The following is a 113,671-nucleotide window of genomic DNA, read 5'->3' on the forward strand; positions in this document are numbered from 1 at the left end:
CCACTTTCGGGACATCTGGTGTCCCGAAAGTGGCTTTCGCGACACGGCTGCGGAGGATGAGCGGGTGGGCGCGAGCGGCGTGCCGATGGGCCCGATCGCGTGTCCCCAATGCCACATTGGGGACATCTCACCCGAGCACCGCACTGGCCAGCTTTTGGCCCTGTCTAGAAAGCGTGATTTGGCTCTGTGGGTTGGACCAAAAAGCGGCCATCGTGAGGGCATGGACAACGAACGAAGAGGCGTGACGATCGGCGTACTGGGGGTGCTGATCGTCGGCGCGTCCGTGCCGGTGACGGGAATGCTCGACGCCTACCCGGTGATCACCGGGCAGGCGCTGCGGTACGCGCTGGCGGGCGTGCTCCTGCTGGCGTGGGCGCGGCTGAGCGGACGCCCGTTGCCGCTGCCGGGCGCGCGCGACATCCCGTCGCTGATCGCCCTCGCGGCGACCGGCATGATCGGGTTCCAGGCCTGTCTCCTGTTCGCTCAGCGCTACGCCGAACCTGGTCTGGTCGCCGCGTTCCTCGGCGGCACGCCGCTCGTGCTCGCGCTGGCGGGCCCGCTGGCCAAGAGGAAACGGCCTTCACTGGCACCGGTGACCGGGGCGGTGCTCGCCGGCCTCGGCATCGCCGTGTTGTCGGGCGGTGGTGCGGCGCGCTGGCAAGGTCTGGTGCTCGCGGCGCTGGCGATGGTGTGCGAAGCGCTCTTCACGCTGCTCGCCGTCGGCGTGCTCGAGAGGCTCGGGCCGTTGGCGACCGCGACCTGGGGGTGCTTCGCCGCGGGCGCGGGCGGCGCGATCGTCGGGACGATCGCCGACCCGTCCGGCGCCTGGGCGTGGCCGGACGGGCGTGAACTGATCGCGCTCGGCTACCTGACGGTCGTCGTCACCGCGATCGCTTTTCTTCTTTGGTACTCGGCGGTTTCGGCGCTGGGCGCGGATCGGGCCGGGGTGCTGGTCGGGCTGATGCCGGTCTCCGGCCTCGCCGTCTCTCTCCTGCTGGGCATGCAGGATTTCCGCTTCTCCCAAGTGATCGGAGTCGCGCTGGTGTCTTCAGGGGTCGCGATCGGCCTGCGCCGTCGCAAGCTCGGCGAGCCTGGCGCACTTGACGTCGAAGTGCTTGACGACGTCGCCGCCGATGATCGCGACCATGACCGAGCGCAGCGGCCCGCCCATGGTGACCTTCTGGACGAACTCCGTCCCGCCGTCGACCTCGGTCAGGGTCAGCACGAGATCCATGGCGCCCAAGGGAATCGGCTGGCGGAAGGCGATCTCGCGGTCCTCGATCAGGGACGTGATCGTGAACGGCTCGGCGACCCGTGAGTGCACGCGGCCGCGGAATCCGTTAGGTACGAGGAAACCGGTCGAGCCCGCCTCGGCGGGGCCGTGCAGTTCGACGCAGGCGAGGTCGGGATCCCAGTCGGGCCACCGGGTGAAGTCGGCCAGCGGCGCCCAGAGCGCGGACGGCGGGCAGGGGAGGATCTCGCGGGACGTTCTGGTCCAGGTCATACCCGGACGATATACGGAACTGACAGTCTCGTAAACTGGGGCATGGCGAGAGGCAGGCCGAGGGAAGAAGGAATCGACGACGCGGTCCGCGAGGCCGTGCGGGCGTTGCTGACCGAAACCGGTTACCAGCGCTGCACGATCGACGCGGTCGCGGCGCGGGCGGGGGTCGGCAAGGCCGCGGTGTACCGGCGGTGGCGGTCGAAGGCGGAGCTCGTGTTCGCCGCGGTGATCCATCCCGTCGAGCTCGAACCACCGTCGGACACCGGCTCGCTGCGGGGCGACGTGGCCGCGGTCCTCGCGGTGATCCAGTCCTCTTTGGACGGTGCAGAACTCCGGCAGGCGCTGCCCTCGCTGCTCGCCGACGTCCGGGCGGACCCGGCGCTGGAAGCCCGGTTCGGCGAGGTGTTCCTCGGCCGTGAACGCGGCTACCTGGTCCAGATGCTGGATCGGGCCGGCCCCCCCCCCCCCCCCCCCCCCCCCCCCCGATCCGGCTCTCGTGCACGCGCTTCTGCTCGGCCCGGTGCTGACGTGGCTGCACCTTTTCACCGAGACACCGCCTTCGGGTGGGCTGGCGGCTTCGCTCGCCTCACCGCTTCATGCGGCTGTGGTCGCGCTCGGCGCTTAGCGGCCTCCGCGTGCCATGCGGAGTACGTCGAGAGCCTCGTCCAGCTGGGCTTCGGTGAGCTTGCCGTTCGCGACGTGACCGCGTTCGATCACGACCTCGCGGATCGTCTTCAGCTCCTTGAGCGCCTGCTTCGCGATGGCGGCGGCCTCTTCGTAGCCGATGTACTTGTTGAGCGGCGTCACGATCGACGGCGACCCTTCGGCGTACTCGCGCGCGCGGTCGGCGTTCACCGTCACGCCCGCGAACACCTTGTCCGCCAGCAGCCGCGAGACGGCCGCGAGCAGCCGCGCCGATTCGAGCACGTTGCGCGCGATCACCGGCAGGTTCACGTTGAGCTGGAAGTTGCCCGCCGCGCCGGCGAAGGCCACCGCCGCGTCGTTGCCGATCACCTGGGCGACCACCTGCAGCGTCGCCTCCGGGATCACCGGGTTCACCTTGCCCGGCATGATCGACGAACCCGGCTGGAGATCCGGCAGCGCCAGCTCGGCGAGCCCGGTGCGCGGGCCGGAACCCAGCCAGCGCAGGTCGTTCGCGATCTTGTTCAGCGACACCGCGACCGTGCGCAGATGCCCGGACGTCTCGACGACGCTGTCCTGCGTCGCCTGCGCCTCGAAGTGGTCGCGCGCCTCGGTCAGCGGGAGACCGGTCACCGAAGCCAGTTCCTGCGAGACCGCCGCGCCGAAACCCTCGGGCGCGTTCAGCCCGGAACCGACCGCGGTCCCGCCGATCGGCAGTTCACCGAGCCGCGGCAGTCCCGACTTCAGCCGCTCGACCCCGAACCGGACCTGCGACGCCCACGCGCCCGCCTCCTGACCGAAGGTGATCGGCACGGCGTCCATGAGGTGCGTGCGGCCGGACTTCACGATGTCCGCCCATTCGCCCGCCCGCGTCTCGATCGCGGCGGCCAGGTACTCCAGCGCCGGGATCACGTCGGACAGGACGGCCTCCGTCGCGGCGACGTGGATCGTCGTCGGGAAGGTGTCGTTCGAGGACTGCGAGGCGTTGACGTGGTCGTTCGGGTGCACGTCGCGGCCCAGCGCCTTCGACGCGAGCGTGGCGATGACCTCGTTGGCGTTCATGTTCGACGACGTCCCGGAACCCGTCTGGAACACGTCGATCGGGAAATGCGCGTCGTGCAGGCCCTCGGCGACCTCGTCGGCGGCCTTCGCGATGGCCTCGGCGACCTCGGCGTCCAGCACGCCGAGCCGCGCGTTGACCCGCGCCGCGGCGGCCTTCAGCAGGCCGAGCGCGCGGATCTGGGCGCGCTCCAGGCCCCGGCCGGAGATCGGGAAGTTCTCGACGGCGCGCTGCGTCTGCGCGCGGTAGAGGGCGTCGACGGGGACGCGCACCTCGCCCATGGTGTCGTGTTCGATCCGGTATTCCTGTTCAGCCATACCCCAAGTCTCGCGCAGCGCCTCGCGGCGCGCTCCGTGTCTTTCGGCACGCGAGGGCTAGGATCGAATGTGTTCTCGATCACGCCGCCCACCACCGGCCGGGAGAGTGCCGAATGAGCGAGTCCGCTGGGGAAACGTCGTACGACCTCGTCATCATCGGGGCCGGTCCGACGGGCCTGTTCGCCGCCTACTACGCGGGATTCCGCGGCCTTTCGATGGCCGTCGTGGATTCACTGCCGGAAGCCGGCGGACAGGTCACCGCGATGTATCCCGAAAAGATGATCTACGACGTCGGCGGGTTCGCCGAGGTCCGTGGCCGCGATCTGGTGCGGGGCCTGCTCGATCAGGCCGCGCCGTTCGAACCGGCGTATCTGCTCGGGCGCAAGGCCGAGAAACTCGAAAGCGTCGAAGGCGGCATCACCGTCACCCTCGACGGCGGGCAGGTCCTGCGCGCCGGTGCGGTGCTGATCACCGCCGGGATCGGCGAATTCACCCCGCGGCCGCTGCCCGCCGGCGACGGCTGGCTCGGGCGTGGCATGGTCCATTTCGTGCCCTCGCTGAAGGCACACGAAGGGCAGCACGTGGTCGTCGTCGGCGGCGGGGACTCGGCGTTCGACTGGGTGCTCGCGCTGCACCCGGTCGCCGCGAGCGTCACCCTCGTGCACCGGCGCGCGAAGTTCCGCGCGGCCGAGTCGATCGTGCGGCAGGCGCGGGAGCTGGGCGTCCGGATCGTCACCGACGCCGAGGTCACCCGGTTCCTCGACCGCGACGGCACGCTGGCGGAGGTCGAGATCCAGGTCAAGGGCGCCGAACCCGAGGTGCTGCGCGCCGACACGGTCGTCGCCGCGCTCGGTTTCACCGCGGATCTCGGGCCGATCGAAAGCTGGGGACTCCAGATCGACCACCGCGCGATCGCCGTCGACTCGACCATGGCGACGCCGCGGGAGCGGGTCTACGCGGCGGGCGACGTCGCGGCGTATCCGGGGAAGGTGAAGCTGATCGCGACGGGATTCGGGGAAGCGGCGACGGCGGTGAACAACATCGCGGTCATGCTGGACCCGGACGCGCATCTGTTCCCGGGGCACTCGAGCAACGCCGAGTAGCGTCACGCGGCGGGCGGCGTGATCTTCTCCGCGATCCACTGCGCGTACGCCACCACCGAAGTCGCGATCGACGGCGAAGTCGCGCACACCGGGTCCGCGTTACCCGGACGGCTGATGGTGCCCAGCAGCACCCACTTCTCGTCCACCTTGGCGATCTCCGGCCCGCCGGAATCGCCGTAGCACGAACCCGTGTTCCCGCCGGGGTTGTCGGTGCACAACTCGACGGCACCGTCGAACTTCGCGGTGCACCGCGCGCCTTCGACGATCTTCGTGTCCAGCTGCCGCAGCTTCGCCGGACCCTTGCCACACCCCGAAGTCGGGCACGTCTGGCCCCAGCCGAGCAGCCGCGTCGGCGTCCCGGGCGCGACGACGGCCCCGATCGTGATCGGCGCCGCCTTCACCGGGGCGGCCAGCCGCACCAGGGCGAGATCACCGCCCGCGTGCTCGGGCTCGGGGTTGTAGGACGGGTTCACGATGATCTCGGCGAGCTTCGCGATCTCACCGCCCTGGGTGTTGTCGGTGCTGCCGATCCGCGCGCTCAGGTTCGCCGGGTTCTTGCCTTCGACGCAGTGCCCGGCCGTCACCAGCCAGTCCGCCGCGATCAGCGTCCCGGCGCAGAAAGCCTTGCCGGAGACCGAATGCAGGGACGCGATGAACGGATACGGCTCGTCGGCCTCTCTGCCGCCGACGAGGTCGCCCGCGCCCGTGGCCTGCCCGGCCGGCGTGAGGAGCATCGCCGCGAGCAGGACCACGAGCACGCGCTTGAGCACGGTTTCTCCTTAGGGGAGCGGGGGAACCACGTCGTCTTCCAGTGAGTCGTCGAGGTGACCGTCGAAGTTGACGGACGAGTACGAGCGGAGCTTGGTCAGCCGGTGGTAGCCGTCGATCATCCGGACGGTGCCGGACTTCGAGCGCATCACGATCGACTGGGTCGTCGCGCCGCCCGCGCGGTAGTGCACGCCGCGCAGCAGGTCGCCGTCGGTGACGCCGGTGGCGCAGAAGAACACGTTGTCACCGCGGACGAGGTCGTCGTTGCCGAGCACGCGGTCGAGGTCGTGGCCCGCGGCCAGCGCCTTCTCACGCTCCGCGTCGTCCTTCGGCCACAGACGGCCCTGCAGTTCGCCGCCGAGGCACTTCATCGCGCAGGCCGCGATGATGCCTTCGGGGGTGCCGCCGATGCCGAGCAGCATGTCGACGCCGGTGCTCGGCCGGGCCGCGGCGATCGCGCCCGCTACGTCGCCGTCGGAGATGAAGCGGATCCGGGCGCCCGCCTCGCGGACCTCCTTGATCAGCTTTTCGTGCCGCGGCCGGTCGAGGATGCACACGGTGACGTCGGAGACGCTGGAGTTCTTGGCCTTCGCGACCCGGCGGATGTTCTCCGCGATCGGGGCGGCCAGGTCGACCTTGCCCGCGGCGTCCGGTCCGACGGCGAGCTTCTCCATGTAGAACACCGCGGACGGGTCGAACATCGCGCCGCGTTCGGCGACCGCGAGCACGGCGAGCGCGTTCGGCATGCCCTTGGCCATCAGGGTCGTGCCGTCGACCGGGTCGACCGCGACGTCGCAGTCCGGACCGTCGCCGTTGCCGACCTCTTCCCCGTTGAACAGCATCGGGGCTTCGTCCTTCTCGCCCTCGCCGATGACGACGACACCGCGCATCGACACGGTCGAGACCAGCTGGCGCATCGCGTCCACCGCGGCACCGTCCCCGCCGATCTTGTCCCCGCGCCCGACCCAGCGTCCCGCGGCCATCGCGGCGGCTTCGGTCACGCGGACCAATTCCATCGCGAGGTTGCGGTCGGGGGCTTCGGGGCGTCGAGAAGAGCTGGCGGACGAGGTGGGGGTGGGCATGCGGCCTCCCGGGTCAGGAACTCGGCGGGGTCCCAGTCTCTCAGATACCCGCGGCGGTTCGGTGGCACAGGAGCATGGTGAACGTCACTGACCGTCGCCGGTCTCGTCCTCGACGGACGAAAGCGCCGCCTCGATCCGCTCGCGCGCGCCCTCCAGGTGGTGCTCGCAGACCTTCGCCAGCTGCTCGCCCTTCTCCCACAGGGCGAGCGACTGTTCCAGGGACAGCCCGCCCGCTTCGAGCTCGCGGACGACCTCGACGAGCCTGTCGCGGGCCTGTTCGTAGCCGAGTTCGGCGGTCTCGCTCACGCTGTGCTTCCTTCTACCGGACGTCGGTGCTTGCCGATACCCGCGCACACTACCGCGCCGGCCATGGCGTTGTCGTAACCCACGAAGGCGAGGGCGAACTCCTGGCCGTCACCCTCCGCGATCGCCGCGACCAGGTTCTCCTGGGCCCGCGCCACCCGTTTGCGCTGCACCGTGCCGTCCGCGAACCACCATCGGGTGCCGACGTGTTCGGCCGTCGCTTCGGAGAGCTTGCGCAGCTGGGCGTCGAGACCCCGCTTGGTGGCGAAGTCGCATCCGGCCAGCAGCACCGTCCAGCACTCCGCGGCCGCGCGGTCGGTCAGCAGCGCGTTGCGCAGCACCTCGGGCGCGCCGGCACGTCTCGCGGCGTCGATGGTCAAAGGCAGGAAACTCGCCGTCAACGCTCCTCCTCCGGCGTACCCGACACGACGGCGCCGAGCGCGCCGTCGACCACGCGGACGCGCAGTTTCGCGCCGTCCGCGACTTCGGAGACGGACCGGAGTACCTGGAGGTTGCCTTCCGCGTCGGTGTACTGCACCACGGCGTAGCCGCGTTCGAGGGTCGCCGCCGGGCCGAGCGCGGTCAGCCGCGCGCGGGCGCTGGCGATCTCGGCCTGGTCCTTCGCGAGCAGCGTGAGCATCGCACGCCGCCCGCGTTCGCGGTGGATCTCGACGTCGTCCGAGCGCCGCCGGATCGGGCCGAGCGGGTCGGCGAGCACGGGACGGCTGCGCATCTGGTTCAGCAGCCTGACCTGGGTGTCCACCCAGCCGTGCAGCGCCCGGCGGCCGCGATCGCGCATCTGGCGGACGCGCTGGGTCTCCTCGCGCACGTCGGGCACGATCCGCTTGCTGGCGTCGGTCGGCGTCGAGCAGCGGAGATCGGCGACGTGGTCGAGCAACGGGGTGTCGGGCTCGTGCCCGATGGCGCTGACCACCGGCGTCCCGGCCGCGGACACGGCGCGGCACAGCGCCTCGTCGGAGAACGGCAGCAGGTCTTCCACGCTGCCGCCGCCGCGCGCGATCACGATGACGTCGACGTCCGGATCACGGTCCAGTTTGGACAGTGCCTGAAGGATCTGCGGGACGGCGAGCGAACCCTGCACGGCGGTGTTGATCACCTTGAACGCGACATGCGGCCAGCGGGCCTGCGCGTTCACCAGCACGTCGCGTTCGGCGGCGGAGGCGCGGCCGGTGATCAACCCGATTCCCTTGGGCAGGAAAGGGATCTTGCGTTTGCGTTCCGGCGCGAACAGGCCCTCGGCGGCCAGCAGCCGCCGCAGCCGCTCGATCCGCGCCAGCAGCTCGCCGATGCCGACCGCGCGGATCTCGTTGGCGCGCAGGCTCAGCGAACCGCGGTTCATGAAGAACGTCGGCTTCGCGTGCACCACGACGCTCGCGCCCTCGCGCAGCGGCGGTTCGATCGTGCGCAGCAACCCCATCGGGCAGGTCACCGACATCGAGACGTCCGCGGACGGGTCACGCAGCGTCAGGAACGCGGTGTTGGTGCCTTGGCGGGCCGAGATCTGCGTGACCTGGCCTTCGACCCAGACCGCGCCGAGCCGGTTGATCCACTCGCCGACCTTGCGGGCGACCGTACGGACCGGCCACGGGTTCTCGGCGGTGGTGGACGGGCCCGCCGTCGCGGAGGTGGGTTCGGCGCTCACTGGCCTTCCGCGCTGTCGCCGTCGCCGTCGGCCTTCTTCACGTTGCCGATGCGCCGCGCGAGCATGCCGACGAACGAAGCCCTGTCGGCGTTCGCCTTTTCGTAGGTCAGCAGCTCTTCCAGCTGCGCGAGGTCGAACCGGCGCAGGCGGGCGCGCAGCTGCGGCAGGGTGAGCGTGTCGTAGTCGTCCAGCCCGGCGGGGCCGGAGGTGACGGGCGCGCTCCCACCGGCGACACTGTCGAACTCGCCGTCGGCGTGATCCTCGGCGAGCGCGCGCTCCTCTTCGGCCCACGGGTCTTCGGTGAGGGCTTCGAGGTCGTGCAGGCGCCCGTTCGTCTCCGCGCGCGGTTCGGGTACCTCAGGGTCTTCCCGGTCTTCCCGCAGCGGGATGACGCACGAGTCGCGCTCGTACCGGCGTTCGCCGAGGTCCGGCGGGAGATCTTCGTCGAAGGTGGCCCAGCTGGGCGTGTCCTCGACCGGGCGGAGGCCCGCCAGCACGTCGTCGCCCTTGATCGCGAGTTCGGTGACGTGCTGCTGGACGCGCATGGAGAACTGGAGCACCTGGCTGACCACCGTGACGGGGAGCCCGGTGAGCTGCTTGGGAAGTTCGCGAACCCGCTCGGCGGTGGTGACGGCGAGGCCCGCGGCGACCCGGAGGGGGAGCGGGAGAGGCTTCATGCGTCTAGCCTGCCGTATCCGGGCCATCCTGCCCAACCGAACGGGTGTGTCGGCTCACCGGACGTGACTCCACGCACATCCTTTGGAGGGGTTCCCTGGTCACCTGAACGTGAGTGCGAGGAGCCCCCGGGGCAGCCCGTACCCTGGGGGCATGAGTTCTGCGAGTCCCGGAATCACGCCCGCCGGCAGTCCGACGATCACCGAGTCCGGTGTGCCGGCAGGTGGCAAACGTGTCCTGCTCGCCAAGCCACGCGGCTACTGCGCCGGTGTCGACCGCGCGGTCATCGCCGTCGAGAAGGCACTCGAGCTCTACGGCGCACCGGTGTACGTGCGCAAGGAGATCGTGCACAACCGGCACGTCGTGGACACCCTGCGCGAACGTGGCGTGATCTTCGTCGACGAGACCTCCGAGGTGCCGGAAGGCGCGCTGGTGGTGTTCTCCGCGCACGGCGTCTCGCCCGCGGTGCACGCCGAGGCCGCCGAGCGCAACCTACGGACCATCGACGCGACCTGCCCGCTCGTGACGAAGGTGCACAAGGAAGTCAACCGGTTCGCGAAGGACGACTACGACATCCTGCTGATCGGTCACGAAGGCCACGAAGAGGTCGAAGGCACGGCCGGCGAGGCGCCCGACAAGGTGCAGCTCGTCGACACCGCCGAAGACGTCGACAAGGTCGAGGTCCGCGACCCGTCGAAGGTCATCTGGCTGTCGCAGACCACCCTTTCGGTCGACGAGACCATGGAACGCGTCGATCAGCTGCGGGACAAGTTCCCCGGCTTGGCCGACCCGCCCAGCGACGACATCTGCTACGCCACCACGAACCGCCAGGTCGCGGTCAAGGCCATGGCCGCCGAGTGCGACCTGGTGCTGGTGGTCGGTTCGCAGAACTCGTCCAACTCGAAGCGGCTGGTCGAGGTCGCGCTGAAGGCGGGGGCGCGCGCGTCGCACCTGGTCGACTTCGCGCACGAAGTCGACGAAGCGTGGCTCGAAGGTGTCGAGACCGTCGGTGTCACCAGCGGTGCTTCGGTGCCGGAGGTGCTGGTCATGGACCTGCTGGCGTGGCTGGCCGAGCGCGGCTGGGACAGCGTCGACGAGGTCACCACGGCCAACGAGAAGATCGCGTTCGCGCTGCCGCACGAGCTGCGCAAGGCCGCGAAGGCCTGACCTTCCTTACGAGAAAGGGCCGTCCGAGGACTTCCTCGGGCGGCCCCTTCTTTTGATCGGGCTCAAGCGCTGGTCAGCGGCTCACGTGGTAGCAAAGGTCCCTTGCTTCACCGCTCGTCGTCCCACGGCCGGCGGCGAGGCGGCTGCCCTCCGCGGCGCGGATCGTCCGCGCGCGGCGGACGACGGCGCGGGGCACCGGGGGCGCTTTCGCCGCGGGGGTCGCGACGGCGCGGTTCGCCGTCTTCCGGCGGACGCGGCCGCCGGGGCTGACGTCCCGGTGGCGGCGGCTTGCGGGCACCGGGCTCGGCGTCACGGCGGGGACGTCGCTCGTCGTCGACCGGTGGGCGGCGGCGGGGCGGCGCACCGTCACGCGGCGCGCTGTCTCGCGGAGCGCCGCGGCGGGACGGCGGGGGCGGGGTCTGGCCGGTGCGGGACGCGGGACGACCACGGCCCGGCGCGGCGGCCGCGGCGGGCCGGGCGGCGGGTTTGCCCTCGTCGCGACGTTCCGGTTTGGTACCCGGCTTCACCTTGACCGGAGCGTCGGGATCGCGCTCGCGGTAGATCCGGAAGACACCGATCGCCAAGGTGACGCCGGTGGTGATGGCCATCGTCGGGAAGCCGTTGATCAGCGGCGTGCCGACGTCGAAGGCTCTCGACAGCAGATCCGTGCCCTTGCTGCCGTCCGAGGTCAGGAGGATGACCCCCGGGACGGTCACGGCGAGGACCAGGGGCGGCTGCACCATCGGGCCGAACAGCCCGCGGCGCTGGACGGCCACCACGGCGGCCACCGCGCCGAGCGCGTAGCAGGCCTTGAACAGCAGGCCCAGGTCCTTCTGCATCATCATGTCGACGAAGGCGCCAAGGATGGCGAGCCCGAAACCCACCAGGACGGCCGCCCACCAGGGCAACCCGCGCCTGGCGCCGACGAGCGGACGCTCGTCCCAGGCAACGGGGACGTCGTCGGCATCAGGATCGCTCTGGCGATCGCGAATCGCGGTCACAGGTCCCACCGTATATCCAAGCTGCGGGCATACCGCCAACAGGCGGTGTGTCTATCGCCTGGTAGTGGTCATTCCGGACCACCCGGACGGACTGTCCGGATGCTTACCGGAAGTACTACGCGTGAGGGGCGGACAAGGTTGTCGGGCCCGGCGAAATGGAGCCTCCGATTCCGGAAGTCGCAGGTGGAGAGGTGCGGTTCGCATCCGAGGCCGGGCTGCTGCGGGACCGCGCGTTTGCCCGGGCCGGCTACAGGAAGTGCTTGGTGGGTGCTCGAGTGTTACGGCGAATGAGGGGTGTGTGGAAAGAGGGGCGTTCAACGTCCCTATTTCCACACACCCCTCTCAGACCACTCGCGGCGGACTGTGTGGATTTCTGGTCGTCCAACGCCCCAAAATCCACACAGTGGGGCGTCGCATGGCGGCTGACCTGCCCTGGCGGCTCCCCGCGATGGTGTCGCGAAGCCACTTTCGGGACACCAGACGTCGCGAAAGTGGCTTTCGCGACACGTCAGTTACCCCTCAAGCCACTCACGAGGCCGGGAGTTCGTCCGCCTTCCTGATCAGCGGGACCGGCGCCGGGCTGCCCGCGGCGTCGGTCAGCGGCGAGACCGTGCTCCGGAAGCTTTCGAGCGCCTCCAGCTCCCGTCGCCGGGCCGAGATGAAGCGCTGCAGGTGGGTGCTCGACAGGTTCAGCGCGTCGACCGCGTTGCCCGCGGCCCGGTGCGCGGCCGCGGCGCCCGCCCGGACCTGCTCGACGTCCTCGACCAGCGCCCGTTCGGTCGCGGCGAACAGCGCGGCCGACGCCAGCACGGCGAACCCGGTCGGCCCGCAGAGGAAGACCCGCCGGTCCAGCATCCAGCGCAGCAGTTCCGGGTCGGTGTCCAGCGCGGCCACCACGGCCGCGTCGGACGGGACGAACATGATCGTCCCGTAGATCGCGTCGGCCCAGCGCTGGTAGCCCTTGCCCGCCAGCTCGGCCGCCCGCGACCGGAGCTGCCGGACGTGGACCCGCAGCGCGTCCAGCCGTTCTTCGGGGTCGTCGGTCTCGACGGCCTCGGCCCAGCAGGCCATGCTCGCCTTCGCGTCCACCGGCACGGTCCGGCCGCCGCCGACCCGCAGCACCATGTCCGGTTTCGCGGCGCCGCCGCCCGCCAGATCCGTTTGCAGCGTGAAGTGCAGCTCCTCGCGGAGCCCGAGCGCGCGTGCGGTCTCCAGGAGCACCTGCTCGCCCAGCTCGCCCCGGCCGCTGATCGAGGCGAACGCGACCTCGTACCGGCGCAACGCGAGCTGCTGCTGATCGGCCTTCGCCCGCTCGGCCGCGACCTGTTTCGCCGCCGCGTCCGCCCGCCGCATGCCGTCGTTGTACAGCCGCCACAACAGCGCGACGGCCACGAGCAGCAGCAACGCGAGCACGACGGCCGCGGTGGTGATCACCGTCGCCACCGCTACCTCCCCTCCGGATCCGAGTCGGGGACATCATGGCGGAACCCACCGACAAAAACGGGACGGCGTGGTCGCGCTCCGTATCTGACCTGCGCCGTCCCCGGCGTGTCGGAAAGCGCAGTGCCGTCAAGGGCGCGCCTCCCCTCTCCGGCCGGTGCTCGGCCCTACCTTGGGCTGCGTGAAGCTCCTGCACACGTCCGACTGGCATATCGGCCGTACCTTCCACGGCGCCGATCTGCTCGCCGAGCAGGAAACCGTGCTCGGCCATCTCGCCGACCTCGTGGCCGCCGAGTCGGTCGACGTCGTGCTCGTGTCCGGGGACATCTACGACCGCGCGGTGCCCTCGGCGGAGGCCGTCCGCGTGGCCACGACCGCGCTGGGCCGGATCCGCCGGGCCGGGGCGGAACTGGTGATGACACCGGGCAACCACGACTCCGCGCCGCGGCTGGGCGCGTTCGCCGAGTTCGCCGCGGCGGGCGGGCTGCACCTGCGCGCCACGATCGACGGGCTCGCCGAGCCGGTGCTGCTGTCCGACGAGCACGGCGAGGTCGCCCTCTACGGGATCCCGTACCTCGAACCGGAGCCCGCGCGGCACGCCCTCGGCGTGCCCGAGTCCCGCGGTCACACCGGCGTGCTCACCGAAGCGATGCGGCGGATCCGTGAAGATCTCGCCGGGCGGCCCTCCGGAACGCGGTCGGTGGTGCTCGCGCACGCCTTCGTCACCGGCGGCGAGCCGACCGAATCCGAGCGGACCATCGCGGTCGGCGGCGTCGAGCAGGTGCCGGGTTCGGTGTTCGACGGTGTCGACTACGTCGCGCTCGGCCACCTGCACGGCCCGCAGACCCTCGCCGAGCACCTGCGCTATTCCGGGAGCCCGCTGGCGTACTCGTTTTCCGAGACGCGCCAACGGAAATCGGTCTGGCTCGTGGAACTCGGCGCCGACGGGCTCGCCGAGGTCCGGCGGCACGAACTGCCGGTGCCACGCCACCTCGCGATGTTGCGGGGCGAGCTGGCGGAGCTCCTTTCGGATCCGGAGCACGACGACCTCACCGAACACTTCCTTTCCTTCACGGTCACCGACCGGGTCCGCCCGATCGACGCCATGCGCAAACTGCGTGAACGGTTTCCGTACGCGGTGCACATGGACTGGCAGCCGGAAGGCGGGCACGACGGTGCCGCGCTGAAGTACGCCGAAGCCGTCCGCGGGCGATCCGACGTCGAGATCACCCGGAGTTTCCTGCAGGACTGCCGCGGGTCCGCGCCGTCGGAAAGCGAGGAGCGGCTGGTGCTGGCGGCGCTGGGCGCGGCGGGCAGGGAGCGCGAAGTATGAGGCTGCACCGGTTGGAGGTCGCCGCCTTCGGTCCGTACGCGGGCCGCGAGGTGGTGGACTTCGACGTGCTCGGCGCCGACGGGCTTTTCCTGCTGCACGGTGACACCGGCGCGGGGAAGACGACCCTGCTCGACGCGATCGCGTTCGCGTTGTTCGGCACCGTCCCGGGCGCGCGCGGCGAGGTCAAACGGCTGCGCTGCGACCTCGCCGAGCCCGACCAGGTCACCGAGGTCGTCCTCGAACTGACCGTGCAGGGCCAGCGGATGCGGATCGCGCGCAACCCCGAGTACCAGCGGCCGAAGCGCCGTGGCGAGGGGATGACCCTCCAGCAGGCGAAGGCGGTGCTGAGCTGGGTCGGCACGGTCCCCGCCGGGCACGTGGCCGAGGGCATCACGCGGATCGACGAGGTCGCGCGCACGGTCGAGCGGCTCATCGGCATGACGCACGAGCAGTTCTTCCAGGTGGTCCTGCTGCCGCAGGGCGAATTCGCGCGGTTCCTGCGCGCGAGCACGGCCGAACGCGAGGAATTGCTGGAGCGGCTGTTCGGCACCGAGCGCTTCTCCGACGTCGAGAACTGGTTCGCGAATCTGCGTGCCGAGCGTGGCCGCGAGTTGCACGCGCGGCAGCAGACTTTGCGGGAGTGGGTCGCCCGGTTCGCGCAGGTCGCGAGGCAGGAACCGCCCGAGGAAGGGCAGGCGGAGTGGGCCGGAGAGGTGCTCGCCGAGTCGGCACGGCGCGTCGCCGAAGCACAGGAGCGCGACACGAAGGCACGTACGGCGGCCAAGAAGGCCGAAGCGGTCTGGCAGGAGAACCGGTCCATCGCCGAACGGATCCGCCGGGTGCGCACCGCCTACACGCGGCTGTCGGTGATCGCCGAGCAGGCGGGCCAGCGTGCGGAGTGGGCGGAGGAGGTCGAGGCGGCGCATCGCGCGGCGGGTGTCGTCGCGGAGGCGGACCTCCTTGAACGCAGGCTCGATCAGCTCGCGGAAGCCGAAGCCGTTGAGGCGCTCCGGGCTCAGGAAGTACCGGACGCGGCGGAGAGTCCGGCCGCCGAGCTTCGCGCTCGCGCCGGCGGGTTGCGGGAAGAAGCGGGCGCGCTCGCCGAACTGGTGGCGGAAAGCGAGCAGCAGCAACAGGACCTGATCCGCCGCGAGCAGCTGAACGCCATCGCCGAGAAGGCGAAGAAGCAGGCCGAGGACTTCGCCGCCGAGCTGGGCGCGGCGCCCGAGCAGGTCGCGGCTTTGCGGGCCGAAACGGCCGCTGCCGCCGAAGCCGAAGCGAAGCTCGACGGTGCCCGCGCGCGCGTCGACGAGCTGACCGCGCTGGCTCGCGACGCCGAAGAGGTGCCCAAGACACGTCAGGCCGTCGAGCGGGCACGTGCGGCCGTCAGCGAGGCCGTGGACAGCCATCAGCAGGCCCGTCAGCACCGCCTGGACCTGCGGGAACGGCGACTCGAAGGAATGGCGGCCGAACTCGCCGCCGGTCTTCACGCCGGCGAGGACTGCCCGGTCTGCGGGTCGGCGGAGCATCCGTCCCCGGCGACGCACACCGGCGGTCTGGTCGATCCCGCGGACGAACGCCGCGCCGAAGCCGCGGAACAGCAGGCGCACGCGCGGCGCGAGAAGACGAAAGCCGCGTTGCAGGAGGCCGAAAACCGCCTGGCCGTTTTGATCGAGCGGTTGGGCGAGCACACCGCCGAGACACTGCGGTCCGGGCTCGCCGAAGCGCGTGACCTGGTCGCCACGCTGTCTGAAACGGCTCGTCGAAAGCCCGCTCTCGAGACGCGGCTCCTCGAACTGGAACGGAAGATCGAGCAGCTGACCGAACGGCGCGGGGCGGCCGAACGCCGCGCGGTCGAGGTCGCGACCGAGGTGCGCGGGCTGACCGAGCGGCTGGCCGAGCGCGAGCGCCGGTTGGAGGCCGCCCGTGGTGAATTCGCCGACGTCGCCGCACGACGACGTCATCTGCTCGGCTTCGCGGCCCGCCTCGACGCCCTCGCCGAAGCGCGGCTGGCTGTCGCGGGTGCCCGCGAGCGGCGTGACGAGCAAGCGAAACTGGTCAAGGAAGCGTTGCGGGCCAAGGGTTTCGCGGATCTCGACGAGATGCGCGCCGCGGCGCGGCCGGACGAGCAGATCACGAAGCTGGAAGCCAGTCTCGCCGACGCCAAGGTGATGGAGCGGGCCGCCAAAGAGGAACTCGCGCAGCCCGAGTTGTTCGGCATCTCGCCGGAGGACGAGATCGACGTCGGTGCTTCGGCGGACGCGGCGCAGGAGACACGGGCCGAGGCCGAGCAGGCTTTCGCGGCGCTGCGGACGGCGAAGACGCGGCACACGGACCTGACCGCGCTGGCCGAGCGGATGACGTCCTTGATGACGGAGCTGGCGCCGGTCGAGGAGGGCTATCTCGAACTGAAGGCGCTGGCCGAGGTGGTCAACGGACGCGGGCAGAACGCGCGCAAGATGTCGCTGCGCTCCTACGTCCTCGCCGCGCGGCTCGAAGAGGTCGCGGTCGCGGCGACGGCTCGCCTGCGGACGATGAGCCAGGGCCGCTACTCCTTCGTGCATTCCGACGCGGCCGGGGCGCGGGGCACCCGTGGCGGGCTCGGCCTCGACGTGCTCGACGACTACTCGGGCACCATCCGGCCCGCGAAGACGCTTTCGGGCGGCGAATCCTTCCTCGCGTCACTCTCGCTGGCCCTGGGGCTTGCGGACGTCGTCGCCGCCGAAACCGGCGGAGCGCTGCTGGACACGCTGTTCATCGACGAGGGCTTCGGCACGCTGGACGCCGAAACGCTCGACATCGTCATGAACATCCTCGACGAGCTTCGCGCCGGCGGCCGCGTGGTCGGACTGGTGTCGCACGTGGAAGAGCTGCGGCAGCGGATCCCGACGCGGCTGCGGATCCGGAAGTCGCGTACGGGGTCTTCGGTGGAGATCCACGCCGCCTGACCGGTTCCCTCGTGAGTGGTAAGGACGGTTCTAACCGTCCTTACCACTCACGAGGCTGTTCAGGCGGCTTCGTGCGTCAGCAGCCACTGCTTCGCCGGGATACCCCACCGGAAGTTCCCCACGCCGCCGCCCGTCCGCACCACCCGGTGGCACGGCACGAACAACGCCGCCGCGTTCTTCGCGCACGCCGACGCGGCCGCCCGCACCGCCGCCGGATTCCCCGCCAGCGCCGCGTACTCCGCGTAGCTCACCGGCTCGCCCGCCGGCACCTTCCGCAGGATTTCCCAAGCGTGCTCCCGGAAAGCGCCGGACCGCTGCCGCACCTCGACGTCGGCGACCGCGCCCAGGTCGCCGTCGTGGTAGCGGCGGATCGCGGTGCTCACGGGGCCGAGGTCCCGTCGCTGCTTCACTTCGCCAGGAGCCAGCGACGGCGAGATCAGCGGCGTCAGCTCGCCGACGTCGCCGGTCCAGCCCGAGGCGAGCACGGCACCGTCACCCGCCACGACGGCGGTGAACGGCCCGATCCTGGTGTCCATTGTGGACCAATACGCGATGCTCATCATTCTCCCTTTTCGGCACGCCACAGGTACATGCCGGCGTACGAGGACCAGGGCTGCCAGGCCCGTCCGCGTTCGGCCAGCGTCGTTTCGTCGTCCGCGATGCCCAGCGCGGCCGCTCCCCGGCGCAGCGCCGGATCACCGGTCAGCAGGATGTCCGGCGCGCCCAGCACGCGCATCAGGACGTAGTCCGCGGTTCCCGGCCCGATTCCCGGGAGGTCCAGCAGCTCCGCCCGCAGCTCCAAGGGATCGCGGCCCACGTGGACCGCCACCCCGTCCGCCAGCGCGCGGGCCACCGCGGCCACCCGTTCCGGGCCGTGTTCGGCGACCTGGGCCGCCGTCGGGAACAGCGTGGTCAGCCCGTCGAGCGCCTCGTCGCAGCTGGGCAGGCGTTCGCCGAGGCTCTCGGCGAGCTCGGCCGCCTCGGCGGGGGAGAGCATCGCGCGCAGCACGAGCTCGTCGCCGTCGACAGTGCCGGGCACCCGGATCCCGGGCATCGTCTCGACCAGCGGCGCGAGGGCGGGGTCGGCCCCGAGGACCCGCGCGACCGCTTCCGGGTCGGCGTCGAGGTCGAGCAGCCGCCGCACCCTGGCCACCGCGCTGCTCAGGTCGCGCAGGTCGGCGAGCCGCAGGTCGCAGCGGACGTGGTCGTCCTTCGCGGTCAGCCACACGACGCCGGTGCCGTGCGCGAGCCGCAGCGTGCGCCCGTATCCGGTCACTCCGGAATCGTCGCGCGTCACGTGCTCGACGCCGGGGACGGCCTGCTCGGCCAGGAAGTCCAGCACGCCGGCCGCGTCGAACGGCTTGCGGAACGGCAGCCGCAGGCTCAACCGGGTCCCGGTCGGCAACTCCTCGGCCTTGCGACGGCGCAGGCTCGCGGCGCGAAGCTGCGAAGGCGTCGTCGCGAAGACCTCCCGGATCGTCTCGTTGAACTGGCGGACGCTGGAGAAACCCGCGGCGAACGCGACGTCGGTCAGCGGGAGCCCGGACATCTCGATCAGCAGCCGCGCCGAGTGCGCCCGATGGGCCCTGGCCAGAGCCAGTGGTCCGGCGCCGAGTTCTGCGGTGAGGACGCGGCCGAGCTGCCGTTCGGAATAGCCGAGCCGCCGCGCGAGCCCCGGGACGCCGTCGCGTTCGACGGTCCCGTCCGAGATGAGCCGCATCGCCCGCGCGGCGAGGTCGGCCCGGATATCCCAATCGGGTGAGCCGGGGACGGCGTCGGGCAGGCAGCGGCGGCAGGCGCGGAAGCCGTTGGCCTGCGCGGCCGCCGACGTCGGGTAGAAGCGGACGTTCTGCTGCTTCGGCGTCGACGCGGGGCAGGACGGACGGCAGTAGATCCCGGTGGTGGAGACGGCCATGATGAACTGGCCGTCGAACCGGGAATCACGGGCGGCGACGGCGCGGTAACACCGTTCGGTGTCGCGCCACACCGCCCGTTCGGCCAAGGTCTGCTCGGTCATGACATCGATCGTGCCACCAGGTCGGGGGCGCGGCTGGCGGAAATCCGACACGGCGATCAAGGCCTCGGCGGATGGGGCGGCGGGCGGCACGTAGACTTCTGGCCCGTGAGTCTCACCCTCGGCATCGTCGGCCTGCCCAACGTCGGCAAGTCCACCCTGTTCAACGCGCTGACCCGCAACGACGTGCTCGCGGCGAACTACCCGTTCGCGACGATCGAGCCCAACGTCGGTGTCGTCCCGCTGCCGGATCCGCGGCTGGACAAGCTCGCCGGGATCTTCGGCTCCGAGCGGATCGTGCCCGCCGTCGTGTCCTTTGTGGACATCGCGGGCATCGTGAAGGGTGCCTCGGAGGGGGCGGGCCTCGGCAACAAGTTCCTCGCGAACATCCGCGAGGCCAACGCGATCTGCCAGGTCATCCGCGTGTTCGACGACCCGGACGTGATCCACGTCGACGGCCGGATCGACCCGGGCAGCGACATCGAGACGATCAACACCGAGCTGATCCTCGCCGACCTGCAGACCCTGGAGAAGGCGCTGCCGCGGCTGGAGAAGGAAGCGCGGACGAAGAAGGAGAACAAGCCCGCGCTCGACAACGCGGTCAAGGCCAAGGAGATCCTCGACGCCGGCCGGACGCTGTTCCAGGCGCAGAAGGAGGTCGACTTCGAGGCGCTGCGCGAGCTGAGCCTGCTCACCACGAAGCCGTTCCTCTACGTCTTCAACGCCGACGAAGGCATCCTCACCGACGAGTCGCGCCGCGAGGAGCTGGCCAAGCTGGTCGCCCCGGCCGACGCGGTGTTCCTCGACGCCAAGGTCGAAGCGGAACTGCTCGAACTGGACGACGAGGAGTCCGTGCGCGAGCTGCTGGAGTCCGTCGGCCAGCACGAGCCCGGCCTGTACTCGCTGGCGCGCGCCGGTTTCCACACCCTCGGCCTCCAGACGTACCTGACCGCGGGCCCCAAGGAGTCGCGCGCCTGGACGATCCCGCAGGGCGCGACCGCCCCGCAGGCCGCGGGCGTCATCCACACCGACTTCGAACGCGGCTTCATCAAGGCCGAGGTCGTCTCGTTCGACGACCTGGTCGAGAACGGCTCCATGGCCGCCGCCCGGTCCGCGGGCAAGGTGCGCATGGAGGGCAAGGACTACGTCATGGCCGATGGCGACGTGGTGGAGTTCCGCTTCAACGTCTGACGACGAATCGGACCGGTTGTCACAACAATACCGTTTTCGGTAGAGTTGTGACATGGCTGCCGAGGTCAGGTACCGGGACGTCGTTCGCGAGATAGCGTTCGACAACTACGGGTATGTGACTACGAAAGCCGCAGTCGAGGCAGGTGTTCCCGCCGTCGAGCTCCCGAAGCTGGCCGCTCGGGGTGGCTTGGAGAACGTCGCGTACGGGCTGTATCGAGTGCCGGACGTTCCTCCCACGAGATACGACCAATTCGCCGAGGCGCTCCTCCGTGTCGGCGAGGGCGCGTACCTCCATGGCGAGTCGGTATTGGCCCTGTTCGGGCTCGCCGATGTGAACCCCCGTCGGATCAAGGTGGCCGTTCGTCGGCGCGCGCGTCCGAAACTGCCCGCCTTTGTCGAGCTGACCCAGGTGCGAGGCGATGTGCGGACGACGTACTACGAGGGGCTCGAGTCCCAAACCGTCGCCGATGCCCTACTCGAGTGCCGTGGACGTATCGAGGCCGGGCGTCTTCTGGCCGCCGCCGAGCAAGCGCGAGCGGACGGCTTGCTGACGACCGCCGAGTGGCGCGGGCTGAGAAAGGAAATCCGGTCATGAGGTATTCCGGCGTGCCGACGAGTGTGCGCTCCCTGGAGCAGCGCATCCGCAACCTCGAAGGTGAAGACGGATTGGCCCGGCGCGCCGGATCAGCATGGCGCTGGTCGTCGTCGGCCAGTTGCTGCCCGAGGGAGCGGTCAAAGGCGGTAGCGCGATGGCGTTGCGCTACGGGCGCGAGACGAGGTTCACCCAGGATCTCGACGCCGCGCGAGTCCAGCCGCTCGGCCGGTTTCGCGGCGACTTCGAGGAATCCCTGGTGGGAGGGTGGGCCGGCTTCACCGGCAGATTGATCGAGAAGGCCGCGCCCCGTCCTCCGGCCGTTCCGACGGCGTACGTCATGCAGCCCTTCGAGGTGAAGCTCGACTATCGAGGCAAGGCGTGGTGCACGGTGAAGTTCGAGCTCGGTCACAACGAGATCGGCGACGCCGACGAGCCGGAGTTCCACCTCGCCGAGGACTTGGCCGACCTCTTCACCGAAGTCGGCCTGGAAACTCCTAAACCGGTGCCCGTGATGCGCGCAGACCACCAGATAGCCCAGAAGCTGCACGCTGTTTCCAGCGAGGGCAACGAGCGTGCGCGCGATCTCGCCGACCTCCAGCTTCTCGAACGGCGCGAGAGTCTCGACCTCGGCCAGATCGCCGAGACGTGCGTACGGCTCTTCGACTACCGGCGCCAGCAGACATGGCCGCCCTCCATCGTCGCGGGTGAACGGTGGGACACGCTCTACGCCGAGGCGGCGGAAGGTCTGGATGTGCTGCCGTCGGTCGAAGAGGCCGTCGTCTGGGTCAACGACTTCGTACGGCGCATCGCCGCCGTCTGATCACACACCGTAGCGTTCCTGGAACATCGTCGCGGGCGCCTCCCCGTGCCGCGCCCTGTAGGCCGCCACGATCTCGTCCGCCACGTCCTCCCCGGCCTGGAGACGGACGAGGTACGGAACCGCCCAGTGCAGCTCGGCGGCGTCGAAATCCTTCTCCCAGAGCGGATCGAGCCCGGTCCGGGACTCGTCGAGCACCGCGGAGAGCGCGACCTGCCCACCCGCGTTCACCGGATGCGGACCCACCGAGATCGAGACGCGGGAAGCGGCGCCGGCCGGATGCACGGCCACCTCCATGGGGTGTGGGTGACGCCCGGGTGCCGTGCGGGCGATCACGAGGAACCGCAGTGGCCCGCGTTTCGTCTTCTTCATGCGGCCATTCGAGCACGCCGCCACGGACCGAGGATGAACCGCATGACGAGCCCCGCCCTCTCACCGCTCGCCCGTGTCCTGGCGCGCACGGACTTCGCGGAGGACTGGTACCGCTGGTGCGACGCCGAGCGAGACTGGGCGGCGACGGGTACCTACGAGGAAGACTCCCTGCTCACCGCGAGCGGTGGGTTCGCCGCGCTCCCCGCGAGCGAGTTCATGCGGGCGTATCGCGCGGCCGGGGCCGAGGTTTCGCCGGGATCGACGTTCCCCGGCCCGCGCCACCGGTCGTTCACCGTGGAAGTCACCGAGGGGCCGACAGTGTGCAGCATGGCGGTGCGGCTCGGGCGGGGAATCAACTCCCAGGAGTGCCGCCTGGCGGTGCTCGCGGACGGCGAGCGGCAGGGTGAGCCCGAGATGCTGCACTCAGTGGCGCTGGCCATCCGCCGTTCCCAGGGCGAGCCTGATCCGGATCCGCCGTACCCCAGGCCGATCATCGGCAGCCGCGGCCAGCTGGAGGCCGTGTCCCGCGGCATCGTCGACGTCCTTGGCCAGGTCGCCCGCGGCTGGGCGTCATGAGCGAGGTCCTCTTCAGCCGCGAGAACCCCTGGATGCCGCGAGTGATCCGCGCGGACGGCGGGCTCAGGATCGAACTCGGCGCCGGAGCCGACGCCAACCACGACCCTCGCACGTTCGGCTTCCCCGTCTCGGAGGCCCACCTGGTGGTGATCCGCGACGACCTGACCCGGCATCTGCTGCTGTGGAGCGCGATCCTGCCGCTGTGCGAGGCGGCCGGGATCCGGGGTCCGCTCGAAGAGCGTGCGGCGGTCGCGTTGCTGGACCCGATCCTTCTCGGCGCGCCGGACGACGTCGAGTCGTTGTTCCGGGACATCCGCTGGGACAAACGACGGCTCGTCGCTCAAGGCGCGGACGTCGGGCCGCTCGAACGTGGGCAGCTCTTCGACGCGTTGCGCTCCGTGAGCGTGCTGTCCGATTGGTCGCTCGTCCGCGAGTACGACGCGAACCGCCTTCGCCCCCGGTTGGCCCCGCTCGACAAGGCACTCCTCGAGTACGCGAGCGGGAAGGTCCGGGACCCGGGCGCCGTCGACCCCGTTCTGCTGCCCGAGGTTCAGCGGGTGATCGCCACCGCGGAGGAGGCGAGCGCCGGGATGCGGATCGCCCGCGACCGGCGACGAGGTGAGCACGCCGTGAAGCACCGTGACTGGCGGCGAATGGAGGAGAAGGTCCAGCGTGCGGTTCGCCGCGCCTTCCCGGACCTCGCCGGCGACGCGGTGCGCACGGTGAGCTTCTTGATCTGCTCCGAAGCCGCCGACAAGGCCAGAAAGCAAGGATGACGATGAGACCACTGACCTTCAGCGACGACAAGGACAACGAGGAGAAGTGGGCGCCGGGCGATCCGCGATCCGCGCCCGACGCGTTCCGGGAGTTCGTCGGCCGTCACCGCGCCGAAGACAACGCGACGTTCTGCATCGAGGACGAGCAGAACGAAGAAGCGCTGCTGCTCATGTTCGACGCCGCCACCATCTGCCGGGTCAAGGGAGCGGAGAACTCGCGGGTCGAGTACCGCCTCGTCACCAACGGCGGCGATTACCGGAGCCAGGTGGCCAACTTCGTCCGGGGCGGTTCGGCCGCGCTCGACCGCAGCGGGCCGTGGTGGCCGGACGTCGCCGCCCTCGACCGGGCACGGCTCCGCGCCGTGTTCGACGAGTCGCTGCTCCGGCGGACCCACCCCCGCGAGCTGCGCCGTCGGCTGGAGGTCCTGACCCGCATCGACGGGCGCGAGCCGGCGACGGCCGACGGGGTCACGCACTTCGGTTTCGGCAACGGCGGGGGCGACACCGTCAACGCCTGGTTCACCGCCGACGGCCGCGGTCTCGTGGTGACGTTCGACCACACCAGCCCGCTGAACTTCTACGAGGATCCGCAGACGCAGGCAGCGCTCTACGACGGCGTGCCGGCAGACCTTCTCGCGCTGGTGACCGAAGCGGACACGACGCTCGAAGTCTCGCGTCCCGGCGACGGTACCCTCGTGGCCGCGACAGGCGTCTTCACCTTCTCCGGGCCTTGCGCCATGGCGGACGGGCTGGTGTCGCATTTGCAGGAGACGCGGCTGGGCATCGAGGACACCGGAGCGGGCTGGCTTCTGGCTGGCTTCCTCGCGCCGGAGGCGTTCACCCCGGCCGCGGTCGCCGAAGCCGTCGCGTGGTGGAGCGCCGAGGAAATCGCGAGAGGTTTCGCCGCCGCGGGGGAACAGGAGCAGGCCGCGCCGTTCGACCAGGAGACGGTGGATCGCTTCTGCAAGATCTGGGCCGACTCCGGGTACAACGATCGCTGGGACGTGCACTACGTCCTGTTCGACAGCTACTCCGTCGAGGACGCGGGCGAGGACCGGGACCAGCTTCTGAGCTTGGTCCGGACGCTCGGGCTCGAGCGCGTGGACGCCCCGCCGGGAGCCGCCGACGGTGAGGTGTGGGTCCGCACGGATCCGCGTATCGACGCCGAACTCGGGCGCTGGTCATGACCGCCGAGCTCGTCACGTCGCTGGTCGACGCCACGGGGCCGGTGGACGGCTGGGAATCGCTGGCGATGATCCTGGAGTTCGGCGAAGGGTTTCGCAGTGCGCACGGGTACGCGTACTCGCCCGAAGGTGTCACGCCCGTGGCCTGCAAGTGGTCGAGCATCGAAGCCGCGGTGGACGCCTACCTGGGCGGCCACTACCGGCCCGGTGAGAGGTTGCCGGTGAAGATCCTCGTGCAGTTCGACCGGACGGCCGGGAAGTACGAGGTGACCTTCGAGGACACCGACGAGGAACGCTGGGCCGTGAAGCCGAAGAACTTCCGGCAGATGCGCGAACAGCTGCGCCCGAAGTTCGACTGAGGAGAGCACGATGGCACGGAAGCGGAAGACCCTTCCCAAGGACTTCGAGGAGATGTTGACCTCGGCCTCGATGGAGGAACTCAAGGCCGTCTTCGGCAAATGCGAGATCGACGCGCGCGGCGGCTATTCCAAGGGCACCGCCATCGGCTTCCCGGCGTGCCCGGACGAGCTCATCGTCTGGCTGGCCGGGCAGGGGCTCGCCGTCGACACCCCGGACAGCTACGGCAGGACACCGCTTCACGCGCGGGCTTCCCGCGGTGCTCCGAAGCAGATTCCCTTACTGCTCTCGCTCGGCGCGGACGTCGATGCGGCCGACACCTACGGGCAAACACCGCTTGGGGCCGCCGTGGGCAGGCTGAGGGTCGGGGCGGCGCGAGTCCTGATCGAGCACGGGGCCTCGACCGAGGTGCTCGACAGGCGCGGCAACACCTTGCTGATGTGCTGCCTGATCAGTACGGAGAACGCCTATCTCCGGGAGTCCGCCGAGATCGCGAAGCTGCTGCTCGAACGCGGGGCGAGCAGCACGCCCGAGATGCGCCGGAAGGTCGAGCGGATCGGCAGTGGGTTCGAGTTCCACCGCGAGACCTTCAACCGCGACCTTCTCGAAGAGACCGACGCCGCGCTCAGTGAGCTGTACCGGATCTTCGGGGTCGAGCCCGTCCCCCGGCGGTCGAAGCACGACGGGGTTTCGCCGATCGTCGTTCCCGACGGATCCTGGCAGGAGCGGCACAAAGCGCTCTGGGAGTTCCTCGTGCCGTCGAGCGGCGCGGGCGAGACAGTGCAATGCGAGGCCATCCGCGTCACCGGCCGGATCACCGACGAGATGTTCCGGAACGGCGGGGCGAACTGGGACCGCGATTATCGTGCGATGGCCGACGCGTTCCCGGGTTTCCTGGCGCAGGGCGAGCCTCTCGACGAGGAAGAACTCCAAGAGGCCAAGGAGATCGCCAAGCAGGTCAGGTCCGGACGCGGTGGGGACGAACAGCTCGATCGCTTGAGCGAACTCGCCGTCGCCTGGGTCGCGAGGAACCCGGCCCCGATCGCCTTGGAAGCGGTGGACTACTCACGCTGAGGGCGCCGGGTGTCCTCGATGAGCATCGAGGACACCCGGCGAGGCTCACTTCCGCAGCAGGCTGTACGCCGCCGAACCGATCAGCTCCAGCGAAACCTGAAGCCGCTCAAGGGAGACGTTGTCCTTGATGGTGTCTTCCGGCGTGTNGGGTGTCCTCGATGAGCATCGAGGACACCCGGCGAGGCTCACTTCCGCAGCAGGCTGTACGCCGCCGAACCGATCAGCTCCAGCGAAACCTGAAGCCGCTCAAGGGAGACGTTGTCCTTGATGGTGTCTTCCGGCGTGTGGTACGTCGGCTCCAGCAGCGCCGGACCGGTTTCGCCACGCCAGCTGAAGTTGCCCGACGCGATCCCGCGCTCGAAGAACGGCACGTGGTCGCTCGAACCGCGCGCCACCGGGCCCTTGACCTGAGGGTCGTAGCCGAGCCGCTTGGCGGCGGCGTTGACGGCCGCGGTCGTGGCGTTGTCGGCGCCGTCGACCGAAAGCAACCAGTAGGTGACCGCCGGGTCCCAGCTGGTGGCGACCATGTCGTTCTGGAAGCAGCCCGCGATCCGCTTCGCTTCCGGGTCGGACAGGTTCTTGACGTAGTGCCGCGAACCGATCAGCCCGTACTCCTCCGAGCCCCACAGCGCGAACCGCAGCGTCTTGTTCGTCGGCAGGTGACGCAGGACGCGCGCCAGTTCCAGGCAGAGCACGGTGCCGCTGCCGTCGTCGTTGGCGCCGGGGGAGCCGGGGACGCTGTCGTAGTGCGCGGTCACCATGACCACGCCGTCGTCCTTGCCGGGGAACGTGGCGGGGCGCTCGGCGATGACGTTGTACGACGTCAGGTTCTTGTGGTGGGTGGCCGTCGCCTTCACCGTGACCGAGCCCTTGGCGAGCCGTTCGCGCAGGCGCTCCACCTGCACCTGGGCCAGGCCGAGCACCGGGATGGTGACCGGGGTGGCCAGCGTCGGGGAGAACGCCGACAGCTTGCGGGCCGGATCCGCGCCGATCCGGCCGAGCAGCACGGCGTCCGCTCCGCGCTGCGCGGCCGTCAGGTAGGCGTCGGCCTTGTTGGTCACGGCGGCGATCAGCACGATCTTGCCGGTCAGATCGTCGGGCAGCGTGCTGCCGTCACCGGCGTCGACGACGACCGCCTCGCGGGTGACGTCCTGCAAGCCTTGCGGCGACGAGCCGGTCTGCCAGCTGTCGCGACCGATCGACAGGCCGCCCAGGAACTTGTCGGCGATCGGGAACGGCTGCAGCGTGACCTGGTAGCGCAGGTCCCGAAGCACCTTCGCGATGTAGTCCCTGGCTCGCAGTTCGCCTTCGGTGCCGGCGATCCGGGGACCGATCTTGTCGCTGAGCACCCGCAGGTGCTCCAGCGCCCGCCGCGACCGCACCCGCGCGACCACGGGGTAGTCGCCGAATTCCAGCGACGGCGGGAACTGCGCGCCCGGACGTTGCTGCGTGGCCGCGGCGGCGGTGCCGGGGTTCAGCCCGATCGTCGCCGCGCCCGCCAGTGCCACCGCGCCCGCGAGCACCTCACGTCTGCGCAGACCTGCCATGGAACACCCCTCACTTCTCGAAGAAACTCGTTCGAGTAGCTAAGAGTCACGAGGCCCGGAGAGCAACCTCCGATCGTCCCCTTTTTCCTTTCCGTGACGTTTCCTCAGTCCTGGGCGCCGAAGGCCTTCAGGAAGGTGTCGACGGCGGCCTCGGCGATGGCGCGAAGTTCGGCGTCGGGAGTGCGGCGGGTGCCGAGCCTCGCCCGCTTGTCGGCCGGACCGGACAGCAGCGCGAAGAACTGATCCGCGGCCAGGAGCGGGTCCGCGGTTCGAAGGTGCCCGGAGACGGTCAGGCGGGCGAGCCGGTCGGCCAGTGCTTCGGCCACGCGGTCCGCCGCGCGCGTGTGGATGACGTCGAGCAGGTCGGGGAACTGGCCCGTCTCGGCCGCGAGCAGCCGTCGCAGCGCCCATGAGCTCGGTCCGCCGACGCGGAGACCGTCTCGCGAAAACAGGCTCTGCTTGTCGCCGTAATGGCTGTACACGGTGGCTTTGGCCGAGGTCGCTCGCCGGTTGCCGGCCGACGAACGACGGCGGAGGGGGTCGCACGGGTAACTTCGGACGGGTGAAGCCGTTGAGTCCCGACATGTTCGCGCCCGGTTGCCCGTCGAACCTGACCCCGTTCCGGATCGGCGACAAATGGGCGGGCCTGGTCGTGCAGTGCCTGGAAGAAGGGCCGCGCCGGTTCTCCGAACTGCGGGTTCCCTTGCGGGGAGTCACGCCGAAGGTCCTCACGGAGACCCTGAGGGCTCTGGAACGCGACGGCATGATCACGCGGACGGCGTACGACGAGACGCCGCCGCGGGTGGAGTACGAGCTCACCTCGCTCGGCCGGACGTTGTTCGAGCCGATGGAGGCATGCCGTGAATGGGCGGCGAAGCACCTTCCGGAGCTGGTCGCCGCCCGCGAGGCCTACTCGGGCTGAAGGACTAGCCGAGCAGGCCGAGCACGACGATCGTCAGCAGCGTGATGGCGGCGGCGAACGTGGTCACCCAGGCGCGCTGGGCGGCGGTGATGGAGGCGTTGTTCACGGCGGTTCCCCGGGGGAGAGAAGCGACAGGTCCGCCGGGAACAGCGCGTTGATCAGGCTTCGCGTTACGTGCCGGACGCCGGTGTGATCAACGTCACTGATCGTGCTGGTGATGCCGATCGCGCGCCGTGTACCAGAGCACTCCGGCAGCGGCCGCCACCATCGCGCCGAACGCCGAGAACCCCACCACGATCGCTTGCGTCATCACTCGTCCTTTCTCGTTGTGTCCCTGATGGGAAGACGTCCGAGAAGCCGAATCGTGGCGCGATCGTCGCGGACGTCACATGCCGTCGAGTACCCCGTCGATCTGCGACGCGAGGGAGAAGTCCTTATCCGTCAGCCCTCCGGCGGAGTGCGTGCTGAGCCGGAACGTCACCGTCCGCCAGCGGATGTCGATGTCGGGATGGTGGTCGGCCGCCTCCGCCAGTTCGGCCACCTTGTCCACCGCCTCGATGGCTTTCGGAAAACTCGGCAGCTTCGCCGTCCGCTCGATCGTCACGCCGTCACGGGTCCACCCGGAGAGCTTGGTCACGGCTTCGTCGGCCTGCTGGTCGTTCAAGATTTCCGCCATGACTCCATGGTGGTACGCCGTCGGCTACGCTGCACGTTTGCCACGGGTCCCCCCTTGAAGAACGCAGGAGGCTAGATGAAACGCGCCCTCCGCACGGTCGTTGCGGCTGGCACGGTGGCCGCCCTCGTCGCGGGCTGCTCGCTCTCCGGGAACACGGGGAACGACCCGCAGGCGCCGGCGACGGTCACGCTCGTGACACACGACTCGTGGCTCGCCCCGCAGGAGGTCCTCGACGCGTTCGAGCGGCAGTCCGGGATCAAGATCTCCGTGCTCAAGCAGGGGGACGCGGGCGCGCTGACCAACAAACTGGTGCTGACGAAGGCGAACCCGATCGGGGACGTCGCGTACGGCATCGACTCGACGTTCGCCTCGCGCGCGCTCACCGAGGGCGTTTTCGAGCAGTACACCAGCCCGGAGGCCGATCGCGGCCCGCAGCGCTACTCCATCGACCCCGAGCACCGGCTCTCCGCGGTCGACCTCGGCGACGTCTGCGTCAACATCGACACCCGGTACTTCGCGGACAAGGGGATCCCGGAGCCGAAGTCGTTCGCGGACCTGGCCGACGCCAAGTACAAGGACCTGATGGTCGCCGAGAGCGCCGCGACGTCCTCGCCCGGTCTGGCGTTCCTGCTCGGCACCGTCGCCCAGTTCGGCGAGCAGGGCTGGCAGGGGTACTGGACCCAGCTGAAGGCCAACGGTCTCAAGGTGGTCAGCGGCTGGGAAGAGGCCTACTCCAAGGAATTCTCCGGTTCGTCGGGCAAGGGCCCGCGCCCGATCGTCGTCTCCTACGCCTCTTCGCCCGCCGCCGAGATCGGCGACGACGGCAAGCCGCGCACGAAGGCGCTGCTGGACACCTGCTACCGCCAGGTCGAGTACGCGGGGGTGCTGAAGGGCGGCAAGCAGGTCGAGAAGGCCCGCAAGGTCGTGGACTTCCTGCTGTCCCAGCAGTTCCAGGTGACGGTGGCGAGCAACATGTACGTGTACCCGGCCCGTCAGGGAGTCGAGCTCCCGCAGGGCTGGGCGCAGGCCGCGCCGCAGCCGCAGCAGCCGAAGACGCTCGAACCGGCCAAGATCCAGGCCGGGCGCGAGCAGTGGATCGCCCAGTGGCGCACGCTACTCGAAGGCTGAGTTCGACCAGGCCGACTTTCCGCGGAGCCGGGCTGGGGGCGCTCGCCGTGCTGCCGCTCGGTTTCCTCGTGGTGTTCTTCGCCTGGCCGGTCGCGGCGATCGTCGCGCGCGGTTTCGGCTCCGGCGGGGTCGGCACGGCCATCGGTGACCCGCTGACCTGGGAACTCGCCGGATTCACCGTCGCCAGTGCCGGGGTCTCGACGATCGTGGCGGTGCTGGCGGGCCTGCCGGTCGCGTTCCTGCTCGCGCGGGTGCGGCTGCCGGGGGTTTCGCTGGTCCGGACGCTCGTGCTGGTGCCGTTCGTGCTGCCGACGGTCGTGGTCGGCCTGGCGTTCCGCGCGCTCTGGCCCGACGGCGGGCTGCTACCCCTGGTACTGGCCAACGCCTTCTTCAACGTGGCCGTCGTCGCGCGCACGGTTTCCGGGCTGTGGAGCCATCTCGATCCGCGCACCGTGGACGCGGCGCGGGCACTCGGCGCGTCGCCGTGGCGTGCCTTCCGCTCGGTGACGCTGCCCGCGCTCGCCCCGGCCGTCGCCTCGTCGGCCGCGGTGGTGTTCCTGTTCTGCGCCACCAGCTTCGGGGTCGTGCTCATCCTCGGCGGGGCGAAGTACCGCACCCTGGAGACCGAGATCTACCTGCGCACGGTCGAACTGCTCGACCTCTCCGGCGCGGCCGCGTTGTCGCTGGTGCAGTTCGCCGCCGTCGTCGCCGCTCTCGTCGTCGGCGCGCTGGCGAGGCGGCGCCGGGAGAACGCGGTGCGGCTGCGTTCACGGAGCGAGACCGCGCGGCGGCCGAGGGGCGGCGAGTGGTGGGCGGTGTCCGCCGGGCTCGCGGTGGTCGCGCTCCTGATGACGCCGATCGTGGCGCTGCTGGTCGAGTCCGTGTCCACTTCGGACGGTTGGAGCCTCGCCGGATACGAAGCGCTCGCCGGGCAGGGATCCAGTGGTGCGCTCCAGGTCTCGGGCTGGGACGCGGCGTCGATGTCGCTGCGGACGGCGTTCGACGCCACGACGCTCGCGATGATCGTCGGGGTACTGGCCTCGGTCGTGCTGGTGGCGTTGCGCCGCACGCCGGGCAGGCTGGCCAAGGGGATGGGCGAGACGATGGACGCCGCGCTCATGCTGCCGCTGGGCGTGTCCGCGGTGACCGTCGGTTTCGGCTATCTCGTCACGCTCGACGCGCTGCCGGGCGACCTGCGGACGTCTCCGCTGCTGGTGCCGCTCGCGCAGGCGCTGGTGATCATCCCGCTGATCGTGCGGATGGTGCTGCCGGTGCTGCGGTCGGTCGACGTCCGGCTGCGGCAGGCCGCGTCGACGCTCGGCGCGAGCCCCGGCCGGGTGTGGTGCGAGATCGATCTCCCGCTGACGGCGCGTTCGCTGGTCGCGGCGGCCGGTTTCGGGTACGTGGTCGCGCTCGGCGAATTCGGCGCGACGAGCTTCCTGGCCAGGCCGGACGCGCCGACGCTGCCGGTCGCCGTGGCGACGCTGATCTCGCGGCCGGGGGAGCTGAACAACCAGATGGCCTACGCGGCCTGCGCGCTGCTCATGATCGTGACCGTGGTGGCGGTGGTGCTGATCGACCGGTTCGGCGCGGTCCGCGGGCAGAATTCGGTAGGGGAGTTCTAGTGTCGTTGTCGGTACGGGAGCTGACCGTCCACTATGGATCCTTCGCGGCGGTGAAGAATGCCGGGCTGGACATCGCCGACGGCGAGGTGCTGGCTCTGCTGGGCCCGTCCGGTTCGGGGAAGTCGACGCTGCTGCGGGCGATCACCGGGCTGGAGCCGCTGACGTCGGGCACCGTGCGGTGGGACGGCGAGGACCTCTCCGGTGTCCCGGTGCACCGGCGGGAGTTCGGGCTGGTGTTCCAGGACGGGCAGCTGTTCCCGCACAAGGACGTCGCCGCCAACATCGCGTTCGGGCTGCGGATGCACGACGTCCCCCGCGCCGAGCACGCCGAACGGATCCGGGCGCTGCTCGATCTCGTCGGGCTGGCCGGTTACGAGCGGCGGAGGGTGACCGAGCTGTCCGGCGGGCAGGCACAGCGGGTGGCGCTGGCCCGCGCGCTGGCGCCGGAACCGCGGTTGCTGCTGCTCGACGAGCCGCTGTCCGGTTTGGACGCCGGGCTGCGGGAACAGCTGGCGATCGACCTCGCGGCCCTGCTGCGGCGCAGCAAGATCACCGCACTGCTGGTCACGCACGATCAGGAGGAGGCGTTCACGCTCGCCGACCGGGTCGCCGTGCTCGACGACGGGGAGATCCGGCAGGAGGGCGCGGTGCGCCGCGTCTGGCGGCAGCCGGTGGACGAGGACGTCGCACGGTTCCTCGGCGTGACCACCTTCGTCGACGGCGAGGCGTCGGGCGGGACGGTGCGGACGCCGCTCGGCGACGTGGCATTGCCCGACGTCGAGGACGGCGTGGTGCGGCTGGGACTGAGGCCGCACGGTCTGCGAGTGGCCCCGGAGGGTGCCGAGGGCGAGGTCGTCGCCGTGGTGCACCGGCGGGAGCACGTGCGGCTCGTGGTCGCCCCCGGCGGCGATCTATCCACTGTGGACGCCGTCGCGCCGGTCACCGCCGATCTGCGCCCCGGCGACACCGTGCGGCTCGTTCTGGACCCGGACGGCGTCGCCCAACTCCGCATTTAGTCCTCTGGATGCGGTACTTGCGTGTGCAAGGACCGCATCCAGAGGACGAAACGCGGGAGGTCAGCCGTCCCGGGTGGTCAGGCGCGCGTAGGCGATCGAGAGCCCGATGGCGATGTAGCAAGCGGCGCGCAACGCGCCTTCGCCGAGCGTCGCGGTGTCCAGCGGGTCCATCAGCACCGAGGCGGGCGCCTGCGACCAGTTCTCGTTGAGCAGGAACGGATGCAGCCACGAGACCGCGTCCAGGAAGCCGAGGATGGTGAACACGATCGTCCCGGCCAGCACCGAGGCGACGACCAGCATCGGATGCTCGGTGAACGCCGAGATCGCCAGCGCGACCGCGCCGACCGCCCACAGCTGCAGCACCACCCACGCGGCCACGAGCAGGACGCGGCCCAGCGCGCCCCAGACGCTCAACGTCGAGCCGGTGAGGGTGAACATCGAGTCGGCGCCGCTGATGATCAGGCCGGTGACGAAACCGGTGAACGTCATGGCCAGTACGGCGACCGTCGAAACCGTCGCGACACCGAACGCCTTGATCGCGAGCAGCCTGCCCCGGCCGACCGGCGCGATCAGCCAGCCGCGCAGCGTCCCGTGGGCGGCCTCGCCGGCGATCGCGTCCGCCCCGGCCATCGCCGACGCGAGGGGGAGCAGCAGTCCCAGCGTCATGGTCAGGGCGGCGACCGGCAGGATGAAGCCGTTGCTGACCGCGGAGGCGAGCAGCGCACCGTCCTGTCCGCCGCTGGTTTCCGCGGTGTCGACGAACGTCAGCGCGATCCCGATGATCACCGGGATCAACGCGAGCAGGCCCAGTACGGCGAGCGTGCGGGGCCGCCGGAAGATCCAGCGCAGTTCCGCCCGGTACAACCGGATCAGCCCGACACTGTCCTGCCCGGTCCGTGCCGCGGGTGCCGCGGCCAGAGCGTGGGTCACGACTCCCCCTCACCGTCTACAGTGGACTCCGGCTGGGTCAGCCGGGCGAACAGGTCTTCGAGCCCGGTCCGCGCCCGTGCCGCCTCGTGCACGGCCACCCCGGCCGTCACCAGATGACGCAGCACGTCGGGGGCTTCGGCGGCGGTCAGGTCGACGCGGACGCCGTCCGGCGTGAGCCTGCTGCCGATCCTGTTCTCCCGCAACGTCTCCACCGCCAGTTCGGCGTCCGGCGTCCGCACCAGCAGCGCCGCGTTCCCCGACTCCAGCAGTTCCGAGAGCTCGCCCTGGGCGATCACGTTCCCGGACTGGAGCACCGCGACGTGTGTGCAGGTCGCCTCGACCTCGGCCAGCAGATGCGACGACACCAGCACCGTGACGCCGTCGGCGTGCAGTTCGCCGATGATCCGGCGGATCTCCCTGGTACCCGCCGGGTCGAGGCCGTTCGTCGGCTCGTCGAGCACGACCATCCGCCTCGGCACGAGCAGCGCGCTCGCCAGGCCCATCCGCTGCTTCATCCCCAGCGAATAGCCCTTGTAGCGCCGGGTGGCGGCACCGGTCAGGCCGACGCGCTCAAGTGCCGCGTCGACCGCGCCGGGGATCCCCGCCGAGGCCAGCCGCGGTTCGGCCGCGGCCACGCGCAGCAGGTTCTCCCGCCCGGAAAGAAAAGGGTGGAAACCCGGCCCTTCGACGAGCGCGCCGACGTCGGGCAACGCGTGCGCCGCCTCGTCGGGCATCCGTTTGCCGAAGAGTTCGACCTCGCCCTCGGTGGGCCGCACGAGACCGAGCAGCATCCGGATGGTCGTCGTCTTGCCCGAACCGTTGGGGCCGAGCATCCCCAGCACGGCGCCTTCGGGAACGTCGAGATCGACGTGGTCCACGGCCACCGTGCGGCCGTAGACCTTGCGCAGGCCCCTGGTGCGGGCCGCCATGGGTACCGCCGGAGCGGACGCCTCCTGAGAAGCGTCCGCCCCGGCTTCGAACGTGGTGGTCACTTCGCGGCCAAGGCCTCGAAGAGGACCTGCTCCGGCACCGCGCCGGCGGCGTAGCGGCCGTCGTCGGTCAGCACGCCGCTGCCGACCTTGGTGGTCACCAGCCAACCGCTGCCCCACGCACCGCTGACCGGCTTGGCGAACCGCGTGAGCAGCGCCTTCGGGTCGACCTGGCGGCCCTGCTCGTCCTTGGCCTCGCCGGCCTTCGCCAGCGCGTCGGCCGGGATCTTGCCGGTGATCGCGGTGTCCCAGCCGTCGCCGACGACCTTGATCTCGGACTTCGCCCGCTCGGCCAGCTCACGGTCCTTCGGCTCGACCTCGGCGGTCTTCTCGGTCACCTTCGCGCCCTTGGGCGGGGTGAACTCGAAGTTCGACGCGGGCTGCGCCGCGAAGTTGATCTCGCTGAACGAAGCCTCGAACGCCGGGGCGGACGTGCCGTTGGCCAGCACCGTGACCCGCAGCGGCATCCGGGTCTGGTCGTCGATCGCGACGCGGATCTCGCGCAGGACGGTCCGCTCGGTCGGCTTCGGGGTCAGCACCAGTTCGTACGCGGCGCGATTCGCCACCGCGGCCGTGCCGTCGACGGCGATCGTGCTGCTCTCGCGCACCTTGCCGAGCAGCTCGGAGGCGACCGTGGCCGGGTCGACGGCCTCGGCCTTGTCCCGGTGCTCCTTGGCCAGCTCGGCCGGGACGGTGATCTTGGTGGCCGAGTTGTCCTTGGAGTTGTACTCCCAGACGGTCTGGCCGTTCCGGACGATGGTCTGCTGGCTGGAGCCCTCGGTGAGCGAGATCTTGCTCTTGCCCGTGCCGTCGGTCGAAACCTGCGCCGAGTCGACGTCGAGCGCCGCGACACCGGGCAGGGCGCTGCCGACCTGCGGCAGGCCGAGGTCGTTGCTGACCTTGACCTTCCCGTCGAACGCCGGCGGTTTCGCGTTGAGCGTCGACTGCACCAGCTCTTCGGCGCTGATCTGCGGCAAGACGGGCGCGTCGCCCGCGGTGGCCGGCATCGCGACGACGACGAGCCCGCCGACGCCGAGAGCCGTCCCCACCACCGCCGCGGTGATGGCCTTCCTCTTCGGATCCATGCTGTCTCTCCCTGTTTCCCCGAACCCCGGTGTGCTCGGGTCTTGGCGACAACGCTTCCCCGGAAACGCTGAGACACCACTCAGACTCCGCCGCCGGAGCTGAGATGGCGCTGAGAGGTCGCGCGTGAGCTGGTCGAAGCGTGAATGATGAGGGACGTGAAACCTCGAGTACTGGTGGTCGACGACGAGCCCGGCGTGCGCAAGGCGTTGCAGCGGGGGCTGCGCGCCGAGGACATGGACGTGGTCACGGCGGCCGACGGGCCCAGCGGCCTGCGGCTCGCGCAGACGGGTTCCTTCGACGTCGTCCTGCTCGACATCATGCTCCCGGGGCTTTCCGGTTACCGCGTGCTCGAACGCCTGCGCGCGCTCGGCGTCACCACACCGGTGCTGATGATCTCCGCGAAGGACGGCGAGGTCGACCAGGCGGACGGCCTCGACCTCGGCGCCGACGGTTATCTCGTCAAACCGTTCTCGTTCGTCGTCCTGGTCGCGCAGGTGCGCGCGGTATTGCGGCGCGCCTCGCCGGACGCCATCCGCGGGCCGCTGCGCATCGGCGCGCTCGAAGTCGACCGGAGCCTGCGGCAGGTCCGCTACGACGGCGTCGAAGTGGCGTTCAGCCCCCGCGAGTTCGCGCTGCTGGAGGTGCTGGCAGGCCGGGCGGGAACGGTCGTCACGAAGGACGAGCTGCTGCGCGCCGTCTGGGGTGACGAGCAGGCCGCGACCCGGAACGTCGTCGAGGTCTACGTCGGTTACGTGCGCCGCAAACTCGACGCGGTCGGCGCGGGCGCGCTGGTCCGGACCGTGCGCGGACACGGTTACCTGGCCTCGGATCCGCAGCTCGACGAAGTGATCGCCCCGGCGGGCCAGGGGTGATCGGCTCGCCGTCTTGGTGGCGCCGCCGTTCGCTCCAGGTCCGGATCACCCTGCTCACGGCCACGGTCACGCTCGGCTTCCTGCTCGGGCTGGCGGCGGTCGCGGGGGACAACCTCCAGCCGCTGCTGATCGGCTCGGTCGACGACGAGCTGAGTGCTCAGCTGGAGACCGCGAAGTCCGACGTCGCCGCGGGACGGGTGCCGTCGGGATCGGCGGTCACCGTCCGCGTCCTCGACACCGCCGGCGGCCCGGTGGACGGCCTCCCGCCCGCGAACCTCGGCCCTGCGGACGTCCGCGCGCTGAAGGCGGGCGAATCGGTCACGACCGGCGGCGAGCACAGCTGGCGCTGGGCGGGCACCGTCGTCACCGCCCCCGACGGGCAGCAGCGGCTCGTCGTGGCGGGTGCGGGCCTGGTCGGCTTCGCGACGGCTGTGCACTCCGGCGGGCTGTGGCTGTTCGTGGTCGCGTCCGTCGGCGCGGTGGGCGCCGGGATCGCGACGTGGCTGCTGGTGCGGTTCGCCTTGCGGCCGGTGGCGCGGATGCGCGGTTCGGTGCGGGCGCTCCCGCGGGGCGCGCGGCTGCCGCTCCCGGATTCGCACGACGAGCTCCGCGCGCTGGCGGAGGAGTTCAACGCGTTGCTGGCCAGGCAGGAGGAAGGCGCCGAACGGCTTCGCCGGTTCACCGGGGACGCCGCGCACGAACTCCGGTCGCCGGTCGCGTCGATCCGCGTGCAGGCCGAGGTCGCGGTCGCCAATCCCGATCCCGAACTTTCGCAGGAGACCCTTTCCGACATCTTGGAGGAGGCGGAGCGGCTCTCCGCGCTGCTCGACGGGCTGCTGGCGCTGGCGAGGTCGGACGCGGGGGAGGTGCCGCCCGCGGAACCCGTCGAGCTGGTGAGCGAGGTGCGGGCCGCGGTCGCGCGGATGCCCGCCGGCGCGCCGGAGATCCGGGTGAGCGGCACGGTCGGGGCCGCGTGGGCGCTCGCCACGCACGCCGAGGTCGAGCTGGTGCTGAGCAACCTGCTGCGCAACGCCTGCCGCTACGCGCGCGGCCAGATCGTGGTGTCGGTGCTCGCGGCGCGGTCCACCGTGCGGGTGGTGGTCGACGACGACGGGCCGGGGATCGCGCCCGAGCACCGGGAGCGGGTGTTCGACCGGTTCTACCGCGTGTCCGATTCGCGGGCGAGGTCCTCCGGCGGCACCGGGCTGGGGCTGGCGATGGTCGCGGAGGCCGTCCGGCGCCGAGGAGGCCGGGTTCGCGTCGGTGAGTCACCCGACGGCGGGGCGCGATTCCAGGTCGTGTGGCAGGCGGCGCGGCCTCGGTAGGTGTGATTCGGTCCGCCTCACGCGTGACGTGTCGTCCGTCTGATCACGCGAAACCGCCGTCCGCGAGCGGCCTCCGCGGTCGTAGGGTGAGCGCGTGGTGATCGTGGGTGCCGCCATCGTGCGGAACGGACAGCTGCTGGCGCAGCAGCGGGCTTGGCCCGCCGACCACGCCGGGCAATGGGAACTGCCGGGCGGGCGCGTCGAAGACGGCGAAAGCGACGAAGCCGCCTTGGCGCGGGAATGCCTGGAAGAGCTGGACGTCGCCGTGACGGTCGCGGGCCGGGTCGGCGAAGACGTGCCGTTGCCGAAGGGCAAGGTGCTGCGGATCTACGCCGCGACGCTGGTCAGCGCGGGGGACGAGCCGCGAGCCGTGGAGCACGAGGACGTCCGGTGGATCGCCCCGCACGAACTCGACGACCTCGACTGGCTGCCCGCCGACCGGATCCTCCTGCCCGCGCTGCACACCCTGCTCGCAAGTCCGTGAAGGCCTCCTTCCCTACCCTCAAAGTAGGGAAGGAGGCCTTCACGGACCTCTTCAGCCGGCGCCGATGAGCCGCAGCGCGGACTGGAGCCGGTGCTCACCCCGTTCCGCCGCCCGGACGGCGCCCGCCTTGCGCACCCGCTCCAGCTCACCGGGATCGCTCAGCAGCGCCAAAGCGCCTTCCCGGACCGGCCGCAGCTCCTCGATCAGCGCCTCGGCGACGGCCTCCTTGACCTGGCCGTAGGAATCGAACCGGTCCGCGAGGACTTCGGGCTTCTCCCCGGTGCACGCCGCGAGGATGTCCAGCAGGTTCGCCATCCCCGGCCTGCTCTCCGGCGCGTAGGCCGGTTTCGACCCGCCGTCGGTCTTGGCGCGCTTGACCTTCCGCCGGACCTGGTCGGGCTCGTCGAGGACGAACACCACCCCGGCCTCTTCCTTCGTCGACTTCGACATCTTCCGCGTCGGCTCGGCGAGGTCCATGACCCGCGCGCCGGCGGGCGGCAGCACCGCCTTCGGCATGGTGAACACGTCGCCGTAGGTGGAGTTGAACCGCTTCGCCAGCGTCCGCGCCAGCTCGACGTGCTGCCGCTGGTCCTCACCGACCGGGACCTCGTCCGCGCCCTGCAGCAGGATGTCCGCCGCCATCAGCACCGGATAGGTCAGCAGGGACAGCCGCACCCCGGCCCGGCCCTTCGACTTCTCCTTGAACTGGATCATCCTGGCGGCCTCGCCGTAGTTGCAGGTGCACTCCAGGACCCAGTTGAGGGCGCCCAGCTCGCGGGCGATGTCGGATTGCACGAACACGCGGTCCGGCTCGATCCCGGCCGCGATCAGCACGGCCAGCTGCTCCGACGCCATCGATCGCAGCTTCGCCGGATTGTGCGAGTTCGTCATGGCGTGCAGGTCGGAGACGAAGTACAGGTCGTCCGGCCCTCCCTCGTCCGCCCAGCGGGAAATGGCCCCCAGGTGATTCCCGACGTGGACGTGGCCGGACGGGGTGATCCCGGACAACCTGATCATCTGCCTTCTTCCTTCCGGATTCGGGCCGCCCCAGGGTCCGGGCACGAAAAAGGCCGCCCGGTGGGGCGGCCTGGTGGTGCGCTCGTCTGGTTCAGCGCAGGACTTCGGGGCCGCCGGAGGGCGGCCACCACTGGGCGTTCTGCGCGCGCATGCGGCTCATCCTACAGAGCGACCCGCGTTCAGTCCTCCGGATGCGGTGGTTCGCCGTCGAACCACCGCATCCAGAGGACGAAACGCGGATGGTTTCACTCATTACGGGCACGTAGCGTCAACACTTCATATCAGCCGGGGCAGTACACCCGTCATATTGGCGATGCGGGTCTACCTTCGACTCATGTTCGTCGTCCTGCTGACCTACACCGCGCCCATCGAAGAAATCGACTATGTGCTCCCTGACCACGCCGACTGGCTGACCAGACAGTACGAACTCGGCAATTTCCTCGCCTCCGGAAGGCGCAACCCGCGGATCGGCGGCGTGATCATCACCAAGCCCATGGCCAGGGGAAAGCTGGACGCTATCCTCGCGACCGACCCCTTCTCGATCAAGCACATGGCCGCCTGCGAGGTGATCGAGTTCTCGCCGACCCGGACCGCGCCGGAACTGCGGGCGATCAACGAGGCGGTGGTGCATTGACGATCTTCTAAGCGGCTTTCGCGATCTTCGTCTTCGCCTTTTTCAGGGCGAGGACGGGGCATTTGCCGCACCTCGACTTCGACCGGCAGCATTTCTTCTTGACCTTGCCGGACTTCATCCATTTGCGCACGAGCTTGTGCGGGTCGTCAGGTAGTTTCTTGCCCACTCGCGCTCCTTGTCCGACTGCGTCGGCGACCTCTACACGTTAGGTGAGCCTAACCGATTCGGGGGCGTGGGGCTGCTCACATCCGGGCTACAGGTATCCTGGTGTGGTCCGCGTATGGCCAAAGTCGGCCAGGCGTGTCTCGAACGCGTGAGCGTGGGCACCACACCCGAACTTGAAACCCTTTGGAGCCTTCGCGTGCCCGCAGCCAGCGCCACCGCAGTCGATGCCGGCCGCTCGTCCGGCAAGACCCGGCCCGACCTGCGCAACGTCGCCATCGTCGCACACGTCGACCACGGCAAGACGACCCTCGTCGACGCCATGCTCCGGCAGTCCGGCGCCTTCGAGGAACGCGCCGAACTCGTCGATCGCGTGATGGACTCCGGGGAGCTCGAGCGGGAAAAGGGCATCACCATTCTCGCGAAGAACACCTCCATCCGCCGCAAGACCGACGAGGGCATGGTGACGATCAATGTCATCGACACCCCCGGTCACGCCGACTTCGGCGGCGAGGTCGAACGCGGCCTGTCCATGGTGGACGGCGTCGTGCTGCTGGTCGACGCCAGCGAGGGCCCGCTCCCGCAGACCCGGTTCGTGCTGCGCAAGACCCTCGAAGCCGGCCTGCCGGTGATCCTGGTCGTCAACAAGACCGACCGGCCCGACGCCCGGATCTCCGAGGTCGTCGAGGAGACCCACGACCTCCTGCTCGACCTCGCCGGTGACATCGAGGACGCCGACCTCGACGCGATCCTCGACCTGCCGGTCGTCTTCGCCTCCGCGCGTGCGGGCAAGGCGAGCCTCGAGCAGCCCGCCGACGGCGCGGTGCCCGAGAGCGAGAACCTCGACCCGCTGTTCGAGACCCTGATGCGCCACGTGCCGCCGCCCTTCGCCGACCGTGAAGGCCCGCTGCGCGCGCTGGTCACCAACCTCGACGCCTCCAACTTCCTGGGCAGGATCGCGCTGATCCGCATCCACTCCGGCAGCCTGCGCAAGGGCCAGACGGTGGCGTGGATGCGCGAGGACGGCACCATCCAGAACGTCCGCATCTCCGAACTGCTGGTCACCGAGGCGCTCACCCGTGTCCCGGCGACCGAGGCGAGCGCGGGCGAGCTGGTCGCCATCGCCGGTATCCCCGAGATCACCATCGGCGACACCCTCGCCGACGTCGAGAACCCGGAGGCGCTGCCCCGGATCGCCGTCGACGAGCCCGCCATCTCGATGACCATCGGTGTCAACACCTCGCCGCTGGCCGGCCGCAGCGGTGGCGACAAGGTCACCGCCCGCCTGGTGAAGGCGCGCCTGGACCAGGAGCTCATCGGTAACGTCAGCATCAAGGTCCTGCCGACCGAGCGCCCCGACACCTGGGAGGTCCAGGGCCGTGGCGAGCTGGCGCTGGCCATCTTGGTCGAGCAGATGCGCCGTGAAGGCTTCGAGCTGACCGTCGGCAAGCCGCAGGTGGTCACCAAGATGATCGACGGCAAGCTGCACGAGCCGTTCGAGCGGCTGTCGATCGACTCCCCCGAGGAGCACCTCGGCGGCATCACCCAGCTGCTGGCCGCCCGCAAGGGCCGCATGGAGCACATGGGCGGGCACGGCACCGGCCGTATCAAGCTCGACTACGTCCTCCCGGCGCGCGGCCTGATCGGCTTCCGCACCGACTTCCTCACCGAGACCCGCGGCACCGGTATCGCGAACCACGTGTTCGAGGGGTACTTCCCGTGGGCGGGCGAGATCCGCACCCGGCACTCCGGTTCGCTGGTCGCCGACCGGTCCGGCCCGATCACCGCGTACGCGATGATCCAGCTGGCCGACCGCGGCACCTTCTTCGTGGAGCCGGGCGCCGAGGTGTACGAGGGCATGGTCGTCGGCGAGAACCCGCGCGCCGAAGACCTCGACATCAACATCACCAAGGAGAAGAAGCTGACCAACATGCGTCAGTCCTCCGCCGACGTGATGGAGACGCTGGCCCGCCCGCGCAAGATGGGCCTGGAAGAGGCGCTGGAGTTCTGCTCCGTCGACGAGTGCGTCGAGGTCGCCCCCGACGTCGTCCGGATCCGCAAGGTCACGCTGGACGTCAACCAGCGCGCCAAGGAGCGCAACCGCAACAAGAACCGCGGCTGACCCGCCAAGCGAACGCCGGAGGGCGCCTGCTCACTCACCGTGAGTAGGCGCCCTCCGGCGTTTCCGCGTCCCGATCTGGTCACGCACCGTATTCGGCTGGGCGTTCTTCGTTAAAGAACGGTCCTTTCCCGACAATTCCGCTGGAAAGCCGAACTCCTTTTCGGACGGTGTTCACAACGCCGGAACACCCCGGACTGAACGGCGCCGGAGCGGCCGCGCACGCCGCGCCGAGAACGCGGATCCGGGCGGGCGCGAAACAAAAGACCCTAAATGCGTCCGGATAGGACTCGCGGTCGCGATCGTTTCGGTCGTCAATCGTGCGGTGGCGAACATTCCGGCGACCGTTCCGGAATGTTCCGGGTCCGCGGAACCGAATGCCGGGAGCGGCTCCGAAAAGCCTCGGCCGGGCAGGAACCCCGGGGGCCTCCCGGACGTCCACCGGAGGAGGACGGCATCCGGTCGGGCGACGGCCGGGCCGATATGGGAATCTCGCTGCCGAGGCCATGGCGCGCGTGATAGCTCTATGGCGACGAGGCGAGGGACAAACCAGGAGGATCCAGGCGTGCGGTCATCGACCACAGCGGCGTCCATGCTGGCGTGCGCGGCCGTGCTCCTCGCCGCCTGCAGCAATACCCCGCCCCCGCCCGTGGTCAGCTCTTCGGCCTCCCCGGTGAGCACGTCGACCACGAAGGCGCCATCGCAGGTGGTGGTGGGTGTCGACGACGTTCTCGGCGGCTACAACCCGCACAACCTCGCCGACGCTTCCCAGGTGACGTCGGCGCTTTCGCAGCTGCTGCTCCCGTCGGTGTTCCGCCCCAAGGACGACGGCAGCTTCGAGCTGGACAAGAACCTGATGAAGTCCGCCGAGGTCGTGTCGCAGCAGCCGTTCACGGTCGCGTACACGATCCGCCCGGACGCCTCCTGGTCCGACAGCGCGCCGATCGCCGCCGAGGACTTCGCCTATCTCCGCGAGGCGATGCGCGACCAGCCGGGCGTCATCGGCGCCGCCGGCTACCGGCTGATCTCGGACATCCAATCGCGTGAAGGCGGCAAGCGGGTCGAGGTCACCTTCGCGAAGCCGTATCCGGGCTGGCAGACGCTCTTCGGCAACCTCCTGCCCGCGCATCTGCTCAAGGACGCCCCGAACGGGTGGCAGGGCGCACTGGCGACGACGTTCCCGGCGGTCGGCGGCCCGTACTCCATCAAGGGCCTCGACACCGCGCGCGGAGAGATCACCCTGGAGCGCAACGAGCGCTATTGGGAGAAACCCTCCGCCCTCGACCGGATCGTGCTCCGTGCGGCCGATCAGGACGGCACACTGGCCGCCCTGCGCAGCGGCAACGACCAGTTCGCGATGACCAGGACCGACGGCACCGGCCTGAAACGGCTCGGGGAGCTCGGCTCCGCCGTCCAGCTGCACACGGTCGCGCGTCCCACGGTCGCGCAGATCCTCCTGCGGCCGGTGAGCTCGACGCTGTCGGATCCCAAGGTGCGCGAAGGCGTCACCGCGCTGATCGACCGCGGCAAGCTGATCACCGAGGCGACCGACGGCGGCCCGTCCGACAAGCTCCGCGCCGACGCGCAGGTCCGCGTCCCGTCGGCGCCCGGTTTCCAGCCGACGATCCCGGCCCCGGGGCCGCCGTCGGCGGCGGATCCCGGCAAGGGCGAGGAACTGCTCAAATCCGCCGGATACACCAAGGAAGCGGGCACCTGGCGCAAGAACGGGAAGAACCTTTCGCTGGTCGTCGCCTCGCCCGCCAAACAGGAGCCGTACGCGACGATCGCCAAGGAGCTGACGGCGCAACTGGTGGCCGCGGGGATCGAGGTCAACGCGATCGCCCCGCAGCCGAGGGAGCTCTTCTCGACGATGCTGGCCATGCCGGTGCTCGACGGGATCCAGCAGACGACGCCGGAGGGCGCGGGCAACGTCGGCATCGACATCGCGGTGATCGGCCAGGTCACCGGTGGTGCGGACGTCGCTTCGGTGCTGGCGTCCACCTTCGGCTGCCGTCCCGATCAGCTCACCGACAAGACCAAGGCCGTCGTCCCGGGGAACCCGCTGGGCTTCTGCGATCCGGCCCTGCAGGCCTCGATCGACTCCGCGCTGACCGGCGCCACCCCGGTGGCCGACACGCTTTCGGCCCTGGAACCGGAATTGTGGCGTCGGAATGTTGCCATTCCGTTGTTCCAGCTGGCCGATACCCTCGCCATCGGCTCTGGTATTTCCGGAGTAACCGCAGGTCCTCCTATGGTGGGCCCTTTCGGGGCCGCGGTGAACTGGACGCGGGGCCCGAAGTAGCCGTTTCGAGTCCGGAACGGACCCTGGCGGGTGACCTTTCCCGGCACGTTCGAGTGGCGGACTGATTCCTCAAGGTAACCACTGTATTTCCTGATGTCAGCCGCAAGTTACCCTTTGGTCACGATCGCCCCGGAACTGGTGACTGTTCGTGCATTTCCTTTCTAGCGTGCACCGGCAGTGCGCCAAATGAGTGTTGCTTGGCGTGTCATAGGCTCCGGGCCATCTCACCGGAGCGGTGTGGGGTCCTGTTCCGATCTCAGGAACCCAGTGCTAGGAGGGCACACTTCATGAGGAAGTCCAAGGCAGTCTCCGCCTGGTCGCTGGTCGCGGCCTCCGCGCTTGTGCTGAGCGCATGCAGCGGTGGCGACAGCGGCAGTACCGACCCCAACGGGTCGTCGACCGACATCAAGAGCATGGCGACCGGCAAGGCGCAGAACGGCGAAAACTTCAAGCTCGCGGACACCCCGGGGTACGAAGGCACCGTCACGGTGGGTATCGACGACGGGTACTCGGGCTACAACAACGACACGCCCGACACCAACACGTCGTACAACACCTACATCCTGACCGCCGTGCTCGCCGGTGCCGATGTGCTCGACGGCAACAACAAGGTGCTGCTGAACAACGACGTGTTCGACTCCTGGGAGGTCACCTCCAAGTCGCCGCAGACCGTCGTCTACAAGATCAAGCCGAACGTCAAGTGGTCCGACAACGAGGCGTTCGACTGCGACGACATGTACCTGTCGTGGCTGGCGCACTCCGGCAAGGCGAAGACCTCCGACGGCAAGCAGGCCTTCCTCGCCGCTTCGACGACCGGCTACCAGCTGATCGACCAGGCGACCTGTAAGGACGACCTGACCTTCGAGACCAGGTACACCGAGCCGTACCTGGACTACAAGGGTCTGTTCAACTCGACCGCGATCATGCCCGCGCACATCGTCGAGAAGAACTCGGGCGTCGCCGACATCACCAAGCTGACCCCGACCAGCGACGCGGCCCAGCTGGCGAAGGCCGGTGACTTCTGGACCAACGGCTTCAAGGGCTTCAAGGCCGAGAACATGCCGGCTTCGGGTCCGTACAAGATCACCGCGTTCGACGCCAACCAGAAGGCCGTCACGCTCGAGAAGAACCCGAACTGGATCGGTGGCAAGGGTGGCCCCTCCAAGATCGTCGTGAAGGCGATGGAGGACACCAAGGCCATGGCGACCGCGCTGCAGAACGGTGAGATCGACATCGCCGCTTCGACCCAGCCCGACGCCACCGCGGCGAACACCATGAAGGGCCTCGCCGCCCAGGGCATCACCTACGGTTCGGCCTCGCAGCTGACCTTCGAGCACATCGACCTCAACTACAAGCGCATGTTCAAGGACAAGGACCTGCGCAAGGCGTTCTTCGAGGTCGTCAACCGCCAGGAGATCACCGACAAGCTGCTGAAGGAGGTCCAGGCCGACGCGACCCCGCTGAACAGCATCGTGTTCATGCCGGGCGAGCAGGGCTTCAAGGACCTGTACAGCAGCAAGGCCGGTCTGGGCGCCGAGGCCGCGGCCAAGACGCTGACCGACGCCGGCTGGGTCAAGGGTGGCGACGGCATCTTCGCCAAGAACGGCCAGCGCGCGTCGTTCAAGATCTCGCACAACCAGAACACCCGCCGTCAGCAGACCGTCGAGATCATCATCTCGCAGGCCAAGGCCGCCGGTATCGAGATCACGGACGACCAGGACGCCAACTTCCTGAAGGGTGGCCGTCTCGCGGCCAGCGACTACGACGCCGCGCTCTTCGGCTGGTCCGCCGCTCCGTTCAAGGCCGAGCAGAAGTCGATCTACATCACCCGTGTCGACGACAGCAGCCAGAACTACCAGGGCCTGTCGAACCCGACGATCGACTCGTCCTTCGAGGCGGCCGTGAAGGCCACCGACGAGGCCGTGCAGCTGGAGAACTACCAGAAGGCCGACCAGGCGATCGCGGACGAGTACGCGACGCTGCCGCTGTTCCAGACCCCGTCCATGTGGGCGTTCAAGGGCATCGACCGCACGTACATGCAGTCGTACAACGGTGTCCTGTGGAACGTCGGTGAGTGGGAGCAGAAGAAGTAGGGCTTCCGCCCCGCTTTTTCACCACTCGCTTACGCGATCCTGGTGGTACGGGGTCCGGCCAAAAGCCGGGCCCCGTACCCGCCGGAAGTAGCTGTTGACCGTAGGGTTACCGCCACTACGGTGGACAACCGGGCAGCGGTCCAGCACTTCGGCGGCCAGGCCCGGATGAGGAGCAGTTCGTTGAACCTGGTGATCTACATTCTTCGCCGTCTGGCGATATCGATTCCCGTCCTGCTGGTCGGGACCTTCCTGTGTTTCGTCATGGTCGCCGGCACCGGTGACCCGCTCGCCGAGATGAAGAGCAACCCGGCCATGAGCAAGGAAGCCATCGCGCAGATGGCCTCGCAGCTCGGCCTCGACCAGAGCATCGTGCCCCGGTACTTCACTTGGCTCGGCAACTTCGTCACCGGCGACTGGGGCGTTTCCATCGCACAGGGCAACGCGCAGGCCCCGGTGTTCCCGAAGGTCATGGACGCGTTCGAGGTCACCTTGAAGCTCGTCGTCGGCGCCGAGATCCTCGCGCTCGTCCTCGGCGTCCTCGTCGGTGTGGTCGCGGCGGTCAAGCAGTACTCGATCATCGACTACATCGCCACCACGCTGGCCTTCCTGCTGTTCTCGATGCCGATCTTCTGTGTCGCCATCGTGCTCAAGCGCTACGCGATCGAGTTCAACGGCTGGGTCCGGGACCTGGGACTGTCCGATGTGCTCGGTAACCCGTGGATCCGCACCACGAGCCCGGAGTCGCTGAATTTCGACGGCCCGGGCGGTTTCCTCGCCAGTTATGTCGGCGCGTACCTGCTGCCGACGCTGTCCATCATGGCGATCAGCTTCGCCGCCTACAGCCGGTTCCAGCGCGCTTCGATGCTGGAGACGCTGAACGCGGACTACGTGCGGACCGCGCGTGCCAAGGGACTCGCCAACGGCCGGGTCATCTTCCGCCACGCCTTCCGGAACGCGCTCATCCCGGTGACCACGCTGTTCTCCGTCAACTTCGGTGCCGTGCTCTCGGGCGCGATCATCACCGAGACGGTGTTCAACTGGAATGGCATGGGCAAGCTGCTCGTCGAAGCCGTGACCAAGAGCGACACACAGGTGATGATGGGGTGGCTGGTGCTCATCGCCAGCAGCATCATCGTCGCCAACCTGATCGCCGACCTGATGTACGGCATCCTGGACCCGAGGATTCGCGTTGGCTGACTTGAACTCCCTTATCGCGGCGGAAGGTTCCAAGCCCGCCGACGGCGCGCTCCCGCCGGAGGCGCTGCCCGAGCCGCAGAGCCAGGGCAAGCTGGTCCTGCGCAAGTTCCTGCGGCACAAGCTGGCGATGATCTGCACGGCGGTCCTGCTGCTGCTCGTGCTGACCGTGCTGATCATGCCGATCTTCTGGCCGTACAGCTACGAGGACAGCTCCTTCCCGTCCTTCGCCAAGCCCAGCGCGGAATACCCGCTCGGCACGACACAGGTCGGCAAGGAGATGGTGTCGCAGATCCTGCGCGGCACCCAGTACTCGCTGCTGATCGCGCTCATCGTGTCGCTCGTCGCCACCACCATCGGCACCGTTTTCGGTGCCATGGCGGGGTACCTCCGCGGCTTCACCGACTCGGCGATCTCCCGCGTGACGGACCTGTTCCTGATCGTCCCGCAGATCGCCGCGGCCGCCATCCTGGCCAAGGTGTTCGGCGGCGGTACCTGGTACATCGTCGCGATGGTGCTGGCGGCCTTCGGCTGGATGCCGATCGCCCGTATCGCCAGGGCCGAGTCGATGTCGCTGTCCCAGCGCGAGTTCGTGGACGCCGCCCGCGCGTCCGGCGCCGGGACGTTCCACATCGTGTTCAAGCACCTGGTGCCGAACATGGTCGGCCTCATCACGGTCAACGCGACCCTCGCGATCGCGCAGGCCGTGCTGATCGAGGCGGCACTGTCGTTCATCGGGCTCGGGGTGCAGCTGCCGGACACTTCGCTCGGCCGCGTCATCCTCGAGAACTACGCGCAGCTGCAGGCGCGGCCGGCGCTGTTCTTCGGCCCGTTCGTGGTGCTGGTGCTGATCTCGCTGACGATCAACTTCATCGGTGACGGTCTGCGGGACGCTTTCGACCCGCGTCAGCGCCGTCAGAAGGCGTAAGGCCCTCTCTAGCGCGTGAAGGCCCCCTTCCCTCGGCTCAGCCGCGGGAAGGGGGCCTTCACGCGCTTCAAGCCTCCGCGGGGGTGTCGCGAAAGNGTTGCAGAAGCAGTTCGTGAAGGGCCTGACCGGCGGCGCCACCAAGGGCTGACGCGTTTAGTCCTCTAAATGCTCAGCTGCGCCCCAGCGCCGATGTCGCGAAAGCCACTTTCGGGACACTAGACGTCGCGAAAGTGGCTTTCGCGACACGTTGCCAGGCACCTCTAGTGAGTTCGAGGAGTGAAGGCCTCCTTCCCTACTTTGAGGGTAGGGAAGGAGGCCTTCACGGATCGGGAGCCGTATCTCGCGTGATCAGAGCCGTATCTCGCGTGCTTGGAGGCGTAACTCGCACATACGTCTCCAGACACGTGAGTTACGCCTTCAATCACGCGAGATACGGCTCCAGACACGCGAGTGTCGTCCAGACACACGAAGGCCCCCTTCACCGCGTCCAGCGCGGCGAAGGGGGCCTTCGCGTACCTCTGAGGGTCAGTCGGCCACCGGGGCCAGCTTGCCCGCCTCCCAGGCCGCACGCCGCTCGGCCTGCAGCACCGGGTCCGCGACCGGGGCGGCCGACAGCAGACGACGGGTGTAGTCCTCGCGCGGCGAGTGCAGCACCTGGTCACGCGTGCCGACCTCGACCAGCTTGCCGTGCTGCATCACCGCGACGCGGTCGGCCAGCAGGTCGACGACCGCGAGGTCGTGGCTGATGAACAGGCAGGCGAACTGCAGCGAGCGCTGCAGGTCCAGGAACAGGTCCAGCACCCGCGCCTGCACCGACACGTCCAGCGCCGAGGTCGGCTCGTCCGCGATCAGCAGCGCCGGGTCGAGCGAGAGCGCCCGCGCGATGGCGACGCGCTGGCGCTGGCCGCCGGACAGCTCGTGCGGGTACCGGTTGCGGTAGTGGCCGCCGAGCTCGACCTTGTCCAAAAGGGACGCCACGCGCTCGTTCAGGGCCTTGCCCTGCAGGAACTTGTGCAGCACCATCGGCTCGGCGATCGATTCGCCGATGGTCATCTTCGGGTCCAGTGTGGACGCCGGGTCCTGGAACACGATCGAGAAGTACCGGCGCAGCGGGCGCAGGTCCTTGTTCGACATGTTCGTGATGTCCTTGCCCGCGATCGACACGGTGCCCGCGGTCGGGGTCAGCAGGCGGATCGCGCAGCGGCCGACGGTCGACTTGCCGGAACCGGACTCGCCGACCAGGCCGACGATCTCGCCCTTGGCGATGCTCAGCGAGACGTCGTCCACCGCGCGGTTCTTCGCCTGGCCGCGACGGCCGGGGTACTCCAGCACGAGGTTCTTGATCTCGAGCGCGGGCGCGTTCTCCTCGATCACCGCGGCGAGCTCGGAGTCCTCGAGGCGGATCTCCTCGGCGATCTTCGTGGCCTCGTCACTGTCGGCGGAGATGCCCTCTTCGAGCAGGCGGCGGCCTTCCGGACGCTGGCCCAGCACGGGGACGGCGGCGAGCAGCTTGCGGGTGTACTCCTGCGACGGCGACGCGAACAGGTCGCGCACCGGCGCCTCTTCGACGATGTTGCCCTGGTACATCACGACCACGCGGTCGGCGAGGTCGGCGACGACACCCATGTCGTGCGTGATCAGCACGATCGCGGTGTTGAGGGTGTCGCGCAGCTTGCGCAGCAGGCCGAGGATCTCCGCCTGCACGGTGACGTCGAGCGCCGTGGTCGGCTCGTCGGCGATGATGACCTTCGGGTCGCACGAGATCGCCATCGCGATGACGACGCGCTGCCGCAGGCCACCGGAGAGCTGGTGCGGGTACTGCTTGAAGCGCAGCGGCGGGTTCGGGATGCCGACCATCTCCAGCAGCTCGATGGCGCGCTTGTCGGCGGCTTCCTTCGAGATGTCCTGGTGCGAGCGGAGCGCCTCGCGCAGCTGCCAGCCGACGGTGTAGACCGGGTTCAGCGCGGTCATCGGCTCCTGGAAGATCATCGCGACCTGGTTGCCGCGGATCTTCTGGAGGTCCTTCTCCTTGAGGTCGGCGAGGTTGCGGTCGCCGAGGCGGAGCTCACCCGCGATCCGGCTCGTCTTCGGGAGCAGCCCGAGCACCGACATCGAGGTCACCGACTTGCCGGAACCGGACTCACCGACCACCGCGACGATCTCACCCGGTTTGACGTCGAATCCGATGCCCTTGACGGCGTTGACCACGCCCTCGTCGGTCGGGAACGAGACGCTCAGGTCGGAGATGGACAGAACCGAACCCGACACGCCGCCGAGGTCCGACGATGCTGCTTCAGTGCTCACCAAGATGCCCTTCGTGGGGGTACATATGGTCACGGCGCATCGGCCATGACTCGCGCGAGGATAACCGAGAGTCGCCCGACTAAGGTCGGTGCTCTCCGGCTTCCGTTCCCGACACCCTATAAAGGAAAGCGCGCCGTGTTCGAATTAGTCTTCAAGCCGTGATCTCCGATCTGCCCAAATTGCTCCTCGTGCATGCCCATCCGGACGACGAGAGCATCACCACCGGTGGCACCATCGCGCGTTACGCCGCCGAAGGCGCCGAAGTGACCGTTGTCACGTGCACTCTCGGTGAGGAAGGCGAGATCATCCCGCCGTCCCTCGACGGCCTCGGCTCGTGGGCTTCGGACCAGCTGGGCGGCTACCGCGCGGGCGAGCTGGCGTCGGCTTGCGCGGCGCTGGGTGTCACGCGGCACCGGTACCTCGGCGGCATCGGCCGCTGGCGTGACTCGGGTATGGCCGGGACGCCGTCCGCGGCCCATCCGCGCGCGTTCTCCGGCGGCGACCTCGGCGAGCAGGCGGCTCAGCTCGCCGAGATCCTCGACGAGGTCCGGCCCCAGGTCGTCGTCACGTATGACGCCTTCGGGGGTTACGGGCACCCCGACCACATCCGCGCGCACGAGGTCACGATGGCCGCGGCCCCGGAGGCCGCGTCGGTCGAGCGGGTGTTCCACACCGTCTCTTCCCGCGACGCCGTCGCGGCGGGCCTCGCCGCGCTGCGGGGGCGCTCCCCGTTCCGGGTCCCGGAAGACGGCGAACTCCCGGTGACGCCGGACGAGACCATCACGACCGTCCTCGACGTCGGCGCGCACATCCCGGCGAAGGCGGCCGCGCTGCGGGCGCACGAGACCCAGGTCAGCGTGCCCGCTCCGCCGCATCTCGCGGATCACTTCGCGCTGAGCAACGACATCGCGCAGCCGATCCCCCCGAACGAGTACTTCGTGCTCGCCCACGGACCGGCCGAAGGCGCCGCGGCCGATCTGTTCGGGGGCCTCGCGAGGTGAACCCGCCGCTCACGTCGCGGCAGCGTCTGCTGCTGGCCCTGCTGACCTTCGACGCGTTCCTGCTCGGCCTGCTCGAACTGTTCTTCCTGCCGCTCCGGCTCGACGGGATCGTGCTGCCGAAGGTCGGCGACGCGCCCCTGCCGGTGACCGTGGTGCTCGCGGTGATCACCACCCCGCTGCTGGTGCGGACGACCGCGAAAGTGGTGCGGCCCTCCTTTTCGGTGATTCCGCTGCTCGTCTGGGTACTAGTCGTACTGGGAATGGGCGCGACCGGCCCCGGTGGTGATCTGGTGCTGATACAGGACTGGCGGGCCTTGCTGCTGATCGGCGGCGGGGCGCTGCCGGGGGCACTGGCGCTGGGTGGCGGTCTGGGAAGGGCGGCGAAAGCCGCGAAGGGAGTCAGCGGTGGGTGAAGCGATTTCGGACCGCCAGGTCGTGGCGGTGCTGCGGCCGTTCGTCCGCGGCTGCGGGCCGATGGTCGACGCGCTGCGTGACGCGGACCCGTTCGGCCTGCAGGCACGAGGGCGCCGCCACGAGGATCTCGACGGCGTCGAGCCCGGGCTGAAGGACAAGCTGCTCAACGGGATCACCTCGGTCAAGGTGCCCGGCACCGCGGCGTGGGCCGAGATGTCGAACTACCAGCGGACCGACTGGTGGGTGAACCGGGTCGGCCGGTTCACCGCGCTGATCACCGCGATCCCCGGTCTCGGGGGCGCGCTGGCCGACCGGCTGCCCGTGCAGGACGCGCTCGGCTCGGCGGCACAAGGCGTGTTGCTGTGCGCGATCGCGGGGGAGTACGGCGTGACCGACGTTGGCGCGCGAGTCCGGCTGATCGCGTGGGTCCTTTTCGAACGCGACATCGATCCGGTACTCGCGGCGGGCAAACACGCCGATCACGACAAAGCCGCCGAAGACGACGAAGCGGCGAAGCTCACCGAAGAGCTCGACGACGCGAAGAAGAAGCACGGCAAGATCACCCTGAAGGCCGCCGCCGGCACGCTGTGGCGCCTGGGCCGGGGTCTGCTGGGCATCGTCGACGAACTGGAGAAGCGGCCCCGGGGCCGTCTTTTCCACCGTGCGCTCGGGAAGCTGCCGGTCGTCGGTATGGCGGGCGACTACCTCGGCGAGCGGTCCGGCCTCAAACGCGTCTGGAAGCGGGCGCACGAGTGGTTCACCGAGCACCCTGAGGGCGAGCTCACTTCCAGAACATGAACGCGTCCTGGCCGTACATGGCGGCCAGCTTGAATCCGCCGACGACGTCGAAGATCGCGAAGGACCCTTGCCACAGCAAGCGGCTCGCACCGTCCACGAGGAACAGCACGGCGAAGAGCACGATCGGCGCCCACGGCCGGGCCTTCGCGCCGAACTCGCGCGCGCCGGGCGACAGGTACGGCTCGATCGCGCCCCAGCCGTCGAGGCCGGGGATCGGCAGGATGTTCAGGATGAACGTGACGATCTGAAGCAGCGCCAGGAACGAAAGACCGATCACGAGACCGGACGCCATCGGCACCAGCGCGACGACGAGGGTCAGCAGGACGCCGACGGCGAGGTTGCTCAGCGGTCCGGCGAGCGAAACCCACGACTGGACCCCGCGCGAGCGCAGGCGTCCGTGTTCGATCCAGACCGCGCCACCCGGCAGCGGGATGCCGCCGATGATGAGGAATACCAACGGCAGGATGATGGACAGTGCGGGATCCGTGTATTTCCGGACGTCCATGGACAGGTAACCCTTGTGGGCGACGCTGTGGTCGCCGCCTCGGAACGCGACGACCGCGTGCCCGAATTCGTGGAGCGTCAGTGACGCGACCCAGCCACCCGCGACGAGCAGGACCACGCCGGCGATGATCAGCGGGTCGTACTGCCGGCTGGAAATCGTGGTCGCATCACCGAAAACCGCCAGTACACCGCCCAGGACGGTGACCGCGAGGATGCCGAGGAAGATCGGGCTGGGCCGCACTGCTGATCTCTGCACCCCTCCAGTCTTCCGTATGCCCGATGTGAAGTTCTCGGCGTGTCCCCTTGCGCTTCCGCGCGCGGGTATCCCCCGAACTCGCTACTCCGCTTGACCTGACCGCACTACACGGGTGTAATCACAGTGATGTCATTCGTCGCTGGAAGGGGGCGGCGGATGGTGTTTCAACACCGCCAGCCTGGGGAGTGCGTGGACAGCGAGGAGGCGGACGTGCGGTTGGAAGCAGATGGAAGGGAATGGGGGCAAGTCGTGGGTTGGGGTGAGGTCCCGGAGCAGCAACTGGGCGATCTCACCGAGCTTTTCGACGACGCCTCCGCGGAAGAGCAGGACTGGCAGGAACGGGCCCTCTGCGCGCAGACGGACCCGGAGGCGTTCTTCCCCGAGAAGGGCGGCTCCACCCGTGAAGCCAAGCGGATCTGCCTCGGTTGCGAGGTCAAGGACGAGTGCCTCGAGTACGCCCTCGCGCATGACGAGCGGTTCGGTATTTGGGGCGGGCTCTCCGAACGCGAGCGTAGGAAACTGAAAAAGCGAGCCGTGTGACGGCGATCTCCGGCGGCCTGTGCGCCCCGGAGATCGCTTACGCCGCTTCCACATAGTGGGGCCACCAACGGGTGACAGGGTCGCGTCGTAGGGTGGCGGCACTCGACTTCGCCGCCACATCTGGAGTGCCCGTTGTCACGCACCGCCGCGTCACCTGTGTTGCGCACGGTCCCCGTTCTGGCCATTGTGGTCTGTCACGACGGCGAGAACTGGTTGCCACTGGCGCTTTCCGCGCTGCGGCGCAGCGGAGTCCGGCCGCGGCACGTCCTCGCGGTCGACACCGGATCCACCGACGGGACGGCGAAGATCCTCGCCGACGCGGCGTCCGTCGGCGAGGCGCCGGTCTTGGACGGAATTCTCACACTTTCCCGTGACGTCGGCTTCGGTGCCGCCGTCGGCGCGGCCGTCGAGCACGCCGTCGAACGCTGGGGTGATCCCGGTGGCTGGCTCTGGCTGCTGCACGACGACTGCGCCCCGGAGCCCGACTGTCTCGAAAACCTGTTGGCAGCGGCGGAAAACGAGCCCGAGGCGACGGTGCTCGGTCCGCTCGCGGTCGACTGGAGCGACCCGCGGCTCATCGTCGAAGCCGGGTTGTCGACCGACGCCATCGGCCACCGGCAGCAGATCTCGCCGGACGAGGACGACACCGCCGTGCTCGCCGTGCCGAGCGCGGGATCGCTGGTGCGGCGGGAAGTCTGGCACGAACTCGGCGGCTACGATCCGCGATTTCCGTTGCTGCGCGAGGATCTCGACTTCGGCTGGCGGGCGAACGCCGCGGGCGGCCGCGTGCTCTCGGTGCCCGCTGCCCGGCTCCGGCACGCTCGCGCGCTCAGCACCGGACAGCGCGAACCGGACGCCCTCGGGCTTTCCCTCGCGACGGCGAACCGCGCGCACGGGCTGCGGGTGTTCCTCGTCAACTGCTCCCCACTGTCCTTTTGGTTCGGACTTTTTCGAATTCCGGTGTTCGCGATGCTGCGCGCGCTCGCGTTCCTGGTGTTGCGGCGCACCGGCGAGGCGGGCGCGGAACTCTCGGCCGCCTGGTACCTGCTGCGCGGCCGCGGCGGACTACGCGCCGCTCGCGCCGAACGCCGGAAGACCGGCAAGCCGGGCCGGGTACGTGGGCTGTTCACCGGCCGGATGACGCGGGTGCGCAACGCGGTGCGCGCCGGTGTCGTCGGCCTCGTCCGGCGTGGTGTGGAACGGGATTTCGCTCTCGGGACGGTGCCGGAGAGCGTCGATCAGGAAGGGGCCTGGATCCCGCCGGAGGCGGTGAAGGCGGGACAGGACCGTCCGATCGGTCCTGGCGCGCTGCCGGCGGGGGCGATGCGCGGTGTCGGCTCGCGGGGGACAGGCCTGCGGCGGCCCAGCGGGGTCGTCGCGGTCGCGGTGCCGGAGAAGCCCGCGGAGGCCGGGCCGAAACCGTCGCCGGTGCCGCGGGACGGCGGACGGCGGCCGGAACCGGAACTCGTGTTCGTCGAGGTGGACCGGAAACGCGTGCTGGGCGCGACCGTGTTCGCCCCGCCGGTACTCATGCTCGTCGTGTTGACGGCCCTCGCGTTCGTGATCAGCGGGTCCCGGCTGGGGCTGGACCTCTTCGGCGGGAAACTGCTGCCGGTCGGCGGGCTCGGCGAGATCTGGTCGTCGTATCTCGCGCCGTGGCACGCGATCGCGGGCGGGACGGCGAGCCCCGCGCCCGCGACGCTGCCGGTGCTGGGCACGCTCGGCGCGATCTTCGCCCCGATCGGCGGACCCGCCGCGCTGGTCGCGATCCTGCTGATCGGTGACATCCCGCTCGCCGCGCTGAGCGCGTACGCCGCCACTCGGCACCTTCGCGTCCGGCGCTGGGTTCGGGCCGTCGTCGCGGCGGCGTACGGCGTTCTCCCCGCGGCCACCGCTTCGGTCGCGCAGGGACGGCTCGACGTCGTCGTCGTGCATCTGCTGCTGCCGCTGGTGATCGCGGGCCTCGTCGGGCTGTTGGTGCGCGCGGATTCGCGCTGGCTGCACGTTTCCGCGCTGAGCGCGATCGGGCTGGCGCTGATCGGCGCCTTCTCGCCGCTGGCGCACGCGCTGGCGCTGGTCGGGTTGCTGATCGGATTCGTGGTACTGCCCTCGCCGACCGGGCTCGCGCGGCGGATCGCGTCGGTCGGCATCGTGGTGTTCCTGCCGCTGGCGTTGCTGCTGCCGTGGCCGAGTGTGCTGCTGCGGCATCCGGAACTGCTGTTGCACGGGCTCGGTGGCGGCGCCACTGCCGCGTCCGGGGCCGACCTCGCCGGACTGGACCCGGGCGGTCCCGGCGCCTGGCCGATCGGGGTGGCGCTGGTCGCGGCGGCGATCGTCGCGCTGGTGGTCCGGCCGTCGAAGGGCGCCGCCGGTGGTGTCGCGGTCGTCGTGCTGGGCGTGCTCGGGCTGGGGGCGGTGCGGTTCGTGGCCGTGACGCCGATGTCGGGCGGCGCACACGCGACCGGATACGCCGGGGTGCCGCTGCTGGTGATCAGCGCCGGACTGCTGTGGACGGTGCTGGCGACCTGGCAGCGGGGCGTGTCCGGGGTCGACCCGGCGCCTTGGCTGGCGAAGGTCACGGCCGTGGCCGGGGTGCTCGTGCTGCTGGCGCTGGCGACCGGTGCGGTCGTCGCCGGGCGGGAAGGGCCTCTGCGGGCGGGTGCGCGTCCCTCGCTGGCTCCGGAGATCTCGGCGGAATTGGCCGCGAGTGGCCGCTCGGTGCTGGTGATCGGTTCTGCTCCGGATGGTGTCCGGCAGACCGGTGGGCGGTTGCCGGCTTTCGGCGACGACGAGTTCGCGCCGACGCCGGGCAGCGCCGATCGGCTCGCCTCGTGGCGCCGGGACCTGCTGCAAGGCTCGCCGGACGCCGCCAAGCAGGCCTTCGCGGCTGCTTTGGCCTCGGGCGTGTCGTATGTCGTGCTGCCGAGCGGTGCCGACGGCGGCGCCTTCGTCGAACTCGCGCGTGACCTGGTCGCTCTGGCGGCGCCGACCTCGGACGGGCGTCCGGTGCTGCGGTTGCTGCCCGCCGGGGGTCAGGTGGCGCTGATCTCGCCGGAACTGGCGCAGGCGGCCGTGACCGGGAAGGGCGCGCCGGGGGCGTCGCCCGGGGTGGCGCCGGTGCAGGCGGCGCTGCCGGACGTGCGGGTGCGCGTCTCGGAGGGACCGACCGGGCGGCTGCTCGTGCTGGCCGCGGAGTTCGAGGCGGGCTGGCAGGCGAGCGTGGACGGCAAGGCGGTGCCGATCGTGCGGGCGTGGGGGCATCAGGTGGCGGTCTCGGTTCCGCCGACGCCGTCGGAGGTCGTGGTGGAGCATCAGGGGACGACGCGGAACCTGTTGCTGCTGGCGCAGGTGGCGGCGGTTTTGTTCACGCTGCTGACTGCTGTTCCTACGCGGAGGCGCTCTGCGGCTTCTTGAGCGGCTGGGCGGTCCTGAAGGGCACCTTCGAGACGTTGAACGTCCCAAAGGTGCCCTTCAGGACGTTCGGCCGCGGTGCCCGGGGTTCCCAATGTCGCATTCGTGTCGCTCAGCGTCTCGAATGCGACATTGGGAACCTTGCCCAAGCCCTGCGGTCCCGAGTTGTCCACAGCCCCTTCCCCTTGTGGACAACTCAGGGTTCAGGGCGCGTTTTCGCAGGTCCCATCGGTGCCCCGCGATACACTGGGCTGGGGACGCCCCCCGGGGAAGGGCGGGGGCTGGGGTGCGGGGGTGAGGGTTATTCGCCTTCGATGACGTCGGGTTCGACGCCCAGGTAGCCCGCGACCTGTTCGACGAGGACGTCGTGCACGAGTTCCGCGAGTTCGCCGGGGTCCTTCGCGCGCGCTTCGAGGGGGCGGCGGTAGAGGACGATGCGCGCCCGCGTCGGGAGGCCGGCGCGGTCGACGCCGGCGGGCACGAGCCGCGAGAGCGGGACGGCGCCGTCGTGCAGTACGCCGTCGACTCCGGCCGGTGCGCCATCCGAGCGAACTTCGGGGACGTCGTCGACGGCGACGTCGAGCTTCGTCAGCTCGTGCCGCCACCGCGCTTCGATCGGTTCGAGCGCGTCCAGAACCAGCGCGTCGAACCTTTCCGCCCTGCTAGCGGCGGCGGGAAGGGTCGACGGATACAGCGCTCCGCGCAGGCCCCGGCCGTGCCGGTCCCGTCGCATCCGCCGTCGCTGTCGGGAATCACGAGCCGTCGCCACGAACCGAAGGGTACGCGCTCGGCGAATCAAAGCGCGTGTCGCCGGTACGCCCGGCTCGCGACGCGCTATCGTTCTCGATCGTGCGGAGCGTACGAAAGTGTTCGCGAACGGGTTGTCTCGAACCCGCTGTCGCCACGCTCACGTATGCCTACAGCGATTCGACCGCCGTCGTGGGCCCGCTGGCCACCGCGAGCGAGCCGCACTCCTACGACCTCTGCGAGGCGCACGCCCTCCGGCTGACCGTGCCCAAGGGCTGGGAAGTCGTCCGGCACGAAGGGGCCTTCGCCGCCCCGGACCCGTCCGCCGACGAGCTGACCGCGCTGGCCGAGGCCGTGCGCGAGGCGGGCCGGTCCGACAAGCCCGCCCCCGAGCCCGAACCCGAGGGCCCCTCGGGCAGGCGCGGCCACCTGCGCGTCCTGCCCGGCCGCGCCTGACGCGAAGGCTCGCCGGTAGGCTTTCGAGCGCGCCAGAGGGCGTTGTAACGAGACTATTGGCGGGGAGCAGGCGTGCCAGACCTTTCGGGCATCGTGAAGGCCTACGACATTCGCGGCGTGGTCGGTGAGCAGCTGGACGCGGCACTCGTCCGCGACCTCGGATCGGCGTTCGCCCTGTTGATCAAGCCGGAGTCCGACTCCGTGGTGATCGGCCACGACATGCGCGACTCCTCGCCCGAGCTGGCCGCCGCGTTCGCCGACGGCGTGACCTCGCAGGGCCTCGACGTCGTGTCGATCGGCCTCGCCAGCACCGACCAGCTGTACTTCGCGTCCGGGTCGCTCAACCTGCCGGGCGCCATGTTCACCGCCAGCCACAACCCGGCGAAGTACAACGGCATCAAGCTGTGCCGCTCGGGCGCCGCCCCGGTCGGCCAGGACTCCGGTCTCGCGGAGATCCGCGACACCGTCGAGCAGGGTGTGCCCGCCTTCGAGGGCCAGCGCGGTTCGGTGACCGAGAAGGACGTCCTCGCGGACTACGCGGCGTACCTGCGCAAGCTCGTCGACCTGTCGGGCAGCCGTCCGCTGAAGGTCGTCGTCGACGCGGGCAACGGCATGGGCGGCTACACCGTTCCGACGGTATTCGCCGGCCTGCCCATCGAGGTCGTCCCGATGTACTTCGAACTCGACGGCAACTTCCCGAACCACGAGGCCAACCCGCTCGACCCGAAGAACATCGTCGACCTCCAGGCGAAGGTGCGCGAGGAAGGCGCCGACGCGGGCCTCGCCTTCGACGGCGACGCGGACCGCTGCTTCGTCGTCGACGAGCGCGGCGAGCCGGTCTCGCCGAGCGCCATCACCGCGCTGGTCGCGATCCGCGAGCTGGAGAAGGAGCCGGGCGGCACCATCATCCACAACCTGATCACGTCGAAGGGTGTCCCGGAGATCGTCGCCGAGCACGGCGGCAAGCCGGTGCGCACCCGGGTCGGGCACTCGTTCATCAAGGCCGAGATGGCCAAGACCGGCGCGATCTTCGGCGGGGAGCACTCCGCCCACTACTACTTCCGCGACTTCTGGCGGGCCGACACCGGCATGCTGGCCGCGCTGCACGTCCTCGCCGCCCTCGGCGAGCAGGCGGGCCCGCTGTCCGAGCTGACGGCGGAGTACTCGCGCTACTCGGCCTCCGGTGAGATCAACTCCACCGTCGACGACCAGGTCGCGCGCATGATGGCGGTCAAGGACGCGTTCGGCGCCCGCGACGGCGTCGAAATCGACGAACTGGACGGGCTCACCGTGCAGCTCCCCGGCGGTGGCTGGTTCAACCTGCGCCCGTCCAACACCGAGCCGCTGCTCCGCCTGAACGTCGAGGCCGCCGACGCCGAGGCCGTCCGGGCGCTGACCGAAGACGTATTGGCGATCGTCCGTGGGTAACGAATGTGTCGTGAAGACGCACACAGAGCCGTCCCACAGGTAGGGAGTAACCATGGCCGTCACGTTCGACGCACAGTTGCTGGAGATCCTGGCCTGCCCGTCCCCCGATCACGCGCCGCTGCGGCCGGGGACGGCGGCCGATCCCGAGGCCGACGCGCTGACCTGCACGGAATGCGGTCGCGAGTATCCGGTCCGTGATGGAATCCCGGTACTGTTGCTGGACGAAGCCACCGAGCCGACGACCCCGGATGGCGCCCATGCCGACGGTCCCTGACGATTCCCTGCTCGACGATCCCGCGAGGCTGGCCGAGGCCGACACCGCGGGGCTTCTCCGTGCCGCCGCGATGGCGGGCGCCCAGGTCCGGGCGACCGCCGAAGCCGCGGCCGAACTCGAGCTGAGCGATCGCCTGGACGTCGGGCGCCCGCGCTCGCTCGTGCTGATCGACCGGCCGGGGGTCAGCCGGACGCTGACCCGGCTGGTCGCCGCGCTCCTGACCCCGTCGTGCCCGGTGCCGGTGGTCGTCGCCGAGGTGGTGCCGAGCTGGATCGGCGCGCTCGACGTGGTCTTCGCGCACACCGACGACGCCGGTGACCGCGAGCTGGCCGCCTCCTTGGAACGCGCCGCCCGGTTCGGGGCGAGGGTCGTGTTGTCCGCCCCCGACGAAGGCCCCGTCGCGGCCTCCATCGCGGGCAAGGGGCTGCTGCTCGCACCGCGGATCCCGGTCCCGCCGGAGATGGCGTTCCCGCGCGGGCTCGCCGCCGCGCTGCTCACCGCGAACGCGCTCGGCCTGCTGGTGGCCGATCTGGAGCAGCTCGCGGACCACCTCGACGCGGAGGCCGAGAAGGACTACCTGGCCAGGGATTCGTTCGCGAACCCGGCCAAGGCGATGGCGCTGAAGCTGGCCGAACGCCAGCCGCTGCTGTGGGGCCTGGACCCGGTCGCGGTCGCCGTCGGCGAGCACGCGGCCCACGCGTTCGCCGCGCACGCCGCCCTCGTCTGTGACGTGGAGGACTATCGCCAGGCGCTGGCCAGGCCCGCTTTGCGGCGGGCGGCGTTGTCCGGGGGCGTGGAGCGCGATATCTTCGCGGACCCGGAGGAGGGGGCCGGCGCGACGCCGAAAGTGTTGCTCCTCTCCGTTCGCACTGGGCCCGCCGCCGAGGCGGCCCGCTTTCAGGCGGAAGATCTGCTGCCCGGCGGCGACGTGATCGCCCCGGCCGAAGAGATCGAAACGGACGAGACCGTGCGTGCGGCCGTTCTCGCGCTCCGTTTCGAGCTGGCCGCGGTCTATCTGGGGCTGGCCGTCGGCAGCATCGGCGGCGCCGGGAGGTACACGCCCGCAACGGCGTGAGTCCCGAGCGCGACGTAAGCAATGAGGGCCGGCACCACCCGTGCCCGGCGAGGAGTTGAGGTGACAGTGGAGCTGCTGCGCAATGCCGTGCGGCCCTACGCGTGGGGGTCGAGAACGACGATCCCCGAGCTGCTGGGGCGCCCGGTGCCGGCGCCGCATCCGGAGGCGGAACTGTGGATGGGCGCCCACCCCGGCGACCCGTCCCACGTCATCGGCCCGGACGGTACCGAGCGGAGCCTGCTGGAGCTCGTCGAAGCCGATCCGGTCGGCCAGCTCGGCACGACCTGCGCCGGCCGCTGGGGCGGCAGGCTGCCGTTCCTGCTGAAGATCCTCGCCGCCGAAGAGCCGCTTTCGATGCAGGCGCACCCGTCGGCCGCGCAGGCGGCGGAGGGTTACGCGCGCGAGGAGTCGGCGGGGATCCCTCGCGACGCCTCGAACCGCAACTACCCGGATCCGACGGCGAAGCCGGAACTCGTCTGCGCGCTGACGGAGTTCCACGCGCTGGCGGGCTTCCGCGACCCGGAGCGCACGATCTCGCTGCTGAAGGCGATCGAGACGCCCGGGCTGGCGAAGTACGCGGTGCTGCTGGAGGCCCAGCCGGATCCGGCCGGGCTGCGGGCGCTGTTCACCACCTGGATCACCCTGCCGCAGGCGGCGCTCGACGAACTGCTGCCCGAGGTCCTCGACTCGTGTGTGAAGCACGTCCAGGAACGCGGCGAGTTCGACGTCGAATGCCGCACCATCCTGGAGCTCGGCGAGTCGCATCCCCGGGACGCGGGGGTGCTCGCGGCGCTGCTGCTCAACCGGCTCACCCTCAGCGCGGGCGAGGCGATCTACCTGCCCGCCGGGAACCTGCACCTGTACCTGCACGGCACCGCCGTCGAAATCCTGGCGAACTCGGACAACATCCTGCGCTGCGGGCTGACCCCGAAGCACGTCGACGTGCCGGAGCTGCTGCGCGTCGTCGACTTCGCGTGCGGCGAGATGCCGGTCCAGAGCGGCGAACGTGAGGACCGCATGTCGGTGTACCGCACCGACGCGCCCGAGTTCGAGCTGTCGCGGATCGAATGGGAGGCCGGGGACGGCGGCGAGGTCGCCGTCCACGACGTCGGCCCGCAGATCCTGCTGTGCACCGCGGGGAGCCTGCTGGTGACCGCCGACGACGGCGAGCAGGTCGAACTCCGCCGCGGCCAGTCGGTGTGGCTCCCGGCCGCCGACCCCGCCGTCCGGGTGCGCCCGCTGTCCGGCGAGCGCACCCAGGTGTTCCGGGCCACCGCCGGCACCTGCTGACCCCTTCCGCGTTTAGTCCTCTGGATGCGGTCCTTGCGCGCGCAAGGACCGCATCCAGAGGACTGAACGCGTGGGGGCTTGGCCGAAGTGTGTGCGTTCCGTGTGGTGGCTTCCGCAACTATCGCCCGAAGGGGTGACCCGGCGCTTGGCGTCGGCTCGTCCCGGATGTCGATAGCCAAGGAGCAGCAGTAGTGACTTCCCATCCCGACACGGCGAGCGGACGCGCTTTCCGGGTGCCGGTCTCCGCGCGCCCCACCGTCCTGCTCGCCGCGCTCGGAGCCGCCGTGGTGACCGTGCTCGTCCCGGTCGTCGACCTGGTGCTCCCGCTGCCGAGCGGCCAGGACCTGGTCGGCTCCGCGCAGGCGCTGGCGGGGTTGGCGGGCGAGACGATCGAGTCCGTCAAGGCCGCGGGCTCGGGCCTGCACGGCCTCGCCGCCGGCGCGGAGGGCAGGCTGAACCTTCCGCTGGTCGTGCTCGTCTCGCTCGGCGCGCAGGTGCTGCTCACGGCCGCGCTGGTGGTGTCGGGCACCCAACCGGTGCGCGTGATGCTGACCGTCGCCGGGCTGATCAACGTGTTCGCGGTCGCGCGTCTCGGGCCCGCCACTCCACCGGTGTGGGACGCCGCGGCCAACGGCGTGCTGGTGATCGTGCTGGCCTGGTTCTCCGCCGGACGCCGCGAACCACGGTTCGGGTGATCCGCGGCCGATGGTGACTTCCGGGTGGTGCCCGTCTGAGGGGTCGGGCACCACCCGGTCAGGCCGGGGCGGGTTCGGTGAGCGACAACAGCAACCGGACGAGGGCCGAAGCGTTGGCGTCGTGGGGGACTTCCAATCGCTTCGCCTCTTCGCCCGCCGCCTCGGCCGCCTTCGTCTCCCCGACGGCCTCGTACGCCCTGCGCAACACGTGCAGGGTGAGGGCCGTCGCGGGTTTCCCGCCCATGGCGCGGAATTCGTCGAGGCATTGGCGCAGCACGGGAATCGCGCGATCGGCGTGCCCGTCGCCGATCCAGCTCGCGGCTATCGCGCGCGTGCAGGAAAGCTCTCTCGGCCGTTCTTCGAGCGCTCCCGCCAGCCGCCGTGCGTGTTCGTAGGCCTTCACCGCGCCGTCCCGCCGTCCGGCGCCCGCGAGGATGGCGCCCTGGGTGCGCAACGACTTCGCCAGCGCCGATTTCGCCGTCGTCCGGCGCAGCACCCGGACCGATTCCTCGATCGTCTCCAGGGCCTCCTCCGGGCGGCCGTCGAGCATCAACGACCACGAGAGTCCTTGCAGGGCAACACCGAGCTGACGTTCGTCGCCGCGTTCGCGCGCGTCCGCGAGGCTGCTCCTGTCGATCTCCAGTGCCTCGGAGATCTTGCCGAGCCGATGCAGCGCCGCGGATTCCGCCTGCCGTGCGTACGCGCCGCTTTCCTCCACAGTGGACAGTTCGCGGGCCTGGGTCGCGGCGTGCAGGGATTCGCCGGCCCTGCCGAGCCCGACGAGGCAGCGCGCCAGGTTCGTCTCGACCCACGCCTGCGCGGAAATGTCGCCCAGCTCCGCCAATTCCTTCGAACATTCGCGGTAGCCCTCGGCGGCGAGCTCGTACTCGCCGCGAACGTGCAGCAGGACCGCCAGGTTGGCCTCGGCGATGACCACGATGTGCCGGTCGCCCGCCTCACGGGCGGCGTCGCGCAAGGCCTCGTACGCGGTCCGCATGTCGGTGTAATGACTGTGCAGGTACAGGTACGCGCTCAGCCTTTCGAGTATCCGCAACGCTTTCCGCCGCCAGCCGACGGCGCACAGCGAGGAGACGGCGGCGACCAGGTTGGCCCGCTCCACGGAGAACCAGGTGCCGGGGTCGCGCAGCAGCCGCTCGACCAGCTCGCCGGCCAACGGCTGCGCGGGCACGTCGTGATCCGACAACGGCATCGGCACCGTCCTCGGCAGGCGGCGGGCAGCCGTGTCGGCGAGGCACAACGCCGCGTCCGACACCTTCGCGACCGTCGCCACCCGCTCGGCGCGTGTCTCCAGCGCCCGGCCGAGTTCCGTGGCGAACACGCGCACGAGATCGTGGACGCGGAACCGCTGCTCGCCCGTCGGATCGAGACCGGTGGCTTCCAGCAAGCTGGCCTCGACGAGCTCATCGATGGCCTCGTCGGCGCCTTCGTCGTCGATCAGCGTCGACACCGCCCAAGCGGGCAGGTCGAGGGTGCGGCAGCGGCCGATCAGCCGGAACGCGCGCCGCGCCGCCGGGCTCAGCGCCTCATAGCTCAACGCGATACTTCCGCGGACCTGGAGATCGCTGACCTGGAGCTCGTCCAGGCGCGAGACCTCGTCCTCCAGTTTCCCGGCGAGCTTCCCGAGCGGCAGACCGGGCCGCATCGCGAGCCTGCTGCCGGCGATCCGCAACGCCAGCGGGAGATTGCCGCAGGCCTTGGCGATGCGTTCCGCGTCCGCGCGTTCGGCACCGACCCGGTCCGGCCCGGCCAGCCGCGCCAGCAGGGCCATCGCCTCGGTGCCGGACAGCGGCGCGAGATGCAGCCGATCCGCCCCCGCGAGCCCGGAAAGCCGACGCCTGCTGGTGATCAGCACCGCACTGCCCGGCGTTCCCGGCAGCAGCGCGCGAACCTGCTCGGGGCTCGCGGCGTCGTCGAGCACCACGAGGACCCGCCGATCGGCGAGGCGGCCGCGATAGACCGCCGCCCTGGCCTCGACGTCGTCCGGGATGGCCGGACCGGTGACGCCGAGCGCGCGCAGCAGGTCGCCGAGGACGTCGGCGAGTTCGCGAGGGTCGGAGGCGCCCGCCAGCGGGACGAACAGCTGACCGTCCGGAAAGGACCGGCGGAGCCGGTGCGCGGTGCTGACCGCGAGCGTCGACTTGCCGGCCCCCGGTTCGCCGGTGATCACCGCGACCGGGACACCGGTGGATTCGCCGAGCAGTGCGGAGAGCTTCGCGATCTCGTTCTCGCGGCCCGCGAGATCCGCGATGTCCGGCGGCAGCTGGCAGATCGGGAAGACCGGCGCCGCCTTGGCCGACGGCGCCGGGTCTTCGCCGCGCAACACGGCGGCGTGCACCCGGCGGACCTCGGCGCCGGGCTCCACGCCGAGCTCCTCGACGAGCGTGGCGCGCAGATCGCGGTGGACGGCCAGCGAATCGGCCTGCCGTCCGGCGCGGTGCAGCGCGATCATCAGCTGCGCCGCCAGCCGCTCGCGCAGCGGATGCTCGGTGATCATCGCCTGGAGCTCGCCGGTGAGCTCGCCGTGCCTGCCGTCGGACAGTTCGGCGTCCACACAGTCTTCGAAGGCGGCGAGCCGCTCCGACTCGAGCCGGGCGATGTCCGCGTCGAGCCGGGGGATGTGCAGTCCGGAAAGGACCGGGCCGCGCCATTCCGCCAGCGCCCGGCGGTAGTGCCCGGCAGCGGCCGCCGGATCGCCCGCCCGCGCCGCCGCCTTCCCCGCCGCGGCGGCTTCGCGGAAGGACAGCAGATCGAGGTCTGCGGGCTCGACCACCAGCCGGTAACCGTGCGGATCCCGCTCGATCTCCAGGCCATCGAACCGGGCCCGCAGGCGCGAGACGTACGTGTGCAGATTCGAGGAGTACGACTTCGGTGGCGTGTCCGGCCAGAGGGTCTCGACCAGCGCGTCGGCCGGGACGGACGAGTTCGCGTTCAGCAGCAGGACGGCCAGCAGGGCGCGCTGGTGCTCGCCGCGCGGCGTCGTGCGCCGCCCGGGCGGGCTCTCGATCGTCAACGGTCCGAGCACGCCGAATCGCGGCACGGGCACCTCCCCAGGTCATGAGAGGGGCGAGACTAGCGAGGGGCCCCGACAATTCTGTGACCTGTCCCGCCCGCCGTGTACGGGCTCATCTGCACTGCTAGCCTTCGAACCCGGCATATCGGGACACCATTGGGGAGTTGCACGTGTCTGCAGGTGGCGGAACCAAGGCGATCATCGCCGCGCTCGTGGCGAACGCCGGAATCGCGGCCGCGAAGTTCACCGGCTTCCTCATCACGGGGTCGTCCTCGATGCTGGCGGAGTCCGTGCACTCGCTCGCGGACACCTCGAACCAGGGGCTCCTGCTGCTCGGCCAGAAGACCTCGCGGCGCAAGGCGACCCGCACCCACCCGTTCGGTTTCGGGCGGGACCGGTACTTCTACTCGTTCATCGTCGCGCTGATGCTCTTCAGCCTCGGCTCGGTGTTCGCGCTGTACGAGGGCATCCACAAGATCTCGCATCCCGAGGAGCTGACCTCGCCGCTGGTGGCGGTCGGCATCCTCGTGGTCGCGATCGGGCTGGAGTGCTACAGCTTCTACACCGCGATCCAGGAATCGAAGAAGATCAAGGGCGACGCGGGCTGGTGGGCCTTCATCCGCCAGGCCAAGACGCCCGAGCTGCCGGTGGTCCTGCTGGAGGACGCGGGCGCGCTGTTCGGGCTGGTGTTCGCGCTGGGCGGGGTCGGGCTGTCGGTCGTCACCGGGAACCCGGTGTGGGACGGCATCGGCACCGTGACGATCGGTGTGCTGCTCGGTGTCATCGCGATCATCCTGATCATCGAGATGAAGAGCCTGCTGATCGGTGAAGGCGCCTCCGAGTCCGACCTCGACGTGATCGTCGACGAGCTCGCCGCGGGCAAGGTCGAGCGGGTCATCCACATCCGGACGCTGTACATCGGCCCGGACGAGATGCTGGTGGCCGCGAAACTCGCGCTGGTGCCGGGGCTGGAGACCGCGGACATCGCGCAGGCCATCGACGACGCCGAATCGCGTGTGCGGGCGAAGGTGCCCACGGCGAAGCTGATCTATTTGGAGCCGGACCTGGACCGCGCGCTGGCCTGAGCGGCCTCCGTCCGGAGCAACTCTCCGTACCGCGCCGATCACCGCCACGACCTCCGGGTACTTCGTTGCTCTCCCACCGCGCTGCCGTCACGACCGGGCGATAGGGTCCGTTGAACCGCAGTCAGGTGTAGGAGGTCAAGGGTGCCCGGAAACGGTCTGTGGCGTACGAAGTCCATCGAGCAGTCCATCGCGGACACCGACGAGCCGGGGACCAAGCTCAGGCGGAACCTGAGCGCGTGGGATCTGACCGTCTTCGGTGTCGCCGTCGTCATCGGCGCCGGTATCTTCACCCTCACCGCGCGCACGGCCGGCGACTTCGCGGGGCCGTCGGTCTCGCTCGCGTTCGTGTTCGCGGCCATCGCGTGTGCGCTGGCCGCCCTCTGTTACGCGGAATTCGCGTCGACCGTCCCGGTGGCCGGGAGCGCGTACACGTTCTCCTACGCCACGTTCGGCGAGTTCATGGCGTGGATCATCGGCTGGGACCTCATCCTGGAGCTCGCCGTCGGCGCGGCCGCGGTGTCGAAGGGCTGGTCCGCCTACCTCGAAACCGTGCTCTCCTACATCTTCGGCAAGGGCACGAAGACGACGTTCGAGCTCGGCCCGATCCCGGTCGACTGGGGCGCCCTGCTCGTGGTGCTGGTGCTCGCGACGCTGCTCGCCGTCGGCACGAAGCTGTCTTCGCGGTTCTCCATGGTGATCACCGGGATCAAGGTCGCGGTGGTGCTGTTCGTGATCGTGCTGGGCATCTTCTACATCAAGGGGTCGAACTACACGCCGTTCATCCCGGACGCCCAGCCCGCCGGGGAATCGGCGTCGACCGGTGTCGACCAGTCGCTGTTCTCGCTGATCGCCGGTGGCGGCAGCAGCGCGTTCGGCGTCTTCGGCCTGCTGGCCGCCGCGTCGCTGGTCTTCTTCGCGTTCATCGGGTTCGACATCGTCGCGACCACCGCCGAGGAGACCCGCAACCCGCAGAAGGCCGTCCCCCGCGGCATCTTCGGCTCGCTCGCCATCGTCACGGTGCTGTACGTCGCCGTGTCGCTCGTGGTCGTCGGCATGGTGAACTACAAGGATCTCGCCACCACGGCGGGTGACGGCGGCAAGAAGACGCTCGCGTCCGCGTTCGCGGCCAACGGTGTCGACTGGGCGGCCAACATCATCTCCATCGGTGCCCTCGCCGGTCTGACCACCGTCGTCATGGTGCTGATGCTCGGCCAGATCCGGATCATCTTCGCGATGTCGCGTGACGGCCTGATGCCGCGCGGCCTGGCGAAGACCGGCTCGAACGGGACCCCGAAGCGCGCGACCATCGTCGTCGGCGGACTGGTCGCGGTCGCGGCGACGTTCTTCCCGGCGGACAAACTCGAGGAAATGGTCAACGTCGGGACACTGTTCGCCTTCGTTCTGGTCTCGGCGGGCGTGCTGGTGCTGCGCAAGACCCGGCCCGATCTGCCCCGCGCCTTCCGCGTGCCGTGGGTCCCGGTGATCCCGATCCTGGCGATCGTCGCCTGCCTGTGGCTGATGCTGAACCTGACGGTGCTCACGTGGCTGCGCTTCCTGGCCTGGATGGCGCTGGGCGTCGTCATCTACTTCGCCTACAGCCGCCGCCGTTCCCTGCTCGGCAAGCAGAACAAGGGCGAGGTGCCGACGTCCGTTTCGGACTGATCATTCTCGTTTCGGCGGCCCACCATTCCTTTGTGGATGGTGGGCCGTTTCGTCGGGGACCCCGATTCACGGTGTGAAATCGGTGTGCGCTAACGTCCGGGCTCTTGCCTCACCCCGTCGGGTGAACGGGACTCGTGTAGAAGCACCGCGAGTTGACCTTCGTCCCTCAGAAGAGGCAACCGCGCTTTCTCTCGTTTGTCCCCCGATCGGTACAGGAGAGCTCTGAATGCAGATCATTTCCGGACGGCGTGTCCGCTCCGCTGTCACCGTCGTCGCGCTGGCGACCGCCGCCCTGCTCGGCGTGACGGGCACCGCGCTCGCGTGCCACACCGACGACCCCCGCGCCATCCCGACGCCGAAGAACGTCAGCACCTGTGAGAAGGCGAAGCTGCCGGGCACCGAGATCTCGACGAAGGACCTGACCTTCACCGGTGGCACGGAGAAGGACAAGTACCTCAACATCACCGCGGTCGGCGAGGGCGTCACCGTCACCGCGATCGTCGTCAAGGGCGGCGACGGCTACAACATCTACGAGCCCGGCAAGCGCGGTCTCGCCAAGACCCCGCCGTGGGAGAAGCTGCGCTCGCCGATGAACGGCGGCGGCAAGCAGGCCGACATCAGCCACTGGTTCGCCTGTGGCGAGAAGAAGACCAAGCCGACCGAGCCGACGAAGCCGAGCGAGCCGACGAAGACGACGACGGCCAAGCCGCCGACGACCGCGCCGACCACCACCACGGAGAAGCCGTCGGAGACCTCCGCTCCGTCGAGCACCGCGGTTCCCGCCCCGAACGTCGGCGGTAACGGCGGCAACGGTGGCGGCCTCGCGGACACCGGTTTCGACAACGCCTGGCTGCTGTGGGCCGGTGGCCTGCTGGTCCTGGCCGGTGCCGGCGTCCTGGTCCTGCTGCGCGTGCGCCGCAAGGCCAACTGAAGCTAGCTGGTCGCGCGTGAAGGCCCCCTTCCCTCGGCTCAGCCGAGGGAAGGGGGCCTTCACGCGCGACCAGCTAGCTTCAGTTGGCCTTGCGGCGCACGCGCAGCAGGACCAGGACGCCGGCACCGGCCAGGACCAGCAGGCCACCGGCCCACAGCANTCCGTGAAGGCCTCCTTGCCTACCTTCAGGGTAGGCAAGGAGGCCTTCACGGACTCAGGGGGCGATCAGTAGGTACCTAAGACCTCTTGACCCCAGCCATCCTTACCACTCACGAGCCCCTGCCGGCCTTCACGCGCCGCTGTGACTGCTGGTGCTTGTTCATTGCACGCGCTAGCGCCACTCGACCTCGATGCCGGCCAGCCCCGGACCGGCGTCGCTGAAGAAACCGCTGGTCACGCCGCCCATGTCGAGCGGCAGCTCCTCGGACTCGACGGGCACGGCGTCGTCGCGCGTCCGGAACTGCCGCGTGCAGCGGGCGGGCAGCGCGCCGAGCGCGAACTTCAGCTGCACCAGGTAGCTGGAGCACTGATCCCGCAGCATCCGGAAGTACCCGGGTGACGCGGTGCCGGAGTCGTCGCGGACCTCGAAACAGAACACGTGGATCTCGCCCTCGGCGAGCTTCCGGTCGAAGAGCAGTTCGGTGGCCATCGTCTCGGCCCCGGCGTTGCGCCGGATCCGGCCGACCCGGCAGCCTTCGGCGGTGATCAGCTCGACGTCGGCGATGTTGCAGCCGGGGTCGCCGTTGTAGACGGTGACGTACCGGTCCGGGCCGTGCCGCCGGGCCCGGCACACCAGCCGGGTCTGCAGGCCGACCTGCCGGTGCGCGGCGTCGAAGGTGATCGTGTCGTGCACCGAGAGCATCTCGAGGTCGGCGTTGTAGCGGTTGGACGACGGGTACGCGCCCAGCTCGGCCAGCAGCTGGTCGACGATCGAGCCCATGTCGCCGGACCGGATGTCGTGGAACGACGCGGCCATCTGGTGCCCGCGCGCCCGCGCGGTCCGCGGCCCGATCAGCACGACGAGCGCGTCCGCGGGCAGTTGCAGCACCGATTCCAGCGCGCGCACCGCGGGGAGCGCCTTGGGCACCTCCGGCTGGCGCAATCCGCGCTGCCAGTAGCTCAACGTCGACTGTCCGATTTGGACGCCGCGGAGCCCGAGGTGGGCGCGGAGCCGGGCTAGGGACAGGCCCCGGTAGGCGATCGCCTGGCGGAGCGCGTGGTGGAATTCGCCGCTGCGGAGGGCCTCGACGAGTTCTTTGGGCAAGGCTTCGAGCGGCTGACGGCGCGTGCCGTCGATGATCGTCGGGGTGTCATCGTTCGAGGCGAGCTTCCCCGCCGAGAACGTATCGGCACCGTCTCGTGTCACCGCTCGTCCCTTCACCAGACCAGTGTGTGCGCTGAGCGTGAACACCGCGGAACGTTCACGTTAGCAGCGCACTGTGAACACTACGTCCCCCGTTCGGGGTGGTTGACCCCGGAAGAGTGACCGTTCCGGGGTGTGGAAACGCCCCGGAACGGTCCGTTCCGCCGAGTGCCCATCTTGCTCTGTGTGAGCCTGCTGTTCACCGTTGTGACCACATTGGTTCGCCATGGTGACCAGGAGGCCCGTCGTGCCTGTGTTCTCGAGGAGGTTTTGCGCCGCCGGCGCCGCGAGTCTCGTGGCGTGGCTGGCGATCCAGACCCCGGCGAGCGCGCTGCCCTCGGCACCCGCCCGCCAGAACCCCATCGCCATGCAGGCGCAGGAGAAGTCCCAGTGGTGCTGGGTGGCTTCCGGCAACACCATCGCGGCACACCACGGCGTGACCGTCACTCAGAACGAATTCTGCCGGATCGCCCACGACGAGCGCCGCCGGGAGTGCGCCGACGAGCCGGGAACGCTGGGCGACGTCCGGCGCGCCTTCGGCAAACTCGGCTTCTCGGCCCCGGGGAAGTACCTCAAGGGCCGCATCCCCTACGCCGCCGTCCAGGCCCAGACCGGCGACGGCAAGCCCGTCCAGACGCGGGTCGGCTGGGCCTCGGGCGGCGGCCACATGCACGTCCTCTACGGCCACGACGCCGGGCGGAAGTGGATCTCGTGGGGGGATCCACTGCCCACCGGCAACCGCCACAACTGGTCGACCTACGACTTCTACTCGGCCAACAAGTCCTTCACCTGGACCCACACGCTCACCGGGATCCGGCGATGAGCGCGCGGAAGTTGCTCGGGCTGGCCGGGCTGGTCGCGGTCGCGCTGCTGGTCTCGGCGCCCGGAGCGCGCGCGGATCACCTGTCCGGTGAAGATCTCGCCGCCGCGAAGGCGGCCGCCGACGACCCCACGCTGCGTGCCGAAATCGGTCGCTTCTTCACACAGACGGGTGGTTCGGGCGCTACGCCGTCGGTGAGTGTCGTCGACGAATCCTTCCCGGTTTACGAGCTTTCGAGGGATTTCGTCGCCGGTGACGGCGCGGTCGCTGGGCGGCTCGCCTACGTCGCGGTGCCGGTGACGGCGTCCGACGGAAGGACCGCGACCGTCTGGTCGGTCCGCGGCGACGACGGCGTCTGGCGCGTCGGCAACATCGCGTCGGGCGACCGGGAAAGCGTGCTGGCCAGGAGGCTGCCCGCCGGCGCGACGCTGCTCCACGAACCCCAGGTCGACGCCTGGTACGCGCTGCGCGACGGGCGGGTGACCCTGCTCGACTCAGGTGCCAGCGGTTCCGCGAGCGGTGCCTCGGCCACGCTCGCGGAGTACCAGAAGACCGTCTCGGGCCGGTACGGCGCGATGCTCGCGAACTCGCCGTACGCCCAGGAGGGCAAGGCCGGCGGCTACAACGCCCAGGTGATGCCCCGCGGCGACGGCGGCCCCGCGCCCGACGCGCAGGACACCGGTTTCGTGCCGCTGCTGATCTTCGGCGGCCTGCTCCTCATCGGTGTCGCCGGCTTCTTCCTGCACTCGAAGAGGCGCGTCCCCTAGCGGACCGGTGGGCCGGGCGTGAGCTGACCCGTCTGGCCCGCCGGTCGACCACGGCGCCTTAAAGTAGTGCCCGTGGGACGACTCGTGGTGATCGAAGGTCTGGACGGCGCGGGCAAGCGCACCCTCGCCGACGCGCTGACCGGCGCGCTGAACGCGGCCGGGGCGAGCGTCACGTCCATCGCGTTCCCGCGCTACGGCGAAAGCGTGCACGCCGACCTCGTGAAGGAAGCGCTCCACCGCGGCCACGGCGACCTCGCCGACTCCGTCTACGGCATGGCGATGCTCTACGCGCTCGACCGGCGCGGCGAGGCGGACGAGATCCGCGCCCGTCTCGGCGACCACGACGTCGTGCTGCTCGACCGGTACGTCGCGTCGAACGCGGCGTACGGCGCCGCCCGGCTCCACCAGGGCGCGGACGGCGAGTTCGTGCGCTGGCTCAAGGAGCTGGAGATCGACCGGTTCGGCCTGCCGGTGCCCGTCGCGCATCTGCTGCTCCGGGTCACCGCCGACGTCGCCGCCGACCGCGCGCAGCGCCGCGCGGAGAGCGACGCCGGCCGCGCGCGGGATTCCTTCGAGACCGACGACGCGCTCCAGAAGCGGTGCTCGGTGGTCTACGACGAGCTCGCCGCCACGGGCTGGCTCGCGCCCTGGCACGTCCTCGACGGCGTCGCCGGCGTCGACACCCCGGCTCTCGCGACCACCCTCCTCCGCACTTAGTCCTCTGGACGCGGTCCTTGCGTCGCGCAACTACCGCGTTTCGTCCTCTAAATGCGTGAGCAGCCAGGTGTGGAACTCGCCGATGTGGTGCTCGGACGGCATCAGCACCCCGCCGCCGCGGTAGGCGCGGGACGCCATCGCGGGCTGGCAGCGTTCGCAGGCGTCGAAATCCTGTTCGTTGACGCGGTGGAACAACTCGACCGACCGAGACACGTCCCGCCCCGACGCCACGACGTCTTCGGAATAGAGCCAGTCGCATTCGACGACCGTCCGGTCCGGCGCGAGCGGGTACATCCGGTGGAAGATCACGTGGTCGGGCACCAGGTTCACGAACACCTGCGGCCGGATGGTGATCGCGTAGTACCGCCTGTCCTGTTCGTTCGCGACGCCGTCGAGCCGGTCGAAGCCCGTCGTGCCGTCGATGGTGAAGCCGTCCACGGCCTCGCCGAATTCGGCGCCGTGCCCGACGTAGTACTGCGCCGCGTACCCGTCGGCGAATTCCGGCAGCACCTCGGTCAGCTCGGGGTGGATGGTCGCGCAGTGGTAGCACTCCATGAAGTTCTCGACGATCAGTTTCCAGTTCGCCTTGACGTCGTAGGTGATCCGGCGCCCGACCGACAGCTCGCCGAGGCGGTACCGCTCGATCGATTCCAGATCGCCCAGCCGTTCCCGCACCGCGCCTTCGACGCCGTCCTCGAACGACGGCGGATCCGCGGCGAGGCAGACCCACGAGTAACCCAGCCATTCCCGCAGGCGCACGGTGTGGAGCCCGTACTCGGAGCGGTCGATGTCGGGCAGGTTCGCCAGATTCGGTGCGGCGATCAGCCTGCCGTCGAGCCCGTACGTCCACGCGTGGTACGGACACTGGAACGTGCGTTTGACCGTCCCCGACTCCTCGGTGCACAGCCGCGCGCCGCGATGGCGGCAGACGTTGAGGAACGCCCGCAGTCCGCCGTCCCGGCCCCGGCTGACCAGCACGCTTTCCCGTCCGATCCGGACGGTCCGGAAGTCGCCCGCCGACGGCAGATCCGCCGACCGGACCGCGCAGAACCACTGGCGTTCGAAGATCTTCTCCTGCTCGGCCGCGAAGATCGCGGGATCGGTGTAGTAGCCGCCGCCCAGCGTCGGGATGAGGCTCGTCATCTCGGGACTCCGGCGAACCGGGCGGGATCGAACAGGGCGATCGGATGCGTTGTCGTGCCGTCCACGACCAGGTCGGCGAGGATCTCACCGACCACCGGGACGAATTTGAAGCCGTGCCCGGAGAACCCGCAGGCGACCACCACGCGGTCGTGCGCGGGATGCCGGGAGATGACGAAGTGTTCGTCGGGCGTGTTCGTGTACATGCAGGTCGCCCCGCGCAGGAAAGCGCCGGGCAGGGACGGCATCTTCCGCCCGACGAACTCCGAGATCTCTTCGACCTCCTCGGGACGCACCGTCCGGTCGATGGTCTCCGGCGTACAGGTCCGGCCGCCGCGGAAGAACGCGACCTTCACGCTCCCCGTGTCGTCATGCGAAGGGAATCCGTAGAACTGGCGCCCGTTCTCGCCTTCCCAGACGTAGATCGGATGCGCGCGGAACGGCTCCGCCCCGCCCGACGGCGCGAACCAATACTGGACCTGCCGTTCGATGGTGAATTCGATCCCGAGTTCGGTAAGCAGGTCCGGTGCCCAGGCGCCGGGACAGACCACGAGCTGGTCCGCCGTGTAGAAGTTCTGCGACGTCCCCACCCGGACACCGGTGGAAGTCTCCCGCCACGAAAGGACCTTCTCTTCGTGGTGCAGTTCCGCCCCGGCCCGCGCGGCGAGCTGGAGATGCGCGGCCACACTGCTTTCCGGCACGACGAAGCCGGCGTTCTCCTCGTACAGCGCGATCTCGTGGGCGTCCGGGTTCATCGTCGGGAACCGGCGCCGGATCTCCGCCGCGTCCAGCAGCTCGTGTGGCAGGTCCCATTTCCGGGCGCTGGCCAGGCTCCCCGCCACGGTCCGGGACTCGGGGCCGCCGAGCATGATCCCGCCGCACCGGGTGAAGATCTTCCGGCCGGAGTCGCGTTCGATCCCGTCCCACAGCTCGTGCGCCCGCAGCAGGAGCGGGACGTACGCGGGATCCTCGAAGTACGCCTGCCGGGTGATCCGCGAGCCGCCGTGGCTGGACCCGAGGTTGTGCACCGGCGCGAACCGGTCGATCCCCAGCACGCGCCGCCCTCGCCGGGCGAGCCGGTACGCGGCGGCGCTGCCCATCCCGCCGAGGCCGATGACGATGACGTCGTAATGGCTCATGCGGCGCTCCTGATCCGGTCCATGCCGGGGTCGAACAACGGTTCACGCGCGACGACGGCGGGGATCCGCTCGCCGAAGTACTCGATCTCCAGCGGCCTGCCCGGCTGGGTGAACTCGACCGGGAGCCAGGCGTACGCGATGTTCTTGCCGATGGTGTAGCCGTACGCGGCGCTCGTGACGTACCCGGCGGGACGGCCGTCGGCGAACACCGGTTCCTTGCCGAGCACGACCGAGTACGGATCGTCGACGGTGAGACAGGTCAGCTTCCTGGTCACCGTTTCCTCCGAGCGCCCGGCAAGTGCGTCCCGGCCGATGAAGTAGCCCTTGTCCATCCGTACGGCGAAACCGAGCCCGGCCTCGTACGGATCGTGCTCGGCGGTGACGTCCGTTCCCCATAGCCGGTATCCCTTCTCCAGCCGCATGCTGGAGAAGGCGTCCCGGCCGGCGGCGATGATCCCGTGTGCCTGTCCGGCTTCCCAGAGCGTGTCCCACAGCCGCCGGCCGAGGTCCGCGCTCGTGTACAGCTCCCAGCCGAGTTCGCCCACATAGGACAGTCGCATCGCGGTCACCGGCACCAGGCCGACGTATGCCTGCTTCGTCTTGAAGTACCCCATCGCCTTGTGCGAGAAGTCCGTTGTGGACAGTGGTTGGAGCACAGCCCTGGCGAGCGGGCCCCAGAGCCCGATACAGCAGGTGCCCGGCGTGGTCTCGTGGATCTGGGCGGCGCCGTCGCCGGGGAGATGCCGTCGCAGCCAGTCGATGTCGATGGCGCTGTTGAGGCCGACCTGGAACCGTTCGGCGCCGAGCCGGGCGACGGTCAGGTCGCTGCGCACGCCGCCGTCCTCGTCGAGCAGCAGGGTGTAGGTGACCGAACCGGGTTTCTTGTCGAGCTGGTTCGTGGTCATCGTCTGCAGGAACGGCAACGCGCCGGGGCCGGTGACCTCCACCCGCTTCAGCGACGTCATGTCGAACATCGCGACCCGCTGCCGCGCGACCAGCGCTTCGGCGCCACCGATCGGCGACCAGTACCGCGCGGCCCAGTCGTTGCGCCCCGGGACGAGATCGACCTCCGCGAGGTCCGCGTTCGCCTCGTACCAGTGCGGACGTTCCCAGCCGCTCGCTTCGAGGAAGAACGCGCCGAGCTCCTGCTGCCTTTCGTGGAAGGGACTCGTGCGCAGTGGCCGCGGTTCTTCCATGGGCTGCAAGGGATGGACGACGTCGTAGACCTCGGCGAAGCTCTGGCAGCTGCGTGCCATGACGTACTCCGGGGAGAGCTGCACCCGCTCGAAGCGGGCGAGGTCGCAGCCGTGCAGATCCACGCCGGGCTGCCCGTCGACGAGCCATCGCGCCATGGCTCGCGCGACCCCGGCCGAATGCGTGATCCACACGGCTTCGGCGACCCAGAATCCTTCGAGTTCCGGGTGTTCGCCCAGCAACGGCATGCCGTCCGGGGTGAAGGAGAACAGGCCGTTGATGCCTTCCTCGACCTTGGTGTCGCCCAGTGACGGCAGCAGGTCGACGGCGGCGGCCCAGGACGGCTCGAAATCCGCGGGGGTGAACGCGAGTTCCGACGGCATCCCCTCGCCGGTGCCGATCTCGTGGGGAGGCAACGGCATCGGCCGGTGCCCGTAAGCTCCGATGCCGATCCGGTCGACGTGCTCGCGGAAGTAGAGGTCGGCGTCCTGGTGCCGCAGGATCGGCCGGGTGGCCTCCTCGGTGACGCCGGCGAGAGACGGCAGCGGGCTGGTGCGCGCGTACTGGTGCGCCATCGGGACCAGCGGGATCGCGAGGTACACCAGTTCGCCGAGCAGCGGTCCCCACATCCCGGCGCACGAGAGCACGATGTCCGCGCGGAAACTCCCCGTCTCGGTGGTGACGCCGGTGACGCGGCCCCCCGACCGTTCGACGCCGACGACCTTCTGGCGCGCGAGGAACTTCGCGCCGCGACCGATCGCGCGGCGGGCCTGCGCCTCGGCGGCGCGCAGGGGTTTGGCCAGGCCGTCGGAGGGGATGTGGAACCCGCCGAGCACCTTGGCCGGATCGAGCAGCGGATGCAGCGCGGCGCATTCGTCCGGCTCGACGAGCCTGCTCTCGACGCCGGACGCGGTGGCCCAGCCGTGCCGCCGTTTGAGATCGGCGAGGCGCTCCGGCGTCGTGGCCACCTCCAGCCCGCCGACGGGCCGGAAACACGGGTTCCCGTCGAGGTCGAGCGCGCCGTACTTCGCGACGGTGTACCGGGCGAACTCGGTCATCGTGCGGCAGGAGTTGGTCTGGAAGACCAGGCCGGGGGCATGCGAACTCGACCCGCCGGTGGTGAACAGGTCGCCCTGGTCCAGCACGGTGAGGTCGGTCCACCCTCGTTCGGTGAGCTCGTCGGCGAGCGCGCAGCCGACGATGCCGGCGCCGATCACGACGACGCGGGGTACTGGGGGCATGGTTCGGGGTACCTCCTGCCCGCCCTGGAGAGTCCACAAAGGACAACCGGGCATCGGGGTGACAGGCGCTGTTGCGGATGAGGCACGTTGTTCCGTCTTCAGCAACAAAGTGCGGCACGTGCGGGCGCGCTGTCAAGAGCCCGAAAAGGTCGGCCTCTTCACTCGGTGAAGTACCCCAGCTGTGCCGAAAGATCGGCCGACGCCTCGGTCAGCGGCCGCACGATCTGCCGCACCCGCTGTTTCGAAAGCCGGTACGACGGGCCGGAAGCGCTCATCGCCGCGACGACGTCGCCGCCGGGACCGTGCACCGGCACCGCGACCGCGTGCATCCCCAGCTCCAGCTCCTCGAAGCAGGCCGCGTACCCGTCCTCGGCGACCCGCTCCAGCTCGGTGGCCAGCTCGTCGGGATCGACCGTGGTCCGTGGGGTGAACCGTTCGAGCTTCCGCCGGAGCAAACGTTTGCGCTCGACGTCGCCCATGTACGCGAGCAGCACCTTCCCGCTGGACGTCGCGTGCAGGGGAGTGCGCTGCCCGGTCCAGTTCTGGGTGGTGATCGCGGCCGAGCCGCGGGCCTGGCTGACGTTGATCGCGACGCCGTCGTCGGCGATCGCGATGTTGACCGTCTCGCCGAGCGTCTCCGCCAGGCCCTGACAGGTCCGCCTGCCCAGTTTCGCCAGGTCCATCCGGCCGGTGGCGGCGCCGGCGAGCCGGACGACGCCGAAGCCGATCGCGTATTTCCCGCGTTCGCCGAGCTGCTCGACGAGGCCGCGGTTCTCCAGGACGCTCAGCAGGCGCGACGCCGTCGACTTGTGCACGCCGAGTTCGCCCGCGATCTCGGTGATACCGGTTTCCCCGTTGCGCGCCAGCAGTTCCAGCACGCTGATCGCGCGGTCGACGGACTGCACCTGACTGGGCGTTGCGTTCCCCGCGTCCTGGTTCCGCATGACGCAACAGTAGCCGTTTCGCCCGGATCCGCTCGGCTGAGTGGGCGAATCCCTTGACGTACCGGCCCCTCGGGGGTGATTGTTGCGCAGAGCACGTCCCGTCTCGTAATACGCAACATCAACAAACCGTCGGTCCTTTCCCCGGAGGCCCCGATGATCCGTGCCTGCTCCGTCTCCGAACTGCCCGAAGGCGAAGCCCTCCGCCTGCCGGGCCCCGTTCCGGTCTCGGTCTTCCATTCCGAGGGCGCCTATTACGCCATCGACGACACGTGCAGCCATCAGGACGCGTCGCTCGCGGACGGCTGGATCGAGGGCTGCTACGTCGAATGCCCGTTGCACGCCGCGCGGTTCGACCTGCGGACCGGCGCCCCGGACTGCCTGCCGGCCAAGAACCCCGTGCGCACGTACCCGGTCGTGATCGCGGACGGCGTGATCTATGTGGACACCGAGGCGCGCCGGGAAGTGGCTTGAGATCGGTCGCCGTCGTCGGCACCTCCCTGGCTGGACTTCGCGCGGCGCAGGAGTTGCGCGGGCGGGGTTTCGACGGGCGGCTGGTGATGATCGGCGCCGAACCGCCGTACGACCGGCCGCCGTTGTCGAAGGATTTCTTGCTGGGCAAGGTTTCCGCCGAGGACGTCGCGCTCGCCGGGCAGGACGATCTCGACGCGCTGGACGCGGAATGGCATCTCGGTGTCCGCGCCGAAAAGTTCGGCCACGAGGGCGTGACGCTCGGCGACGGCACCACGATCGCCGCCGACGGCTACGTCCTCGCGACCGGTGCGGTGGCCAGAACCCTCGACGCGGCAAGGAATCTGTCCGGCGTCCACACTCTGCGGACGCTCGACGACGCGGTCGCGCTGAAACGCGCTCTCGCCGCGGGGCCTTCCGCGGTCGTCGTCATCGGCGCGGGATTCATCGGCGCGGAGGTCGCGTCCGCGTGCCGCCTGCTCGGGCACGAGGTCACCGTGATCGAGGCGATGCCCGTGCCGCTCGCCGGCGTCCTCGGCGCGCGGATGGGCGCGGTGTGCGGGGAACTGCACGCCGAGAACGACGTCCGCCTGATCGCGGGCGTCCCCGTCGCCGGGTTCGCCGGTGGCGGCCGGGTCACCGGTGTGCGGCTCGCCGACGGCCGCGAACTCCCCGTCGATCTCGTCGTCGCCGGAGTGGGGGCGCGGCCGGCCACCGAATGGCTGACCGGCTCCGGGCTCGCCGTCGACGACGGGGTGCTGGTCGATTCCGGCTGTGTCACAGCGAATCCCCGAGTGGTCGCGGTGGGTGACGTCGCGCGGTACCGCTGCCCCCTGCGCGGCGGGAGGGTCCGCGCCGAGCATTGGACGGCGGCCACGGAACAGCCGGGCGTCGCGGTCGGGAATCTGCTCGCCGGCTCGACCGTCACGCATTTCGCCCGGCACGGTTACTTCTGGTCCGATCAGTACGGTCGGCGGCTCCAATTCGCCGGAGTGGCCACGGAAGACGTGCGGATCGCCGAAGGTGACGTGGCTGCGAAGCGGTTCGTCGCGACCTATCACCGCGGAGACGTCCTGACCGGGGTGTTCGCGATCGACTCGCCACGGCCGTTCACCAGGCTCCGACGTGCGCTCTAGCGTCTGATGGTGAACCCGCGTCCGCGATCGACGTCGGCAGGATGCCGCCTGGCCTGCCGGCACGCGTCGGTCGGTTTCCGAGTACATCCCCAGCTCCGCCAACAGGCTCCAGGGCCCGAAGACCCTACTCGGATGGAGCAATTTGCCCGATTCGATGATCTTTCTGGTGGTCACATCGCCGGGTCGCGCGCTCGCGCGGGGAAACTAGTGCGAACATAGGTTTATGAAGGCACGTGTTCTGGTCGTCGACGACGACCCTGCTCTCGCGGAGATGCTCACCATCGTGCTGCGTGGGGAGGGGTTCGACACAGCCGTCGTGGCCGACGGCTCACGGGCGCTGCCCGCGCTTCGTGAGCTGAAACCGGATCTGGTCCTCCTCGACCTCATGCTGCCCGGGATGAACGGCATCGACGTCTGCAAGGCGATCCGGGCCGAGTCCGGCGTGCCGATCGTGATGCTCACCGCCAAGAGCGACACCGTGGACATCGTCCTCGGGCTCGAGTCGGGGGCCGACGACTACGTGGTCAAGCCCTTCAAGCCGAAGGAGCTCGTGGCCCGCGTCCGCGCCAGGATGCGCCGCACCGAGGCCGAGCCCGCCGAGTCGCTGACGATCGGCGACCTCGCGATCGACGTCCCCGGCCACGAGGTGACGCGCGAGGGGAAGGCCATCCCGCTGACCCCGCTCGAGTTCGACCTGCTGGTCGCGCTCGCCCGCAAACCGCGGCAGGTGTTCACCCGCGAGGTGCTCCTCGAGCAGGTGTGGGGGTATCGCCACGCCGCCGACACCCGGCTGGTGAACGTGCACGTCCAGCGGCTGCGTTCGAAGGTGGAGAAGGACCCGGAACACCCCGAGGTGGTGTTGACCGTTCGCGGTGTCGGGTACAAGGCCGGCCCGCCGTGATCACCCCATGAGCGGACGCTTGCGAAGGCTTGCCCAGACCACGATGCGCCACTTCCGGCGCATCGTGGTTTTCGTGCGCCGCAAGGTCGTCTCGTTCAACGAGCTGTGGCGGCATTCGCTGCAGTTCCGGGTCACGGTGTCCACGCTGGCGCTGTCGTCGGCCGTGGTGTTCGTGCTGGGCATGGTGCTGCAGAACCAGATCACCGAACGGCTGGTGGAGACCAAGCAGAACGCGGCGATCGCGCAGACGAGGGCGGTCGTCGAGACCGCGGCCGGTGAACTGATCGGCGTCGGCACCGAAAGCCCCGAAGCGCTGACCGCGCGGATGAAGAACGCGCTGAAGAAGATCACCAGCACGACGACTTCGCAGGACAGCGCCGGATCGGCCGCGGGCACCTTCGAGCCGGTGCTGGCCGCGGGCGGCCGTGACCAGTCGAACAAGCCGGTGTTCGCGGGCCCCTACGACAAGGTGCCGGAGCGGCTGCGCCAGTTCGTGGAGACCGAGCAGGTCAGCCACCTGAACCACACGGTCACCGAAGCCGACGGCGGCAAGACGACGTACCTGATCGTCGGCGCGCCGGTCAGCACGATGATCAACCCGCTCCAGCTCTACCTGCTGTACCCGCTCACCAGTGAGCAGAACACCGTCTCGACCGTGCAGAACACGCTGCTCGTCGGCGGTCTCGTCCTGCTGCTCCTGCTGGCCGGGATCACGAACCTGGTCACCAGACAGGTCGTCCGGCCGGTCCGGCAGGCCGCCGCGGCGGCCGAGCAGTTCGCGGGCGGCGACCTCGACCAGCGTCTCGCCGTGCTCGGCGAGGACGACCTGGCCAAACTCGCCGTGTCCTACAACGAGATGGCCGCGAGCATCCAGCGGCAGATCCGCCAGCTGGAGGAGTTCGGCGGCCTGCAACGCCGCTTCACCTCCGACGTCTCACACGAGCTGCGCACCCCGCTGACCACCGTCCGGATGGCCGCCGACGTGCTGCACGCGTCGCGCGAGCAGTTCCCGGCCGGGCTCGCGCGCTCCACCGAACTGCTGGTCGACGAGCTCGACCGGTTCGAGGCCCTGCTCGGCGACCTGCTGGAGATCAGCAGGCTCGACGCGGGCGTCGAGGAACTCTCCGCAGAGCTGATCGATGTCCGCCCCATCGCGACCAGGGCAGTCGAGCAGGTGCGGGTGATCGCGGGCAACGCGGGCAGCTCGGTCGAGCTGGTCCTGCCGGAGGAGGAGGCGCACGCCGAGGTCGACGCGCGCCGCGTCGAGCGGATCCTGCGCAACCTGCTGGCCAACGCGGTGGACCACAGTGAGGGGAATCCGGTGGTGCTGACCCTCGCGGTCAACGAGACCGCGGTCGCCATCACCGTGCGGGACCACGGTGTCGGACTGCGGCCGGGCGAAGCGGAACTGGTGTTCAACCGGTTCTGGCGCGCCGACCCGTCCCGTAACCGCCGGACCGGCGGCACCGGGCTCGGCCTCGCGATCAGCCAGGAGGACGCCCGGTTGCACGGCGGCGTCCTCGACGCGTGGGGCGAGACCGGCCACGGCGCCTGTTTCCGGCTCGTGCTGCCGCGGCGGCAGGACACGCCGATGGGGGAGAGCCCGCTGGCCCTGCCACCGCCCGATCACACGTCCGCCGAACCACACGGCTCGTCCGGACTGCTCGAGGTCCGCCCCGCACCCGACGCGATCCTCGCCGAGCCAGAGGAGGTCGGCCGGTGAAACGGCTCCTGCCCCTGCTCGCGGTGTTGCTGCTGCTCGCGGGCTGCGCGAACATCCCGCTCGAATCCCAGCCCGCCGTCGTCTCCGGGGACAAACCGGGGCAGGTGCCCGCGGACGTCGCCGAGCCGGCGGCCGGGCTCGACCCGCTGACCGTCACCCGCCAGTTCATCCGCAACTCCGCGACACCGGGCACGGCGAACGCCAACGCGCGGGTGTATCTCGACGAGGAGGCCCGGCGCAACTGGAAGCCCTCGCAGGGGCTGACGATCATCGACGACACCTTCGGCACCGTTTACGACACTTCGTCGTCTTCTCCGAACCCGGACGAGCAGGTGGTGAACGTCCGCGGGTTCAAACTCGGCAACCTGAGCCCCGACAGCGCGTTCATCCCGGTGAAGGCCGAGTACTCGCAGCAGTTCAAGCTGCGGAAGCAACCGAACGGCCAGTGGCGCATCGTCGACCCGCCGCAGGAACTCGCCGTCACCGACGAGGATTTCGCGCTCAACTACTTCCGGGTGCCGATCAGCTTCTACTCGCCCGACTCCGGGGCCTTCGTCCCCGACCTCCGCTACGTCGCGGCGAAACCGCAGGCCGGATTGCCCGGCCGGGTGATGGACCTGGTGCTGCAGGGACCGTCGGAAGGGCTGAAGGGCGCCGTCAAGGACCTGCTCGGCGACCAGGTCACCACCGAAAGCAACGTCCGCAGCACGGACGACGGGACACTGGACATCAACCTGACCGGGGTCGGCGGGGCCAGCCTCGCGGACCGGAACCTGATCGCCGCGCAGATCGTCCTCTCGCTGCAGACGGTGACGCTGAGCCGGATCCGGCTGCTGGCCGACGGCACCGCGCTGGTGCCGGACCACGAATACTGGCGCGCCAGCGAACTGCCCAACTACAACGTGGACATCGCGCCCAACTCGGAGCTGCAGGGACTGATGACCGTGAACGGCCGGGTCCGGTCGCTCGAGAACGGGCAGCCGGTCGGCGGGCCCGCGGGCAACGGCGGCTACAAGGTCGTCAGCGCCGCGCAGTCCGTCGACGGGAAACGCCTGGCGGTGGTCGAAGAACGCGACGGCAGGCAGTGGCTCCGGGCCGGCGATCTCGGGCACGACCTCGCTTCGGTGGATCTGTTCGGCGGCAGCCTGAGCCGCCCAACCTGGCGGCCGGTCGCCCGGGGCGGCGGGGTCTCCGGCGAGGTCTGGACGGTCGTCGACCACAACACCGTCGCCAGGGTCACCCTGGCCGCGGACGGCCGCTGGGTGAAGGCCGGCGTCGACGCGACCATGCTCACCAGCCTCGGCCAGATCACCGAAATGCGCCTCTCGCGTGACGGGTCGCGGCTGGCCGCGGTGGTCAACGGGCAGCTGGTGGTCGCCTCGATCGTGCGGACGGCGGACTCGGTGGCCCTGAGGGCGCCGCGGAAACTGCAGGAACGCGACCTCAAGGACGTGGTCGACGTCGACTGGGCGACCCAGGATCACCTGATCGCCGCGACGTCGTCGACCTCGCTGCCGGTGGTCAAGGTGCCGCTGGACGGGCAGCGGATGGACCCCTTCAGCGGCTCGAACCTGACCCCGCCCGTGCACGGCGTCACCGCGGCGCCGAGCAGGCAGAACCTGGTCGCGGACGCGGGCGGGCTGTGGGTCGCCTCCGAGCTGGGCGAAGTCTGGCGGCCGCAGGCGCACACCGTCACCGACGCGGATCCGTTCTACCCGGGCTGAAGTACATGAAGGACCCCTTCCTTGCGCCTCACACAAGGAAGGGGTCCTTCATGTACTTGGCAGGGGAGGAACGTCTCTTCGCGGTATTCCAGGGGCCCGCGCGTCGCGAAAGCCACTTTCGCGACCTCTGATGTCCCGAAAGTGGCTCTCGCGACGCGCAACGCTCCTCGGCGGGAGCAAGGGACCTTTAGTGCCGCTAGCTTTCCTAGCGGCGCTAGCAAGCGGTTCGGCCACTGGATGTCCGTGAAGGCNTTCGGGACATCAGAGGTCGCGAAAGCCACTTTCGCGACCTCTGATGTCCCGAAAGTGGCTCTCGCGACGCGCAACGCTCCTCGGCGGGAGCAAGGGACCTTTAGTGCCGCTAGCTTTCCTAGCGGCGCTAGCAAGCGGTTCGGCCACTGGATGTCCGTGAAGGCCTCCTTCACTACCTTGAGGGTAGGCAAGGAGGCCTTCACGGACCGGGATCCGCGCGCGAAAGCGACACGAAGCCGCGAAGCGCCCTTCTCCTCGATTGGCTTTTTCAACGACGGACCGGTCATGACCGGCCCCCTTAGGACGAGAAGGGTCCAAACCGGACCTTTCACGACACGACGCGACCAGGAACTGTCGGAGCCCCGGCCGACACTCGCCCCATGTCCCGACTCCTCGATCTCCTCATCCCCGCCCGCTGCGCGTCCTGCGGAGTGCCGGGCGCGCCTTGCTGCGCCACCTGTCAGACCGCTTGGGGTTCGCTCAGCGAGATCATCCGCGGCCCGACTGCCGGTCTCGTGCCCGTGTACGCCCTGGCTCCCTACGCCGACGAGGCCCGTCGCCTGATCCTCGCCTACAAGGAACGCGGCCGCCGCGACCTCGCCCCTTCCTTCGGGCGGGCGGTCGCCGAAGCCCTCGCTCATCTGCCCGATCCAGAACCGGAACCTTGTCTCGTCCCGGTGCCCTCACGGCGGCACGCCTCGCGTGTGCGCGGCGGGCCACACGTCCAGCGCATCGCCGAAGAATGCGTGAAAGTGCTGGCGGGCAAGGGAAAAGCCGCGACAGTGGCGCCGGTTCTCAGGCTGAGGTCCGGAGTTCGCGACGCCGTGGGGCTCACCCGGGCCCAGCGGTCGGCGAACCTCGACGGCCGGATCCGCCTCGCTCCGGGAGCTTGCCGGGAGAAGGTCGTTCTCCTTGACGACGTCATCACAACCGGAGCGACCGCCGCCGCTTGTACGCGTTTTTTGGACATAAGCGGAATTCATGTTTCGGCGGTGGTGGCGCTGGCCGCCGCCGGGTGATCGGGCTGTCACCTACAAGAGTGATGAATGATCGGGAACGGGAATGGGTACAAGGGCGTTGACGGGATATGAGGGATCTTCTGGGGAACACTCCGACGGCCCGCCACTCCACCGGGGTGGCGGCGGATTCCCCCGGGCTCGGCGCCCTAGGCACCCTCCGCATTTTCCTGTCCGAAGGCTTGCGCCGTCCGCGTGAAAAGAAATCACGGGGGCGACGCCCGGCAGGCCGGATTGTCCCGCTGGCCGCACGGTCTTCGTCGCGTGCGGTGACGAGGTCTCACGTCCTGATATCCCCCGGCTCGGGGGCTGTTGCTCGCGGCGTGATGCAGCTAACGTGCAGCGCTATCAGCAATCCCGGCAGGCAGGGAGGTGACCAGCCCATGTCCCTGGCGCCGGAGCCGCGCTGAGTCCGCGCTCGGACATCCGACACGAGACGTCGTGGCCGTATGCCGAGTTCCCTCATCGCCCGCGATCCGGGCTTCGTCCCCGCATTACCGGCGCCCTAGTGAACACATCTACAGCTCGCAGTCATTTCAGCGAGGGAGGTCGTGTATGGACATCGTCGTTAAGGGCCGCAACGTGGAGGTGCCCGACCACTATCGGGCACTCGTCAGCGAAAAGCTGGCCCGGCTAGAGCGCTACGACAAGAAGGTCATCCGTTACGACGTGGAGCTCTTCCACGAGCCCAATCGCCGGCAGTCGAAGAACTGCCAGCGCGTCGAAATCACCGGTAAGGGCCGAGGCCCCGCCGTACGCGCCGAAGCGTGTGCCGGCGACTTCTACGCAGCGCTGGATTCCGCACTGAACAAGCTCGAAAACAGGTTGCGGAAGACACACGACCGCCGGCGCGTGCACTACGGCCGCAGCCGCCCGGAATCCGTCGCCGAGGCGACTTCGATGGCGGCCGCCGGTGGTATGACCACCGACACCCGACATCTGGCGGGTACCGCTGTGCTCGAAGCGCCTGAGGCCGAACCCATGGCCAACGGTTTCGCTGTCGAGAGCGGTGACTTCGAGATGCCCCAGCAGCGCTGGGATGACGGGGTGACCGAACACCAGCCCGGTCGCGTCGTCCGCGAGAAGAAACACGACGCGGAGCCCATGACGGTCGACCAGGCTCTCTACGAGATGGAACTGGTCGGTCACGACTTCTACCTGTTCAACGACTCCGACGCCGGATGCCCGAGCGTCGTCTACCGGAGGCGAGGCTTCGACTACGGCGTCATCCGGCTGAGCTAGCCGGCCCCTGCGCCCAGACGGCGGCCCGCACGCGTCCCGTGCGGGCCGCCGTCATGTCCGGAACAGGCGGGACGCGGCCTCGTCCCGTCAGGTACCGACCGACGGTGCGTGCGCGAACACCGAGGTGTTCCCTACGATGGGGGCGGACGGTGGTGCGTTACCAGGCACCACCGCGTACGAGATTGCCCGGGACCGGCTCGGGTGCGATCACAATCAGCTAGTGAGGTCGACCGGATGGTGCTGAACCGCCTGCTCCGCGCGGGCGAGGGCAAAATGGTGAAGCGGCTGCGACACATCGCCGATCACATCAACACCCTCGAAGACGACGTCAAGGAACTTTCGGACTCCGCGCTGCGGGCCAAGACCGACGAGTTCCGTAAACGGCACGCGGACGGCGAGTCCCTCGACGACCTCCTGCCGGAGGCCTTCGCGGTGGCGAGGGAGGCGGCCTGGCGCGTGCTCGGCCAGCGGCCCTACGACGTCCAGCTCATGGGCGGCGCCGCGCTGCACCTCGGCCAGGTCTCCGAGATGAAGACCGGTGAGGGCAAGACCCTGACCCAGGTCCTCCCCGCGTACCTGAACGCCGTTTCCGGCAAGGGTGTGCACGTCATCACGGTGAACGACTACCTCGCCAAACGTGACGCCGAGTGGATGGGCCGCATCCACCGCTTCCTCGGCCTCGAGGTCGGGGTCATCCTGGCCGACCAGACGCCCGAGGTCCGCCGCCAGCAGTACGCCGCCGACATCACGCACGGCACGAACAACGAGTTCGGCTTCGACTACCTCCGCGACAACATGGCGTGGAGCCTCGAAGACTGCGTGCAGCGCGGCCACAACTTCGCGATCGTCGACGAGGTGGACTCCATCCTCATCGACGAGGCCAGGACGCCGCTGATCATCTCCGGCCCGGCCGACCAGTCCTCGCGCTGGTACATCGAGTTCGCGCGGATGACGCCGCTGATGAAGCCGGACATCCACTACGAGGTGGACATCCGCAAGCGCACCGTCGGTGTCACCGAGAAGGGTGTCGCGTTCGTCGAGGACCAGCTCGGCATCGACAACCTCTACGAGGCCGCGAACACGCCGCTCGTCGGCTACCTGAACAACGCGCTGAAGGTCAAGGAGCTCTACAAGCGCGACAAGGACTACATCGTCCGTGACGGCGAAGTCCTCATCGTCGACGAGTTCACCGGCCGCATCCTGCACGGCCGCCGCTACAACGAGGGCATGCACCAGGCGATCGAGGCCAAGGAAGGCGTCGAGATCAAGGCCGAGAACCAGACTCTCGCCACGATCACGCTGCAGAACTACTTCCGGCTCTACGACAAGCTGTCGGGCATGACCGGTACCGCCGAGACCGAGGCGGCCGAGTTCCACCAGACCTACAAGCTGGGTGTGGTGCCGATCCCGACCAACAAGCCGATGGTCCGCGCCGACCAGGCCGACCTGATCTACAAGACCGAGCAGGCCAAGTTCGAGGCCGTCGCCGAGGACATCGCCGAGCGGCACGAGAAGGGCCAGCCGGTGCTGGTCGGCACCACGAGTGTCGAGAAGTCCGAGCACCTGTCGAAGCTGCTGCTCAAGCTGGGTGTCCCGCACGAGGTCCTCAACGCCAAGCACCACGACCGGGAGGCCCTGATCGTCGCCCGCGCCGGGCGCAAGGGCGCGGTCACGGTCGCCACCAACATGGCCGGCCGCGGTACCGACATCGTGCTCGGCGGCAACCCGGACCTCATCGCCGACGAGGTGCTGCGCGAGCGCGGTCTCGACCCGGTGGAGCACTCCGAGGAGTACGAGGCCGCCTGGCCGAAGGTGCTCGAGGAGATCCAGGCGGAGACCAAGGCCGAGGCCGAGGAGGTCCGCGCGGCGGGCGGGCTGTACGTGCTCGGCACGGAGCGGCACGAGTCGCGCCGCATCGACAACCAGCTCCGCGGTCGTTCCGGCCGTCAGGGCGACCCGGGCGAGTCCCGGTTCTACCTGTCGCTCGGTGACGAGCTCATGCGCCGCTTCAACGCCACGATGGTCGAGCGGGTCATGACCACCATGCGGCTGCCGGACGACGTGCCGATCGAGCACAAGATGGTCTCCAAGGCGATCAAGAGCGCTCAGACGCAGGTCGAGCAGCAGAACATGGAGATCCGCAAGAACGTCCTCAAGTACGACGAGGTCATGAACGAGCAGCGCAAGGTGATCTACGCCGAGCGCCTGCGCGTCCTCGAGGGCGAGGATCTGCGCGAGCAGATCGAGCACATGCTGGTCGACGTCATCAACGCGTACGTCACCGAAGAGACCGCCACGGGCTACGCCGAGGACTGGGACCACGAGAAGCTGTGGACGGCGCTGAAGCAGCTGTACCCGGTCAAGGTCACCTGGGAAGAGCTCACCGAGGACGACGACCTCGACGCCGACAAGCTGCGTGAGGCGCTGCTCGAAGACGCTCACCGCGCGTACGACGAGCGCGAGGCCGAGATCGACGCGAAGGTCGGCGAAGGCGCGATGCGGAGCCTGGAGCGCCAGGTGATGCTCACCGTGCTCGACCGCAAGTGGCGTGAGCACCTCTACGAGATGGACTATCTCAAGGAGGGCATCGGCATGCGGGCCCTGGCGCAGCGTGACCCGGTCATCGAGTACCAGCGCGAGGGCTACGACATGTTCCGCGCGATGCTGGAGTCGCTGAAGGAGGAGGCCGTCGGCTTCCTGTTCAACCTCCAGGTCGAGCAGGCCGAGCCCACCACGCCGTCGCCGGAGTCGGCGTCCGCGCTGCCCGCCGGTGTCGGCGCCGGGAACGGCCAGGCCGCCGGCGGCGACGGCAGGCACGCCCGCCCGACGCCTCCGCAGGGCCCGGCGACCGACACCCAGTCCGTGCCGTCCGCCTTGCGGGGCAAGGGACTCGGTGGTGGTTCGCAGTCCGGGCTGACCATGTCGGGCCCGTCCGAGGACGGCGGCGTCGAGTCGCATTCGGACAGTGCCGGCAGCGCCGGTGGTGACCAGGGCGGGACCCGCCGGGAGCGTCGTGCCGCGCAGCGCGCCTCCCAGAAGAAGGGCAAGAAGGGCCCGCGCCGCTAAAGGCCCCAAAGCGCGTGAAGGCCCCTTCCCTCAGCTCAGCCGAAGGAAGGGGCCTTCACGCGCTTCAGGCCGCGTCGTGCGCTTCACGGGCGTCAGTCGGGCCCGATCGGCGGCGCGGGGTGTTGCGAAAGCCACTTTCACAACCTTCAACGTTGCGAAAGTGGCTTTCGCAACGTTGAAGGTTGTGAAAGTGGCTTTCGCAACACCCCGCGCCGCCGATCGGGCCCGACTGACGCCCGTGAAGCGCACGACGCGGCCTGAAGCGCGTGAAGGCCNCGAAAGCCACTTTCACAACCTTCAACGTTGCGAAAGTGGCTTTCGCAACACCTGCGAGCCGCCCGGCCGTCTGCCGCCCGCCCACGCAGGGGCCCTCACGCGTATCAGGCCGCGAGCGCGGAGACCCGTCGCGGCGGCTTCAGCAGGTGGAAGCGGGTGCACACCCAGCCCGACGGTGTCCGCTCGAAGCGGGCGGCCAGCGCGAGGGAGCGTCCGTTCTGTTCGACGGTCGCGCAGGCTTCGACGACACCGTCCGCCGGATGCCCCAGGTGGACCGACTTCGGCCGGTAGCCGCCCGAGGGACGGCGCCGGCCGCTGTCGAGCAGCGCGCTGTGCAGCGCCGGGTCGAGGATCGGCCGCACCTGGACCGCGGGACGGCGCCCGTCGCAGGCTTCGAGGATGGTGGTCAGGAGCCTGCCGACCTGCTGTCCGTCGGGAGTGTCGGGCCGCGGCTGCGGTTCCTCCACGACGGTTTCGCCGGAAAGCGGCAGGTCCAGCACGAGCTGGTTGTCCGGCGCCGCCGCCCGGTGCACCAGGTTCTCCGGCCTGCCGGCGACCCGGTACGGCGGTTCGAACGGTTCGAGCCGTCTCAGTACGTACGACTTCATCAGGTTGTCCCCCTCCGCGGCCCCTCGGCCGCGCCCAGCAACTAAGGGGCGGGCGGCGGCCGAAGCCGCGACAAGGACCGCCCGAGAGGATGAACCGGGCGGTGATCGCTTGTGTACGGTGGGCCGGTGCTGAAAGGGCTGGTCGTCGACTACGTCGGGGTGCTCACGGACGCCGGCGCGGACGAGCTGTACGCCTACCTGCGGGCGGCCAGGGCGCGCGGGATCAAAACGGCCTTGCTCTCGAACGCTCCCGGCGCGTCGGACGAGGCCAAACGGTCGCTCGGGCCGTTCTTCGACGCGCTCGTCTTCTCCGGCGAGGTCGGCGTGGCCAAACCCGAACGCGAGGTCTACCTGCTGACCGCGGGCCTGCTCGACCTGCCCGCCGACCGGTGCGTGTTCGTCGACGACGCCGCGCACAACGTCCGCGCCGCGGTGGCGGCCGGGATGGCGGGGGTGCACCACACGTCGGTCGAGGAGACGCTGACCGAGCTCAGCGCGTTGTTCCCGAAGCCTTAGCCCGGCGCACCAGCTCGAACGACAGCACCGCGGCGGCGGCCGAGACGTTCAGCGACTCGACCTCGCCGGGCATCGGGATCGAAACCCACTCCGTCACCAGTTCGCCGACCTCGGCGCCGACGCCGTTCGTCTCCCCGCCCAGCACGAAGGCCGCGCGCTGCGGCAGGTCGACGTCGAACACCGAACTCCGGGCGGAAGCGCCCAGCGCGAAGACCCCGTAGCCGGCTTCGGTGAGCATTTCGGCCGCCTCGCGCGCGCTGCCGCAACGCAGCACCGGCGCGCGGAAAGCGACCCCGGCCGAAGCCTTGACCACCATCGGGTCGAGCGCGGCGACCCCGCGCCGCGGCACCACGACGCCGTCCAGCCCGGCCGCGGTCGCCGTGCGCAGGATCATCCCGACGTTGGCCGGGGTGGTGATGCCGTCGAGCAGCAGCACCCGCGACGGCGGCCTGCCGTCGGACAGGGCCGCGTGCAGGGAGCGCATCCGCGGGGCGACGACGTCGGCCAGCACCCCTTGGTCCTGTTTGCCGTTACCGGCCAGCACTTTGACGCGATGCGCGCTCGCGCGCTGTACCGGCACCCCGGCGGCCTTGGCGGCACGCTGGATCTCGGCGGCATTCGGCCCGCGCACGGTGTCGGCGAGGATCACCTTGTCCACCTCGAGCGCCGCGTCGTCCAAGGCCTCGAGCACCGGTTTGCGCCCGTACACCGTCAGGAACCGGTCCTTCGGCGAGATCACCGACTCATCACCCACACCGGCGAGTGTCCCACTATGTAAGGATCGGCCCATGCCCGACCGCCTCTCCGCGCTGGACGCCTCGTTCCTGTACGTGGAAGACCACTCGACCCCGATGCACGTCGGCGGCGTGGCGATCTTCGAGCGCCCGCGCGAGGGTTTCACCTACGAGCGGTTGCTGGACCTGATCGGGCAGCGCCTCGCCTTCCTGCCGCGGTACCGGCAGCGGGTGCTGGAGGTGCCCGGTCACCTCGCCCGGCCGGTGTGGGTCGACGACGTCGACTTCGACCTGAACTACCACGTCCGCCGGTCGGCGCTGCCGCAGCCGGGCTCCGACGGCCAGCTGTTCGATCTCGTGGCGCGGCTGATGTCGAGGCGGCTCGACCCGGGAAGGCCGCTCTGGGAGGCGTACTTCGTCGAGGGGCTCGCGGGCGACCGGGTCGCGCTGGTGACCAAGACGCATCAGTCCGTCGTGGACGGGATAGGCACCATCGAGATCGGGCAACTGATCCTCGACGCCACCCCGCAGGAGCCGGAACCGTTCGACGACACCTGGCATCCCCGCCGGGAACCGAGCCGTACGCAGCTGGTCCTCGACGCGGTCGCCGAGACCGTGCAGCGGCCGACGGAGCTGGTGGAGAACGTCCGCTCCATCGCCCACGACGCCACCGCGATGGCGGGCAAGGTCACCGAAACGGTCGGTGACGTCGCGTCGGCGTTGAAGACCATGGTGAGCCCGGCGCCGTCCGGGCCGCTCAACGTCCGCACCTCCGGCGGTCGCATGTTCGCCGTGGTCCGGACGCGACTCGAGGATTTCCGCGAGGTCCGCGCCGCGCATGGCGGCACGGTCAACGACGTCGTGCTCGCCGCGATCACCGGCGCCCTGCGGGAATGGCTGCTCTCCCGCGGCTCGAACCTGACCGCGACGACCACCGTGCGCGCACTGGTGCCGATGGCCGTCCGCGACGCCGAGACGGCCGAATACTCGACGCCCGCACTGGTCGGGAACCAGGTCGACGCCTATCTGGTCGATCTCCCGGTCGGGGAGCCGAACGCGGTCCTGCGGCTGCAGCACATCGGTCACGCGATGGCGGACCACCTCGACTCCGGCCGATCGGTCGCCGCGCGCGGGCTGCTGACGGTCGGCGGGTTCGCCCCGGCGACGCTGCATTCGCTGGGCGCGCGGGCGGCCGGGTCGATGTCGGGCCGCATCTTCAACGTGCTGATCACGAACTCACCGGGCCCGCAGGTGCCGCTCTACGCGGGACAGGCGAAGATGGTGGAGATGTTCCCGGTCATGCCGCTGGTGCGCAATCAGGCGCTGGCGATCGGGGTCACCTCGTATCACGGGGGTGTCTACTTCGGACTGAACGGCGATCGCAAGGCCGTGTCCGATGTGGACCTGCTCGCCGGGATGATCGAGGAATCGTTGGAAGAGCTGAAGGGTGCGCACTGGTGAGGGTCTATCTACCGGCGACGATCGCGATGCTCCGGGAGCTCGAAACCGCCGGCGAGTTCCGGGCGCGGAGCGGCACGGGGTTCGCGCTGACCCCGGCGCTGCGGGAGTCCTACGCCAGCGGATCCGACGAAGAACTCGAGTACGCCGCGCTGCTCGACGCCGCGAGGGCGTCGCTCCGGCTGATCGCGGCCGAGGAGAAGCCCGAGCCGCGGCGCGTGGTGATCTCGGCCGACGTCGAAGAGGTCACGCTGCGCCCGGATCTCGACGCCGCCGTCGTCCGGCTGGCCGGGCCGGTGAAGATCGCCGACGTCGCCGCGATCCACGTCGACGCGGCCGAAGCGGCCGAGTCCGTCCAGGCCGCCGCCGCGGTGATCGACCAGGCCGACCTCGGCGATCCGGACGCGGAGTTCACCCTCGGCGACGCCGAAGACCACGAACTCGCCTGGTACGCGCCCCAAGAGCTCCCGTTCCTGCTGGAACTCCTCTAGCCGCCTCCGCGTTTCGTCCTCTGAACGCGGTCCTTGCACGCGCAACTACCGCATTCAGAGGATGAAACGCCTCAGAACCAGGACGGGCCGGGCACCGGACGCTCCGGGCGCCAGCCGGTCGCCTCGGTGAGCCTGGTCGAGACCACGCGCTGCGAGCGCGCCAGTACCGACATCAGGCCCAGCCGGCTCGCCAGCCATTTCGGCAGCGCGCGCGGACGGCGGACACCGGCCGCGACGGCCATCGCCTCGCCGAGTTCCTGCTTCCGCACCGGATCCGCGGCCAGGTTGTAGACGCCGCTCGGTGCCCGCAGCGCCGCGATCGCGCCCGCCGCCGCGTCGTCCGGATGGATCGCCGCGGTCCAGTCGGTCCGGCGGCCGATGATCAGCGGCGAACCGCGCCGCGCGGCCGCCAGCATCGTCGTGGTCATCGGATCGTCGGCGACCAGTAGCCCGATCCGCAGCCGGATCGCGGTGCGGCCCTCGTCCGCCAGTTCCGCGATGTTCGCGTGCGCCACCGTCGAAGACGCGATGTTGCCGCGCAGTTCGAGGGGTGAGTCCTCGTCCAGTTCCTGGTCGCCGCAGTCGGCGTAGACGAACGAAATCCCTTCCTGCACCACGATTCCCACCTCGACTGCCCGTCGCACTGCGTCCGCCAGGGTCCGGCTGCCGGTGATCCGCACGCGGTCGTTCTCCGCCCAGCCGGAGAGCGTCATCGCCCGGCGGGCGTCCGGGATGCGGGTGGCGACGTTGATCACGGCGTCGTGCCCGTTCAGCGCGCCCGCCAGGGAATCGACGTCGAACAGCGAACCCGGCACCGGTTTCGCGCCGGTCGCGCGCACCGCCGCGACCCGGTCCGCCCCGCGGGCCAGCCCGCTCACCTCGTGGCCTTCGGCCAGCAGACGCCGCACCAGCGGGCGCCCCAGCACCCCGGTCGCCCCGATCACCATCACGCGCATGTCCGTTCCTCCTGTCTCGCTACCCGAGGGACGAGACGCGCTCGGGGAACGTGACAGGTCAGCCCGCCGGGATCTCCCCGATCTCCTCCGGCGGTGGCGCCTGGATGTCGGCCTGCGTGCCCCATTCGCTGTAGCGGGTGACGATGCGGGCCATCGAGCTGTCCGGGACACCCGAAGCGGCGAGGACGGGCGCGAGGTCGAGCACGATCCGCAACGGCCGGTGGGCGTCGTCGAGCCAGATCTCCATCGGGATCTTCCCGAGTTTCCCCTGCAATTCCCCGAGGGCCTCGGCCGACAACCCGGCGGGAAGGTCACCGCCCAGCGCGGCCATGTCGACGTCCAGCCGGTAGCGCTCGGCGGGCACCCCGTCGAGATCGGTGTGCCCGGATTCGACGAGCGTGCCCGCCTTCCGCACCTGGTCGAACGCGCGGCCGGGGTCGTTCTGCTTCGCCAGCTGATCGATGCTGCCGCCGGCGACCTGCGAAAACGGGTCCGCGCCGTCGGGGGAGACCTTCACCCAGGGCTTCCCGCCGGGGAAGTCCTCGCGGGCGGCCTCCGGGACCTTGGCGAAGACGATCTTGTCGACGAGCCGGAGTTCGAGGGGCTCGCCGAGGAAGTCCGTGGTCATGGCCAGCGCGGCGCTCGTTCCCGCGACCCTCGCCTGTCCCTGGCTCTTCGACCGCATCATGCCCGCGGTGACCTCGGTGACGAACTTCGCGGCCTTGCCGTCGATCGCGGACATGGCCCCGTCGGCGAGGGCGCGGGCATCGGCGAACGCCACGGCTCCGCCGTCGCACGCGCCGAGCAGCGCGCCGAATACGAGCACGACGGTGGACAGGGCCGTTCTCCGCATGAGGACCTGCTTTCAAAGGCGGGCGCCCAAGCGAAACACAGCCGCGGCCCGCACCCCGATCGGGGGACGGCTCAGCGGCTGTCGCCGACCGCCTCGGGCGGCGGCGCGATGATCACCACGTCGGAGGCCCAGCTTTCGTACTTCACCGTCGCCTTGCCGATGCTGACCTGCACCGGGCGTTGCTCGGCGTCCAGCCACACCTCGGCGGGGGCGCCGCCGAGATCGAGGACGTAATGCGTGGCGGCCGTGCCGTTCACGTCGGCCTGCCCGGACTTGGTGACCTTGCCCGTTTTGGCGATCCGGTCGATCGTGCGGGTCGGATCCATCGTCTCGACGACGTTCGTCATCAGCGCGCCGTTGGCCGCGGAGAGCGCGTCCTTGCCGCCGGCGGTGATCTTGACCCATTCCTTGCCGGTCTTGAGTTCCTGGACCTGAGTGTCCGACAGGTGGTAGTAGAGGACGCCGTCGGCGAAGATCAGGTCCCGTTTCTCCCCGGCGATCTCGGCGACCATGGAGAACTTGCTGTTCGGCCCCTCGTAGAGCCCGGAACTGGTGACCACGACCTTGCGGCCGTCGTCGGCGGTCGTCTCGAGCGCGATCTTGGACGAGCGGGCCTTCTGCGTGCTCGCGGCGGCGGCCGAGGCCAGTTGCGCCGCGTCGTTCACCACGGGTTTTTCTTCCCCGGAACAGCCGCCCAGCAGCAGGAGAGCGGTACAGACGGCGGCGAATCCGGTGGCACGCATGGGACTCCCTCGGGTGAATGGTCTGTACCACTACCGTAGCGCCTATCGCGTGAATTTCCACCGTCCGAATGGTCCGGAAGCGCGTGAAGGCCCCCTTCCCTCGGCTCAGCCGAGGGAAGGGGGCCTTCACGCGCAAAGGTCTAGCGGCCCGCCCGCTGCATCATTTCGGCGTAGTCGCCCACCTAGGCGGCGGGCGGCGGAGTGACTTCCACCGGCGTGCCCCAGTCGCTGTAGGTGTACGTCGACTTGGCCTCGCCGGTCTGCGGACCTCCCGCCGACTTCATGAACGAGGTCATGTCCATCGTCATCTTCAGGGGCAGCTGTTCGGCGTTGAACCACAGCTCGGCGGGGATCCGCAGATCCTTGCCTTCGAACCGCTTGTTGACCTCCGCCCGCTGATCGGCGGAGAGGTCTTCGCCGAGGAACAAGTCGATCTGCTTCTTGGCGTCGAATTCGACGAAGTAGTGGTTCACCGGGACGCCGTCCAGCCGGCTCTGTTCCGACCTGATGACGCGGCCGGTTTTTTCGACCAGCTCCAGCTGTTTCGCCGGGTCACCCATCTCGAGGGATCTCAGCACGGCCTTCCCCGCGGCCTTCGCCTCGGGATCCTCACTGTTCAGCGGGAGCTTTCCCCAGGTCTTGTCCGTTTCGAGCCGGGCCTTCTCCTCGGCGGGCAGCTTGACGAACAAGGTCTGGTCGACCAGGCGCAACCCGGCCGTTCGGCCGTCGAAGGCCATGTTCGCCTCGATTTTCGAGGCGGGGCCGTCGTAGAGGCCCAGCACGGTTCCCGTGACCTTGGAAGTCCCCATCATGCCGTCGATGGTCGTCTTGGAGGACTTCGCTTTCCGAGTCCCCTGCTTCGCGGCCTCGACGAGGCCGAGCACGTCGGTGAACGGAGTGGCGAGCGCGAGTTCGCCGCCGCCCTCGGTGTTCTCGGCGGGTACGCCCGGCCGGGTGCCGCAGCCCGTGACCACGAGGGTCAGGGCCGCGACGACCGCCGCCACCTTGAAAGTGCGACGCACCTACCGGCCGCCGGCCTTCTTCATGATCTCCGTCAGGTCGCCGACCTGGTCGGCGGGCGGGGCGGTGATGCTGATCGGGCTGCCCCAGTCGGTGTACTTGACCGTGGTCTTGGCGACGCTGTCACCGGGGGCACCCATGGCCTTCGCGAACGCGCTCGCGTCGGAGACGACCTGCACCGGCAGCTGGTCGGCGTTGAGCCACAGCTCGGTGGGGATGGTGACGTTCTTGCCCTTGAGCTTCGCGTCGATCTTCTGCTGGACGTCCGCCGGGAACGGGATGCCCACCTCGCCCACGATGAGGGCGATGACCTTCTCGGCCTCGATCTCGATGACGTAGTGGTTGGTGAGCTCACCGTTCAGCTCGACCTGGTCCGACTTCGTGATCTTGCCCGCCTTCGAGACCTGCTCGAGGGTGCGCGACGGGTCGCTCTCCTTGACGGCCTTCGACATCAGCTTGCCGAGCAGCTGCGAGATCGGGTCCTGGCCATCGGCCGAGATCTTCACGTACGCCTTGTCGGTCTTCAGTTCGGCTTTGTCGTCGGCGCCGAGCTTGAAGAAGAAGGCGTTGTCGACCCAGAGGACGTCGACCTTCTTGCCTTCGCTGTCCAAAGTCAACGAGAACTTGCTGTTGTCACCGTCGTATACGCCCTGGCCGGAGATCGTTTCCTTCTCGGCTCCGGCGACGCTCTCCATCGTCACCTTGGACGACTTGGCCTTCTTGGTGCTCTCGCGGGTCAGGGCCGCGAGCTGGACCGGGTCGCCGAGCGGCGCCGAAAGCAGGCTCTTCTGCTCGGAAGGAGCAGGAGCGGGGGCAGCCGCGCCGGGCTGCTTCTCGCCACCGCAGGCGGACAGCGCCAGGACGGCGGCCGTCGTGATGGCGGCGAGCATGGTTACGCGCTTCAAGAGGACCCCTCAGAAAAGTTGATCTAATCCGAACGGGTTATCGCGCGAAGCCGGAATTAGTTACCGATCGTCATCATGCCCGGCACGGGACCCCAAAAGCCGGCGTAGCGACGTCAGCCGCTCCGCGCTCGCGTGACCTTCGGTGACCACGTCGTCGAGCGCGCAGTCCGGGTCCGAAGGCGGCCCGAGGTGCCCGCAGCCCGAGGGGCACTCTTCGGCCGCCTCGGCGAACTCCTCGAACGCCAGGACGATGTCGTCGGCGGTCACGTGCGCCAGCCCGAAGGAGCGGATGCCCGGAGTGTCGACCACCCAGCCACCGCCGGGCAGGGAGAGCGCGACCGCCGCGACGGACGTGTGCCTTCCCTTGCCGACCGCGCTGACCACGCCGGTCGCCAGTCCCGCGTCGGGCACCAGCCGGTTGACCAAAGTGGACTTCCCGACGCCCGAATGCCCGACCAGCGCGGTGACCCGGTCCTTGAGCCGCCCGGCCAGTTCGTCCGGATGCTCGTCGTGCCGGGTGACCACGGCCGGGATGTCGAGGCCCGCGTAGCCGGCGAGGAGCTCGTCCGGGCTCGCGAGGTCGGCCTTCGTCAGGCACAGGACCGGCTCCAGGCCGCCCGCGTAACAGGCGACGAGACAGCGGTCGATGAATCCGGTGCGCGGCGGGGGATCGGCCAGCGCGGTGACGATCAGCAACTGCTCGGCGTTGGCGACGACCACCCGTTCGAAGGGGTCGGTGTCGTCCGCGGTCCGGCGCAGCACGCTGGAGCGTTCGTCCACCCGGATGATGCGGGCGAGGGTGTCGGGTTTGCCGCTCACGTCGCCGACGATGCCGACGGTGTCGCCGACGACGACCGAGACCCGGCCCATCTCGCGGGCCCGCATCGCGGTGACGACCCGCTCCGGATCCGAGTCGATCGCGCAGGTCCAGCGCCCGCGGTCCTTGCCGATGACCATCGCCGTGGAGGCGTCCGCGTGCTCGGGGCGGCGTTTGCTGCGCGGCCTGGTGCCCTTGCCGGGCCGGATCCGCACGTCGGATTCGTCCAGCCTGCGCCAGTCCTTGCCAGCCAAACCGCCTCCTGCTCTTCGCATACCGCGCAACTATGATCCCATGCTGCTCGCCAACACCTCGTCAGCGTGTAACGATGGCTGTCGATCAGGGAGGTTTACGCATGTGCGGGCGTTATGCCGCGACCAAGGACCCGGCGGCGCTGATCGACGAGTTCGCCGCGGTGGACCTGACCGAGGGCCGGGTCCGGACCGACCACAACGTGGCGCCGACCAAGGTCGTGCCCACCGTCGTGCAGCGGCATCCGCGTGACGCGGACGGCGCGGTGCTCGAAGACGAGCCCGCCGTGCGGTCACTGCGGATGATGCGCTGGGGGCTGGTCCCGTTCTGGGCGAAGGACCCCGGGGTCGGCTCGAAGATGATCAACACGCGCGCCGAGACCGCGAAAGAGAAGCCGTCGTTCAAGAAGGCGGTTTCCGCGCGGCGGTGCCTCGTCCCCGCCGACGGCTGGTACGAGTGGCGGCGCGACGGCAAGGAGAAGCAGCCCTTCTTCATGACCGGACCGGGCGACGAGTCGCTAGCGTTCGCCGGGATCTGGGAGACCTGGCGGCCGAAGGACGACAAGGACGCCGACCCGCTGATCACCTTCTCCGTGATCACCACGGATTCGGTCGGCAGGCTCACCGACATCCACCACCGCATGCCGCTGCTGATGCCGCGCGAAAAGTGGGACACCTGGCTCGACCCGGACCTCGCCGACGTCACCGACCTGCTCGTCCCGCCTCCGGTGGACCTGGTCGACACGATCGAGCTGCGGCCGGTGTCCAGCCTGGTCAACAACGTCCGCAACAACGGCCCGGAGCTGGTGGACCGCGTCGAACCCGCCACCGAAAGCCCGCTCTTCGAGCTGCCGAACCCATGACGAAGCTGGAGATCGACACCGCCTACGGCCCCGCGCGGGCCGAGTTGCACTGTGCCGAGGAAGGCGTCGCGGTGCTGATGCTCGGCCACGGCGCGGGCGGGGGGATCGGCGCGAAGGACCTGGTCGCGGTCACCCGCGCGGCGCAGGCGGCCGGGGTCCACGTCGCGCTCGTCGAGCAGCCGTACCGGGTGGCCGGCCGCCGGGCGCCCGCTCCCGCCACCCAGCTCGACACCGCCTGGCTCACCGTGGCCGATGAGATCTCCGCGCGCTTCGACGACCTTCCGCTCGTGTTCGGCGGCCGGTCGTCCGGAGCCCGCGTCGCCTGCCGGACCGCCGCGACGGGGCAGGCGGTGGCGGTGCTCTGCCTGGCCTTCCCCGAGCATCCGCCGGGGAAGCCGGAGAAATCCCGGCAGGGTGAGCTCGACGCCGTCGAGGTCCCGACCTTGGTGGTGCAGGGCGACCGTGACCCGTTCGGCCTGCCCAAGGCGGGGCCGCATCACGAGATCGTGGTGCTCAAGGGCGACCACAACCTCAGCGCCGACCTCGAAGGCGTGTCACGCGCGGCCGCCGAGTGGCTGGAGCGTGTGCTGCGGCCGCTCACCTGAGTGCCGCCGCCGGGCGTAGTGCACGGTGACCGCCGCCAGCAGCGGGCCCCAGAGCAGGAGCGGCGCGTAACAAGCGGCCATGACGATGCCGTAGACCGGCGAGTCTTCCCAGCTCCCCGGCGCCATCGAGGAACCGGCCTCCGCCCAGCCGAACAGGCCCTGGACACCCAGCCCGGTCAGCGCGATCGCACCCGCGGCTGCCGGGAGGATCGCCGCGAGCGGCGGGATCCGGCGGCCACGCAGCCCCGGGATCCACCGCGGCCACACCTCACCCCACGGCCGGACGAGCCCGAGGGTGAGGAACGCGAGCGCTTCGGCGAGCAGGCTCAGTCCGAAGACGTAGGCCGTGCCCCAGCCGGGGATGCCGAACTCGCCCAGCCCCTGCGCGGTGAACCCGACCGGGATGCCGAGGCCCATCGCGACCCGCCACAGCCCGGAGGGCAACGTCACCAGCAGCGTCGCGTGGGCGGCGAGGTTCGCCCATCTCGGTACGCCGGGTACGGTCTCGGTCATTTCGTCGCTCCCAGGAGTCGTCGTTCGCTTGCCGACGACGATTCCCGGGCGCGGCCGCGTGATCTTCCCGCTGCGGACCTACTCCGCTCCCTCGCGAGGGTGAATCCCTGCCCGCATTTCGTCCTCTGGATGCGGTAGTTGCACGCGCAAGGACCGCATCCGGAGGACGAAACGCGGCGGAGGTCAGCCCGCGATCGGGGCGACCACGGCGCCGGTGAGCCTCACCAGGTCGCCGGGCGCGAGTTCGACCTCCAGCCCGCGCCGCCCGGCCGAGCAGTGCACGGTCTCGAACTTCTCCGCCGATGAGTCGATCACCACCGGCAGCCTGCTCCGGTGCCCGAGCGGCGAGATCCCGCCGAGCACGTAACCCGTCGCGCGCTGCGCGGCCGCGGGGTCGGCCATTTTCGCCTTCTTCCCGCCCGCGGCGGCCGCCAGCGCCTTCAGATCCAGCTGGCCGGTGACCGGGACCACTCCGACGGTCAGTTTCCCGTCGACCTCGGCGACCAGTGTCTTGAACACACGCGCGGGGTCGAGCCCGAGCGCTTCGACGGCTTCGAGGCCGTACGACTCGGCCCGCGGATCGTGGTCGTAGGCGTGCAGAACATGCGCCACTTTCTGCTTCGCCAGCAGCGCCGTCGCCGGGGTTCCCTTGCCTGCCATGGGCGGAGTCTACGAGCGTGCCGGGAATGCCCGGCCGGGCCGCACTGTTGAAAGGCACGTGTCCACCACACTCGAAGCCCCCCGAATCCTGATCCCGCGCACGCCGGGCGGCCAGGTGATCCGCCCGCGCGTAAACTCGACGACGTCTCATGCGCACAAGCGCATCGACGCCGATCGGGAAGGGAACGGTTTGCCGAGCACGCAGAATCCCGCGCCGGACACGGGCACGGACGCCGAAGAGGCGGCCGCGCGGGCCGAGCGCTTCGAGCGGGACGCGATGCCCCTGCTCGACCAGCTGTACTCGGCCGCCATGCGGATGACCCGGAATCCCGCCGACGCCGAGGACCTCGTCCAGGAGACGTACCTGAAGGCGTACGCGGCCTTCGCGTCTTTCAAGGCGGGCACGAACCTCAAGGCGTGGATGTACCGCATCCTCACGAACACCTACATCAACGGCTATCGCAAGCGTCAGCGCCAGCCGGTGCAGCAGCCCACCGAGGAGATCACCGACTGGCAGATCGCCAAGGCGGAGAGTCACACCTCCAGCGGGCTGCGCTCGGCCGAGGTCGAGGCGATGGACAACCTGCCCGACGCCGACGTCAAGGAAGCGCTGCAGAAGCTGCCCGAGGAGTTCCGTCTCGCGGTCTACCTCGCCGATGTCGAAGGTTTCGCGTACAAGGAGATCGCCGAGATCATGGACACGCCCATCGGCACCGTGATGTCCCGGCTGCACCGCGGCCGCGCCCAGCTCCGTGACCTGCTCGCCGACGTCGCCCGTGAGCGGGGCTTCATCCGCTCGGGCAAACAGCAGGAGGTGGCGGGGCGATGAGCGAGGACTACTGCGCCGGCGCGGACGACAAGGTCAGGTGCGAGGAAGCCCTCGCCGACATCTACCTGCTGCTGGACAAGGAGTGCAGCGCCGAGCGCGACGCCGCCCTGCGCAAGCACATCGAGGACTGCCCGCCGTGCCTCGAGGAATACGGCATCGACGAGCACATCAAGCAGCTCCTCGCCCGCAAATGCGGCGGTGACCACGCGCCGGACGACCTCAAGTCCCGGCTGCGGGCCTCGATCCGCCAGACCGTGCAGACCAAGGGTTCGCTGACCATCGAGCGCACCGAGGTCAAGATCGAGCCGACCTTCGAGTAGAGCCCCAGGACACACGAAGGCCCCCGTACCGGATCGGTGCGGGGGCCTTCGCCGTCTGATCGAATGATCAGGAGTTGGGCTTCTTGCCGTGGTTCGCGCCGTTCTTCTTACGGTCGCGACGCTTGCGGGCGCGCTTCGACATGTTTCACTCCTCGTCCGAGTGGCCCTCGCGGGGTGATACGACACCGCTGGGCCAGGGTCAACCTCTCCAGTGTGTCATGCGGCCCTCACCCTGCTTGGATGGGGACGTGTCCACCCTTTCCGATCTGCTCGCGGAGAACACCGGCCTGTCCGGTGAAGCCGCGGACCATCTCCAGACCGTGGTCGCCGAATGGCAGCTGCTGGCCGACCTGTCCTTCGCCGACTTCCTGCTGTGGGTCGCCGTCTCGGAGGAGTTGCAGCCAGACGGCGGCGACTACGTGTGCGTCGCTCACGCGCGCCCGACGACGGCGCCGACGGCCCACCCGGAGGACGTCGTCGGCTCCCGGTTCACCGTGGACGAGCATCCGCAGCTGGCCAAGGCGAGCCGCGAGGTGCGGATCTGCCGCGAGGAGGACCCGCACTGGTACCGCGACCTGCCGATGCGCCGCGAGGCCATCCCGGTGGTGTTCGGCGGCACGGTGATCGCCGTCCTCAGCCGCGAGACCAACCTGGCGGCCTCGCGGGTGCCCAGTCCGCTCGAGATCGCGTATCTCGGCAGCGCGGGCGACCTGTGCCAGATGATCGTCGACGGCACCTTCCCCAGCCCGGGGAACCAGACGGACACGCATACCAGCCCGCGGGTCGGCGACGGCCTGATCCGCCTCGACCCGACCGGCACGGTGGTCTTCGCCAGCCCGAACGGGCTGTCGGCCTATCACCGGATGGGGCACGAGTCCGATCTCGTCGGGCAGCGCCTGGCGCCGCTGACCAGGTCGCTCATCCGTGATCCGTTCGACGCGACCGAGGTGTCGCACCGGATCATCGAGGCGCTCGACGGCAAGCCGAGCAGCCGGACGGAGGCGGATTCCCGGCGCGGTGCCGTCGTGCTGTTCCGTGCGCTGCCGTTGCGTCCCGCCGGGCAGGCCGCGGGCGCGCTGGTGCTGGTGCGCGACGTCACCGAGGTGAAGCGCCGTGACCGGGCCCTCCTGTCCAAGGACGCGACCATCCGCGAGATCCACCACCGCGTGAAGAACAACCTGCAGACCGTCGCCGCGCTGCTGCGGCTCCAGTCGCGCCGGACCTCCAGCGAGGAGGCGCGGCTCGCGCTCGGCGAGTCCGTGCGCCGGGTCTCGTCGATCGCGATGGTGCACGAGGCGCTGTCCATCTCGGTGGACGAGCGGGTCGACCTCGACAAGCTGCTCGACAACGTCCTCCCGATGGTCGGTGAGGTCGCGACGGCGGAATCGCAGGTCGGGCTCTCGCGTACCGGTTCGTTCGGTGTCGTCGTCGCCGAGATCGCGACGCCGTTGGTGATGGTGCTGGCCGAACTCGTGCAGAACGCCATCGAGCACGCGTTCCCCGACGGGCGGCCGGGCAAGGTCGAACTCGTGGTGGAACGCTCCGCGCGCTGGCTCGACGTCGTCATCCGCGACAACGGGCGCGGGCTTCCCTCGGGGTTCTCGCTGGAACGCAGCGACGGCCTCGGGCTCCAGATCGTGCGGACACTGGTGGAGTCGGAGCTGCGCGGATCGCTGTCGATCCGGGGCCTGCGCGGGGATTCCGAGGAGACCGGCGGACGGCGGCTGGGAACCGAAGCCGCACTGAGGATCCCGCTGTCCCGGCGTCTCTAGTGGACTGTCGCGTTTGATCGTCCACAAGGGACAGTCTATCCGGACACGTTTTAGGGCCGGCGCCCGAAGAGAAGTGGCGCCGGCCCTGTAACGGTTCCGCGGGAGGACTTGGAAAAAGTCCGCTGAAGCCATACCCCCGTGAGGGCGTGTCGGCCTCGCTTGTTAAGCTCAAGCCGGGTACGTGTCACCTCACGGCGCACGGCCATACAGCCATCGCGCCGCAGGATATTCCCGAAGCTTGGGGTCTTGCTCAGTTGTGAGTGATGCGATGAAGCGTGCTGAGTCCGAGAGACTCAGGCGGAGGTACGCGTGCCGATGTGCGTACGACGGCGCTTCAGGGCCCGTCGCTCGTCCTCGCTCATCCCGCCCCAAACGCCTGCGTCCTGCCCGCTGGCCAATGCCCAGGCCAAGCAGTCGGAAGCGACGGTGCAGCGGTGGCACACGGCCTTCGCCTGCGCTACCTGCGACAGAGCAGGACCGCTGGTTCCCACGGGGAAGAACAGCTCGGGGTCCTCGTCTCGGCAGGCCGCGTCGTGGCGCCAGTCCATGTTTCTGAGCTCCTTCATAACGGCGCGGTACTCCGCGCCATAGTCGTCATGGCGGTCGTTTTTTTGGGTGCTTGTGAATGCTTTCACGAAGCACCCGTTTCGACAAGGGTTTTCTGAAGATCGGTGAGTCAGCTCACCCGGCCGAGCGACGCTTCTGACCTGCGGTTTCGTTCCGAAACAGCCTTCCGAAGGGAAGGCCGATGCGGTGAGCGGAGGTTCTGCGTCGATGAGCGGCAGTTCGTACTTTGCCGCAGGCGATCAGCGGTCCGGTCGTCAGACGATTACCGTCAGTGCTTCCGGGACGCTGAAGAACTCCACCCTCTTCCGCTGGCCGACGAGGTCGCCGTCCACCTGGAAGTTTACCGGTTCAGCAGCGTCGATGCGGATCATCGGCAGGTCATCGTGACGAAGGAGACGTCGTCCGCGTTGATCGCTCTTAGTGAGCAATGCCTGCCGTACATGCTTGAACACGGTGGGCAACCCCAGACCGCTCAACGCGAAAAGGCCCAATCCGGTGTCGAACGAGCTGTCCGGGTTCAGGTGGACGGGACGGTTGCCCAGGTAGCTCCACGGATCGGTGTTCGACACGAAAGCGGTCAGCACTTCGGTGGGCTCTTCACCCGGGATCCGGACCGTCAGGGGCGGACGGCCCAGCGGAGGCCGCAGATGCGACGCCACCGCGGCCCTCAGGTAGAGCCCCGCGGTGGTCTGCTTGCCCCGTCGCTTGGCCACGCGGCCGACGACGTCGGCGTCCCAGCCCAGGCCGGCGTTGAAGGTGAACCAGTGGCCGTCGGCGATCCCGAGGCCGACCTTGCGGCTCCGGTCGTTCTCGATGGCGTTGAGGAGCTGATGGGTCGCTTCCACGGGATCGTGCGCGATACCCAGCGCCCGGGCGAAGACGTTCGCCGAGCCGCCCGGCACGACACCGAGCATGGGGGCGCCGCCGACCTTCGCCGGATCGCCGTCGGAGTCCGCGAGCAGCCCGTTGACCACTTCGTTAACCGTGCCGTCGCCGCCGTGGGCGACCACCAGGTCGATCCCGTCGCGGGCGGCGGACCGGGCGACGGCCATCGCGTGGCCGCGGTAGTCGGTCTCCACCACGTCGAGTTTCACCTGGCTGGCCAGTGCGTGCGCCAGCACGTCACGGCCACCGGCGGTGGTCGAGGTGGCCTGGGGGTTCACGACGAGGATGGCACGCACATACCGCAGGGTAAGTGACTCCGGCCCGAAGGTGTGAGCTTCACGTGACGCGAAGCTCAGCCGTGCGGAGCGTCCTCGAGGCAGCACCGTATGGCCCTGTGGCGGGCGTCCCTCCTCACCGTCGGCTGGTGACAGCGCGTCGTGACAAGTGCACCCGGGCCGACCGCCCGCTCATCGACGACACTGCCAATTCTTCCCATGCGGCGGCGAGGGGAAACCGGCCGACCGGGTGGCATACGATCGAAAGTGCTCACGTACGGTGACCCGCCCTGGTGGAGCGCCGTGTCCGGAAGCCTGGAAGGCTGGTTCGCCGTGTCCATCGCCGACAAGCTCTCGCCCGCGCCCCGTGAAGTCCGCCTCGCCGGGGCCGTCACCGCGCTGCCGGGGCTCGCCCTGATCGTGTTCGCGATCCTGCTCCTGGTCAACGGCCAGGCCGGACCGGAGAACCTCCTGGCCGAAGTCGCCTATTACCTCGTCCTAGCCGCCGGAACGCTGGCCTGCGCGGCCGGGCTGATGATGGGGAAGACCTGGGCGAGGTCGCCCGGCGTCGTCGTCGCGCTGATCCTGGTCGGCGTCGGCTGGTACGGCGCGGGCCCGTCCGGGCAGCCGGTGTGGGGAGTGCCGCTCGCGCTGATCGGCGTCGCCGTCATCGTGCTGCTGTTCCGCCGCCCGTCGCGCGCGTGGGCGCTGGGGATGCAGGAGGGCGAGAGCGAGGAAGAAGCCGCCGAGCGTGACGGCGCCGCGGGTCGCGCGGCGCGCCGTGAGCGCGAGGAACGCGACTCCTGAACTCGGCACTCGCGTGCTTGAAGGCGTAACTCGCGTGATTGAGGCCGTATCTTCGAGTGTCGCCTCCAGACACGCGAGTTACGCCCCTGATCACGCGAGTTACGCCTTCGCGCACGCTAGACCTGGGCGGCGAGTGCCTTCAGTGGTTCGTCGGTGAGACGGTCGACGGTCCATTCGTCCATCGGCACCGCGCCGAGCGACTTGTAGAACCCCTGCGCCGGGTTCCAGTTGAGCACCGACCACTCCAGACGGGCGTAGCCGCGCTCGACGCAGACCGCCGCGAGAGTGGCCAGCAGCGCCTTGCCGAGGCCGGAGCCGCGCTGCTCGGGGCGGACGTAGAGGTCCTCCAGGTAGATGCCGTGCACGCCGCGCCAGGTGGAGAAGTTGAGGAACCAGAGCGCGTAACCGACGATCTCGCCGTCCACCTCGGCGACGTGGCCGAACAGTCCCGGGGCCTCGCCGAACAGTGCGACGCGCAGCTGCTCGGGCGTGAGGTGGCACTCGTCCGGGGCGCGTTCGAACTCGGCGAGGTCGTAGACGAGCTGGACGACGGCGTCCACGTCTTCTTCGCGGATACGCCGGATGCGGTCGTCGGCCACTAGTCCTCCGTCGTGGGGAGCAGGTTGAGATGTTCGATCTGCGGCTCGCCGCGTTCGTCGCCGAGCACCGCGACGCCGGCCGGGTCCAGTCCGAAGTGGACGCCCGCGGTCGACGGCAGGCCGATCCAGCGCGCGACCAGGACGCGGCTGAAATGCCCGTGGCCGACGAGGATCACGTCACCTTCGCCGAGCGGTTCGCGGACGCGTTCGATCAGCTTGTCCGCGCGGGCGTTGACGTCCTCCGCGCTTTCGCCGCCCGGGATCGGATGCGACCAGACCGTCCATCCGGGAACGGTCTCGCGGATCGTCGGCGTCGTGACGCCCTCGTAGTCGCCGTAGTCCCATTCGGCCAGTTCTTCGGTGACCTCGTCGACGCGCAGGCCTGCCAGCTCGGCCGTCCGCAGGGCGCGGGTGCGGGGGCTGGAGAGGACGAGCGCCGGGTTGCCGCCGAGCACCGCGCGCAAGGTGCCTCCCGCGGCGCGGGCCTGCCCTTCGCCCGCGGTGGTGAGCGGGATGTCGGTGCGTCCGGTGTGCCGTCCGTTGACGGACCACTCGGTCTGGCCGTGCCGGAGGAGGAAGAGCCGATGTGCCACGTTGCGAATATAGCCTGCGGTCCGGTTATGCTACTGGTGAGTAACATGATGAGGAGACCGTGATGGCGCAGAATCCGACCTACGCGATGTGGAACCGGCTGGCGGGCAAGCCGGTCGGCAAACAGCTGTTCTCGGCGGCGATGTGCCTGCGTGTGCCGTACTTCCGGACGGTGCTCCCGTCGGTGCGCGAACTGCGTCCCGGCCGGTGCGAGGTGACGTCCCCGAAGTGGTGGGGTGTTTACAACCACATCAAGACTTTTCACGCGATCGCGGCATGCAACCTCGCCGAGATCGCCATGGGCATGCTCGCCGAGGCGACCGTCCCGGCGACGCATCGCTGGCTGCCCAAGGGCATGACGGTCGAGTACGTGGCGAAGGCCGAGACGAGCCTGCGCGCGGTCGCGGAACTGCCGGAGTTGCCGGAATTCGGCGACGAAGGCTTCGAGCTCCCCGTGCCGGTGACGATCACGGACACGAACGGGAAGCCCGTCGTGACCGCCACCATCACGATCTGGGTGACCAAGAAGAAGTAAGCACCTTCGCGTCCGGCCCTCTGGGGTGCCTTCGCGTGTCCAGCCGGACGACACGCGGCGGACCTCGGCCGCGTGTCGTCCGCCGCATCACGCGTGTCGTCCATCCAGTCGCGCGTGTCGTCCGTCCGCGCACCGGCGGTGGACGCCCAGGGCCCCATTGGCGCGCTTCTCTCGCGCGTTTAGTCCTCTGGATGCGGTCCTTGCGCGTGCAACTACCGCATCCAGAGGACTAAACGCGGGTGGTCAGAGGGGTTTGAACTGCACGTAGGTCGACATCTTGAAGGTGTTCCGGCCGCTCGCGGACGGCAGGTCCAGCAATTCGTCGGCTACTCGCGCCAGCGGGCCGCAACCGGTCGTGCGCGGCAGGGCGAGCTGGGTGTCGACGACGCCGAACTTCACCGTCATCGGGTCCCGCGAGATCACCTCGAACGGCACCGCGGGATCGTCCTTGACCACCGAATGCAGCGGCGCGTCGAGGGTGCCGATCGTGCATTCCTTGGGCAGCAAGGGATGCCGCAGGACGGCGTAGAGATCCAGCTCGCCACGGCGCTCGTCGTCCGAGAGGAAGTCCGAATAGCCGCCGTACTTCAGCTGCAGGCTCGCGCCGAAAGTGCCGCGGATCCGGGCCGGAGCGTGCCGTAGTTCACCGAACACCTGCGCGTACTTCCCGTCCACTTCGCCTTCGGAGAACGTCAGGCGCATCTCCCCGAGCGGGACCTCGCGGTCGCCGATGGTCAGGACTCCTTGGGAGACAAAGGCTTCGCAGCGCCAGGTGCCCGGGTCGGCGTTGGCGGGCGGAGCGGGGCAGGCGGAGAAGTCGAAGTCGGGGAGTGTCGGCGGTGCCGCGGAGGCATGGCCGGGGAAGGCGAAGAGGGCGGCTGCGGACAGTACTGCCGCGGTCGCGGCGAGAAGACGTCTCATGACTCGAAAGAGTGGTCTGTGCCGGTTTGAGCCACATCGGGGAAGCCACCCAAGGGACCCCTGAATCGCCACGTTCGAGTGAAAATAAACGGTGTTTACCCAGCTGACGCGAATCTGCTTCGGATTCGCCCTTGAAGGCGGCTCGGACAGCGGGCGATCATCGGCCCATGTCCCCACTGTCGCGCCGCGGGTTCCTCGGGTTCACCGCACTCAACTCCGCCGCCGCTCTCGGGCTCACCACGATTTCCACCGCGCAGGCGGGAGAATCGTCCCCGGGCTTCTCGACGGCCGTGGTCGTCGGCACCGGGTACGGCGCCGCGGTGACCGCGCTGCGGCTCGGGGAAGCCGGGATTCCGACGGTCATGCTCGAAATGGGCAAACTGTGGGCCGACCCCGGCCCCGACGGAAAGATCTTCTGCGACATGCTCCGGCCGGACCGGCGGGCCGCGTGGTTCAAGAACCGCACGCAGGCCCCGCTCGCGTCGTTTCTCTGGATGGACCTGGCCAACCGGGACATCAAGCGGTATCCCGGCGTGCTCGACAGGGTCGACCACGGCGACATGTCCGTCTACGTCGGACGCGGCGTCGGCGGCGGTTCGCTGGTCAACGGCGCGATGGCCGTGACGCCGAAGCGGTCGTACTTCGAGGAGATCCTGCCGGCCGTCGACGCGGACGAGATGTACGGGAAGTACTTCCCCCTGGCCAACCGTGCCCTCGGCGTGAACCACATCGACCCGCGCTGGTTCGAAACCTGCCGTTCCTACCGCTATGCGAGGGTTTCCCGGAAGGCCGCGACGCGGGCCGGGCTCAAGACGGTGTTCGTGCCCAGCGTCTACGACTTCGAGTACATGAAACGGGAAGAAGCCGGCACGGTGCCGAGGTCGGCACTGGCGTCCGAGGTCATCTACGGCAACAACCACGGCAAACGATCGCTCGACAAGACCTACCTCGCGGCCGCGCTGGGCACCGGGAACGTGACCATCAAGACGCTGCACCAGGTTCGCGGGATCACCCGCCAGACCGACGGCACGTACGTCCTCACCGTGCACGAAACCGCCGAAGACGGCTCGGTCGTCGCGAGGAAACAACTCGGCGCGAAGTACCTGTTCCTCGGCGCCGGCAGCCTCGGCTCGACGGAACTGCTCGTGCGGGCAAGGGAAACCGGGACGCTGCCCGGGCTGAACGACGAGGTCGGCCGCGGCTGGGGCACCAACGGCAACGTGATGCTGGGCCGCGCGAACCACGCCTGGGATATCGGCGGATCACTGCAGTCGGGCATGCCCGCGCTCGGCATCGACGCGTGGGACGACCCGGTGAACCCGGTCTTCGCCGAGGTCGCGCCGGTGCCCGCCGGGGTCGAGACCTGGCTGAGCCTCTACCTGGCGATCACGAAGAACCCCGAACGCGGTCACTTCACCTATGACGCCGCCACCGACTCCGTGCGGCTGCGCTGGAACGCCGCACAGGGGAAGCCGTCGATCGACGCGGCGAAGTCGTTGTTCGACAAGGTCAACCGGGCGAACCGCACGATCTAC

The 113,671-nt window shown here is 69.6% G+C and carries 105 protein-coding genes and 3 pseudogenes (1 of these 108 only partly in view); 62 read left to right on the forward strand and 46 right to left on the reverse strand.

Annotated elements, in window-relative coordinates; translation table 11 throughout:
* Positions 1-220: 220 nt before the first annotated feature.
* Positions 221-1,051 (forward strand): annotated as a pseudogene (locus tag ACXIZN_RS39735) (DMT family transporter); the annotation flags it as partial.
* On the opposite strand, the gene ACXIZN_RS39740 reads toward ACXIZN_RS39735, so the two are convergent.
* The gene (locus ACXIZN_RS39740; protein ID WP_457959896.1) at positions 1,049-1,504 is read right to left on the reverse strand and encodes an SRPBCC family protein; all 456 of its coding nucleotides are present in this window, start codon (positions 1,502-1,504) and stop codon (positions 1,049-1,051) included. The pseudogene ACXIZN_RS39735 and the gene ACXIZN_RS39740 overlap by 3 nt on opposite strands.
* A gap of 42 nt (positions 1,505-1,546) precedes the next feature.
* On the opposite strand from ACXIZN_RS39740, the pseudogene ACXIZN_RS39745 reads away from it, so the two are divergent.
* Positions 1,547-1,897: pseudogene (locus tag ACXIZN_RS39745) on the forward strand (TetR/AcrR family transcriptional regulator); the annotation flags it as partial.
* A gap of 228 nt (positions 1,898-2,125) precedes the next feature.
* Here ACXIZN_RS39745 and ACXIZN_RS39750 read toward each other — a convergent pair.
* Positions 2,126-3,523, reverse strand: a complete 1,398-nt coding sequence (locus tag ACXIZN_RS39750; protein WP_457959897.1) for a class II fumarate hydratase — start codon at positions 3,521-3,523, stop codon at positions 2,126-2,128.
* 113 nt (positions 3,524-3,636) lie between these two features.
* On the opposite strand from ACXIZN_RS39750, the gene ACXIZN_RS39755 reads away from it, so the two are divergent.
* Positions 3,637-4,626, forward strand: coding sequence for an NAD(P)/FAD-dependent oxidoreductase (locus ACXIZN_RS39755; RefSeq protein ID WP_457959898.1), 990 nt, complete (start codon positions 3,637-3,639; stop codon positions 4,624-4,626).
* Between the two features lie 2 nt (positions 4,627-4,628).
* Here ACXIZN_RS39755 and ACXIZN_RS39760 read toward each other — a convergent pair whose 3' ends face one another.
* From ACXIZN_RS39760 to ACXIZN_RS39785, 6 genes are all read right to left on the reverse strand, one after another.
* Complete coding sequence (locus ACXIZN_RS39760) at positions 4,629-5,396, reverse strand: S1 family peptidase (protein ID WP_457959899.1); 768 nt, start codon at positions 5,394-5,396, stop codon at positions 4,629-4,631.
* Positions 5,397-5,405: 9 nt separating this feature from the next.
* On the reverse strand, positions 5,406-6,476 hold the full coding sequence (gene glpX, locus ACXIZN_RS39765; protein ID WP_034305363.1) for a class II fructose-bisphosphatase: 1,071 nt from the start codon (positions 6,474-6,476) through the stop codon (positions 5,406-5,408).
* 84 nt (positions 6,477-6,560) lie between these two features.
* A complete protein-coding gene (locus ACXIZN_RS39770; RefSeq protein WP_126737489.1) occupies positions 6,561-6,782 on the reverse strand; it encodes an exodeoxyribonuclease VII small subunit in 222 nt (73 codons plus the stop codon).
* The gene (locus tag ACXIZN_RS39775; RefSeq protein WP_457959900.1) at positions 6,779-7,180 is read right to left on the reverse strand and encodes a hypothetical protein; all 402 of its coding nucleotides are present in this window, start codon (positions 7,178-7,180) and stop codon (positions 6,779-6,781) included. Before ACXIZN_RS39775 ends, ACXIZN_RS39770 begins: the two co-directional genes overlap by 4 nt.
* Positions 7,177-8,442 (reverse strand): exodeoxyribonuclease VII large subunit, encoded by a 1,266-nt coding sequence (gene xseA / locus ACXIZN_RS39780; RefSeq protein ID WP_457959901.1) that lies wholly within the window; start codon positions 8,440-8,442, stop codon positions 7,177-7,179. The genes ACXIZN_RS39775 and xseA overlap by 4 nt, the downstream gene beginning before the upstream one ends.
* A complete protein-coding gene (locus ACXIZN_RS39785) occupies positions 8,439-9,119 on the reverse strand; it encodes a lipid droplet-associated protein (protein ID WP_457959902.1) in 681 nt (226 codons plus the stop codon). Before ACXIZN_RS39785 ends, xseA begins: the two co-directional genes overlap by 4 nt.
* A gap of 151 nt (positions 9,120-9,270) precedes the next feature.
* Here ACXIZN_RS39785 and ACXIZN_RS39790 point away from each other — a divergent pair, with 151 nt between their 5' ends.
* Positions 9,271-10,284 (forward strand): 4-hydroxy-3-methylbut-2-enyl diphosphate reductase, encoded by a 1,014-nt coding sequence (locus tag ACXIZN_RS39790; RefSeq protein WP_457959904.1) that lies wholly within the window; start codon positions 9,271-9,273, stop codon positions 10,282-10,284.
* Positions 10,285-10,391: 107 nt separating this feature from the next.
* On the opposite strand, the gene ACXIZN_RS39795 is transcribed toward ACXIZN_RS39790, so the two are convergent.
* Together ACXIZN_RS39795 and rmuC are read right to left on the reverse strand one after the other, a co-directional pair.
* Positions 10,392-11,285 (reverse strand): DUF6542 domain-containing protein, encoded by an 894-nt coding sequence (locus ACXIZN_RS39795; RefSeq protein ID WP_457959906.1) that lies wholly within the window; start codon positions 11,283-11,285, stop codon positions 10,392-10,394.
* A gap of 528 nt (positions 11,286-11,813) precedes the next feature.
* Positions 11,814-12,728, reverse strand: a complete 915-nt coding sequence (gene rmuC / locus ACXIZN_RS39800; RefSeq protein WP_395875043.1) for a DNA recombination protein RmuC — start codon at positions 12,726-12,728, stop codon at positions 11,814-11,816.
* Positions 12,729-12,906: 178 nt separating this feature from the next.
* Here rmuC and ACXIZN_RS39805 point away from each other — a divergent pair, with 178 nt between their 5' ends.
* Positions 12,907-14,058, forward strand: coding sequence for an exonuclease SbcCD subunit D (locus ACXIZN_RS39805; RefSeq protein ID WP_457959908.1), 1,152 nt, complete (start codon positions 12,907-12,909; stop codon positions 14,056-14,058).
* Positions 14,055-17,006 carry an AAA family ATPase gene (locus ACXIZN_RS39810; protein ID WP_457959910.1) on the forward strand — a complete coding sequence of 984 codons (2,952 nt, stop codon included), beginning with the start codon at positions 14,055-14,057 and terminating at the stop codon, positions 17,004-17,006. The genes ACXIZN_RS39805 and ACXIZN_RS39810 overlap by 4 nt, the downstream gene beginning before the upstream one ends.
* A 59-nt stretch (positions 17,007-17,065) precedes the next feature.
* Here the strand turns inward: ACXIZN_RS39810 and ACXIZN_RS39815 are convergent, their stop codons facing one another.
* Together ACXIZN_RS39815 and ACXIZN_RS39820 are read right to left on the reverse strand one after the other, a co-directional pair.
* The gene (locus tag ACXIZN_RS39815) at positions 17,066-17,566 is read right to left on the reverse strand and encodes a methylated-DNA--[protein]-cysteine S-methyltransferase (RefSeq protein WP_457959912.1); all 501 of its coding nucleotides are present in this window, start codon (positions 17,564-17,566) and stop codon (positions 17,066-17,068) included.
* Positions 17,566-19,023, reverse strand: a complete 1,458-nt coding sequence (locus ACXIZN_RS39820) for a DNA-3-methyladenine glycosylase 2 family protein (protein WP_457959914.1) — start codon at positions 19,021-19,023, stop codon at positions 17,566-17,568. The genes ACXIZN_RS39815 and ACXIZN_RS39820 overlap by 1 nt, the downstream gene beginning before the upstream one ends.
* A gap of 105 nt (positions 19,024-19,128) precedes the next feature.
* On the opposite strand from ACXIZN_RS39820, the gene ychF reads away from it, so the two are divergent.
* The 3 genes from ychF to ACXIZN_RS39835 all read left to right on the forward strand — a co-directional run bounded on the left by ychF (position 19,129) and on the right by ACXIZN_RS39835 (position 21,626).
* The gene (gene ychF / locus ACXIZN_RS39825) at positions 19,129-20,211 is read left to right on the forward strand and encodes a redox-regulated ATPase YchF (protein ID WP_126737449.1); all 1,083 of its coding nucleotides are present in this window, start codon (positions 19,129-19,131) and stop codon (positions 20,209-20,211) included.
* Positions 20,212-20,263: 52 nt separating this feature from the next.
* Positions 20,264-20,806, forward strand: coding sequence for a hypothetical protein (locus tag ACXIZN_RS39830; protein ID WP_457959916.1), 543 nt, complete (start codon positions 20,264-20,266; stop codon positions 20,804-20,806).
* 94 nt (positions 20,807-20,900) lie between these two features.
* Positions 20,901-21,626, forward strand: a complete 726-nt coding sequence (locus tag ACXIZN_RS39835; RefSeq protein ID WP_457959918.1) for a nucleotidyl transferase AbiEii/AbiGii toxin family protein — start codon at positions 20,901-20,903, stop codon at positions 21,624-21,626.
* Here the strand turns inward: ACXIZN_RS39835 and ACXIZN_RS39840 are convergent, their stop codons facing one another.
* On the reverse strand, positions 21,627-21,995 hold the full coding sequence (locus ACXIZN_RS39840) for a hypothetical protein (protein ID WP_034305320.1): 369 nt from the start codon (positions 21,993-21,995) through the stop codon (positions 21,627-21,629). It lies immediately after the preceding gene.
* A 42-nt stretch (positions 21,996-22,037) separates the two neighbouring features.
* Between ACXIZN_RS39840 and ACXIZN_RS39845 the strand changes: the two genes are divergently transcribed.
* The 4 genes and pseudogenes from ACXIZN_RS39845 (at position 22,038) to ACXIZN_RS39860 (ending at position 25,962) form a co-directional block, all read left to right on the forward strand.
* The gene (locus tag ACXIZN_RS39845) at positions 22,038-22,571 is read left to right on the forward strand and encodes a hypothetical protein (RefSeq protein ID WP_457959920.1); all 534 of its coding nucleotides are present in this window, start codon (positions 22,038-22,040) and stop codon (positions 22,569-22,571) included.
* 32 nt (positions 22,572-22,603) lie between these two features.
* Positions 22,604-24,534 (forward strand): annotated as a pseudogene (locus ACXIZN_RS39850) (DUF6357 family protein).
* The gene (locus tag ACXIZN_RS39855; RefSeq protein ID WP_457959922.1) at positions 24,531-24,890 is read left to right on the forward strand and encodes a hypothetical protein; all 360 of its coding nucleotides are present in this window, start codon (positions 24,531-24,533) and stop codon (positions 24,888-24,890) included. The pseudogene ACXIZN_RS39850 and the gene ACXIZN_RS39855 overlap by 4 nt, the downstream one beginning before the upstream one ends.
* A 10-nt stretch (positions 24,891-24,900) precedes the next feature.
* Complete coding sequence (locus ACXIZN_RS39860) at positions 24,901-25,962, forward strand: ankyrin repeat domain-containing protein (protein ID WP_457959923.1); 1,062 nt, start codon at positions 24,901-24,903, stop codon at positions 25,960-25,962.
* A 185-nt stretch (positions 25,963-26,147) separates the two neighbouring features.
* Here the strand turns inward: ACXIZN_RS39860 and ACXIZN_RS39865 are convergent, their stop codons facing one another.
* Both ACXIZN_RS39865 and ACXIZN_RS39870 read right to left on the reverse strand, forming a co-directional pair.
* Entirely contained in the window at positions 26,148-27,509 is a 1,362-nt protein-coding gene (locus ACXIZN_RS39865) for a M20/M25/M40 family metallo-hydrolase (protein WP_126737460.1), read from the reverse strand.
* A 104-nt stretch (positions 27,510-27,613) separates the two neighbouring features.
* On the reverse strand, positions 27,614-27,991 hold the full coding sequence (locus ACXIZN_RS39870) for a TetR/AcrR family transcriptional regulator C-terminal domain-containing protein (protein ID WP_457959925.1): 378 nt from the start codon (positions 27,989-27,991) through the stop codon (positions 27,614-27,616).
* Positions 27,992-28,092: 101 nt separating this feature from the next.
* Between ACXIZN_RS39870 and ACXIZN_RS39875 the strand changes: the two genes are divergently transcribed.
* Positions 28,093-28,431, forward strand: coding sequence for a winged helix-turn-helix transcriptional regulator (locus tag ACXIZN_RS39875; RefSeq protein ID WP_126737479.1), 339 nt, complete (start codon positions 28,093-28,095; stop codon positions 28,429-28,431).
* Positions 28,432-28,816: 385 nt separating this feature from the next.
* On the opposite strand, the gene ACXIZN_RS39880 is transcribed toward ACXIZN_RS39875, so the two are convergent.
* On the reverse strand, positions 28,817-29,107 hold the full coding sequence (locus ACXIZN_RS39880) for a 4a-hydroxytetrahydrobiopterin dehydratase (RefSeq protein ID WP_457959927.1): 291 nt from the start codon (positions 29,105-29,107) through the stop codon (positions 28,817-28,819).
* Positions 29,108-29,182: 75 nt separating this feature from the next.
* Here ACXIZN_RS39880 and ACXIZN_RS39885 point away from each other — a divergent pair, with 75 nt between their 5' ends.
* Genes ACXIZN_RS39885 through ACXIZN_RS39895 form a run of 3 tightly spaced genes read left to right on the forward strand, consistent with a single transcriptional unit; the run spans position 29,183 to position 32,876 of the window.
* A complete protein-coding gene (locus ACXIZN_RS39885; protein ID WP_457959928.1) occupies positions 29,183-30,235 on the forward strand; it encodes a thiamine ABC transporter substrate-binding protein in 1,053 nt (350 codons plus the stop codon).
* On the forward strand, positions 30,211-31,860 hold the full coding sequence (locus ACXIZN_RS39890) for an ABC transporter permease (RefSeq protein ID WP_457959930.1): 1,650 nt from the start codon (positions 30,211-30,213) through the stop codon (positions 31,858-31,860). Before ACXIZN_RS39885 ends, ACXIZN_RS39890 begins: the two co-directional genes overlap by 25 nt.
* Positions 31,860-32,876 carry an ABC transporter ATP-binding protein gene (locus ACXIZN_RS39895; RefSeq protein ID WP_457959932.1) on the forward strand — a complete coding sequence of 339 codons (1,017 nt, stop codon included), beginning with the start codon at positions 31,860-31,862 and terminating at the stop codon, positions 32,874-32,876. Before ACXIZN_RS39890 ends, ACXIZN_RS39895 begins: the two co-directional genes overlap by 1 nt.
* 60 nt (positions 32,877-32,936) lie before the next feature.
* Here the strand turns inward: ACXIZN_RS39895 and ACXIZN_RS39900 are convergent, their stop codons facing one another.
* From ACXIZN_RS39900 to ACXIZN_RS39910, 3 genes are read right to left on the reverse strand one after another with little or no spacing between them, the layout of a single operon-like run.
* Positions 32,937-33,806 carry an ABC transporter permease gene (locus tag ACXIZN_RS39900; RefSeq protein ID WP_457959934.1) on the reverse strand — a complete coding sequence of 290 codons (870 nt, stop codon included), beginning with the start codon at positions 33,804-33,806 and terminating at the stop codon, positions 32,937-32,939.
* Positions 33,803-34,798 (reverse strand): ABC transporter ATP-binding protein, encoded by a 996-nt coding sequence (locus ACXIZN_RS39905; RefSeq protein ID WP_034305294.1) that lies wholly within the window; start codon positions 34,796-34,798, stop codon positions 33,803-33,805. The genes ACXIZN_RS39900 and ACXIZN_RS39905 overlap by 4 nt, the downstream gene beginning before the upstream one ends.
* Positions 34,795-35,880: a LolA family protein gene (locus tag ACXIZN_RS39910; RefSeq protein ID WP_457959936.1), complete on the reverse strand. Its 1,086-nt coding sequence runs from the start codon at positions 35,878-35,880 to the stop codon at positions 34,795-34,797. The genes ACXIZN_RS39905 and ACXIZN_RS39910 overlap by 4 nt, the downstream gene beginning before the upstream one ends.
* 144 nt (positions 35,881-36,024) lie before the next feature.
* Here ACXIZN_RS39910 and ACXIZN_RS39915 point away from each other — a divergent pair, with 144 nt between their 5' ends.
* The 3 genes from ACXIZN_RS39915 (at position 36,025) to ACXIZN_RS39925 (ending at position 38,562) form a co-directional block, all read left to right on the forward strand.
* Complete coding sequence (locus tag ACXIZN_RS39915) at positions 36,025-36,753, forward strand: response regulator transcription factor (RefSeq protein WP_126737467.1); 729 nt, start codon at positions 36,025-36,027, stop codon at positions 36,751-36,753.
* Positions 36,750-38,078, forward strand: a complete 1,329-nt coding sequence (locus ACXIZN_RS39920; RefSeq protein WP_457959937.1) for an ATP-binding protein — start codon at positions 36,750-36,752, stop codon at positions 38,076-38,078. The genes ACXIZN_RS39915 and ACXIZN_RS39920 overlap by 4 nt, the downstream gene beginning before the upstream one ends.
* A gap of 94 nt (positions 38,079-38,172) precedes the next feature.
* Positions 38,173-38,562: a (deoxy)nucleoside triphosphate pyrophosphohydrolase gene (locus ACXIZN_RS39925; protein WP_457959938.1), complete on the forward strand. Its 390-nt coding sequence runs from the start codon at positions 38,173-38,175 to the stop codon at positions 38,560-38,562.
* A gap of 51 nt (positions 38,563-38,613) precedes the next feature.
* On the opposite strand, the gene trpS is transcribed toward ACXIZN_RS39925, so the two are convergent.
* Positions 38,614-39,579 (reverse strand): tryptophan--tRNA ligase, encoded by a 966-nt coding sequence (gene trpS / locus ACXIZN_RS39930; protein ID WP_457959939.1) that lies wholly within the window; start codon positions 39,577-39,579, stop codon positions 38,614-38,616.
* A 334-nt stretch (positions 39,580-39,913) separates the two neighbouring features.
* On the opposite strand from trpS, the gene ACXIZN_RS39935 reads away from it, so the two are divergent.
* Positions 39,914-40,213, forward strand: coding sequence for a YciI family protein (locus ACXIZN_RS39935; RefSeq protein ID WP_457959940.1), 300 nt, complete (start codon positions 39,914-39,916; stop codon positions 40,211-40,213).
* 7 nt (positions 40,214-40,220) lie between these two features.
* On the opposite strand, the gene ACXIZN_RS39940 is transcribed toward ACXIZN_RS39935, so the two are convergent.
* Positions 40,221-40,379 (reverse strand): hypothetical protein, encoded by a 159-nt coding sequence (locus ACXIZN_RS39940; RefSeq protein ID WP_007028942.1) that lies wholly within the window; start codon positions 40,377-40,379, stop codon positions 40,221-40,223.
* Between the two features lie 195 nt (positions 40,380-40,574).
* Between ACXIZN_RS39940 and typA the strand changes: the two genes are divergently transcribed.
* From typA to ACXIZN_RS39965, 5 genes are all read left to right on the forward strand, one after another.
* Positions 40,575-42,497: a translational GTPase TypA gene (gene typA, locus ACXIZN_RS39945; RefSeq protein ID WP_192743405.1), complete on the forward strand. Its 1,923-nt coding sequence runs from the start codon at positions 40,575-40,577 to the stop codon at positions 42,495-42,497.
* Positions 42,498-43,086: 589 nt separating this feature from the next.
* A complete protein-coding gene (locus ACXIZN_RS39950) occupies positions 43,087-44,796 on the forward strand; it encodes an ABC transporter family substrate-binding protein (protein WP_457960720.1) in 1,710 nt (569 codons plus the stop codon).
* A 287-nt stretch (positions 44,797-45,083) separates the two neighbouring features.
* On the forward strand, positions 45,084-46,889 hold the full coding sequence (locus ACXIZN_RS39955) for an ABC transporter family substrate-binding protein (RefSeq protein ID WP_457959941.1): 1,806 nt from the start codon (positions 45,084-45,086) through the stop codon (positions 46,887-46,889).
* A 180-nt stretch (positions 46,890-47,069) separates the two neighbouring features.
* Positions 47,070-48,086, forward strand: coding sequence for an ABC transporter permease (locus ACXIZN_RS39960; protein ID WP_034305904.1), 1,017 nt, complete (start codon positions 47,070-47,072; stop codon positions 48,084-48,086).
* Complete coding sequence (locus ACXIZN_RS39965) at positions 48,079-49,011, forward strand: ABC transporter permease (protein WP_378445379.1); 933 nt, start codon at positions 48,079-48,081, stop codon at positions 49,009-49,011. Before ACXIZN_RS39960 ends, ACXIZN_RS39965 begins: the two co-directional genes overlap by 8 nt.
* A 525-nt stretch (positions 49,012-49,536) precedes the next feature.
* Here the strand turns inward: ACXIZN_RS39965 and ACXIZN_RS39970 are convergent.
* Positions 49,537-51,315: an ABC transporter ATP-binding protein gene (locus tag ACXIZN_RS39970; protein WP_457959942.1), complete on the reverse strand. Its 1,779-nt coding sequence runs from the start codon at positions 51,313-51,315 to the stop codon at positions 49,537-49,539.
* Between the two features lie 158 nt (positions 51,316-51,473).
* Between ACXIZN_RS39970 and mshB the strand changes: the two genes are divergently transcribed.
* The 3 genes from mshB to ACXIZN_RS39985 are packed head-to-tail and all read left to right on the forward strand — an operon-like array spanning position 51,474 to position 53,528.
* Positions 51,474-52,316: an N-acetyl-1-D-myo-inositol-2-amino-2-deoxy-alpha-D-glucopyranoside deacetylase gene (gene mshB, locus ACXIZN_RS39975; protein ID WP_457959943.1), complete on the forward strand. Its 843-nt coding sequence runs from the start codon at positions 51,474-51,476 to the stop codon at positions 52,314-52,316.
* Positions 52,313-52,729, forward strand: coding sequence for a hypothetical protein (locus ACXIZN_RS39980; protein ID WP_457959945.1), 417 nt, complete (start codon positions 52,313-52,315; stop codon positions 52,727-52,729). Before mshB ends, ACXIZN_RS39980 begins: the two co-directional genes overlap by 4 nt.
* On the forward strand, positions 52,722-53,528 hold the full coding sequence (locus ACXIZN_RS39985) for a hypothetical protein (RefSeq protein WP_457959946.1): 807 nt from the start codon (positions 52,722-52,724) through the stop codon (positions 53,526-53,528). Before ACXIZN_RS39980 ends, ACXIZN_RS39985 begins: the two co-directional genes overlap by 8 nt.
* Here the strand turns inward: ACXIZN_RS39985 and ACXIZN_RS39990 are convergent.
* Positions 53,512-54,273, reverse strand: a complete 762-nt coding sequence (locus ACXIZN_RS39990) for a site-2 protease family protein (protein WP_457960721.1) — start codon at positions 54,271-54,273, stop codon at positions 53,512-53,514. The two genes, ACXIZN_RS39985 and ACXIZN_RS39990, sit on opposite strands and share 17 nt — an antisense overlap.
* 171 nt (positions 54,274-54,444) lie before the next feature.
* Between ACXIZN_RS39990 and ACXIZN_RS39995 the strand changes: the two genes are divergently transcribed.
* Positions 54,445-54,828: a WhiB family transcriptional regulator gene (locus tag ACXIZN_RS39995; RefSeq protein WP_007028952.1), complete on the forward strand. Its 384-nt coding sequence runs from the start codon at positions 54,445-54,447 to the stop codon at positions 54,826-54,828.
* Between the two features lie 132 nt (positions 54,829-54,960).
* A complete protein-coding gene (locus ACXIZN_RS40000) occupies positions 54,961-58,242 on the forward strand; it encodes a glycosyltransferase (RefSeq protein WP_457959948.1) in 3,282 nt (1,093 codons plus the stop codon).
* Positions 58,243-58,540: 298 nt separating this feature from the next.
* Here ACXIZN_RS40000 and ACXIZN_RS40005 read toward each other — a convergent pair whose 3' ends face one another.
* Positions 58,541-58,972 (reverse strand): metallopeptidase family protein, encoded by a 432-nt coding sequence (locus ACXIZN_RS40005; RefSeq protein ID WP_016337110.1) that lies wholly within the window; start codon positions 58,970-58,972, stop codon positions 58,541-58,543.
* A gap of 116 nt (positions 58,973-59,088) precedes the next feature.
* On the opposite strand from ACXIZN_RS40005, the gene ACXIZN_RS40010 reads away from it, so the two are divergent.
* The 6 genes from ACXIZN_RS40010 (at position 59,089) to ACXIZN_RS40035 (ending at position 64,204) form a co-directional block, all read left to right on the forward strand.
* Positions 59,089-59,442 carry a DUF3499 domain-containing protein gene (locus tag ACXIZN_RS40010; RefSeq protein ID WP_073848429.1) on the forward strand — a complete coding sequence of 118 codons (354 nt, stop codon included), beginning with the start codon at positions 59,089-59,091 and terminating at the stop codon, positions 59,440-59,442.
* A 72-nt stretch (positions 59,443-59,514) separates the two neighbouring features.
* Positions 59,515-60,870, forward strand: coding sequence for a phosphomannomutase/phosphoglucomutase (locus tag ACXIZN_RS40015; RefSeq protein ID WP_034305253.1), 1,356 nt, complete (start codon positions 59,515-59,517; stop codon positions 60,868-60,870).
* Between the two features lie 52 nt (positions 60,871-60,922).
* Positions 60,923-61,144, forward strand: coding sequence for a Trm112 family protein (locus ACXIZN_RS40020; RefSeq protein WP_126735775.1), 222 nt, complete (start codon positions 60,923-60,925; stop codon positions 61,142-61,144).
* Positions 61,128-62,219, forward strand: coding sequence for a hypothetical protein (locus tag ACXIZN_RS40025; protein ID WP_457959949.1), 1,092 nt, complete (start codon positions 61,128-61,130; stop codon positions 62,217-62,219). Before ACXIZN_RS40020 ends, ACXIZN_RS40025 begins: the two co-directional genes overlap by 17 nt.
* A 66-nt stretch (positions 62,220-62,285) precedes the next feature.
* The gene (gene manA / locus ACXIZN_RS40030) at positions 62,286-63,509 is read left to right on the forward strand and encodes a mannose-6-phosphate isomerase, class I (protein WP_457960722.1); all 1,224 of its coding nucleotides are present in this window, start codon (positions 62,286-62,288) and stop codon (positions 63,507-63,509) included.
* Positions 63,510-63,700: 191 nt separating this feature from the next.
* The gene (locus ACXIZN_RS40035; RefSeq protein ID WP_457959950.1) at positions 63,701-64,204 is read left to right on the forward strand and encodes a hypothetical protein; all 504 of its coding nucleotides are present in this window, start codon (positions 63,701-63,703) and stop codon (positions 64,202-64,204) included.
* Positions 64,205-64,262: 58 nt separating this feature from the next.
* Here the strand turns inward: ACXIZN_RS40035 and ACXIZN_RS40040 are convergent, their stop codons facing one another.
* On the reverse strand, positions 64,263-67,262 hold the full coding sequence (locus ACXIZN_RS40040) for a BTAD domain-containing putative transcriptional regulator (RefSeq protein WP_457959951.1): 3,000 nt from the start codon (positions 67,260-67,262) through the stop codon (positions 64,263-64,265).
* Positions 67,263-67,405: 143 nt separating this feature from the next.
* Here ACXIZN_RS40040 and ACXIZN_RS40045 point away from each other — a divergent pair, with 143 nt between their 5' ends.
* From ACXIZN_RS40045 to ACXIZN_RS40055, 3 genes are all read left to right on the forward strand, one after another.
* Positions 67,406-68,320, forward strand: coding sequence for a cation diffusion facilitator family transporter (locus ACXIZN_RS40045; protein WP_457959952.1), 915 nt, complete (start codon positions 67,406-67,408; stop codon positions 68,318-68,320).
* Between the two features lie 141 nt (positions 68,321-68,461).
* Positions 68,462-69,982, forward strand: a complete 1,521-nt coding sequence (locus ACXIZN_RS40050) for an amino acid permease (RefSeq protein WP_457959953.1) — start codon at positions 68,462-68,464, stop codon at positions 69,980-69,982.
* Positions 69,983-70,208: 226 nt separating this feature from the next.
* A complete protein-coding gene (locus tag ACXIZN_RS40055) occupies positions 70,209-70,913 on the forward strand; it encodes an LPXTG cell wall anchor domain-containing protein (RefSeq protein ID WP_457959955.1) in 705 nt (234 codons plus the stop codon).
* Between the two features lie 331 nt (positions 70,914-71,244).
* On the opposite strand, the gene ACXIZN_RS40060 is transcribed toward ACXIZN_RS40055, so the two are convergent.
* Positions 71,245-72,279 (reverse strand): hypothetical protein, encoded by a 1,035-nt coding sequence (locus tag ACXIZN_RS40060; protein ID WP_192743391.1) that lies wholly within the window; start codon positions 72,277-72,279, stop codon positions 71,245-71,247.
* A gap of 250 nt (positions 72,280-72,529) precedes the next feature.
* On the opposite strand from ACXIZN_RS40060, the gene ACXIZN_RS40065 reads away from it, so the two are divergent.
* The 3 genes from ACXIZN_RS40065 (at position 72,530) to ACXIZN_RS40075 (ending at position 74,580) form a co-directional block, all read left to right on the forward strand.
* Positions 72,530-73,099 carry a papain-like cysteine protease family protein gene (locus ACXIZN_RS40065; RefSeq protein WP_457960723.1) on the forward strand — a complete coding sequence of 190 codons (570 nt, stop codon included), beginning with the start codon at positions 72,530-72,532 and terminating at the stop codon, positions 73,097-73,099.
* Complete coding sequence (locus tag ACXIZN_RS40070; RefSeq protein ID WP_457959956.1) at positions 73,096-73,863, forward strand: hypothetical protein; 768 nt, start codon at positions 73,096-73,098, stop codon at positions 73,861-73,863. Before ACXIZN_RS40065 ends, ACXIZN_RS40070 begins: the two co-directional genes overlap by 4 nt.
* 84 nt (positions 73,864-73,947) lie before the next feature.
* Complete coding sequence (locus ACXIZN_RS40075; protein WP_457960724.1) at positions 73,948-74,580, forward strand: dTMP kinase; 633 nt, start codon at positions 73,948-73,950, stop codon at positions 74,578-74,580.
* A gap of 30 nt (positions 74,581-74,610) precedes the next feature.
* Here ACXIZN_RS40075 and ACXIZN_RS40080 read toward each other — a convergent pair whose 3' ends face one another.
* The 4 genes from ACXIZN_RS40080 to ACXIZN_RS40095 all read right to left on the reverse strand — a co-directional run bounded on the left by ACXIZN_RS40080 (position 74,611) and on the right by ACXIZN_RS40095 (position 80,238).
* Entirely contained in the window at positions 74,611-75,723 is a 1,113-nt protein-coding gene (locus ACXIZN_RS40080; protein ID WP_457959957.1) for an aromatic ring-hydroxylating oxygenase subunit alpha, read from the reverse strand.
* Complete coding sequence (gene solA, locus ACXIZN_RS40085) at positions 75,720-76,859, reverse strand: N-methyl-L-tryptophan oxidase (RefSeq protein ID WP_457959959.1); 1,140 nt, start codon at positions 76,857-76,859, stop codon at positions 75,720-75,722. The genes ACXIZN_RS40080 and solA overlap by 4 nt, the downstream gene beginning before the upstream one ends.
* Positions 76,856-79,294 carry a GcvT family protein gene (locus ACXIZN_RS40090; RefSeq protein WP_457959960.1) on the reverse strand — a complete coding sequence of 813 codons (2,439 nt, stop codon included), beginning with the start codon at positions 79,292-79,294 and terminating at the stop codon, positions 76,856-76,858. The genes solA and ACXIZN_RS40090 overlap by 4 nt, the downstream gene beginning before the upstream one ends.
* Positions 79,295-79,452: 158 nt before the next feature.
* Complete coding sequence (locus tag ACXIZN_RS40095; protein WP_457959961.1) at positions 79,453-80,238, reverse strand: IclR family transcriptional regulator; 786 nt, start codon at positions 80,236-80,238, stop codon at positions 79,453-79,455.
* 153 nt (positions 80,239-80,391) lie between these two features.
* Between ACXIZN_RS40095 and ACXIZN_RS40100 the strand changes: the two genes are divergently transcribed.
* The 8 genes from ACXIZN_RS40100 to secA all read left to right on the forward strand — a co-directional run bounded on the left by ACXIZN_RS40100 (position 80,392) and on the right by secA (position 91,766).
* A complete protein-coding gene (locus ACXIZN_RS40100; RefSeq protein WP_457959962.1) occupies positions 80,392-80,709 on the forward strand; it encodes a bifunctional 3-phenylpropionate/cinnamic acid dioxygenase ferredoxin subunit in 318 nt (105 codons plus the stop codon).
* The gene (locus ACXIZN_RS40105) at positions 80,706-81,842 is read left to right on the forward strand and encodes an NAD(P)/FAD-dependent oxidoreductase (protein ID WP_457959963.1); all 1,137 of its coding nucleotides are present in this window, start codon (positions 80,706-80,708) and stop codon (positions 81,840-81,842) included. Before ACXIZN_RS40100 ends, ACXIZN_RS40105 begins: the two co-directional genes overlap by 4 nt.
* Positions 81,843-82,065: 223 nt before the next feature.
* Positions 82,066-82,743: an MtrAB system response regulator MtrA gene (mtrA, locus tag ACXIZN_RS40110; protein WP_005150760.1), complete on the forward strand. Its 678-nt coding sequence runs from the start codon at positions 82,066-82,068 to the stop codon at positions 82,741-82,743.
* A gap of 43 nt (positions 82,744-82,786) precedes the next feature.
* Complete coding sequence (gene mtrB, locus ACXIZN_RS40115; RefSeq protein ID WP_457960725.1) at positions 82,787-84,466, forward strand: MtrAB system histidine kinase MtrB; 1,680 nt, start codon at positions 82,787-82,789, stop codon at positions 84,464-84,466.
* The gene (locus ACXIZN_RS40120) at positions 84,463-86,190 is read left to right on the forward strand and encodes an LpqB family beta-propeller domain-containing protein (protein WP_457959965.1); all 1,728 of its coding nucleotides are present in this window, start codon (positions 84,463-84,465) and stop codon (positions 86,188-86,190) included. The genes mtrB and ACXIZN_RS40120 overlap by 4 nt, the downstream gene beginning before the upstream one ends.
* Before the next feature lie 632 nt (positions 86,191-86,822).
* A complete protein-coding gene (locus ACXIZN_RS40125) occupies positions 86,823-87,461 on the forward strand; it encodes a ComF family protein (RefSeq protein ID WP_457959966.1) in 639 nt (212 codons plus the stop codon).
* Between the two features lie 552 nt (positions 87,462-88,013).
* On the forward strand, positions 88,014-88,700 hold the full coding sequence (gene hpf, locus ACXIZN_RS40130) for a ribosome hibernation-promoting factor, HPF/YfiA family (protein WP_126735755.1): 687 nt from the start codon (positions 88,014-88,016) through the stop codon (positions 88,698-88,700).
* A 234-nt stretch (positions 88,701-88,934) separates the two neighbouring features.
* Positions 88,935-91,766, forward strand: coding sequence for a preprotein translocase subunit SecA (gene secA / locus ACXIZN_RS40135; protein WP_457959967.1), 2,832 nt, complete (start codon positions 88,935-88,937; stop codon positions 91,764-91,766).
* Between the two features lie 380 nt (positions 91,767-92,146).
* Here the strand turns inward: secA and ACXIZN_RS40140 are convergent, their stop codons facing one another.
* Positions 92,147-92,650 (reverse strand): Rv3235 family protein, encoded by a 504-nt coding sequence (locus tag ACXIZN_RS40140; protein ID WP_457959968.1) that lies wholly within the window; start codon positions 92,648-92,650, stop codon positions 92,147-92,149.
* Positions 92,651-92,761: 111 nt separating this feature from the next.
* Between ACXIZN_RS40140 and ACXIZN_RS40145 the strand changes: the two genes are divergently transcribed.
* Positions 92,762-93,166, forward strand: coding sequence for an HAD-IA family hydrolase (locus tag ACXIZN_RS40145; RefSeq protein WP_126735752.1), 405 nt, complete (start codon positions 92,762-92,764; stop codon positions 93,164-93,166).
* On the opposite strand, the gene ACXIZN_RS40150 is transcribed toward ACXIZN_RS40145, so the two are convergent.
* Entirely contained in the window at positions 93,141-93,920 is a 780-nt protein-coding gene (locus tag ACXIZN_RS40150) for a TrmH family RNA methyltransferase (protein WP_457959969.1), read from the reverse strand. The two genes, ACXIZN_RS40145 and ACXIZN_RS40150, sit on opposite strands and share 26 nt — an antisense overlap.
* A gap of 34 nt (positions 93,921-93,954) precedes the next feature.
* On the opposite strand from ACXIZN_RS40150, the gene ACXIZN_RS40155 reads away from it, so the two are divergent.
* The gene (locus ACXIZN_RS40155) at positions 93,955-95,361 is read left to right on the forward strand and encodes a WS/DGAT/MGAT family O-acyltransferase (protein WP_457959970.1); all 1,407 of its coding nucleotides are present in this window, start codon (positions 93,955-93,957) and stop codon (positions 95,359-95,361) included.
* A complete protein-coding gene (locus ACXIZN_RS40160) occupies positions 95,358-95,849 on the forward strand; it encodes a DUF6912 family protein (protein WP_457959972.1) in 492 nt (163 codons plus the stop codon). The genes ACXIZN_RS40155 and ACXIZN_RS40160 overlap by 4 nt, the downstream gene beginning before the upstream one ends.
* A gap of 71 nt (positions 95,850-95,920) precedes the next feature.
* On the opposite strand, the gene ACXIZN_RS40165 is transcribed toward ACXIZN_RS40160, so the two are convergent.
* The 6 genes from ACXIZN_RS40165 to rsgA all read right to left on the reverse strand — a co-directional run bounded on the left by ACXIZN_RS40165 (position 95,921) and on the right by rsgA (position 101,397).
* Positions 95,921-96,805, reverse strand: coding sequence for an NAD-dependent epimerase/dehydratase family protein (locus ACXIZN_RS40165; RefSeq protein WP_457959974.1), 885 nt, complete (start codon positions 96,803-96,805; stop codon positions 95,921-95,923).
* A gap of 58 nt (positions 96,806-96,863) precedes the next feature.
* Entirely contained in the window at positions 96,864-97,658 is a 795-nt protein-coding gene (locus tag ACXIZN_RS40170) for a hypothetical protein (protein WP_457959976.1), read from the reverse strand.
* A 71-nt stretch (positions 97,659-97,729) separates the two neighbouring features.
* Positions 97,730-98,401: a hypothetical protein gene (locus ACXIZN_RS40175; RefSeq protein ID WP_457959977.1), complete on the reverse strand. Its 672-nt coding sequence runs from the start codon at positions 98,399-98,401 to the stop codon at positions 97,730-97,732.
* Positions 98,402-98,583: 182 nt separating this feature from the next.
* Positions 98,584-99,423, reverse strand: a complete 840-nt coding sequence (locus ACXIZN_RS40180; RefSeq protein ID WP_457959978.1) for a hypothetical protein — start codon at positions 99,421-99,423, stop codon at positions 98,584-98,586.
* A complete protein-coding gene (locus ACXIZN_RS40185) occupies positions 99,424-100,326 on the reverse strand; it encodes a hypothetical protein (protein ID WP_457959980.1) in 903 nt (300 codons plus the stop codon). It lies immediately after the preceding gene.
* 60 nt (positions 100,327-100,386) lie between these two features.
* Positions 100,387-101,397: a ribosome small subunit-dependent GTPase A gene (rsgA, locus tag ACXIZN_RS40190; RefSeq protein ID WP_034305184.1), complete on the reverse strand. Its 1,011-nt coding sequence runs from the start codon at positions 101,395-101,397 to the stop codon at positions 100,387-100,389.
* A gap of 101 nt (positions 101,398-101,498) precedes the next feature.
* Between rsgA and ACXIZN_RS40195 the strand changes: the two genes are divergently transcribed.
* Positions 101,499-102,257 (forward strand): SOS response-associated peptidase, encoded by a 759-nt coding sequence (locus tag ACXIZN_RS40195; RefSeq protein WP_457959981.1) that lies wholly within the window; start codon positions 101,499-101,501, stop codon positions 102,255-102,257.
* Positions 102,254-102,862: an alpha/beta hydrolase family protein gene (locus tag ACXIZN_RS40200; protein WP_126735741.1), complete on the forward strand. Its 609-nt coding sequence runs from the start codon at positions 102,254-102,256 to the stop codon at positions 102,860-102,862. The genes ACXIZN_RS40195 and ACXIZN_RS40200 overlap by 4 nt, the downstream gene beginning before the upstream one ends.
* Here the strand turns inward: ACXIZN_RS40200 and ACXIZN_RS40205 are convergent.
* Together ACXIZN_RS40205 and ybaK are read right to left on the reverse strand one after the other, a co-directional pair.
* Positions 102,812-103,375, reverse strand: a complete 564-nt coding sequence (locus ACXIZN_RS40205; RefSeq protein ID WP_457959983.1) for a hypothetical protein — start codon at positions 103,373-103,375, stop codon at positions 102,812-102,814. The genes ACXIZN_RS40200 and ACXIZN_RS40205 overlap by 51 nt on opposite strands.
* A gap of 183 nt (positions 103,376-103,558) precedes the next feature.
* Positions 103,559-104,035, reverse strand: a complete 477-nt coding sequence (gene ybaK / locus ACXIZN_RS40210) for a Cys-tRNA(Pro) deacylase (RefSeq protein WP_126735739.1) — start codon at positions 104,033-104,035, stop codon at positions 103,559-103,561.
* Between the two features lie 190 nt (positions 104,036-104,225).
* On the opposite strand from ybaK, the gene ACXIZN_RS40215 reads away from it, so the two are divergent.
* Both ACXIZN_RS40215 and rsrA read left to right on the forward strand, forming a co-directional pair.
* Positions 104,226-104,864 carry a sigma-70 family RNA polymerase sigma factor gene (locus ACXIZN_RS40215; protein WP_126735738.1) on the forward strand — a complete coding sequence of 213 codons (639 nt, stop codon included), beginning with the start codon at positions 104,226-104,228 and terminating at the stop codon, positions 104,862-104,864.
* Positions 104,861-105,184 (forward strand): mycothiol system anti-sigma-R factor, encoded by a 324-nt coding sequence (gene rsrA, locus ACXIZN_RS40220; protein ID WP_457959985.1) that lies wholly within the window; start codon positions 104,861-104,863, stop codon positions 105,182-105,184. Before ACXIZN_RS40215 ends, rsrA begins: the two co-directional genes overlap by 4 nt.
* Before the next feature lie 67 nt (positions 105,185-105,251).
* Here rsrA and ACXIZN_RS40225 read toward each other — a convergent pair whose 3' ends face one another.
* A complete protein-coding gene (locus ACXIZN_RS40225; protein WP_369299112.1) occupies positions 105,252-105,326 on the reverse strand; it encodes a 50S ribosomal protein bL37 in 75 nt (24 codons plus the stop codon).
* Between the two features lie 106 nt (positions 105,327-105,432).
* Between ACXIZN_RS40225 and ACXIZN_RS40230 the strand changes: the two genes are divergently transcribed.
* Complete coding sequence (locus tag ACXIZN_RS40230; RefSeq protein ID WP_457959987.1) at positions 105,433-106,956, forward strand: sensor histidine kinase; 1,524 nt, start codon at positions 105,433-105,435, stop codon at positions 106,954-106,956.
* Positions 106,957-107,249: 293 nt separating this feature from the next.
* Here ACXIZN_RS40230 and ACXIZN_RS40235 read toward each other — a convergent pair whose 3' ends face one another.
* Positions 107,250-107,504 carry a WhiB family transcriptional regulator gene (locus tag ACXIZN_RS40235; RefSeq protein WP_007028999.1) on the reverse strand — a complete coding sequence of 85 codons (255 nt, stop codon included), beginning with the start codon at positions 107,502-107,504 and terminating at the stop codon, positions 107,250-107,252.
* A gap of 273 nt (positions 107,505-107,777) precedes the next feature.
* On the reverse strand, positions 107,778-108,704 hold the full coding sequence (locus ACXIZN_RS40240) for a diacylglycerol/lipid kinase family protein (RefSeq protein WP_126735735.1): 927 nt from the start codon (positions 108,702-108,704) through the stop codon (positions 107,778-107,780).
* A 246-nt stretch (positions 108,705-108,950) separates the two neighbouring features.
* Here ACXIZN_RS40240 and ACXIZN_RS40245 point away from each other — a divergent pair, with 246 nt between their 5' ends.
* Entirely contained in the window at positions 108,951-109,490 is a 540-nt protein-coding gene (locus tag ACXIZN_RS40245) for a hypothetical protein (protein ID WP_457959988.1), read from the forward strand.
* A gap of 116 nt (positions 109,491-109,606) precedes the next feature.
* Here ACXIZN_RS40245 and ACXIZN_RS40250 read toward each other — a convergent pair whose 3' ends face one another.
* Together ACXIZN_RS40250 and ACXIZN_RS40255 are read right to left on the reverse strand one after the other, a co-directional pair.
* Positions 109,607-110,089 (reverse strand): N-acetyltransferase family protein, encoded by a 483-nt coding sequence (locus ACXIZN_RS40250; protein ID WP_457959990.1) that lies wholly within the window; start codon positions 110,087-110,089, stop codon positions 109,607-109,609.
* Positions 110,089-110,682 carry an acid phosphatase gene (locus tag ACXIZN_RS40255; RefSeq protein WP_126735732.1) on the reverse strand — a complete coding sequence of 198 codons (594 nt, stop codon included), beginning with the start codon at positions 110,680-110,682 and terminating at the stop codon, positions 110,089-110,091. The genes ACXIZN_RS40250 and ACXIZN_RS40255 overlap by 1 nt, the downstream gene beginning before the upstream one ends.
* A gap of 62 nt (positions 110,683-110,744) precedes the next feature.
* On the opposite strand from ACXIZN_RS40255, the gene ACXIZN_RS40260 reads away from it, so the two are divergent.
* On the forward strand, positions 110,745-111,215 hold the full coding sequence (locus ACXIZN_RS40260) for a hotdog fold domain-containing protein (RefSeq protein WP_126735731.1): 471 nt from the start codon (positions 110,745-110,747) through the stop codon (positions 111,213-111,215).
* Between the two features lie 243 nt (positions 111,216-111,458).
* Here the strand turns inward: ACXIZN_RS40260 and ACXIZN_RS40265 are convergent, their stop codons facing one another.
* A complete protein-coding gene (locus ACXIZN_RS40265) occupies positions 111,459-112,136 on the reverse strand; it encodes a hypothetical protein (RefSeq protein ID WP_457959991.1) in 678 nt (225 codons plus the stop codon).
* Between the two features lie 167 nt (positions 112,137-112,303).
* On the opposite strand from ACXIZN_RS40265, the gene ACXIZN_RS40270 reads away from it, so the two are divergent.
* Positions 112,304-113,671, forward strand: partial view of a GMC oxidoreductase gene (locus ACXIZN_RS40270; protein ID WP_457959992.1) — the 5' portion only. The gene runs 240 nt beyond the window's last position; the window shows 1,368 of its 1,608 coding nt (coding positions 1-1,368); it begins with the start codon at positions 112,304-112,306; the stop codon falls past the right edge of the window.

The organism is Amycolatopsis sp. TRM77291, from assembly GCF_054166285.1.

Bases quoted from the DNA above. Each gene is read 5' to 3' on its own strand.
- ACXIZN_RS39740 (WP_457959896.1), bottom strand. From the start codon at position 1,504: ATGACCTGGACCAGAACGTCCCGCGAGATCCTCCCCTGCCCGCCGTCC.
- ACXIZN_RS39750 (WP_457959897.1), bottom strand. From the start codon at position 3,523: ATGGCTGAACAGGAATACCGGATCGAACACGACACCATGGGCGAGGTG.
- ACXIZN_RS39755 (WP_457959898.1), top strand. From the start codon at position 3,637: ATGAGCGAGTCCGCTGGGGAAACGTCGTACGACCTCGTCATCATCGGG.
- glpX (WP_034305363.1), bottom strand. From the start codon at position 6,476: ATGCCCACCCCCACCTCGTCCGCCAGCTCTTCTCGACGCCCCGAAGCC.
- ACXIZN_RS39785 (WP_457959902.1), bottom strand. From the start codon at position 9,119: ATGAAGCCTCTCCCGCTCCCCCTCCGGGTCGCCGCGGGCCTCGCCGTC.
- ACXIZN_RS39790 (WP_457959904.1), top strand. From the start codon at position 9,271: ATGAGTTCTGCGAGTCCCGGAATCACGCCCGCCGGCAGTCCGACGATC.
- ACXIZN_RS39810 (WP_457959910.1), top strand. From the start codon at position 14,055: ATGAGGCTGCACCGGTTGGAGGTCGCCGCCTTCGGTCCGTACGCGGGC.
- ACXIZN_RS39815 (WP_457959912.1), bottom strand. From the start codon at position 17,566: ATGAGCATCGCGTATTGGTCCACAATGGACACCAGGATCGGGCCGTTC.
- ACXIZN_RS39820 (WP_457959914.1), bottom strand. From the start codon at position 19,023: ATGACCGAGCAGACCTTGGCCGAACGGGCGGTGTGGCGCGACACCGAA.
- ACXIZN_RS39830 (WP_457959916.1), top strand. From the start codon at position 20,264: ATGGCTGCCGAGGTCAGGTACCGGGACGTCGTTCGCGAGATAGCGTTC.
- ACXIZN_RS39835 (WP_457959918.1), top strand. From the start codon at position 20,901: ATGGCGCTGGTCGTCGTCGGCCAGTTGCTGCCCGAGGGAGCGGTCAAA.
- ACXIZN_RS39840 (WP_034305320.1), bottom strand. From the start codon at position 21,995: ATGAAGAAGACGAAACGCGGGCCACTGCGGTTCCTCGTGATCGCCCGC.
- ACXIZN_RS39845 (WP_457959920.1), top strand. From the start codon at position 22,038: ATGACGAGCCCCGCCCTCTCACCGCTCGCCCGTGTCCTGGCGCGCACG.
- ACXIZN_RS39855 (WP_457959922.1), top strand. From the start codon at position 24,531: ATGACCGCCGAGCTCGTCACGTCGCTGGTCGACGCCACGGGGCCGGTG.
- ACXIZN_RS39860 (WP_457959923.1), top strand. From the start codon at position 24,901: ATGGCACGGAAGCGGAAGACCCTTCCCAAGGACTTCGAGGAGATGTTG.
- ACXIZN_RS39865 (WP_126737460.1), bottom strand. From the start codon at position 27,509: ATGGCAGGTCTGCGCAGACGTGAGGTGCTCGCGGGCGCGGTGGCACTG.
- ACXIZN_RS39875 (WP_126737479.1), top strand. From the start codon at position 28,093: ATGTTCGCGCCCGGTTGCCCGTCGAACCTGACCCCGTTCCGGATCGGC.
- ACXIZN_RS39880 (WP_457959927.1), bottom strand. From the start codon at position 29,107: ATGGCGGAAATCTTGAACGACCAGCAGGCCGACGAAGCCGTGACCAAG.
- ACXIZN_RS39885 (WP_457959928.1), top strand. From the start codon at position 29,183: ATGAAACGCGCCCTCCGCACGGTCGTTGCGGCTGGCACGGTGGCCGCC.
- ACXIZN_RS39910 (WP_457959936.1), bottom strand. From the start codon at position 35,880: ATGGATCCGAAGAGGAAGGCCATCACCGCGGCGGTGGTGGGGACGGCT.
- ACXIZN_RS39915 (WP_126737467.1), top strand. From the start codon at position 36,025: ATGATGAGGGACGTGAAACCTCGAGTACTGGTGGTCGACGACGAGCCC.
- trpS (WP_457959939.1), bottom strand. From the start codon at position 39,579: ATGATCAGGTTGTCCGGGATCACCCCGTCCGGCCACGTCCACGTCGGG.
- ACXIZN_RS39935 (WP_457959940.1), top strand. From the start codon at position 39,914: ATGTTCGTCGTCCTGCTGACCTACACCGCGCCCATCGAAGAAATCGAC.
- ACXIZN_RS39950 (WP_457960720.1), top strand. From the start codon at position 43,087: ATGCTGGCGTGCGCGGCCGTGCTCCTCGCCGCCTGCAGCAATACCCCG.
- ACXIZN_RS39955 (WP_457959941.1), top strand. From the start codon at position 45,084: ATGAGGAAGTCCAAGGCAGTCTCCGCCTGGTCGCTGGTCGCGGCCTCC.
- ACXIZN_RS39995 (WP_007028952.1), top strand. From the start codon at position 54,445: ATGGTGTTTCAACACCGCCAGCCTGGGGAGTGCGTGGACAGCGAGGAG.
- ACXIZN_RS40005 (WP_016337110.1), bottom strand. From the start codon at position 58,972: ATGCGACGGGACCGGCACGGCCGGGGCCTGCGCGGAGCGCTGTATCCG.
- ACXIZN_RS40020 (WP_126735775.1), top strand. From the start codon at position 60,923: ATGGCCGTCACGTTCGACGCACAGTTGCTGGAGATCCTGGCCTGCCCG.
- ACXIZN_RS40025 (WP_457959949.1), top strand. From the start codon at position 61,128: ATGCCGACGGTCCCTGACGATTCCCTGCTCGACGATCCCGCGAGGCTG.
- ACXIZN_RS40055 (WP_457959955.1), top strand. From the start codon at position 70,209: ATGCAGATCATTTCCGGACGGCGTGTCCGCTCCGCTGTCACCGTCGTC.
- ACXIZN_RS40070 (WP_457959956.1), top strand. From the start codon at position 73,096: ATGAGCGCGCGGAAGTTGCTCGGGCTGGCCGGGCTGGTCGCGGTCGCG.
- ACXIZN_RS40080 (WP_457959957.1), bottom strand. From the start codon at position 75,723: ATGACGAGCCTCATCCCGACGCTGGGCGGCGGCTACTACACCGATCCC.
- solA (WP_457959959.1), bottom strand. From the start codon at position 76,859: ATGAGCCATTACGACGTCATCGTCATCGGCCTCGGCGGGATGGGCAGC.
- ACXIZN_RS40090 (WP_457959960.1), bottom strand. From the start codon at position 79,294: ATGCCCCCAGTACCCCGCGTCGTCGTGATCGGCGCCGGCATCGTCGGC.
- ACXIZN_RS40095 (WP_457959961.1), bottom strand. From the start codon at position 80,238: ATGCGGAACCAGGACGCGGGGAACGCAACGCCCAGTCAGGTGCAGTCC.
- ACXIZN_RS40100 (WP_457959962.1), top strand. From the start codon at position 80,392: ATGATCCGTGCCTGCTCCGTCTCCGAACTGCCCGAAGGCGAAGCCCTC.
- mtrA (WP_005150760.1), top strand. From the start codon at position 82,066: ATGAAGGCACGTGTTCTGGTCGTCGACGACGACCCTGCTCTCGCGGAG.
- mtrB (WP_457960725.1), top strand. From the start codon at position 82,787: ATGCGCCACTTCCGGCGCATCGTGGTTTTCGTGCGCCGCAAGGTCGTC.
- ACXIZN_RS40125 (WP_457959966.1), top strand. From the start codon at position 86,823: ATGTCCCGACTCCTCGATCTCCTCATCCCCGCCCGCTGCGCGTCCTGC.
- hpf (WP_126735755.1), top strand. From the start codon at position 88,014: ATGGACATCGTCGTTAAGGGCCGCAACGTGGAGGTGCCCGACCACTAT.
- secA (WP_457959967.1), top strand. From the start codon at position 88,935: ATGGTGCTGAACCGCCTGCTCCGCGCGGGCGAGGGCAAAATGGTGAAG.
- ACXIZN_RS40140 (WP_457959968.1), bottom strand. From the start codon at position 92,650: ATGAAGTCGTACGTACTGAGACGGCTCGAACCGTTCGAACCGCCGTAC.
- ACXIZN_RS40155 (WP_457959970.1), top strand. From the start codon at position 93,955: ATGCCCGACCGCCTCTCCGCGCTGGACGCCTCGTTCCTGTACGTGGAA.
- ACXIZN_RS40165 (WP_457959974.1), bottom strand. From the start codon at position 96,805: ATGCGCGTGATGGTGATCGGGGCGACCGGGGTGCTGGGGCGCCCGCTG.
- ACXIZN_RS40170 (WP_457959976.1), bottom strand. From the start codon at position 97,658: ATGCGGAGAACGGCCCTGTCCACCGTCGTGCTCGTATTCGGCGCGCTG.
- ACXIZN_RS40175 (WP_457959977.1), bottom strand. From the start codon at position 98,401: ATGCGTGCCACCGGATTCGCCGCCGTCTGTACCGCTCTCCTGCTGCTG.
- ACXIZN_RS40195 (WP_457959981.1), top strand. From the start codon at position 101,499: ATGTGCGGGCGTTATGCCGCGACCAAGGACCCGGCGGCGCTGATCGAC.
- ACXIZN_RS40200 (WP_126735741.1), top strand. From the start codon at position 102,254: ATGACGAAGCTGGAGATCGACACCGCCTACGGCCCCGCGCGGGCCGAG.
- ACXIZN_RS40205 (WP_457959983.1), bottom strand. From the start codon at position 103,375: ATGACCGAGACCGTACCCGGCGTACCGAGATGGGCGAACCTCGCCGCC.
- ybaK (WP_126735739.1), bottom strand. From the start codon at position 104,035: ATGGCAGGCAAGGGAACCCCGGCGACGGCGCTGCTGGCGAAGCAGAAA.
- rsrA (WP_457959985.1), top strand. From the start codon at position 104,861: ATGAGCGAGGACTACTGCGCCGGCGCGGACGACAAGGTCAGGTGCGAG.
- ACXIZN_RS40235 (WP_007028999.1), bottom strand. From the start codon at position 107,504: ATGGACTGGCGCCACGACGCGGCCTGCCGAGACGAGGACCCCGAGCTG.
- ACXIZN_RS40260 (WP_126735731.1), top strand. From the start codon at position 110,745: ATGGCGCAGAATCCGACCTACGCGATGTGGAACCGGCTGGCGGGCAAG.
- ACXIZN_RS40265 (WP_457959991.1), bottom strand. From the start codon at position 112,136: ATGAGACGTCTTCTCGCCGCGACCGCGGCAGTACTGTCCGCAGCCGCC.